Annotated in this window: 105 protein-coding genes and 1 pseudogene (2 of these 106 cut by a window edge); 52 read left to right on the plus strand and 54 right to left on the minus strand. The window is 69.8% G+C overall.

The annotated features are described in order from the left end of the window. On the plus strand, nt 1–54 hold the 3' end of the coding sequence (locus ACIQWX_RS43855) for a hypothetical protein (RefSeq protein ID WP_400884446.1). It extends 168 nt beyond the left edge of the window; 54 of the gene's 222 nt are visible here — the last part of the coding sequence; its start codon lies off the left edge, out of view; the stop codon is at nt 52–54. Here the strand turns inward: ACIQWX_RS43855 and ACIQWX_RS43860 are convergent. Continuing rightward, nucleotides 36–779, minus strand: a complete 744-nt coding sequence (locus ACIQWX_RS43860) for a hypothetical protein (RefSeq protein WP_400884448.1) — start codon at nt 777–779, stop codon at nt 36–38. The two genes, ACIQWX_RS43855 and ACIQWX_RS43860, sit on opposite strands and share 19 nt — an antisense overlap. Next, nucleotides 776–985: a hypothetical protein gene (locus tag ACIQWX_RS43865; RefSeq protein ID WP_400884450.1), complete on the minus strand. Its 210-nt coding sequence runs from the start codon at nt 983–985 to the stop codon at nt 776–778. The genes ACIQWX_RS43860 and ACIQWX_RS43865 overlap by 4 nt, the downstream gene beginning before the upstream one ends. A 173-nt stretch (nt 986–1,158) precedes the next feature. On the opposite strand from ACIQWX_RS43865, the gene ACIQWX_RS43870 reads away from it, so the two are divergent. Genes ACIQWX_RS43870 through ACIQWX_RS43885 form a run of 4 tightly spaced genes read left to right on the plus strand, consistent with a single transcriptional unit; the run spans nt 1,159 to nt 4,871 of the window. Next, nucleotides 1,159–1,851 (plus strand): hypothetical protein, encoded by a 693-nt coding sequence (locus tag ACIQWX_RS43870; RefSeq protein WP_400884452.1) that lies wholly within the window; start codon nt 1,159–1,161, stop codon nt 1,849–1,851. Between the two features lie 36 nt (nt 1,852–1,887). Continuing rightward, on the plus strand, nt 1,888–2,613 hold the full coding sequence (locus ACIQWX_RS43875; protein ID WP_400884454.1) for a dienelactone hydrolase family protein: 726 nt from the start codon (nt 1,888–1,890) through the stop codon (nt 2,611–2,613). Nucleotides 2,614–2,634: 21 nt separating this feature from the next. Continuing rightward, nucleotides 2,635–4,200, plus strand: a complete 1,566-nt coding sequence (locus ACIQWX_RS43880; RefSeq protein ID WP_400884456.1) for a sensor histidine kinase — start codon at nt 2,635–2,637, stop codon at nt 4,198–4,200. Continuing rightward, nucleotides 4,197–4,871, plus strand: a complete 675-nt coding sequence (locus tag ACIQWX_RS43885) for a response regulator (protein WP_400884457.1) — start codon at nt 4,197–4,199, stop codon at nt 4,869–4,871. The genes ACIQWX_RS43880 and ACIQWX_RS43885 overlap by 4 nt, the downstream gene beginning before the upstream one ends. Here the strand turns inward: ACIQWX_RS43885 and ACIQWX_RS43890 are convergent. Next, the gene (locus tag ACIQWX_RS43890; RefSeq protein ID WP_400884459.1) at nt 4,816–5,949 is read right to left on the minus strand and encodes an FAD-dependent monooxygenase; all 1,134 of its coding nucleotides are present in this window, start codon (nt 5,947–5,949) and stop codon (nt 4,816–4,818) included. The two genes, ACIQWX_RS43885 and ACIQWX_RS43890, sit on opposite strands and share 56 nt — an antisense overlap. A gap of 32 nt (nt 5,950–5,981) precedes the next feature. Between ACIQWX_RS43890 and ACIQWX_RS43895 the strand changes: the two genes are divergently transcribed. Both ACIQWX_RS43895 and ACIQWX_RS43900 read left to right on the plus strand, forming a co-directional pair. Next, nucleotides 5,982–6,515 carry a TetR/AcrR family transcriptional regulator gene (locus ACIQWX_RS43895; protein ID WP_400884461.1) on the plus strand — a complete coding sequence of 178 codons (534 nt, stop codon included), beginning with the start codon at nt 5,982–5,984 and terminating at the stop codon, nt 6,513–6,515. 156 nt (nt 6,516–6,671) lie between these two features. Next, complete coding sequence (locus ACIQWX_RS43900; RefSeq protein ID WP_400885331.1) at nt 6,672–9,098, plus strand: DUF6185 family protein; 2,427 nt, start codon at nt 6,672–6,674, stop codon at nt 9,096–9,098. Nucleotides 9,099–9,203: 105 nt separating this feature from the next. Here the strand turns inward: ACIQWX_RS43900 and ACIQWX_RS43905 are convergent, their stop codons facing one another. The 4 genes from ACIQWX_RS43905 to ACIQWX_RS43920 form a co-directional block, all read right to left on the minus strand. Further along, a complete protein-coding gene (locus tag ACIQWX_RS43905; RefSeq protein ID WP_400884463.1) occupies nt 9,204–9,977 on the minus strand; it encodes an ABC transporter permease in 774 nt (257 codons plus the stop codon). Further along, complete coding sequence (locus ACIQWX_RS43910; RefSeq protein WP_400884464.1) at nt 9,974–10,888, minus strand: ATP-binding cassette domain-containing protein; 915 nt, start codon at nt 10,886–10,888, stop codon at nt 9,974–9,976. Before ACIQWX_RS43910 ends, ACIQWX_RS43905 begins: the two co-directional genes overlap by 4 nt. A 70-nt stretch (nt 10,889–10,958) precedes the next feature. Then, nucleotides 10,959–13,583, minus strand: a complete 2,625-nt coding sequence (locus tag ACIQWX_RS43915; RefSeq protein ID WP_400884466.1) for an ATP-dependent RNA helicase — start codon at nt 13,581–13,583, stop codon at nt 10,959–10,961. Further along, nucleotides 13,580–14,410 carry a glutamate ABC transporter substrate-binding protein gene (locus ACIQWX_RS43920; protein ID WP_400884468.1) on the minus strand — a complete coding sequence of 277 codons (831 nt, stop codon included), beginning with the start codon at nt 14,408–14,410 and terminating at the stop codon, nt 13,580–13,582. The genes ACIQWX_RS43915 and ACIQWX_RS43920 overlap by 4 nt, the downstream gene beginning before the upstream one ends. An 88-nt stretch (nt 14,411–14,498) precedes the next feature. Between ACIQWX_RS43920 and ACIQWX_RS43925 the strand changes: the two genes are divergently transcribed. From ACIQWX_RS43925 to ACIQWX_RS43950, 6 genes are all read left to right on the plus strand, one after another. Then, complete coding sequence (locus ACIQWX_RS43925; protein WP_400885333.1) at nt 14,499–15,005, plus strand: MauE/DoxX family redox-associated membrane protein; 507 nt, start codon at nt 14,499–14,501, stop codon at nt 15,003–15,005. Nucleotides 15,006–15,077: 72 nt separating this feature from the next. Continuing rightward, nucleotides 15,078–15,815 (plus strand): DsbA family protein, encoded by a 738-nt coding sequence (locus ACIQWX_RS43930; RefSeq protein WP_400884470.1) that lies wholly within the window; start codon nt 15,078–15,080, stop codon nt 15,813–15,815. A gap of 110 nt (nt 15,816–15,925) precedes the next feature. After that, nucleotides 15,926–16,273 (plus strand): hypothetical protein, encoded by a 348-nt coding sequence (locus ACIQWX_RS43935; protein WP_400884472.1) that lies wholly within the window; start codon nt 15,926–15,928, stop codon nt 16,271–16,273. Next, nucleotides 16,270–17,400, plus strand: coding sequence for an NlpC/P60 family protein (locus tag ACIQWX_RS43940; RefSeq protein ID WP_400884474.1), 1,131 nt, complete (start codon nt 16,270–16,272; stop codon nt 17,398–17,400). The genes ACIQWX_RS43935 and ACIQWX_RS43940 overlap by 4 nt, the downstream gene beginning before the upstream one ends. A 3-nt stretch (nt 17,401–17,403) precedes the next feature. Continuing rightward, nucleotides 17,404–17,784, plus strand: a complete 381-nt coding sequence (locus tag ACIQWX_RS43945; RefSeq protein WP_400884476.1) for a YbaB/EbfC family DNA-binding protein — start codon at nt 17,404–17,406, stop codon at nt 17,782–17,784. 6 nt (nt 17,785–17,790) lie between these two features. After that, on the plus strand, nt 17,791–18,288 hold the full coding sequence (locus ACIQWX_RS43950; RefSeq protein ID WP_400884477.1) for a YbaB/EbfC family nucleoid-associated protein: 498 nt from the start codon (nt 17,791–17,793) through the stop codon (nt 18,286–18,288). On the opposite strand, the gene ACIQWX_RS43955 is transcribed toward ACIQWX_RS43950, so the two are convergent. From ACIQWX_RS43955 to ACIQWX_RS43965, 3 genes are all read right to left on the minus strand, one after another. Further along, a complete protein-coding gene (locus tag ACIQWX_RS43955) occupies nt 18,285–19,427 on the minus strand; it encodes a 4-hydroxybenzoate 3-monooxygenase (RefSeq protein ID WP_400884479.1) in 1,143 nt (380 codons plus the stop codon). The genes ACIQWX_RS43950 and ACIQWX_RS43955 overlap by 4 nt on opposite strands. 72 nt (nt 19,428–19,499) lie before the next feature. Next, on the minus strand, nt 19,500–20,267 hold the full coding sequence (locus ACIQWX_RS43960) for a helix-turn-helix domain-containing protein (protein ID WP_400884481.1): 768 nt from the start codon (nt 20,265–20,267) through the stop codon (nt 19,500–19,502). A 25-nt stretch (nt 20,268–20,292) separates the two neighbouring features. Beyond that, on the minus strand, nt 20,293–20,784 hold the full coding sequence (locus ACIQWX_RS43965; protein WP_400884483.1) for a DinB family protein: 492 nt from the start codon (nt 20,782–20,784) through the stop codon (nt 20,293–20,295). Between the two features lie 154 nt (nt 20,785–20,938). Here ACIQWX_RS43965 and ACIQWX_RS43970 point away from each other — a divergent pair, with 154 nt between their 5' ends. From ACIQWX_RS43970 to ACIQWX_RS44010, 9 genes are all read left to right on the plus strand, one after another. Beyond that, nucleotides 20,939–22,765, plus strand: coding sequence for a glycoside hydrolase family 3 protein (locus tag ACIQWX_RS43970; RefSeq protein ID WP_400884485.1), 1,827 nt, complete (start codon nt 20,939–20,941; stop codon nt 22,763–22,765). Nucleotides 22,766–22,794: 29 nt separating this feature from the next. After that, nucleotides 22,795–24,066 (plus strand): RICIN domain-containing protein, encoded by a 1,272-nt coding sequence (locus ACIQWX_RS43975; protein WP_400884487.1) that lies wholly within the window; start codon nt 22,795–22,797, stop codon nt 24,064–24,066. A 70-nt stretch (nt 24,067–24,136) separates the two neighbouring features. Continuing rightward, on the plus strand, nt 24,137–25,444 hold the full coding sequence (locus ACIQWX_RS43980; protein ID WP_400884489.1) for a family 1 glycosylhydrolase: 1,308 nt from the start codon (nt 24,137–24,139) through the stop codon (nt 25,442–25,444). Between the two features lie 70 nt (nt 25,445–25,514). Next, a complete protein-coding gene (locus ACIQWX_RS43985; protein WP_400884491.1) occupies nt 25,515–26,729 on the plus strand; it encodes a lipid-transfer protein in 1,215 nt (404 codons plus the stop codon). A gap of 8 nt (nt 26,730–26,737) precedes the next feature. After that, complete coding sequence (locus tag ACIQWX_RS43990; RefSeq protein WP_400884493.1) at nt 26,738–27,169, plus strand: SRPBCC family protein; 432 nt, start codon at nt 26,738–26,740, stop codon at nt 27,167–27,169. Beyond that, nucleotides 27,166–27,981, plus strand: a complete 816-nt coding sequence (locus ACIQWX_RS43995; RefSeq protein WP_400884495.1) for a MaoC/PaaZ C-terminal domain-containing protein — start codon at nt 27,166–27,168, stop codon at nt 27,979–27,981. The genes ACIQWX_RS43990 and ACIQWX_RS43995 overlap by 4 nt, the downstream gene beginning before the upstream one ends. Beyond that, entirely contained in the window at nt 27,981–28,817 is an 837-nt protein-coding gene (locus tag ACIQWX_RS44000; protein ID WP_400884497.1) for an SDR family oxidoreductase, read from the plus strand. Before ACIQWX_RS43995 ends, ACIQWX_RS44000 begins: the two co-directional genes overlap by 1 nt. A gap of 28 nt (nt 28,818–28,845) precedes the next feature. Continuing rightward, nucleotides 28,846–29,598, plus strand: coding sequence for a hypothetical protein (locus tag ACIQWX_RS44005; protein ID WP_400884498.1), 753 nt, complete (start codon nt 28,846–28,848; stop codon nt 29,596–29,598). Continuing rightward, nucleotides 29,595–30,737: a hypothetical protein gene (locus tag ACIQWX_RS44010; protein WP_400884499.1), complete on the plus strand. Its 1,143-nt coding sequence runs from the start codon at nt 29,595–29,597 to the stop codon at nt 30,735–30,737. The genes ACIQWX_RS44005 and ACIQWX_RS44010 overlap by 4 nt, the downstream gene beginning before the upstream one ends. A 3-nt stretch (nt 30,738–30,740) precedes the next feature. Here the strand turns inward: ACIQWX_RS44010 and ACIQWX_RS44015 are convergent, their stop codons facing one another. From ACIQWX_RS44015 to ACIQWX_RS44040, 6 genes are all read right to left on the minus strand, one after another. Further along, nucleotides 30,741–31,988 (minus strand): CHAT domain-containing protein, encoded by a 1,248-nt coding sequence (locus tag ACIQWX_RS44015; protein WP_400884500.1) that lies wholly within the window; start codon nt 31,986–31,988, stop codon nt 30,741–30,743. A gap of 246 nt (nt 31,989–32,234) precedes the next feature. After that, nucleotides 32,235–34,157, minus strand: a complete 1,923-nt coding sequence (locus ACIQWX_RS44020; RefSeq protein ID WP_400884503.1) for a hypothetical protein — start codon at nt 34,155–34,157, stop codon at nt 32,235–32,237. 23 nt (nt 34,158–34,180) lie between these two features. After that, nucleotides 34,181–35,800: a hypothetical protein gene (locus tag ACIQWX_RS44025; RefSeq protein ID WP_400884505.1), complete on the minus strand. Its 1,620-nt coding sequence runs from the start codon at nt 35,798–35,800 to the stop codon at nt 34,181–34,183. Between the two features lie 31 nt (nt 35,801–35,831). Continuing rightward, nucleotides 35,832–36,527 (minus strand): Crp/Fnr family transcriptional regulator, encoded by a 696-nt coding sequence (locus tag ACIQWX_RS44030; RefSeq protein WP_400884507.1) that lies wholly within the window; start codon nt 36,525–36,527, stop codon nt 35,832–35,834. A 70-nt stretch (nt 36,528–36,597) separates the two neighbouring features. Continuing rightward, nucleotides 36,598–37,293: a Crp/Fnr family transcriptional regulator gene (locus ACIQWX_RS44035; protein WP_400884509.1), complete on the minus strand. Its 696-nt coding sequence runs from the start codon at nt 37,291–37,293 to the stop codon at nt 36,598–36,600. Between the two features lie 94 nt (nt 37,294–37,387). Further along, nucleotides 37,388–41,716, minus strand: coding sequence for a hypothetical protein (locus ACIQWX_RS44040; RefSeq protein ID WP_400884511.1), 4,329 nt, complete (start codon nt 41,714–41,716; stop codon nt 37,388–37,390). Nucleotides 41,717–41,797: 81 nt separating this feature from the next. Between ACIQWX_RS44040 and ACIQWX_RS44045 the strand changes: the two genes are divergently transcribed. Continuing rightward, nucleotides 41,798–42,163 carry a hypothetical protein gene (locus ACIQWX_RS44045; protein WP_400884513.1) on the plus strand — a complete coding sequence of 122 codons (366 nt, stop codon included), beginning with the start codon at nt 41,798–41,800 and terminating at the stop codon, nt 42,161–42,163. A 32-nt stretch (nt 42,164–42,195) separates the two neighbouring features. Here ACIQWX_RS44045 and ACIQWX_RS44050 read toward each other — a convergent pair whose 3' ends face one another. The 3 genes from ACIQWX_RS44050 to ACIQWX_RS44060 all read right to left on the minus strand — a co-directional run bounded on the left by ACIQWX_RS44050 (nt 42,196) and on the right by ACIQWX_RS44060 (nt 48,239). Continuing rightward, the gene (locus tag ACIQWX_RS44050) at nt 42,196–44,679 is read right to left on the minus strand and encodes a DNA topoisomerase (ATP-hydrolyzing) subunit A (RefSeq protein ID WP_400884515.1); all 2,484 of its coding nucleotides are present in this window, start codon (nt 44,677–44,679) and stop codon (nt 42,196–42,198) included. A 27-nt stretch (nt 44,680–44,706) separates the two neighbouring features. Then, complete coding sequence (locus ACIQWX_RS44055; protein ID WP_400884518.1) at nt 44,707–46,758, minus strand: type IIA DNA topoisomerase subunit B; 2,052 nt, start codon at nt 46,756–46,758, stop codon at nt 44,707–44,709. A 134-nt stretch (nt 46,759–46,892) separates the two neighbouring features. After that, entirely contained in the window at nt 46,893–48,239 is a 1,347-nt protein-coding gene (locus ACIQWX_RS44060; RefSeq protein ID WP_400884520.1) for a hypothetical protein, read from the minus strand. Between the two features lie 108 nt (nt 48,240–48,347). Here ACIQWX_RS44060 and ACIQWX_RS44065 point away from each other — a divergent pair, with 108 nt between their 5' ends. After that, entirely contained in the window at nt 48,348–49,430 is a 1,083-nt protein-coding gene (locus tag ACIQWX_RS44065) for an LLM class flavin-dependent oxidoreductase (protein WP_400884522.1), read from the plus strand. Further along, complete coding sequence (locus ACIQWX_RS44070; RefSeq protein ID WP_400884524.1) at nt 49,427–50,011, plus strand: CE1759 family FMN reductase; 585 nt, start codon at nt 49,427–49,429, stop codon at nt 50,009–50,011. Before ACIQWX_RS44065 ends, ACIQWX_RS44070 begins: the two co-directional genes overlap by 4 nt. A 1,017-nt stretch (nt 50,012–51,028) precedes the next feature. Here ACIQWX_RS44070 and ACIQWX_RS44075 read toward each other — a convergent pair. After that, on the minus strand, nt 51,029–52,255 hold the full coding sequence (locus tag ACIQWX_RS44075; protein ID WP_400884526.1) for a DUF222 domain-containing protein: 1,227 nt from the start codon (nt 52,253–52,255) through the stop codon (nt 51,029–51,031). A gap of 767 nt (nt 52,256–53,022) precedes the next feature. Continuing rightward, nucleotides 53,023–53,394: an ArsR/SmtB family transcription factor gene (locus ACIQWX_RS44080; RefSeq protein WP_400884528.1), complete on the minus strand. Its 372-nt coding sequence runs from the start codon at nt 53,392–53,394 to the stop codon at nt 53,023–53,025. Between the two features lie 132 nt (nt 53,395–53,526). Here ACIQWX_RS44080 and ACIQWX_RS44085 point away from each other — a divergent pair, with 132 nt between their 5' ends. From ACIQWX_RS44085 to ACIQWX_RS44095, 3 genes are read left to right on the plus strand one after another with little or no spacing between them, the layout of a single operon-like run. Further along, entirely contained in the window at nt 53,527–54,951 is a 1,425-nt protein-coding gene (locus ACIQWX_RS44085) for a serine hydrolase domain-containing protein (RefSeq protein WP_400884530.1), read from the plus strand. Further along, entirely contained in the window at nt 54,918–55,334 is a 417-nt protein-coding gene (locus tag ACIQWX_RS44090) for a PGPGW domain-containing protein (RefSeq protein WP_400884533.1), read from the plus strand. Before ACIQWX_RS44085 ends, ACIQWX_RS44090 begins: the two co-directional genes overlap by 34 nt. Before the next feature lie 19 nt (nt 55,335–55,353). Further along, nucleotides 55,354–56,010, plus strand: coding sequence for a TetR family transcriptional regulator (locus ACIQWX_RS44095; protein ID WP_400884535.1), 657 nt, complete (start codon nt 55,354–55,356; stop codon nt 56,008–56,010). Here ACIQWX_RS44095 and ACIQWX_RS44100 read toward each other — a convergent pair. The 8 genes from ACIQWX_RS44100 to ACIQWX_RS44135 form a co-directional block, all read right to left on the minus strand. Continuing rightward, a complete protein-coding gene (locus ACIQWX_RS44100) occupies nt 55,970–56,635 on the minus strand; it encodes an epimerase (RefSeq protein ID WP_400884537.1) in 666 nt (221 codons plus the stop codon). The genes ACIQWX_RS44095 and ACIQWX_RS44100 overlap by 41 nt on opposite strands. Then, on the minus strand, nt 56,632–57,030 hold the full coding sequence (locus ACIQWX_RS44105) for a carboxymuconolactone decarboxylase family protein (protein ID WP_400884538.1): 399 nt from the start codon (nt 57,028–57,030) through the stop codon (nt 56,632–56,634). Before ACIQWX_RS44105 ends, ACIQWX_RS44100 begins: the two co-directional genes overlap by 4 nt. A 34-nt stretch (nt 57,031–57,064) precedes the next feature. After that, on the minus strand, nt 57,065–59,437 hold the full coding sequence (locus ACIQWX_RS44110) for a DNRLRE domain-containing protein (protein WP_400884541.1): 2,373 nt from the start codon (nt 59,435–59,437) through the stop codon (nt 57,065–57,067). 131 nt (nt 59,438–59,568) lie between these two features. Then, nucleotides 59,569–62,067 (minus strand): LamG-like jellyroll fold domain-containing protein, encoded by a 2,499-nt coding sequence (locus tag ACIQWX_RS44115; protein WP_400884542.1) that lies wholly within the window; start codon nt 62,065–62,067, stop codon nt 59,569–59,571. Between the two features lie 29 nt (nt 62,068–62,096). Continuing rightward, nucleotides 62,097–63,074: an ABC transporter permease gene (locus ACIQWX_RS44120; RefSeq protein WP_400884544.1), complete on the minus strand. Its 978-nt coding sequence runs from the start codon at nt 63,072–63,074 to the stop codon at nt 62,097–62,099. Then, on the minus strand, nt 63,071–64,033 hold the full coding sequence (locus ACIQWX_RS44125) for an ABC transporter permease (RefSeq protein ID WP_400884546.1): 963 nt from the start codon (nt 64,031–64,033) through the stop codon (nt 63,071–63,073). The genes ACIQWX_RS44120 and ACIQWX_RS44125 overlap by 4 nt, the downstream gene beginning before the upstream one ends. After that, nucleotides 64,026–65,582, minus strand: coding sequence for a sugar ABC transporter ATP-binding protein (locus ACIQWX_RS44130; protein ID WP_400884548.1), 1,557 nt, complete (start codon nt 65,580–65,582; stop codon nt 64,026–64,028). Before ACIQWX_RS44130 ends, ACIQWX_RS44125 begins: the two co-directional genes overlap by 8 nt. Further along, nucleotides 65,582–66,658, minus strand: coding sequence for an ABC transporter substrate-binding protein (locus tag ACIQWX_RS44135; protein ID WP_400884551.1), 1,077 nt, complete (start codon nt 66,656–66,658; stop codon nt 65,582–65,584). The genes ACIQWX_RS44130 and ACIQWX_RS44135 overlap by 1 nt, the downstream gene beginning before the upstream one ends. Nucleotides 66,659–66,813: 155 nt before the next feature. On the opposite strand from ACIQWX_RS44135, the gene ACIQWX_RS44140 reads away from it, so the two are divergent. After that, entirely contained in the window at nt 66,814–67,815 is a 1,002-nt protein-coding gene (locus tag ACIQWX_RS44140; RefSeq protein WP_400884553.1) for a LacI family DNA-binding transcriptional regulator, read from the plus strand. An 810-nt stretch (nt 67,816–68,625) separates the two neighbouring features. On the opposite strand, the gene ACIQWX_RS44145 is transcribed toward ACIQWX_RS44140, so the two are convergent. Then, nucleotides 68,626–69,777: an AAA family ATPase gene (locus ACIQWX_RS44145; RefSeq protein ID WP_400884555.1), complete on the minus strand. Its 1,152-nt coding sequence runs from the start codon at nt 69,775–69,777 to the stop codon at nt 68,626–68,628. Between the two features lie 186 nt (nt 69,778–69,963). On the opposite strand from ACIQWX_RS44145, the gene ACIQWX_RS44150 reads away from it, so the two are divergent. The 7 genes from ACIQWX_RS44150 to ACIQWX_RS44180 are packed head-to-tail and all read left to right on the plus strand — an operon-like array spanning nt 69,964 to nt 78,982. Next, nucleotides 69,964–71,955, plus strand: a complete 1,992-nt coding sequence (locus ACIQWX_RS44150; protein ID WP_400884557.1) for a fibronectin type III domain-containing protein — start codon at nt 69,964–69,966, stop codon at nt 71,953–71,955. Beyond that, a complete protein-coding gene (locus ACIQWX_RS44155) occupies nt 71,930–72,820 on the plus strand; it encodes a carbohydrate ABC transporter permease (RefSeq protein WP_400884559.1) in 891 nt (296 codons plus the stop codon). Before ACIQWX_RS44150 ends, ACIQWX_RS44155 begins: the two co-directional genes overlap by 26 nt. 8 nt (nt 72,821–72,828) lie before the next feature. Continuing rightward, the gene (locus ACIQWX_RS44160) at nt 72,829–73,707 is read left to right on the plus strand and encodes a carbohydrate ABC transporter permease (protein WP_400884561.1); all 879 of its coding nucleotides are present in this window, start codon (nt 72,829–72,831) and stop codon (nt 73,705–73,707) included. Next, nucleotides 73,704–75,971, plus strand: a complete 2,268-nt coding sequence (locus ACIQWX_RS44165) for a glycosyl hydrolase family 95 catalytic domain-containing protein (protein ID WP_400884564.1) — start codon at nt 73,704–73,706, stop codon at nt 75,969–75,971. The genes ACIQWX_RS44160 and ACIQWX_RS44165 overlap by 4 nt, the downstream gene beginning before the upstream one ends. Continuing rightward, on the plus strand, nt 75,971–76,930 hold the full coding sequence (locus ACIQWX_RS44170; protein ID WP_400884566.1) for an acetylxylan esterase: 960 nt from the start codon (nt 75,971–75,973) through the stop codon (nt 76,928–76,930). The genes ACIQWX_RS44165 and ACIQWX_RS44170 overlap by 1 nt, the downstream gene beginning before the upstream one ends. Before the next feature lies 1 nt (nt 76,931). Continuing rightward, nucleotides 76,932–78,281 carry an ABC transporter substrate-binding protein gene (locus ACIQWX_RS44175; protein ID WP_400884569.1) on the plus strand — a complete coding sequence of 450 codons (1,350 nt, stop codon included), beginning with the start codon at nt 76,932–76,934 and terminating at the stop codon, nt 78,279–78,281. Nucleotides 78,282–78,310: 29 nt separating this feature from the next. After that, nucleotides 78,311–78,982 carry a GntR family transcriptional regulator gene (locus ACIQWX_RS44180; RefSeq protein ID WP_400884572.1) on the plus strand — a complete coding sequence of 224 codons (672 nt, stop codon included), beginning with the start codon at nt 78,311–78,313 and terminating at the stop codon, nt 78,980–78,982. A gap of 67 nt (nt 78,983–79,049) precedes the next feature. Here ACIQWX_RS44180 and ACIQWX_RS44185 read toward each other — a convergent pair whose 3' ends face one another. Then, nucleotides 79,050–79,604, minus strand: coding sequence for a snapalysin family zinc-dependent metalloprotease (locus ACIQWX_RS44185; RefSeq protein ID WP_400884574.1), 555 nt, complete (start codon nt 79,602–79,604; stop codon nt 79,050–79,052). 114 nt (nt 79,605–79,718) lie between these two features. After that, nucleotides 79,719–80,213, minus strand: coding sequence for a winged helix-turn-helix transcriptional regulator (locus ACIQWX_RS44190; protein WP_400884577.1), 495 nt, complete (start codon nt 80,211–80,213; stop codon nt 79,719–79,721). 98 nt (nt 80,214–80,311) lie between these two features. On the opposite strand from ACIQWX_RS44190, the gene ACIQWX_RS44195 reads away from it, so the two are divergent. From ACIQWX_RS44195 to ACIQWX_RS44205, 3 genes are all read left to right on the plus strand, one after another. Further along, nucleotides 80,312–81,013: an SDR family oxidoreductase gene (locus tag ACIQWX_RS44195; protein ID WP_400884580.1), complete on the plus strand. Its 702-nt coding sequence runs from the start codon at nt 80,312–80,314 to the stop codon at nt 81,011–81,013. 143 nt (nt 81,014–81,156) lie between these two features. Continuing rightward, complete coding sequence (locus tag ACIQWX_RS44200; protein ID WP_400885335.1) at nt 81,157–81,720, plus strand: TetR/AcrR family transcriptional regulator; 564 nt, start codon at nt 81,157–81,159, stop codon at nt 81,718–81,720. A gap of 99 nt (nt 81,721–81,819) precedes the next feature. Next, nucleotides 81,820–82,983, plus strand: coding sequence for a cytochrome P450 (locus ACIQWX_RS44205; protein WP_400885337.1), 1,164 nt, complete (start codon nt 81,820–81,822; stop codon nt 82,981–82,983). A gap of 75 nt (nt 82,984–83,058) precedes the next feature. Here the strand turns inward: ACIQWX_RS44205 and ACIQWX_RS44210 are convergent, their stop codons facing one another. The 3 genes from ACIQWX_RS44210 to ACIQWX_RS44220 are packed head-to-tail and all read right to left on the minus strand — an operon-like array spanning nt 83,059 to nt 87,018. Beyond that, complete coding sequence (locus tag ACIQWX_RS44210; protein WP_400884582.1) at nt 83,059–83,940, minus strand: phosphotransferase family protein; 882 nt, start codon at nt 83,938–83,940, stop codon at nt 83,059–83,061. Nucleotides 83,941–83,956: 16 nt separating this feature from the next. Next, complete coding sequence (locus tag ACIQWX_RS44215; protein WP_400884584.1) at nt 83,957–84,748, minus strand: siderophore-interacting protein; 792 nt, start codon at nt 84,746–84,748, stop codon at nt 83,957–83,959. Continuing rightward, complete coding sequence (locus tag ACIQWX_RS44220; protein WP_400884587.1) at nt 84,745–87,018, minus strand: ATP-binding cassette domain-containing protein; 2,274 nt, start codon at nt 87,016–87,018, stop codon at nt 84,745–84,747. The genes ACIQWX_RS44215 and ACIQWX_RS44220 overlap by 4 nt, the downstream gene beginning before the upstream one ends. Before the next feature lie 76 nt (nt 87,019–87,094). On the opposite strand from ACIQWX_RS44220, the gene ACIQWX_RS44225 reads away from it, so the two are divergent. Further along, on the plus strand, nt 87,095–87,889 hold the full coding sequence (locus tag ACIQWX_RS44225) for a TetR/AcrR family transcriptional regulator (protein WP_400884590.1): 795 nt from the start codon (nt 87,095–87,097) through the stop codon (nt 87,887–87,889). On the opposite strand, the gene ACIQWX_RS44230 is transcribed toward ACIQWX_RS44225, so the two are convergent. The 8 genes and pseudogenes from ACIQWX_RS44230 to ACIQWX_RS44265 all read right to left on the minus strand — a co-directional run bounded on the left by ACIQWX_RS44230 (nt 87,867) and on the right by ACIQWX_RS44265 (nt 94,727). Further along, nucleotides 87,867–88,634: a methyltransferase domain-containing protein gene (locus tag ACIQWX_RS44230; RefSeq protein ID WP_400885340.1), complete on the minus strand. Its 768-nt coding sequence runs from the start codon at nt 88,632–88,634 to the stop codon at nt 87,867–87,869. The two genes, ACIQWX_RS44225 and ACIQWX_RS44230, sit on opposite strands and share 23 nt — an antisense overlap. Further along, nucleotides 88,608–88,811: pseudogene (locus ACIQWX_RS44235) on the minus strand (ferrous iron transport protein A); the annotation flags it as partial. The gene ACIQWX_RS44230 and the pseudogene ACIQWX_RS44235, both read right to left, overlap by 27 nt. Continuing rightward, nucleotides 88,808–89,038 (minus strand): glutaredoxin domain-containing protein, encoded by a 231-nt coding sequence (locus ACIQWX_RS44240; protein WP_155544664.1) that lies wholly within the window; start codon nt 89,036–89,038, stop codon nt 88,808–88,810. The gene ACIQWX_RS44240 and the pseudogene ACIQWX_RS44235, both read right to left, overlap by 4 nt. Then, nucleotides 89,035–91,143 carry a phage holin family protein gene (locus ACIQWX_RS44245; RefSeq protein WP_400884592.1) on the minus strand — a complete coding sequence of 703 codons (2,109 nt, stop codon included), beginning with the start codon at nt 91,141–91,143 and terminating at the stop codon, nt 89,035–89,037. Before ACIQWX_RS44245 ends, ACIQWX_RS44240 begins: the two co-directional genes overlap by 4 nt. Continuing rightward, a complete protein-coding gene (locus ACIQWX_RS44250) occupies nt 91,140–91,721 on the minus strand; it encodes a DedA family protein (protein WP_400884595.1) in 582 nt (193 codons plus the stop codon). Before ACIQWX_RS44250 ends, ACIQWX_RS44245 begins: the two co-directional genes overlap by 4 nt. Beyond that, a complete protein-coding gene (locus ACIQWX_RS44255; protein WP_400884598.1) occupies nt 91,718–92,509 on the minus strand; it encodes an MBL fold metallo-hydrolase in 792 nt (263 codons plus the stop codon). Before ACIQWX_RS44255 ends, ACIQWX_RS44250 begins: the two co-directional genes overlap by 4 nt. A gap of 72 nt (nt 92,510–92,581) precedes the next feature. Beyond that, nucleotides 92,582–92,737 (minus strand): hypothetical protein, encoded by a 156-nt coding sequence (locus tag ACIQWX_RS44260; RefSeq protein ID WP_400884600.1) that lies wholly within the window; start codon nt 92,735–92,737, stop codon nt 92,582–92,584. A gap of 1 nt (nt 92,738) precedes the next feature. After that, nucleotides 92,739–94,727, minus strand: a complete 1,989-nt coding sequence (locus ACIQWX_RS44265) for a germacradienol/geosmin synthase (protein ID WP_400885343.1) — start codon at nt 94,725–94,727, stop codon at nt 92,739–92,741. Nucleotides 94,728–94,871: 144 nt separating this feature from the next. On the opposite strand from ACIQWX_RS44265, the gene ACIQWX_RS44270 reads away from it, so the two are divergent. After that, complete coding sequence (locus ACIQWX_RS44270; RefSeq protein WP_400884602.1) at nt 94,872–95,165, plus strand: GNAT family N-acetyltransferase; 294 nt, start codon at nt 94,872–94,874, stop codon at nt 95,163–95,165. Nucleotides 95,166–95,835: 670 nt separating this feature from the next. Continuing rightward, nucleotides 95,836–96,852, plus strand: coding sequence for a S1 family peptidase (locus tag ACIQWX_RS44275; protein WP_400884605.1), 1,017 nt, complete (start codon nt 95,836–95,838; stop codon nt 96,850–96,852). A gap of 105 nt (nt 96,853–96,957) precedes the next feature. Here the strand turns inward: ACIQWX_RS44275 and ACIQWX_RS44280 are convergent, their stop codons facing one another. Continuing rightward, the gene (locus ACIQWX_RS44280; RefSeq protein ID WP_400884607.1) at nt 96,958–97,563 is read right to left on the minus strand and encodes an SAM-dependent methyltransferase; all 606 of its coding nucleotides are present in this window, start codon (nt 97,561–97,563) and stop codon (nt 96,958–96,960) included. A gap of 93 nt (nt 97,564–97,656) precedes the next feature. After that, entirely contained in the window at nt 97,657–99,219 is a 1,563-nt protein-coding gene (locus tag ACIQWX_RS44285) for a discoidin domain-containing protein (RefSeq protein ID WP_400884610.1), read from the minus strand. Nucleotides 99,220–99,392: 173 nt separating this feature from the next. Here ACIQWX_RS44285 and ACIQWX_RS44290 point away from each other — a divergent pair, with 173 nt between their 5' ends. From ACIQWX_RS44290 to ACIQWX_RS44305, 4 genes are all read left to right on the plus strand, one after another. Continuing rightward, nucleotides 99,393–100,115: an SDR family NAD(P)-dependent oxidoreductase gene (locus ACIQWX_RS44290; RefSeq protein WP_400884611.1), complete on the plus strand. Its 723-nt coding sequence runs from the start codon at nt 99,393–99,395 to the stop codon at nt 100,113–100,115. A 97-nt stretch (nt 100,116–100,212) separates the two neighbouring features. Then, nucleotides 100,213–101,418, plus strand: coding sequence for a cytochrome P450 (locus ACIQWX_RS44295; RefSeq protein ID WP_400884612.1), 1,206 nt, complete (start codon nt 100,213–100,215; stop codon nt 101,416–101,418). A 10-nt stretch (nt 101,419–101,428) separates the two neighbouring features. Beyond that, a complete protein-coding gene (locus ACIQWX_RS44300) occupies nt 101,429–102,268 on the plus strand; it encodes a hypothetical protein (RefSeq protein WP_400884615.1) in 840 nt (279 codons plus the stop codon). Nucleotides 102,269–102,328: 60 nt separating this feature from the next. Next, the gene (locus ACIQWX_RS44305) at nt 102,329–103,084 is read left to right on the plus strand and encodes an SDR family NAD(P)-dependent oxidoreductase (protein ID WP_400884617.1); all 756 of its coding nucleotides are present in this window, start codon (nt 102,329–102,331) and stop codon (nt 103,082–103,084) included. On the opposite strand, the gene ACIQWX_RS44310 is transcribed toward ACIQWX_RS44305, so the two are convergent. Both ACIQWX_RS44310 and ACIQWX_RS44315 read right to left on the minus strand, forming a co-directional pair. Then, nucleotides 103,085–103,492, minus strand: a complete 408-nt coding sequence (locus ACIQWX_RS44310; RefSeq protein WP_400884619.1) for a VOC family protein — start codon at nt 103,490–103,492, stop codon at nt 103,085–103,087. A gap of 10 nt (nt 103,493–103,502) precedes the next feature. Further along, a complete protein-coding gene (locus ACIQWX_RS44315; protein ID WP_400884621.1) occupies nt 103,503–104,063 on the minus strand; it encodes a CGNR zinc finger domain-containing protein in 561 nt (186 codons plus the stop codon). A gap of 64 nt (nt 104,064–104,127) precedes the next feature. Here ACIQWX_RS44315 and ACIQWX_RS44320 point away from each other — a divergent pair, with 64 nt between their 5' ends. The 3 genes from ACIQWX_RS44320 (at nt 104,128) to ACIQWX_RS44330 (ending at nt 106,623) form a co-directional block, all read left to right on the plus strand. After that, entirely contained in the window at nt 104,128–104,997 is an 870-nt protein-coding gene (locus tag ACIQWX_RS44320; RefSeq protein WP_400884623.1) for an alpha/beta fold hydrolase, read from the plus strand. 181 nt (nt 104,998–105,178) lie between these two features. Further along, complete coding sequence (locus ACIQWX_RS44325) at nt 105,179–105,787, plus strand: TetR/AcrR family transcriptional regulator (protein WP_400884626.1); 609 nt, start codon at nt 105,179–105,181, stop codon at nt 105,785–105,787. A gap of 74 nt (nt 105,788–105,861) precedes the next feature. After that, nucleotides 105,862–106,623, plus strand: a complete 762-nt coding sequence (locus ACIQWX_RS44330) for an alpha/beta fold hydrolase (protein ID WP_400884629.1) — start codon at nt 105,862–105,864, stop codon at nt 106,621–106,623. A 12-nt stretch (nt 106,624–106,635) separates the two neighbouring features. Here ACIQWX_RS44330 and ACIQWX_RS44335 read toward each other — a convergent pair whose 3' ends face one another. From ACIQWX_RS44335 to ACIQWX_RS44355, 5 genes are all read right to left on the minus strand, one after another. After that, entirely contained in the window at nt 106,636–107,037 is a 402-nt protein-coding gene (locus tag ACIQWX_RS44335) for a hypothetical protein (protein ID WP_400884632.1), read from the minus strand. Next, nucleotides 107,037–107,855: a heavy metal-binding domain-containing protein gene (locus ACIQWX_RS44340; protein ID WP_372669481.1), complete on the minus strand. Its 819-nt coding sequence runs from the start codon at nt 107,853–107,855 to the stop codon at nt 107,037–107,039. Before ACIQWX_RS44340 ends, ACIQWX_RS44335 begins: the two co-directional genes overlap by 1 nt. Before the next feature lie 9 nt (nt 107,856–107,864). Next, complete coding sequence (locus ACIQWX_RS44345; protein WP_400884636.1) at nt 107,865–108,662, minus strand: heavy metal-binding domain-containing protein; 798 nt, start codon at nt 108,660–108,662, stop codon at nt 107,865–107,867. A 90-nt stretch (nt 108,663–108,752) separates the two neighbouring features. Further along, on the minus strand, nt 108,753–109,451 hold the full coding sequence (locus ACIQWX_RS44350; protein WP_400884639.1) for a heavy metal-binding domain-containing protein: 699 nt from the start codon (nt 109,449–109,451) through the stop codon (nt 108,753–108,755). Beyond that, nucleotides 109,452–110,480 (minus strand): carbohydrate kinase family protein, encoded by a 1,029-nt coding sequence (locus ACIQWX_RS44355; protein WP_400884642.1) that lies wholly within the window; start codon nt 110,478–110,480, stop codon nt 109,452–109,454. It abuts the gene before it with no gap. A 113-nt stretch (nt 110,481–110,593) separates the two neighbouring features. Here ACIQWX_RS44355 and ACIQWX_RS44360 point away from each other — a divergent pair, with 113 nt between their 5' ends. After that, nucleotides 110,594–111,337 carry a DeoR/GlpR family DNA-binding transcription regulator gene (locus ACIQWX_RS44360; RefSeq protein ID WP_400884644.1) on the plus strand — a complete coding sequence of 248 codons (744 nt, stop codon included), beginning with the start codon at nt 110,594–110,596 and terminating at the stop codon, nt 111,335–111,337. Next, on the plus strand, nt 111,334–112,614 hold the full coding sequence (locus ACIQWX_RS44365) for a 6-phospho-beta-glucosidase (RefSeq protein ID WP_400884647.1): 1,281 nt from the start codon (nt 111,334–111,336) through the stop codon (nt 112,612–112,614). The genes ACIQWX_RS44360 and ACIQWX_RS44365 overlap by 4 nt, the downstream gene beginning before the upstream one ends. Here the strand turns inward: ACIQWX_RS44365 and ACIQWX_RS44370 are convergent. Both ACIQWX_RS44370 and ACIQWX_RS44375 read right to left on the minus strand, forming a co-directional pair. Beyond that, complete coding sequence (locus ACIQWX_RS44370) at nt 112,602–113,336, minus strand: nucleotidyltransferase domain-containing protein (protein WP_400884650.1); 735 nt, start codon at nt 113,334–113,336, stop codon at nt 112,602–112,604. The two genes, ACIQWX_RS44365 and ACIQWX_RS44370, sit on opposite strands and share 13 nt — an antisense overlap. 10 nt (nt 113,337–113,346) lie before the next feature. Next, entirely contained in the window at nt 113,347–114,054 is a 708-nt protein-coding gene (locus ACIQWX_RS44375; RefSeq protein WP_400884653.1) for an SDR family NAD(P)-dependent oxidoreductase, read from the minus strand. A gap of 171 nt (nt 114,055–114,225) precedes the next feature. Here ACIQWX_RS44375 and kstD point away from each other — a divergent pair, with 171 nt between their 5' ends. Then, a protein-coding gene (gene kstD, locus ACIQWX_RS44380) for a 3-oxosteroid 1-dehydrogenase (RefSeq protein ID WP_400884656.1) crosses the window boundary here: on the plus strand, nt 114,226–114,244 show its 5' end (the start). It continues 1,700 nt past the right edge of the window; the window shows 19 of its 1,719 coding nt (coding positions 1–19); the start codon lies at nt 114,226–114,228; the stop codon falls past the right edge of the window.

Raw genomic sequence — 114,244 nt, forward strand, 5'->3', positions numbered from 1 at the left:
TTCGTGCTCTGCGCGGCGATCGTCGGCTACGGGATCTACTTGATCGTCGCCTGAGCGCGTTCCCGGAACCCGTCCGGGAGCGCGCCGAGCAACGGCCCGAGCGTCGCACGGCGCTCGGGCCGCAGGTGGTTCAGCAGGTCCAGCGCCGGGGTCCACAGGTCTTCGTCGGCCCCGGCGGCGGTGATCAGCCTGCCGAGCCGGTGGGCCGGGAGCAGGCCGACGACGTGGTCGACGCGGCTCTTGTCGTCGAGCACGAACGCGATCCGCAGCAGGCCGGGGTCGTCGATCTCGTCGAGGGCCCGCCGCACGGTCGGGTCGGGCAGGTGCCCGACGAACCGGCCGAGGGTGATCCAGTCCTGCTTGCGCGCCAGCTCGTTCGCGACGGCGAGCACGGTGTCGAGCGGGATGCGCGAGATGATCGCGCTCGCCCGCCGCGGGTCGAGCTCGGCGGCGACCTCGGCGAGGAACCGCGGGTGCAGCCGCTTGGCGACGTCGACGCCGCGCGCGACGTCGACCACCCCGGCGATCCGGGCGCACAGCAGCGGGCCGAACACCTTCTCGGCGATCTTGGCGAGCAGGCCCCCGGGCAGCAGCCGCGCGGCCAAGGCCATCCGCTGCAGCACGGCGAGGTTCGCGTCGAACAGCGTGTCGGTGACCTGCGCGCGGAAGGCCTGAAGGTCAGCGGGGGCAACGCGGGCGAGGTACTCGAGCCGCGCGGGCTCGACGTCGAGGACGCGGGCGAGCTTGAGGACCTCGGCCTCGGCTTCGTAGTTCGTCACAGCCCGACTGCCTTCCGGACCGCACCGCGCAGGAGTGCGGGGACGTACTTGAGGCCCTCTTCACCGGCTTCGGCGAGCGCTTTCGCTTGGCGTCTGCGCGCGTCACGCAGCGCGTTGGCGAGGTCTTGGCGCTCGTGTTCTTCGAGGGCCCGGATGCCGTCGGGGAGGGTGCCGCCCAGCTGTTCGGCGAGTGTGCGCTCGGCCATGGTGGATCATCATGCAACACCGCGGCGGCTTTTTCACTCGGACGGTGCTCGGCTGGTGACGATGCGGTCACGTGCGGCCGAACGGAGTAACGAGACGAGCCGGGTGGCCGACGTCCGGGGAAGTTGTTCCCCAGCCGCCCGGAAGGCCCGCCATGTCCGTTCCGCATGCTCCCATGCCACCCGCTCCGCAGCAGGTCGCGCCCGCGCCGTCGAAGTTCGGCGGCCTGGCCTGGACCGCCCTCATCCTCGGGATCGTCGGGGTGCTCGGCTCGTGGGTCCCGTTGCTGAACAACGTCACGGCCGTCGCCGCCGCCATCGGGTTCGTCCTCGGGGTCATCGCCCTGTTCGGCACGAAGAAGGTCCTCGCGGCGATCGGCGTCGTCCTGTGCGTGCTGGCGATCGTGTTCACAGTGATCGCGCAGAACGCGTTCGTGAAGGCGATCGACGACGCCGTCAACGGTCCCTCCGCGAGCGATGCCGCGGCGGCGCCGAAGGTCTACGCGGTGGGTGAGACGGCGACGGGCGCGAAGACCGACATCACGCTGTCGAAGCCGCGGACTTTCACCACGAGCGAGACCGCGTCGCCAGGCGGCGTGAAGGCGATCGGGTACGACGTGACGGTCGTGAACCACGGGGCCCGGGCGGTGCCGGCGATGTTGTTGTCGATCACGGCGTCGGTGGGAGACAAGCCGTCGGACCAGGTGTTCGACTCCGGCGGCGGGTACCCGGGCGAACCGACCACCGACCTGCTGCCGGGGAAGTCGGTCACGTTCCCGGTCGCGTTCGCGGACAACGGCGGCGAGGTGCTCGTGCAGTTCTCGGCGTTCCTCGACGGCGACAAGGTCTACTTCAAGCAGCCGCGCTGACCGCACCCGGTCGAACCGGGCCGCTACGGTGCGATCATGACCATCGAGACGTCCACCGTCGGTGTCGGCGACCTCTCCGCGTACCTGGCCCGCCCCGAAGGCGGCTCCGAACGCGGGATGCTGCTCCTGCCGATGATCACCGGCATCGGCGAACAGGTCCGCGCCTGGGCCGACGAGCTGGCCGGCCGCGGGATCACCGCGCTGGCCTGGGACGTCTTCCACGGCGCGAGCACCGACAACACCTCGCGTCCGGCGCTGGGCGAGAAGCTCGGCGAGCTGCGCGACGAACCCGCACTGGCGGAGCAGACGGCGCTGCTCGACCACCTGCTCGGCGACCTCGGCTGCACGTCGGCCGGGGTCATGGGGTGGTGCCTCGGCGGCCGGTTCGCGCTCCTGCTCGCCGCCCGTGACCAGCGGGTTTCCGGGGTCGTCGCCTACCACCCGACGGTGCGGGACCCGGCGCCGCCGAACCACGAGCTCGACACGGTCGATTTGTCGACCCGGATCACGGCGCCGGTTCTCGTCGCCTACCCGGAGGCCGACTCCGTCGTCTCGCACGAGACGTTCGCCCTGCTCCAATCCGCGCTGCAGTCGCGGGCGCGGGGCGCGACGTTCACCCAGCACTTCCCGGGCGCCGAGCACGGCTTCAGCGACTCCGCGCGGCACGGCGCCGACGTCAACGCCGAGGCGTTCGCGCTGTCCTGGCCGCAGACGCTCGCCTTCGTGGACACCTTGACTTTCGGCAGTGGTCCGGCCCGCTGACGCCCTTGTAGCTTCGAACCCGTGCGAGAGGTGACGAAGCGCAGGTGGCGCGTGGTGCTCGACGTGCTGCTCGGGCTGTTCCTGGCCTTCATCGTCGTCGCCGGCACCCTGGGCGAACGGACCTGGGAGCTGGTCGCCGGCCTCGCCGTCGTCGCGGGATCGGTCGCGACGGCCCGGCGGTACCCCGCCGTTTCGCTCGGCGTCGCCCTGGTCGGGACGCTCGCCGTCCCGTTCCCCTACGGCGACCGCGTGCCGGTGTGGACGGTGTTCGTGCTGGTGGCGATGAGCTACCAGGCCGCGCTGCGGATGACGCGGGCCCGCCCCGCCGTCCTGACCGGCGCGGCCGTCTCGCTGCTGGGCATCCCGCTGTCGCTGCTCGTCGCGCCCGACGGTCTCGGCGACTGGGGCTCGATGATGGCGATCCTGGTGTTCGCGGGGCTGTCGCCGTGGCTGCTCGGCCGGTACGTCCGGGTGCGCGGCGAGCTCGCCCGCACCGGCTGGCGCCGGGCCGAGGAGATGGAGAGCAGGCAGCGCCTGGTCGCCGACCAGGCGCGCCTGCGTGAACGCGCCCGGATCGCCAGCGACATGCACGACTCGCTGGGCCACGAACTCAGCCTGATCGCGGTCCGCGCGGCGGCCCTGGAGGTGGCAGGCGGCCTCGACGACGTCCAGCGCGACGCGGCCACGCAGTTGCGGGCCGGCGCCGCGGCGGCGACCGAACGGCTGCGCGAAATCATCGGTGTGCTGCGCGAAGACGCGGCGCCGGTCGAGCCGGTGCAGGGCGACCTCGGCGAGCTGATCTCGCGGGCCCGCGCGTCCGGCTTGCTCATCGAATCCACAGTGGACAGCTCGCTGGCGCCGCCGATGGTCGCCCGCGCCGCCTACCGCGTGGTGCAGGAGGGCCTGACGAACGTGGCCAAGCACGCGCCGGGCGCGGCGGTGACGGTGCGCGTGACGAGCACCGACGCGCGGACATCGGTCTGCGTCGTCAACGTGGCGCCGCCCGCCGGGCCGCTGCCGGGGGCGGCGTCCGGGCGGCTGGGGCTGATCGGCCTGCGGGAGCGCGTCCGGCTCGTCGGCGGGACGCTGCGGGCCGAGCCGCGCGCGGGCGGGTTCGCCGTCACCGCGACGCTGCCGCACGACGCCGCGCCGGTCGAAGAGACGCCGGAGCTGCGGGAGGCGGCCGACGACGCCGTCGGGCAGTCGGCGTCGGCCCAGGCGCTGGAGTCGGCCCGGCGGGACGTGCGGCGCAACCTGATCTACGCCGTCACCATCCCGCTCGCGCTCTTCGGGGTGCTGCTCGCGGTCAGCGGGATCGCGTTCCTCTACCAGTGGAACACCTCGGAGCTGCCCGGCCCGGTCTACGACGGCATGCGGCCCGGGCAGGCGCGGGGTGGCCTGGCACTGCCGGAACGTCAGCGCGCCGCGCGTCCGACGCGCGGGGAGCCGGCGTCGCCGCCGGGTGCGGTGTGCGAGTACTACGGCGCCGGGCGGTCGTTCCTGAACGACGACTACGCCGCCTACCGGCTGTGTTTCGCCGATGGGAAGCTCGTTTCGAAGGACTGGTTCGCCGAGGGGGAAGAGTGATCAGGGTCGTACTGGCCGACGACGAGGCGATGATGCGCGCGGGGGTGGCGGCGATCCTCGGCGCGGACCTGGGGATCGAGGTCGTCGCCGAAGCCGCCGACGGACGGGCGGCGGTGGCCCAGGCCCTCGCCACGCACCCGGACGTCGTGCTGCTCGACATCCGGATGCCCGGGCTGGACGGCCTGGGCGCGGCGGCCGAGATCCGGCGGCTGCTGCCGTCGACGGGCGTCATCATGCTGACGACGTTCGGCGAAGACGAGTACATCGAGCGTGCGCTGGGGCTCGGCGCGGGCGGGTTCCTGCTGAAGTCGGGCGATCCGCGCGAGCTGCTGGCCGGCATCCACGCCGTCGCCGAAGGAGCGGCGTTCTTGTCGCCGAAGGTGGCGCAGCGCGTGATCGCGCGGTTGTCGGGCGGGCGGCTGTCCCGGGCCGCGGCGGCGCGGTCGAAGGTGTCGTCGTTGACGCCGCGCGAGCGGGAAGTGCTGACGTTGCTGGGTTCCGGACTGTCCAATGCGGACATCGCGGCGAAGATGTTCGTCGTCGAGGGCACGGTGAAGGCGCACGTGAGCACGATCCTGACCCGGCTCGGCGCGAAGAACCGGGTGCAGGCGGCGATCACGGCGTACGAGGCGGGTCTGGTCGGGGGAGACGCGGAGGCTGCCACCCCGTGATCTCTCGTCCTATGTAGACGGTTGCTTTCGCTGGAAGGGCTTTCAATAGGGCGGTGCGGACTTTGACGGCGACCGGGTTGGCCAGCTGGGAGGTGAGCTTGCCCATCCGGACCGACTCGCGGACGACTTTCTGGCTGCGCGGCCGTCGTTGTCGGTCGTAGGCCTCGAGTGCTTGTTGTGGGTCCTTTGTGGATAGTTCGTGCGCCAGGACGATCGCGTCTTCGATGGCCTGGCAGCCGCCCTGGCCGAGGAACGGCGGCATGGCGTGGGCGGCGTCGCCGAGCAGGGCCACCCGGCCTTTGACGTAGGTCTTGAGTGGTGTGGCGAGGTAGTAGAGGTCGTGATGGAGCACCGCTTCTTCCGGTGTGGCCTCGATCAGGGCGGGGATGGGGTCGTGCCAGTCCCGGGTTGTCTGGTGGAGGTCGGGCAGTTCGCTGCCGGGCCGCGTGACGTAGGAGACGAACCAGTAGACGTCGTCGCCGGTCAGCGGGAGGACGCCGATTTCGGTGCCGCGGTCGAAGCTCGTGCTGAGCCGGGCACCGGGGAACTTGGTGACGCCGCGGAAAGCGGTGCTGCCGGAGTGGACCGGCGCGGGGTGGTCCGGGAAGAGCGCGCGGCGGGCCGGGCTGTTGATGCCGTCCGCGGCGACGACGACGTCGGCCTGGAGTTCTCCGCCGGCGAAGCGGACTCGTCCGTCTTCGCGGACTTCGGTGACGGTCGTGTTCGTGCGGAGACTTTCGGCGGGGACGGCGTTCTTCAGCGCGGCGATCAAGTCTTTGCGGTGGATGGCGCCGAGCGGACGGCCGTGGAGGCGTTCGAAGGCGGCGGCGTCGAAGCGGGTGACCCGCCGGCCGTGCTTGTCCCGGAAGCCGCCGTCGCGCTGCGGGGCGAGGTGTTGCGTGAGATCGATGCCGAGTTCGTCGAGACAGCGCAGGGCGTTCGGCCAGAGCGAGATGCCGGCGCCGACGTCGCCGAATTCCGGGGCTTGTTCGAGAACGGTGACGGTCCACCCGACCCGGTGCAGCCCGACGGCCGCGCTCAGGCCCCCGATACCCCCGCCGACGACAACTGCGTGCATGGCGTCGACTCTACACCTGTAGAGTGCCTTTCGTGGACCGTATTTCGGTAATCGGCGACGCGGCGATCGAGGTGATCGCGGCCGCGGGCATGCGCGGGTTGACCCACCGGGCGGTCGACCAGGCGGCGGGGTTGCCGGCGGGCTCGACGTCGTACTACGCGCGCACGCGGGCAGCGTTGTTGTCGTTGACGTTCGCGCGGATCCTGGAGCTGGACCAGGAGTCTTCGCCGTCGGGCGGGCTGGCGGAGTCGATCGCGGGTTACGTGTCCGAGGCTTTGGGCGCGGGCCGAGCACGGATGTTGGCGAGGTACGAGTTCGCGCTGGAGGCAACGCGGCGCCCGGAGCTGCGGGAGCAGTACGACTCGGGCGGAGCGGTGATCCGGCGTGCGGCGGTGGAGATGTTTGCGGCGGCGGAATCATCGGATCCGGTTCGGCACGCGGGGTTGGTGGTGGATTGGATGGAGGGGACGATCTTCGGCGCCTTGGCGGGGGCTTCGGCTGCGCCTTCGCCGGAGTCGCTGGTGATCGGTGCGCGGGAGATTTTGCGCGGTATCGGGGTGGAGTGAGGCAGACGTCAGTGACCTAGATTGTCACGATCCGCTATCGGCTCTAACACTGTGCTCCAGCATGACGACTTGGGGTGCATGCGTTGTCGAAACCGGCATGCCAGAAGTAAATACCTCGGCAAGCGTACTCGCGTCAGGCTAAAACGCTGGTTGGTCGTGCTGGCCGTTGCGGTGGTGGGCGTGGTGGCCGTTGGTGCGGTCGAGTGCCTTTATCAGCACGAAGCCGCCGAGTCCGCAGGGTCGATGGCTGACTGTGTCCTCGAGGAGTACCCGAGTACTTCCGTGACCGTTCGGGCCGCGGTCGAAGTCGACGACGTCGACTACCCGCGAGTGAGCAGCGATGTCGTGATACGGGTTCCGCGGACCTGGGGCCGTGCTCAAGACCTGTTGGGCGATCCGGACCACGGCGCGTATCGAGCAGCCATTCGCTGCCTGCTCGGTGTCTACTCGACGGACTTCCCGGTGTATCGCGACGGTCCGCCATCGGTCACGGTGTCCGGTGGAGAGGTCGTAGTCCACGATCACGTGTGGACCGAATTGGTGAAGGCTGGTCGTGGAGCGGTCGGGGTCCTCGACCTGACCATCGAGCCGGACCAACCGTGGCGGATGGCTGTGGTGTCACGTGGCGGTCTCAGCCACTCCACTTCGTGGACGGTCACTATCGCTGCACCTCAGAACTGGCTGGACTCCGCAGTCCCGCAGCCCTGGCCGCCCTATGCCGCTGGGCCTGGGGAGCTGACCTGGTTTTACGGGGTGACTTCGCCAACCGACGAAGGGGTGGAGCTGGCCGCAGCGGACCTGACTCCTGACGCACGCGCAGTGGCTTTTGTTTGGCAAGGTTCGATAGCTGGCGACTTGTTCCTGCGTTGCACTGCTGCGTCGAGTGCGGCGGCTTTCCTGGTGATCGTCCTGATCTTCATCCGGCGCATCCGCAAACAGCTGCCGCACAGAGACACCCCTCTCGTCCGTCGTGCGTGGTCGGTGACCGTTCCCCTGCTCGTTCTTCAAGCCGTCGGTCTCGGTATTGACATCACGCGAGTTGTGCTCGGTGCACAGGGTGACCGGGTGCCGGACTGGTCGACTGCGGCCTGGGGGGTCGATATCGCGGTGGGTGTGACGATATTGGTGGTCGCTCACTGCTTCGGTGTCGGTCGGAAGCCTCGGGTTGCTGCCTTGCAGGCGTTCGCAGCGTCATTGGCGATCGGCTGGCTGCTCGCGGATACCGTTGCGTTCACGACCACCCAGCGGGCGGACTATGCACTGATCCTCCGGCTGAGTGAGAACGTCATGGTGTTCGCGATCACGCTCATCGCCGGAGCGGCGACTATCCAAGCAGTTCGATCGATCGCGCGATCGGCGGGAAAGCGACCGAAACGTGTTTGGTGGACTTGGCCCATCGCGTCGGTCGCGGCCGGGGGCTTGCTCGTCGAGCGGGCCTGGACGGCCTTGCGGAACGACTTCCTGCAACAGTGGATGTACGACCCCCAACCACTGGCTGATGCCGTGAGGAACGCTCCTCGATACACACTTTGGTGGATGCCGGCCAACTGGCTGTGGATCTTCGACCTGGTACCGGCGATCGCCGTGTTCGTGCTCAGTCGTTCGTACCTTCGTGACTCTTCGACTCCTGATCATCGGATGTTGACGATCATCTCCCTGACGCTGCTCGTGTTGGGACCCGCGCAATGGAGTGTTGCGGTCTACGGGTTCGATCTGCCAACCTGGCTGCTTGTTGCGGCGGCATTCTTGCTGTTCCACCGGATCGGAAGGCCGGTGTTGGACCGTGAATTGCGTTCTGGTGAGAAGATTCGTGACTTCGTCGCGAGTCGAGGTGATGCTGCTGTCCGGCTCGCCGCGATACGGTGGTTGAAGCGCTCGACTCAACCCTCGGGTGTGCCTTGTCATCCGGATCTGCCGAAGCGCGTTACGCCGGTGGATGTGGTGCTCGCGATGGGGCCGGGGGGCTCTCCGGGCGAAAACATGACCATCGTGGTCAAGATCGCGCTGTGGCTGGGGGTTCCCGTCGGTCTCGCGGTTTACTTATCGCGGCAAGTCGCGCGGTTGGATTTCACAGCGGGACTTCCTGATTCGGTTTTTTTGGGCTATTTCATCAATTTTTCTTGGGAGGTGGCGAAGTGGGTTTTCGCTGCGGCTGTCCTCGGTGTCTTGTGGCAGTACTTGCCCGGCAAACGTGGACCGGTCAAAGTACTTCCCCTGGTGCTCGCATACTCCGTCGGTGCGGTATGCGAGTTTATGGTGCCGATGGTTGTCGGTGGAACGGTCGAGATCGACGGCTTGATCGATGCTGGCGTGTTCGCCATCGATCTGATGTTCCTGGGTCTGGCGATGGATATCCGAACTCTGCGAAATCTTGACGTAGCCAGATACTTTACCTTCAAAGAGGGCCTTTCGGTTTACGGGGTGAGCAACTTGCCATCCCGGATCACCGCTGCGCTGGCTCCGGTGTCGGCGGTCATCGCAGTCGTGTTCACTATCATCGCCGGGCCGCAAAGCGATTCCAAGCCGGAACTACCTCAATCGCCGGATACCGTGCAAAACAAGCCGAACGCGGCCATCAGATGACCGCGGTCAGCCGCCTACTTCACGCTCACCGTGCATTGGCGGTAAGGGCGACCGGGTGAAGTTACGTACTTCACCCGGCAGTTCGATAGCTGTCGCGGTCGGATCTCACGCGTCCCGGCGGCGCAACACCGCTGCGCCCACCACCAGCGCCGCCGCTGCCCAGGCCGCGCAGATCAGCAATCCCACCCAAGGCGCGTACGGCGCCGGGGCCATCGTGATCGGGTTGGGCTTCCCCGCCTCCACCATCGCGTTCACCCCCGCGATCCCCGGGAAGTACGGCACCAAATCCGCCAACCCCAGCGAGCCCACGATCAGCGGCAACGGCAGCAGCAGCACGATCACCGACACCAGCGTCCCCGCCGCGCTTCGCAGCGACCAGCCGATTCCCGTGCACAACACTCCCAGCAGCGCGAAATACCCGCCCATGCCGACCGCCGTTGTGAAACCCGCCGCGAAGCTCGTCGGCAGTCCGTGGCCGTTCATCACCACGCTTGCCACACCCATTGCGGCACACGACAAAACCACTCCCGAGACGAACAGCACCGGCAACAGCACCGCCGCCTTCGCGAGAGTCACCCGGGCCCGCACCGGGGTCCACAACAATGTCGACCGGATGCCGCCGCCCGCGTACTCGCTGGTCACGAACAGCGTTGCCAATGCGATCATCGCGAACTGCGCCAAGTAGAAGCCGCCGCCTAGGGCTATTGTGTTTGCTGCCTCCGGGTCGTTGTCGTAGCGCTGGGCGATGCCCGACAGCGTGCTGTAGCCCAGCATCAGCGCCGTTGCTCCGCCCAGGGACCACCACGTTGCCCGGACCGACCAGAACTTCGTCCACTCCGATGCCACCGTTCGGCCGTGCGGAACCGTCAGAACCGTCATGCCGACACCCCGTACTCCACCGAAGAAGCCGTCAACTCCATGTACGCCTGCTCGAGCGACGCCGTTCGTTCGGCGAGACCGTGCAAGCGGATCCCCAGTTCGTGCGCCACGTCGCCGATGCGCGTCACGTCGATGCCGTCCACCACCAGCTCGTCCGGTGTGCCCGGGTGCGTCGCGGCGCCTTCGGCGCACAATCGGGCGTCGAGCTTCGCGCGTTCCGTGTCGGCTGGGACGCGGACCGAGACCGTTGTGCGGGAATTGCCCGCGATGAACTCCGCGACCGGTGCGTCGGCCAGTAGTTTCCCTTTGCCGATCACGATCAGGTGGTCGGCCGTCAGCTGCATCTCGCTCATCAGGTGGCTCGACACGAACACCGTCCGCCCCTCGGCGGCCAGCGAGCGCATCAGCTGACGGACCCAGCGGACGCCGTCCGGGTCCAGGCCGTTGACCGGCTCGTCGAACAGCAGCACGCCCGGGTCGCCGAGCAGCGCGCCGGCGATGCCGAGGCGCTGGCCCATGCCGAGCGAGAACTGCCCGGCCCGCTTGCCCGCGACGTCCGAAAGTCCCACCGTGGCCAGTACTTCCTCGACGCGGCTCGTCGGGATGCCGTTGCTCTGCGCCATGGCCTTCAGGTGCTTGCCGGCGCTGCGGCCGGGGTGCAGCGCCTTCGCGTCGAGCAGTGCGCCGACCTCGCGCAGTGGGTGCCGCAGCTCGGCGTAGCGCCGGCCGCCGACCCGGACTTCGCCTTCCTGCGGGTGGTCGAGCCCGACCGTCATCCGCATGGTCGTCGACTTGCCCGCGCCGTTGGGGCCGAGGAAGCCGGTCACCTGGCCCGCGGCGACGTCGCAGGTCAGCGCGTCGACGACCGTCTTCTCCCCGTAGCGTTTCGTCAGGCTTCTGAGTGTGATCATGCAGTGGAGTCTGCGGCTCGCGGCGGTGCGCGGGCATCGGCCGACGGTCGCGAGCCGCCCCCGACTTTCGTCAGGTGCGGCGGCGGGCGTGCCGGGTCGGGACGGCGGTGGCCGGGTCCTCGGGCCAGGGGTGCTTCGGGTAGCGGCCGCGCAGGTCGGCGCGCACCGACGGGTAGCCGGTGGTCCAGAACGACCCGAGGTCGGCGGTGATCGCCGCGGGCCGGCCGGCGGGGGAGAGCAGGTGCAGGACGACCGGGACGCCGGCGACGGTAGGGGTTTCGGTCCAGCCGAAGGTTTCCTGCAGCTTGACGGCGAGGACCGGCTGGTCGCCGTGGTAGTCGACGCGGATGTGAGAGCCGGACGGGACTTCGAGCCGGTCCGGGGCGAGTTCGTCCAGTTTGGACGCTTCCGGCCAGGGCAGGAGGGCCTTGAGTGCGGTGCCGGCGTTGATGTTCGCGAGGTCGGCCTTGCGGCGGGCGCTCGACAGGTCGAGCCACGAGTCCACATTGGATAGCAAGGTGGTTTCGTCCACCGCGGGCCACGGTTCGCCGATGACGCGGTGGAGGAACGCCATGCGCTCGCGGAGCCGGGTCGCGTCCTGGCTCCACTTCAGGAGGCCGAGGCCGTTTTCGCGGAGGCCGGTGACGAGGGCGTCGTGCACGTTCGCGTCGCGCAAGGGGCGTTCGGACAGGGTGATGGCGCCGAGCTTGCGGACCCGGCGGGCGACGACGTCGCCGTCCCAGGTGACTTCGTCCATTTCGGACACTTCGCCGACGCGGGTGGCGAGGCGTTCGTCGGCGGCCGCGGCGAGGCGGATGGTGCCGTGGACGCGGCCGGGATCGCGGGTCGCTTCGGCGATGGCCAGCCACTCGGAGTCGAGGCCGCTGCCGGGCGGGAGTTCGGCCGCGGTGCCGCCGGCCATGAGGTAGACGGGAGCGGTGCCGGGTCGCCGCCGCGCGAGCCGCTCGGGATGCGCGAGGGCCACGACGAGAGCGGGGTCGGGCCGGGCTTCGGCGCTTGCGGCGCCAGCGCCGGGCTGTGCCCGCCCGGCGCTGGTGCTGCCGGTTCGGTGCGCGGGGCCGGCTCCGGGATTGCCGCTTTGGTGTGGGTTGGCTCGGACTTCGGCGCTTGCGGCAGGGCTGCCGGGCTGCGCCCGCCCGGCGCCGGTGCCGCTGGTGCGGTGCGCGGGATCGGCTTCGGCGTTCCTGCCGCGCTGCAGCTGCCCGGCTCCGGCGCCGGTCGAGCGCCCCGCCTTGCCGCCGGATACCAAGCCTTCGAGCCGCCGGGCCTCGCGTTTCCAGCGGCGCGCACCCTCGTCGTTCGCCGAGCGCAGCCTCCGCAACTCCGCGTCCACGTCCGTCAACGTCGCCCCCGCGTCCAGCAGCGCCACCACTTCCGCCGCCGCTCGGGCGCCTACCTCCGCAGCCCCGTCCAGCAACGCCCGGGCCAACCGCGGGTGCAGCCCCAGCTCCGCCATCTGCCGGCCGCGGGAGGTCACGGCGCCGGATGCGTCCGTCGCGCCCAATGTCTCCAGCAATGCCCGGCCCGCCGCCAGCGCCCCTTCGCCCGGTGGGTCCCACCACGCCAACCCGCTCCCGTCCGGCGTTGACCAGCACGCCAGCTCCAACGCCAGCCGCGCCAGCTCGGCCGTGCGGATCTCCGGCTCCGGGTACGCCGGCAGCAACGCCTGCTCGTGCGCCGCCCAGCAGCGGTACGCCCGGCCCGGCCCCTCGCGGCCCGCTCGGCCCGAGCGCTGCGTTGCCACCGCCGCCGATACCCGCACCGTCGCCAGACCCGGCAACCCGCGCCGGTGGTCCACTCGCGGCACCCGTGCCAACCCCGAGTCCACCACCGCGCGCACGCCCGGGACCGTCAAGCTCGACTCCGCCACCGCCGTCGCCAGCACCACCCGCCGTCGCGAACGCGGGCGCAGTGCGTCGTCCTGGTGGGCCGCCGACAGCCGGCCGTGCAGGGGCAGCACGTCCACATCGGACAACGACAACAGCCGGGACGTTCGCGCGATCTCGCCCGCGCCTGGCAGGAACGCCAGCACGTCACCGTCCCCTGAGGACAGTGCAGTGCGCACCGCACGTGCGACGCACGCCTCGATGCGCTCACCTCGCGCGGGCGGAACATAGAAGAAGTCCACCGGGTACGTCGGCGCCGTCGCCGTGACCACCGGAGCTTCACCCAAAAGTGTGGCAAGGCGGCCCGAGGCCACCGTTGCCGACGTCGCCAGCAGGCGCAGGTCGTCGCGCAACCCCGCTCGCACGTCGAGGAGCAGCGCCAGCAGGAGGTCCGCGTCCAGGTGCCGCTCGTGGCACTCGTCCAGCAGGACCGTCGACACCCCGGGCAGCTCCGGGTCGCCCTGCACGCGCCGCACGAGCAACCCCGATGTCACGACCTCGACGCGCGTGCGCGCCGACACCTTCCGGTCGCCGCGCACCGCGTAACCCACCGTCTCGCCGACCGGTTCGCCCAGCAGCGCGGCCATCCGGGAAGCCGCCGCCCGCGCCGCCAGGCGCCGCGGCTCGGCGACCACGACCCGGCCCGCTCCCGCCGAAGCCAGCGCCAGCGGCACCAGCGTCGTCTTCCCCGTTCCGGGCGGCGCGACCAGCACCGCGGTGCCGTGGGCGTCCAGCGCCGAAAGGACCTCGGGCAGCACCGCGCGGACGGGCAGGTCGGGCAGCTTCACTTCTCGGTGACCTCGGGGGGAGCGGGCAACTGGTAACCGGACGGCCCGATGTTCGCGTTCAGCGACCGGAGCCATTCGCCGGAGGAGATCATCTTGCGGATCGCGTCGTCGACCGCGTTCACGCCCTGGGTGTCGCCCTTGCGCAGGCCGACTCCGTAGCTCTCCTTCGAGAACGGCTTCCCGACGACCTTCAGCAGCTCCGGATCACGCGTGACGTACCCGGCGAGGATCACCCCATCGGTGGTCACCGCGTCGATCTGGCCGGCGAGCAGCGCCGTCACACAATCGGGGTAACGCGGGTACTCGACCAGCTGCACGGCCTGCGCGAACCGGTCGCGCACCTGCTCCGCGGGCGTCGAGCCGGTGACCGAGCACAGCCGCCGCCCGTTGAGCGTCTCCGGGCCGGTGATGTCCGGGGACGTGCGCCGCACCAGCAGGTCCTGCCCGGTCGTGAAGTACGGCCCGGCGAACGACACCTGCTGCTTGCGCTTGTCGGTGATCGAATAGGTCGCGACGACCAGGTCGACCGCGCCGGACGTGAGGTCCGTTTCGCGCGTCGCCGACGTCGTCTCGCGCCACGTGATGTCCTTCGCCGCGACACCCAGTTCCGATGCGACGAAAGTCGCGACGTCGACGTCGAACCCGACGAACCTCCCGTCGACCGTGCGCTCGGAAAGCCCCGGCGCGTCGAACCGGATGCCGATGGTCAGGTGATCCGTGGCACTGGCGCGGGCCACCAGCGAGTCGGTCGGCGAGACCTTCCCCGGCCCGCACGCCGCCACCGTGACCAGCAGCAACGCCGAAGCGACGAGCGTGCGCCACCGCATTCCGCCGCTCCCTCCACCACCGCCGTGCCCTTACGGAGTTCTCAGGTCCTCCCGTTAGCCTAAGTGCGTGGTGCGACCGTCCCAACCCGTGCTGGACGCCGTCGGCACGCTCGCCCGGCTCGGGCTGGCGGCCGTCTGGCTCGTTTCCGGTGCGCTGAAACTGGCGGATCCGGGCCAGACGCTGATCGCCGTCAAGGCGTACGACGTGCTGCCGGACGCACTCGCCAACGTGGTGGCCATCGCGCTGCCGCTCGTCGAACTCGTGCTCGGGCTGTTCCTGCTCGCCGGCCTCGCGACCCGCTGGGTCGCCGGCGCCGCGCTGGTGCTGCTCGTCGTGCTCATCGCCGGGATCGCCCAGTCGTGGGCGCGCGGGCTGAGCATCGACTGCGGGTGCTTCGGCGGCGGCGGCCAGGTGGCGGCGGGGCAGACCGAGTACCCGCAGGAGATCCTCCGCGACTCCGGCTTCGCGCTGCTGGCCGTCTGGCTGCTGGCGCGCCCGCGCACCTGGCTGTCGCTCGACGGCTGGCTCGCGCGAGGTCGCGGGAACTCTGTCGACCCGGAGCCCGACTACTCGGGTATCGCGGAAGGGAACTGATACACAGTGGGTGGAGCTGAGCGGACCGCTCGGAAGCGTCGTCAGGCCGCACAGGCCGGGGGAGCGAAGGCGGTGGCCCAGGCCAGGGGCGCGTCGGCCGACAAGCGGAAGTGGATCATCGGGATCGCCGCCGTGGTCGTCGTGGCCGCGCTCGTGATCGGCGGCGTGATCTGGACGATCTCGGACAAGAACAAGACCGAGGGCCAGACGATCGCCGCCGGGGGCACGTCGCTGGCCGGCGACGTCACGCAGAAGCGCGACGGCGTGGTCGTCACCGTCGGCAAGGCGGGCGCGAAGGCTTCGATCGACGTCTACGCCGACTTCCTCTGCCCGATCTGCGGCCAGTTCGAGAAGACCTACAAGACCGACGTCGAGCAGGCGATCAACGACGGCAAGCTGCAGGTGCGCTACCACATGGTGCCGCTGCTCAACGACCGCTCGGACCCGCCCGGCTACTCGCTCGACTCGGCGAACGCGGCGCTCGCCGCGGCCGATGCCGGCAAGTTCCTCCAGTTCCACGACTCGCTGTTCGCGAACCAGCCCGAAGAGGGCAAGCGCGGCTACGACAAGGCGCAGCTGATCAAGCTCGGCGCCGACGTCGGGATCACCGACCCCGCGTTCGCGCAGACGGTCAACGCGGGCACGTACGACCAGCAGCTCAACACCGCGTTCCAGCAGATCGAGACCGACCCGAAGCTGGCGCAGGACTTCGGCAACGGGCAGAGCGGCTTCGGCACGCCGACGGTCACCGCGAACGGCGCGATCGTCAACTGGCAGGACCCGGGCTGGCTCTCGAAGGTCACCGGCTGAGTCCGGGCAATTCGCCCACCCGGGTACGGACCGTGGACTAGGCTGATTCCCGCATCAGGGGAACCGGGGGTGGCGCGCGCACGTCGCACCTCCGGTGACAGGGAGGGCCAGTGGACGGTTCGCATCAGGGGTTTCACGTCGATGAAGGCGCGTACGCGCGGTACGCGCGCGAAGTCGACCCGCTCGGCGACGACGTCAAGGGCGCGGCCGACCAGCACGTCGGCCCGCACGTGACGCTCGGCGGCCACGGCTTCTCCGAAATGGGCGGCGAGTCCGGCTTCTCCGGCGCCTACAGCGGCCGGATGCGCGCGCTGCAGGAGCGGATGCACCGCGTCGGCGGCGGCTGGCGCCAGGTCGGCGAGGCCGCCCGGCAGACCGACCGCAACTACGCGGCGGTCGAGGCCGACCACGGCGACGTCGTGCGCAGGCTCGGCACCGACCTCGGGGACCGCGCGTGACCGAGCACCACACCGACCAGCTCGTCCGGCACAGCCTCGAACCCACCAACCAGTTCGCGCTGAAGCTGCGGCACGACCCCGCCGCGATCAGCGGCGCGCGGGACGCGCACGTCGCGCTCCAGACGTCGGTGGGGCAGACCCGCGACCGCGCGTCCGACCAGCGCGTCAACCTCACTTCGGCCAGCTCCGGTTCGACGACCGACCGCGCCACGGCGACGTCGAAGAGCCTGGAGCAGGAGGTCCAGGACCTCCTCGACGAGAGCGCCGAGATCGAGAAGGCCGTCGCCGAGGCGGCCGAGACGCTGAACCTGGGCGAGATCAAGAACGACCAGGTCCGCGACCAGATCATCAAGGAGATCTCGGCGTCGATGAAGGCGCTGGCGGCGGTGAAGTCGATCCAGCCGCCGGAGAGCCGCGCCGCCGCGTCGCGCGACATCCTGATGAAGCTGCAGACGAAGATCAGCCAGCTCACCGGGCAGGCCGCGACCTTCAGCGAGCAGACCATCAACCAGCTCACCGACATCGGCACCAAGCTGGGCGGCGGCGAGCAGTCGACGTCGACGTCCAGCGCGTCTTCGACGAAGGTGGGCTCGTCCTTCAACAGCAACAGCGGCTACTCCGGGGGCGGCGACTCCGGCGGCGGGGGTGGCGGAGGCGGCGGCGGTGGCGGGGGCGGCGGCGCCGTCCACAAGCCGCGGCTGCCGGTCGCGATCCCGCCGCAGCCCGGCTCCGGCGTCGCGATCAACCTGCCCGGCGGCAAGCAGGTCATGGCGCCGAACGAGACCGCGGCCAAGGCCGTGCGCGCGGCGCTTTCGCAGCTCGGCGTGCCCTACGTCTGGGGCGGCACCGCGCGGGGTGTCGGCCTCGACTGCAGCGGCCTGGTCATGACGTCCTACCAGGACGCGGGGATGCAGCTGCCGCGGACGGCGGCGCAGCAGACGGTCGGGGCCGAGGTGCCCTCGATCGACCAGCTGCTGCCCGGCGACCTGGTCGTCTGGTCCGGGCACGTGGCGATGGTGATCGGCGACGGCCAGATGGTCGAGGCCGGCGACCCGGTGCAGATCAGCAAGATCCGCACCACCAACGCGGGGCAGTCGTTCATCGGTTTCTACCGGCCGACGGGGTGAGTCGTGGCTGAATTCGACGTGGACCTGGCGGCTTCGCGGATCACCGAGCAGGCCGAGCGCGCGGAGGCCGACGTCTCGGCCCGGCTCGCGCGCTCGGGTCCGGTGGTGGGCAAGGCGGCGTCGGCCGATTCCGCCATCGAAGTCCAGGTGGCACCCGGCGGGTTGCTGACCGGCGTGACGATCCACCGGTCCGCGCTGCGGCACGGGTCGACGGTGCTCGCCGACCAGATCCTCGAGCTGGCCCAGCGCGCGACCCGCCGCGCGGGCGACAAGATGTACCACGCGCTGGCGCCGGTGGTGGACGCGTCGCAGCTGGAAGTCCTGGGCTACGAACCGATTCCGGACGACGACCCGGACGCCGACACCTACTCGTACGGAAGGTGAGCGCCGGTGGTTTCGACGCGTGACCTGATTTCCCAGGCCCGGGCGCGTGAAGAGGCGATGTCCAAAGTGGACGAGCTGCTGGCGTCGGCGTCCGGCACGGCCCACGACCTCGACGGCCAGGTGGAGGCCACGGTCGACGGCCGCGGCAAGCTGCTGCGGCTGTGGCTGGCACCGTCGGCGGTGAACCTGGGCGAGCGGCTCGGCCCGCTGGTGGTGGAGATCGCCCAGGCCGCCATGCGTGAGGCGACCCAGGACGGCTACAACAAAGTGGCGCTGCTGCTGGGCGAAGACATGACGTACATGATCGAGCAGATGACGGGGATGCCGGCCCCGGCCCGCGCCGAGGACGACGACCCGGGGATGACGGTCGAGGAGTTCCAGCGGCTGCGGGCCGAGCGGCTCGGTGCGACGCCTTCGGAATCGCCCGAACCGGTGACGAGCGCTGAGGACGAAGACGCGTACTGGGAGTCCTTCGACCCGGCTTCGCTGCGCTCGGACCGCTAGCTCACCCCGGCCATGAACTCGCCGAAGAGCCGGCTCGCGGCGGGCGAGGTGAACTGGCGTTCCAGCTCCGCGCGGGCGACCTGCTTGCGGAACTCCCCGGCGTGGGACGGATCTCCGGCGTCGTGCATGAGGTCGGTGATCCACGACGCGAAGGCCTGGTAGTTCCAGACGTGGCGCAGGCACGTTTCCGAATAGCCGTCGAGCAGGCTCGGGTCGTCCTCTTCGACGTGCCGGAGGACGCCGCGCGCGAAGACCTCGGTGTCGAAGAGGGCGAGGTGGATCCCCTTGGCGCTCATCGGCGGGACGATGTGCGCCGCGTCCCCGAGCAGGTACAGCCGGCCGTGGTGCATCGGGCTGTGGACGACGTTCCGCAGCGGCACCAGCCGCTTGTCGGCGATCCGGCCGGGCGTGACCGGCCGGCCGAACCGGGCGCTCAGTTCGCTCCAGACGCGCTCGTCCGGCCACTGCTCGAGGCCGTCGTCGAGCGCGCACTGGAGGTAGCCGCGGCTGGCGTGCGGGCCGCGGGGGATCATCCCCGCGAGGCCGCGGGAATGGATCGCCATGCCGGACGGGTTCGCCGGTACCTCGGCCAGGACGCTCAGCCACGCGTAGCCGTACTCGCGCGAGTACCGCGTGAGGACGCCGGCGGGGACGGCCGTCCGGCTGACGCCGCGGTCGCCGTCGCAGCCGGCGATGAAGTCGGCGGTGAGGACCCGGTCCGCGTACCGCACGACGGGACGTTCCAGGTTTTCCACGGTGACGTCGTCGGCTTCGAAGCGCAGGTCGCCGCCGACGCGGAGGAAGACGTCCGTGAGGTTCCGGACGAGGACCTGCTGGGGCAGGAAGACGCTGTCGCTCTCGTCGTCGCCGAGTTCGATGGGCAGCTCCTCGCCGTCGAGGAAGAAGCCGCCCTCGACGTCGGTCGGGGCGTCGCTCGCCAGCACCTCTTCGAGTCCCCACTCGCGGAACATGCGGACGCCGCGGCTGTCGATGGTCCCGGCCCGTTGCCGTTGTTCGACGTACGCGCGGCTGTGCTTTTCGAGGATGACGCAGTCGATTCCGTTGCGCAGCAGGATGTTCCCGAGGGTGAGCCCGGCGACCCCGGCCCCGATGACGACGACGGTGGTGTGTTCGGTCATGACTCCACTGTGGACCCGGCGACGGCCGCCACCAACCGGTGACGCGACAGCGGATGCCGGAAACCCGCCAAGTCAGCGCCGGTCCAGCCCGGCCTGGTAGCGGCCCGGCGTCTGGCCGACGACGTCGGTGAAGGCGTCGATGAAGCTCGACGGGTTGGACCACCCGCACGCCATCGCCGTGTCGAGCACCGAACGGCCTTCGGTCAGGTGGACCAGGGCGTGGTGGATGCGCAGGATGGTGCGCCAGCGCAGGAAACCCATGCCCAGCTCGGCCTGGAACAGGCGGCTGAGGGTGCGTTCGCTCGCCCCGGCCGTCCGGCCCAGTTCGCTCAGCGTCTCGGCCCGCGCGGGGTCGGCGTGCAGGAGGGCGGTGACGGCGCGCAGCCGGTCGTCGCGCGGTTCGGGCAGGTGCAGGGACTGCTCGGGCGGCCCGGCGAGTTCGTCGACCACGACCGCGCGCAGCCGCCGGTAAGCGCCGGGGCGGCTCTCGCGCGGGTCGGTCAGCGCCAGGAGGGCCTCGCGCAGGAGCGGGCTGACTGCGAACACGCCGGGGTGCGCCAGGAGCTCACCGCACGACTCGGCCGGGATGACGACGAGCCGGAAGTCGGTCCGGCCGTAGCAGCGGTGCGAGTGGTCGAACCCGGGCGGTGTCCAGGTGACGCGGTTGGCCGGCGCGACCCAGGTCCCGAGGGCTGTGGTCGTGGCGAACCCGCCGGCGGCCGCGTACACCAGCTGGCCGTCGGCGTGGCGGTGGCTGCCGAGGTGGAAGCCGTGCGGCAGCCAGCCCTTCCCCTCCGGTGTCGCTCCGGGAGGTGACTTGGGGTGGCGGGTTTCCGGCATCACCCGCCAGCCTACCGGGCAGCCGTCACGCCAGCTGGGCGGTGGAGTTCGCGCCGTCCAGGGACTCGCGGATTATGTCGGCGTGGCCCGCGTGCTGGGCTGTCTCGTGGATCAGGTGCAGCACGATCCGCCGGGCCGACCAGAACTGCGGTTCCGGCGGGGACCACGGCGTCGTCGGCAGTTGGACTTCGACGTCGAGCGACGGCAGCGATCGCACGTACTCGTCGGTCTCGGCGGCGGCCTTCTCGTAAGCCGACAGCCAGTGGGCCAGCGTCTCGCTCATCGCGTACTGCGCCGTGTCCAGCATGCCCTCCGGGAGCGAGCCGTCGCCGGTGCGGAGGATCTGCAGCCACAGGCGTTCGCCGGTCGCGAGGTGGCGGATCAAGCCGCCCAGGGTCAGTTCGCTGGACGTCGTGCGGCGGGCCGCGTCGGCGTCCGAAAGGTCGCGCGCCGGGATCAGCAAGCGCTTGCGGACTTCGGCCAGCAGGTCCAGCAGGTCGTCGTGTTCGCGAGTCATGGGAGAACCGTAGAAGCGAATTAGGTCAGTACGTGGCCTGAACTCGCAATCCCGCTGAGCGGAAACCGAGTTCGGTCAGAGGTCTGGACCAACGCCGAAAGCCTGTGTCTTAATTCAAGGCGTGAATTTCGGTCTCTCGACGAGGAGGACCCGGATGGGTCTCGGACGCAGACTGGGTGTCGGCGCGCTGGCCGTGGGGTTGCTGCTCGCCTCCGGAACCCCCGCTCTCGCCGGGAACCGCCCGGCGTACAAGGATTCCTGGCGACCGGTCAAGGTCCGGGTGGCCGACCTGATGTCGCGGATGACCCTCGACGACAAGCTCGGCCAGATGATGCAGGCCGAACGCCTCGGGGTGAAGAGCCCGGCCGACGTCACCACCGGCAGGCTCGGCTCACTGCTGTCTGGCGGCAGCTCGCAGCCCACCCCGAACACGCCCGTCACCTGGGCCGACATGTACGACGGCTTCCAGAAGGCCGCCCTCGCCACGCCGCTCGGCATCCCGCTCATCTACGGCGTCGACGCCGTGCACGGGCACAACGGTCTCTACGGCGCCACCGTCTTCCCGCACAACATCGGCCTCGGCGCGACGCGCGATCCGCGGCTGGTCGAGAAGATCGGCCGCGCCACCGCGGAAGAGGTCTCCGGCACCGGGATCGACTGGGACTTCGCGCCCTGCCTGTGCGTCGCCCGCAACGACCGCTGGGGCCGCACCTACGAGTCCTTCGGCGAGGTTCCGCAGCTCGCGACGCAGATGTCGTCGATCATCACCGGCCTGCAGGGGCGCAGGCTGGACCAGCCCGGCTCGGTCCTGGCCACCGCCAAGCACTACGTCGGTGACGGCGGCACCACCGGCGGCGTCAACGAGGGCAACACCGAGATCAGCGAGCAGGAGCTGCGCCAGATCCACCTGCCGCCGTTCAAGGCCGCCGTCCAGCGCGGGGTCGGCTCGGTGATGATCAGCTACAGCAGCTGGAACAGCGTGAAGCTGCACGCGAACTCGTACCTGGTCAACGACGTCCTGAAGAAGGAACTCGGCTTCCAGGGCATCGTCGTCTCGGACTACAACGGCGTCGACAAGATCGACGGCAAGACCGGGTTCACGCCCGAAGAGGTCGAAGCGTCGATCAACGCGGGCATCGACATGGTCATGGTGCCCTTCGAGTGGCAGAAGTTCATCGACACGCTGCGCACGCTCGTCCAGGACGGCCGCGTGCCGATGTCCCGGATCGACGACGCCAACCGGCGCATCCTCACCAAGAAGTTCGAGCTCGGCCTGTTCGAGCACCCGCTGACCGACCGCCGGTTCCTGACCACCATCGGCAGCAAGCAGCACCGCGACCTCGCGCGCCAAGCCGTCCGCGAATCCCAGGTGCTGCTGAAGAACGACAACCACGTGCTACCACTGTCCAAACGGGACAAGGTCTTCGTGGCCGGCAAGAGCGCGGACGACATCGGCAACCAGTCCGGCGGCTGGACGGTCGGCTGGCAGGGCACCAGCGGCCCGGTCATCCCCGGCACGACCATCCTGCAAGGCCTCCAACACAGTTCCTCGAAGGTCACCTACGCCAAGGACGGCACCGGGATCGACTCGAGCTACGACGTCGCCGTCGCGGTCGTGGGGGAGACGCCTTACGCGGAAGGCAAGGGCGACCGTCCACAAGGGATGGGTCTCGACGCAACCGACCTCGCCACGCTGCAGAAGCTGAAGGACTCCGGCGTGCCGACGGTGGTCGTGCTCGTGTCCGGACGGCCACTGGACATCGCCGCGCAGCTGCCGGACTGGGCCGGCCTGGTCGAGTCCTGGCTGCCGGGCAGTGAAGGCCAAGGCGTCGCCGACGTCCTCTTCGGCGACTACAACCCGACCGGAAAGCTGCCGGTCACCTGGATGCGCAGCGCCGACCAGCAGCCCATCAACGCCGGCGACGGCAAACCCGCGCTGTTCCCCTTCGGCTACGGCCTGCACTACTCGCGCCACTGGTGATCCCCGTCCCCCACCGGAAGGAACATCGCATGCCCCGCCGTCCCCTGGTCAGAATCCTGGCCTTTTTCGCCGCCTGTCTGGGCTTGAGCCTGGGCGCACCGGCCGTGCAGGCCGCGACGCCGTTCAAGGTGCTCGCGTTCTACAGCGGCTCTTACGACGCCGCGCACATCAGCTTTGAGAAGGAGGCGAACGTCTGGTTCCCGCAGCAGGCGGCGGCCAACGGCTTCACGTATTCCTCGACGACCGACTGGAACCGGCTCACCAGCCTCACCAAGTCCACCGCCGACGTCGTGCTGTTCCTCGACGACCAGCCGCAGTCGGCCGCGCAGTTCCAGGGCTTCCAGAACTACATGCAGAACGGCGGCGGGTTCTTCGGCTTCCACGTCACGGCGTACAACGACAGCTCGACGCCGTCGTACGCCAACTGGTTCCACAACGACTTCCTCGGCACCGGCCGGTTCACCTCGAACACGTGGGGCCCGACGCCGGAGACGCTGAAGATCGAGAACCGCACGCACCCCTCGACGGTCAACCTGCCGGCGACGATCAAGTCGTCGACGTCGGAGTGGTACGCCTGGCAGAACGACCTGCGCCAGAACCCGAACATCTCGATCCTGGCGTCGATGGACTCCTCCACCTTCCCGATCGGCACGGACCCGAACCAGACCTGGTACAGCGGCTACTACCCGATCGCGTGGACGAACAAGAACTTCAAGATGCTCTACGCCAACTTCGGCCACAACGCGATGAACTACGAGACGAACACCGCGCTGTCGTCGACGTTCGAGAGCGCCGACCAGAACCGGTTCGTGCTCGACGGCCTGAAGTGGCTCGGCGGCGGTGGCACCACCACCCCGCCGCCGGACGGCACGATCGACCCGTCGGCCTGGTACGCCGTCACGAACAAGGCGTCCGGCAAGTGCGTCGACGCCCGCAGCGCGGCCAGCGCCAACGGCACCGTGATCCAGCAGTACGCCTGCAACGGCACGACCGCGCAGCAGTACCAGTTCGCCGCGACCAGCGGCGGCTACGACCGGATCAACAACCGGACGAACCCCGCCCAGGTCATCGACGTGACCGGGGTTTCCACGGCCGACAACGCCGGCGTGCAGCTGTGGGCGTACGGCGGCGGCAACAACCAGCAGTGGCAGCCGGTGTCGGAAGGCGGGGGCTACTACCACTTCGTCGCCCGGCACAGCGGCAAGTGCCTGACCGTGCCGGGAGCTTCCACCGCGGACAGCGTCCAGCTGGTCCAGGCGACCTGCAGCGGCAGCGCCGCTCAGTCGTTCAAGGTCGCCTAGCGGGGGATGCGCCGCGGCACCCTCTCGGCTAACATGAACGACCTTCACGTTGGCTGAGGAGGGTGCCGTGGTGCGCCGGAACCGAGCGATCGTCGTCGTCCTGGCCCTGCTGGCGGGCATGCTCGCCGGGGTGGCTCCCGCTGTCGCCTCCCCGGCGTTCTTCTGGGGCGTCGCGACATCGGGGTACCAGTCGGAGGGCTCGGCGCCCGACAGCAACTGGCGCCGCTACGAGCAGGCCAAGACGTCGTCGATCAAAGAGCCCTACCGCGAGGCCGTCGACTTCCGGCACCGCTACGCCGAAGACATCGAACGCGCGAAGCAGCTCGGCGTGAACGTCTTCCGGTTCAGCGTCGAATGGGCGCGCATCGAACCCCGGCCCGGCCAGGTGGACCAGGCCGAATTGGCGTACTACGACGACGTCGTCCGGCGCGTCGTCGCCGCGGGCATGCGGCCGATGATCACCCTCGACCACTGGGTCTACCCCGGCTGGGTCGCCGACCAGGGCGGCTGGGACTCCGACCGCACGGTCGACGCGTGGCTGGCCAACGCCCGCCGCGTCGTCGAGCGGTACCGCGGGCTCGGGGCCATCTGGATCACGATCAACGAGCCGACCGTCTACCTGCAGAACGAGACCACCAACGGCGGGCTCGCCGGCTGGAAGCTGCCGTGGGCGCAGTCGCGGCTGGTGACGGTGCACCGGGCGGCCTACGACCTGATCCACTCCTTGGACCCCGGGGCGCTGGTGTCCAGCAACACGGCCTACATCCCGGCGGCGCAAGGCATCCTCGACGCGTCGTTCCTCGACCGGGTGCGCGACAAGCTCGACTTCGCCGGCCTCGACTACTACTACGGCGCGAGCCTCGACAACCTCAGCGCCGTCCACGCGGCGAACGGCGAGTTCTGGAAGGTGACGCCGCAGCCGGACGGGATCTACTACGCGCTGCGGTACTACGCGCGGAAGTTCCCGAACCTGCCGCTGTACGTCGTCGAGAACGGGATGCCGACCGACAACGGCAACGCGCGCCCCGACGGCTACACGCGGTCGGACCACCTGCGCGACCACATCTACTGGGTGCAGCGCGCGAAGGCCGACGGCATGAACGTCATCGGCTACAACTACTGGAGCCTCACCGACAACTACGAGTGGGGCAGCTACCAGCCGCGGTTCGGACTGTACACAGTGGACGCTTCGAGTGATCCGGCGCTGACCCGGCGGCCGACCGACGCCGTCGCGGCGTACCGGGACCTGATCGCCGGCCACGGCGTCCCGGCCGGGTACGCGCCGGTGCGGCCGCCGGGCTTCTGCTCGGTCGTCGACGGGCTCGGCAGCTGCCTCGACCCGGCCCGCTACCCGGGTCCGGTCGCCCCGCTGGGCTGATTTTCCGCCGCTGACCTGCGGGTCAGTGGTCCGGTCTTGATAAATACATGCCGGTCTGTATGTTTGTTGCATGGCGAACAGGGTGTACGTCGTCGGCGTCGGGATGACGAAGTTCGAGAAGCCCGGGCGGCGTGAAGGCTGGGACTACCCGCAGATGGCCCGCGAGGCCGGGACGCGGGCGCTCGAGGACGCGGGCGTCGGGTACGACGTCGTCCAGCAGGCGTACGTCGGGTACGACGTCGTCCAGCAGGCGTACGTCGGGTACGTCTACGGCGAGTCGACGTCCGGGCAGCGCGCCGTCTACGAGCTGGGGATGACCGGGATCCCCGTGGTCAACGTCAACAACAACTGCTCCACCGGCTCGACCGCGCTGTACCTCGCGGCGGAGGCGATCCGCGGCGGCCGCGCGGACTGCGTGCTGGCGCTGGGCTTCGAGAAGATGAAGCCGGGCTCGCTCGCGTCGACCTACGACGACCGCGAACAGCCGCTGGGCAACCACCTCCAGGCGCTCGCCGAGATCTCCGAGGTGCTGTTCCCGCCCGCGCCGTGGATGTTCGGCGCCGCCGGACGCGAGCACATGGCGAAGTACGGGACCACGGCCGAGCACTTCGCGAAGATCGGGGAGAAGAACCACCGGCACTCGGCGAACAACCCGTACGCGCAGTTCCAGGACGTCTACTCGCTCGACGACGTCCTGGCGTCGCGGATGATCTACGACCCGCTGACCAAGCTGCAGTGCTCGCCGACGTCGGACGGTTCGGGCGCGGTCGTGCTCGCGAGCGAGTCCTTTGTGGACCCGCAGGGGTTCGCGGGGCGGGCGGTCGAGATCGTCGGGCAGGCCCTGACCACGGACTTCCGCAGCACTTTCGACGGCAGCGCCAAGAACATCGTCGGCTACGACATGACCCGGCAGGCCGCGCTGCGCGTGTACGACGAGGCCGGGCTCGGGCCGGTCGACTTCCAGGTCGTCGAGCTGCACGATTGCTTCTCCGCCAACGAACTGCTGACGTACGAAGCGCTCGGCCTCTGCTCGGAAGGTGAAGGAGGGTCGCTCGTCGACGCCGGGGACACGACGTACGGCGGCCGGTGGGTCGTGAACCCGTCCGGCAAGCTCATCTCCAAGGGACACCCGCTCGGCGCGACTGGGCTGGCCCAGTGCGCCGAACTCACCTGGCAGCTGCGCGGCGACGCCGACGCGCGCCAGGTCCCGGACGTGCGGGCCGCGTTGCAGCACAACATCGGACTCGGTGGCGCCGCCGTCGTCACCGCCTACCAGCGAGCTTAGGAGACACCGTGGGCCAGATCAGCGCGTCCGTCGAACTGCCCGCCGCGCCGGACAAGGTGTGGGCGGAGTTCTCGAACCCCAACAACTTCGAGAAGTGGCTGACCATCCACACGAAGTGGAAGGGCGACGTCCCGGCGGAGTTCTCGCAGGGCTCGCAGGTGTCCGAGGTCGTCACGATGCTCGGGATGGCGAACACGATCACCTGGACGGTCGACACCTATGAAGTGCCTACGCAGCTGGTCATTTCGGGCACCGGGATGGCCGGGGTGAAGATCCGGTTCTCGCTGTCGGTGGCGGCGGCCGGGTCCGGCTCGGCGGCGACCATCGAAGCCGAGTTCACCGGCCAGATGATCGTCGGCGCGCTGGGCAAGGCCGTCGAGAAGGACGGGAAGAAGAACCTCGACGAGTCCCTGGAGAAGTTCAAGGCGCTGGTCGCGTGAAGTTCGACCCGGCCGGGCTGGACAAGTGGACTGAGCCGGTCTCGTTCGACGTCACGCGCTCGCGGCTCGTCGACTACGCTCTCGCGACCAACGACCCGATCCCGGCCCACGTTTCCGGCGACGTCGCGAGCCCGGTGTTCGCGATCGTGCCGGTGTTCCAGTCGCTGCTGGAACCGGCGCTCGAAGTCGTGCCGCCGTCGCTGTTCGGGCGAGTGCTGCACGGCGAGCAGGACTTCCGGTTCCACCGCCCGATCCGGCCCGGCGATTCTCTCGTGTCGCGCGCCAAGATGACCGGCTGGGAGGGGTTGCCGAAGGGCACGCGGGCGACGGTGTACCTGGAGTGCCGTTCTTCGGACGGTGCCTTGGTCAACGAGCAGTACGTGACGTTTTTCGTGCGTGGCTTCGACACCGGCTCGAAGGTGGGTGAGCTGGGCCCTTCCCATCGCGGTTCGCATTCCGGTTCGCCGATCGCGCAGGTTGCGCAGCACGTCGACGACGACCAGACGTTCCGCTACGGCCCGGCGGCCGGCGATCCGATGCCGATCCACCTCGACGAGGAGGTCGCTCGGGCGGCGGGCTTGCCGGGGATCATCGCGCACGGGCTGTGCACGATGGCGTTCACGTCGTGGGCGGTGCTGACCTCGGTGGCGCCGGCGGGCCGGCTGCGTCGTCTCGCCGTCCGGTTCGCCGCGCCGGTACTGCCGGGGCAGGACCTGTCGACGTCGATCTGGGCGGCGGGTTCTCGTTCTTTTGCTTTCGAGACCAAAGTGGGAGACACAGTCGTGATCAAAGACGGACTTGCGGAGCTGTGATGGGTGTACTCGACGGGCGCGTCGCGCTGATCACCGGCGCGGGCCGGGGCATCGGACGTTCGCACGCGCTGTTGTTCGCCCGCGAGGGCGCTTCGGTGGTCGTCAACGACGTCGAGCCGGATCCGGCGGTGATCTCGGAGATCCGCGCGTTCGGTGGTTCGGCCGTGGCGAACACGTCGGACGTGTCGTCGTGGGCGGGAGCGGCGGAGCTGGTGGACCAGGCGGTGTCCGAGTTCGGCCGGCTGGACGTGGTGGTGAACAACGCGGGCATCTTGCGTGACAGCTTCGTCGCGGGGTTGACCGAGCAGCAGTGGGACGAGGTGATCGCGGTCCACTTGAAGGGCCACGCGGCGGTCCTGCACCACGCGGCGGCGTACTGGAAGTCTTTGTCGAAGTCGGGTTCGGTGCCGGCTGCCTCGGTGATCAACACGGCATCGGCGTCGGGGACGACGTTGCCGAACCCGGGCCAGCTGAACTACGGCGCGGCAAAGGCAGGGATCGCGGCGATGACATTGGTGGCGGCGGCGGAACTGGAGCGCTACGGGGTGCGGGTGAACGCGATCGCCCCGATCGCCCGCACCCGGCTGACGTTGGCGACCCCGGGAATGGGGGCGATCTTCGCCCAGCCGGTGGCGCCCGGCGAGTTCGACGCGTTCTCGCCGGCGAACATCTCGCCGTTGGTGGCGTATCTGGCGTCCGCGAAGTGCCCGTTGACGGGCAAGGTGTTCGCGGTCCAGGGCGGAGCGATCTCGGAACTGGCGGGCTGGCACGACGTGAAGGTCATCGAGACCGAGGGCCCGTGGGAGATCGACGACATCGCGGCGCGACTGCCGTGACGGCGGTGGGAACCTCCTAGCCCGGCGCATGGTGACGAAGGCCGCGCGGCTGTGTCATCGTGGTAGCGACGGTGAGGAGGGGCCGGCCGTGGACTTCTCGACGGGATCCAGGACGACGAGGCGGCAGCACGTGGTGCGGATCTCGTTCAGCACCCTGTTGCGAGTGACCGACGACGATCGATATGTGCTTTTCGACTCGCCGAAGCGGCCAGGCGCCTACGGACCGCCGGGCGGGGTCGTCAAATTCCATCCGCCTGCGGTGCGATTGCTCGAGTCTTGGGGGTTCCGTCCGGACAGGGCGACAGCCGGGGCGGAGAAAATGCGGAGCGACCTCCGCGGGATGCTCCCGGTTCGTTCGCTCCGGCGCTTCCAGGCGTGGTTCGCGACCGGAGCGTACCGGGAAACCGCGGAAGAGTGCCTCCGCCGCGAACTCTGGGAAGAGCTTGCTGAAGTCGGCCTCAGTGCGTTGCGGCCGCATACGCGCCGGCTGAGCTTCATCTCCGTAAGAACAGTTCTCGAGGGACCATCCTCGGTGCCGGGAAAGGACTTCCTTCAGCTGCGTAGATTCGACATCCACGATGTCGCGATGGTGACTTCGGATGCCGTCCGGCTGCGCCGCGAACTCGTCGAGTCCGGTTACGACGCTGAACGGAGCGGCGTGATCTGCGCGAACTACGACGACATCGCTCACGGCCGCCTGAACCGGGCGCTGATAGCCCCGCACAGTGCTCTCCTCGCAGGTGAGGCCAGGCTCGCGGCTGACCTCCCACCAGTCCGATGAAGGACGATGAACCCACGGTGAGCGATCTGACCGACCGAGGTCGTCGCCGGCGAGTGGGCGGAGTCCGGTTCGGGCCGCCCCGTCTCGCCGCGGTCGCGGCCAACCTCAACCGGAGGGCGCCTCGAGGACAGGCGCTGCTCGAGCTGTGCCAACAGTTCGTTCTCGAACCATCGGGACCGAGCTGTTCCTTCGTAGCCGCGCACCTGGTCATGAACTTTGCCGATGCCCACGTCAGAGCGTTCGAGATCTCCGGCGGGTTCGGTAGTTCTTCCGTGTCGCTGGCGATTAGTGAGCTGCCGGACGGCTGTGGCTGGCTGCTCGGTGATCCGCTGGGGCACAAGCCCGTTCCGTTGACCACCGAAACGAGGGTGGTGCTGTGCGCTCCGGCGGAGCTGGCGACACTCCAAGGCTTCGTTCGGCTGGACGCGTCCGTGTTGACGGGACGCGCCCGGTCCCGCCGGGTACACGCCGGCTGCCTGCCGCAACTGTTCGAGGTACCGACACCGGATGGCTGGTCGGTCCCGGCCGCGCCGGCGGTGGACGCGGCTCGGTCGGTGAGCTCCCGGCAGCCTGCCGTGCGGTTGTGCCTCGCAGTCGACACCGAGGCCTACAGCAGGTTCAGTTCGATCGAAGCGGCTCGATCTCAGCAGAGGCTCGTAGCGGTGCTTGAACAAGCCCGGAAGCAGGCTGGACTGAACGAAGCCGACGTGGACGTGCAGCAATCCGGCGACGGACAGTTCTCCATCCTGCCGGCGGGTGTCGACGAATCCGTCGTGATACCGCGTCTCGTTTCGGGTCTTCGGGCAGCGTTGGCTTCGACCAACGCGGACCTCAACGCGCACGCTCGCTTGCGGCTGCGAGTGGCACTGCACCGTGGGCACGTTGCCGCCGGGGTGAACGGCTGGATCGGCGGAGCCACCATCGCGGTGCACCGGCTCCTGGACAGCTCGCCGGTCCGCGCCGCACTCAAAAGCCGCAGCGACGCGGACTTCGCGTTGATAGTGTCCGACGTCGTCTTCACCGATGTCATCGCAGACGGTTACGGCACGCTGGAGCCCGCACACTTCTCGGTGGTCGAGGCCAGCCTGCCCGAGAAGAACTTCGCTGAACGAGCCTGGGTCTACGTGCCGCAAGGATAGACGTCAGACCTTTCGCAACAGAACCGGCACGTCGCCGCCGCGGCCATTGCTCTCGCCCGCCAGCATTCCCGCCCGGGCGAACTCGAATGCCTCTTCGATCTCCCATCCGGCAGCCAGCGCCTGGTAAAAGACCACGCTGAAGTCGATCGCCGACTGGTCGCCGATCCAGCTGCGCATCCCGATCACGTAGTTAATGTGCTGAGACAGTGCCCGCGCCAGTGCTTCGCTGTGGCAGGCGTTCACGATGACGCATTCGACGGTGCCGGACACTTGAGCGAAGAGAGCGGCCACGCCGGCCTTGGAGAGCACTCGCTGCCCGCCGCTGTCGGTTTCGGCGATGAACCGGCCGTCGTCGGCGCCATGCCCGGAGAAGTGCACGATGCGCGGCGAGAAGTCGAGCAGAGCCTGAGTCAGGTCTCTCGCGCGCAAAGCCCCTTCACTCTCCAACTTGAAACGATCGCGTTCCTTGCCTTTGCGCAGGGCATCCTTGATGTCCCGGAGCTCTCGTTCGAGACCGAGCCGCTGCTCGGTGTCCGGGTTCGCCGACAGGTAGAGGATCTGCACCCGGTCCGGCTTGGCCGCCCGCCCGACCTGCACCGTGTACGTCCGCTTGGTCTCGGCCCGCCGTCCAGCCCCGTTCGCGAATACCGCGGTGACGTGGACGGGAACCTCGCGGCCTGATTCGCCTGTACGCACGTGGAACGCGAACTCCTCCTTCTCACCGGGCCTCAGGTCAACGAGATCGGCGACGAGACGATCGGGATCGACGGTGAACGGCCCCCGTATGCTCAGACGGCCCGACCTGATGGCCGTGGCCCCGGTGTTCGTCACGTAGCCGCGCAAGGTCTGCCACTCATCGTGGGCCAGCACCGGGGTCGATAGTGCGATGTCGATCCTCGGCAACGGGGCTTCCGCCTCCTCCACTGCCGCGTCGACCCGCAAAGTCGTGCTGAAGTCCGAGACGCGGAACGACGCTCCGCGGTAGTCGCGGAACGAAAAGTTCGAGCTGGTGGCCTTCCAGTCGCCGGCTTGCAACGGCCGGACCCGGATGACCGAACTGCTGCTCTGGCCCGCTGCCAGCCGGTCCACTTCCAGCACCTTGCCGCCCCGTATCGACGGGATCTGAGGCGGCAGCCGCAAAGTGAAGACGATGTTCGTGCAGGGCGTACTGCCGTCGTTGGTCAGGCAGAGGGTGAGGTCGCCGGGCTTGCCGACGCTCAGTTCACTGGTGATGAGTTCCGCCCTGATCACGAGCGTAGCCCTTCGAGCCGGGTCGCTCGCGCGTGGTGCGCACGCCGGCAGCTCTCGCAGTGCACTGCGGACCGGTCGTGCGTCATCAGTTCACCGGGCTCGCCCAACGCGAACGCCTCGTCCTGGGTGACGACCATCTGGTGGTCCGCGCACAGCGGCTTGCCACAGTGGTGACAGACAGCGGTTACGATCACATCGCCCTCTTCTTCTTCACGAGCGGTGCAGTCGCTGCAACCCCAGGCCATTTCAGTCCTCCTCATTCCACTGGTCGTCCAGCCGGTCGAGCTCCGCGGCCTCCCGGTCGAGCTCGGCTTCGAACTCGCGGTACAACTGCTCGGAGATCGCTCCCGACCTGACCGCGGCCCGGTTTTCGTTCCGGCGACGCTGCAGGCCCTCGCGGGCATCCGTCCCGCGGTCCGGCCCGGGACGAGCGGTGCGCCGTCGGTGTGTTCCCGTGTGGCCGTTCGAGCCCGGCTTCCCCCGCTGCTTCAGCGTGTCGCCGACGATCTCGTTCAGCCCGTACCAGACCGCCTTGATGCGCTCTTCCATCACCGTGCTCGTGAAGGCCCCCTTGACCGACAGCCGGACCCTGCTGTTGCCGGCCATGGCGTGGTGGTCCACACCGTGCATCTCTTCGCCGGTCAGGCCGACGTAGAAGTCGACTGGGAAGACACCTTCGTAGATTCGTCCACCGATGTCCCACGCACGGTTGAACGAACCGTCGTGGTGGCCGCTGGGCGGGTGCCCGATGACCCATTTGACGTAGTACCCGCTCTTGCTCATCGCGTTCGTCAAGGCGATCAGCGTGTCGTGGTCCGGGACCACGTCGAGGAACTCACGACTCTCCGGGTACTCCTCGGGGCTGTCCTTCTTCAGGTCCGGGACCACTCGGACGTCCTGGTACCGCAGTCCGCTCAAACTCAACGAGAGGTCCGCGGTCACTTCGGTCTTCACCACGACGTTCTTCTGCTGTTCCTTCTCACGTGGATCGCCGAGAGGGTGGTAGAAGCGGACGTTGTCAAGGCCGGAAAGCGCGCCGTCGAACGACACGGTCAGCGATCCGGTGATCGTGTCGGTCAACTGGATCTTTTCTTCGAACCGCACCGCGAGAACCAGCCTGTGGTTTTCGGCTTTGCTGAGTGACAGCTGCTTCCACTCGATCAGGCGGCCGCCGGTGACGGGATCGGCCTGACCTCCGATCGTCGGGCTCTTGGAAACGGACTCGACGCTGCCCCAGGAGGCCGGGACGTACAGACGCAGCCGCTCGACCATGCGGGCCTTGAGGTTCGTCTCCTCGGATGGCCAGTTGCCTCGCCACTGGAGATCCAGCTGGAGGGCCCGCTGATCGGACTCGGGTACGAGGGACGGGGTCAACCACAGGGGGATCGCATCCACCTCTTCACGAGCGGTGAGCCGGTGCTCCAGGTGGTGCTGCCACTTCGCTCCCGCCCTGCTTTCCGGCGTGGCCAGGAAGGGATGATCACTGACTGCCCCTTGCAGCGGCAGGACCGGGGGCGTACTGGCCCCGTCGGTGAACTCGACGCCGGCACGCCCGAGCAGCACCGCGTAGCCGGCCGAGAACTGCACATCGTGCTCGGGTCCGAGCTTGAACTTCCCGCGGTAGTCGCGAACCCGGTCCTGGTCCGACCGGCTGAACGTCATGGCCACGTCTATGCTGCCGGCGACCGGTGACACCGAACTCGAATAGGTCCCGTGGTCATCGAGTGTGAGCCGTCCTTGCACCACCTCGCGGACTTCGACGGAGTCGATGCTCGGAACGACGGGAACCTTGGGCCGGTTCTCAAACGCCACCCTCGTCCTGCGCTGCTCCTCGAACCAGCCGGCGGCTCCCGCGGCACCGCCGAGCAGAATCAGGATCAGCCCGGGAATCACGGAGGCGAACGCCACGAGCACACCGAGGACGGCGATGGCGGCTGCCGCGATGACGTACTTGAGGATCGAAGGCTTCACCACGTGGTCGTGGGTCTTGCAGTGCTTCGGCGTTGCGCTCTGGAGCTCCATGCCGTCGAACTCGCTGGTGACCTTGGCGGCCGTGAGATGCTTCTGGCACAGCGGACGGCCGCAGTGGTGGCAGAGTGCGACGATCTCCGCTGATCCACACTGGTGGCACCGGGCCCGCGGCGCGCGAGTCCGGATCTTGATCGACATCTGGGGCATCCTCTCGTGGTGGGTCAGTGGGAGGCGCGGGTCTGCGCGAAGCGATGCCGGATAGCGGCATGCAGGGCGTTCATCTCGCGGGTGACCGGCTCACTCGTCCGCGGGAGCGTGCCGTACATGAAAAGTCTGAGCTCACCGCTGCGGAACGTGGTCTTGTTCGTCTGACCACCCCGTCGGACCTGTCGTTCGGTCTCGTGCCGGGTGCCTTCGACGTACAAGGTCAAAACCATCTTGTCCGGCCCCTCCGCGTGGGTCGCTTTCAGCACCCACTGGCTCTTCTCTTCGGTGTCCGAGATCTTCACGTTGTCGACGACCTCGAAACCCTTGGCCCGCAGAGCGTTGAAGATGTCGCCGATCCGGGCGTCCTCCGGGATCACCTCGTCGAAGTACAGGTGCTGGTGCGGCGTCAGCTGCCGCCTCGCGAAAGCGTCGTCGAGGATGAGCTGGAACCCGGACTTCACCCAGCTGACCTCTTCGTGCTTGACCTGGTCGGTCTTGCGTCCGCTCCCGTCGAACAGCCTTGTGCGGGCGCCGGAGAGCAGGTGCGCGGGGATCTTCACTTCGACTTGGCCGTTCAGCTTGTCCTCCTGGTACAGCTCACCGGGTTGCTGGATGAGGAGGGCCATCCGCGCGCTCTCGAAGACGAGGTTCTCCTTGTCCTGCTGCGCCAGCTTCAGCGGGACGGTTCGCCATTCGATGCTCCGTTCCACCGGGTTGTAGGTGATGGGAACGTCGTTCTTCCGCGGCAGGGCCAGGGTCAGCGCGTGCAGCGAGGTGATCGTGGGCCAGTCGATCGAAATGCGGTCGATCACGGGCTGTGGTCGCGGACGGTTCTCCTTGTGCTTCCACGGCAGAACCACACGCACCTTGATGGTCAGCAGGAGATACGACTGGAAGTTCGGCTGCAGGCTCAGCTTCGAGAGGTCCATCCCGGTCACGGAGGTCTCGGGCATCGGCCCGAGCTCTTCCACCGTGTCGGGGTCCAAGAGCTCCGCGTGGACGTCGATGGGCATCAGTTCGAGGGTGTCCGGGCTAGGCGCGTATTCGTGGTGGATCACGCATGCGTGGCGATCACCGCTGAGTTCGGCGGGCCCGCCGGCGCTGCCTTCACCGGAGACCGGCACCCGGATGGGGAGCGCACCGTACGTGTCGTCCAAGCTGAGCCGGCGGCCCAGGTCGGTCTTCTGGTGTTCGTCGAACAGCACGTGCCCGATCAACGCGTCCGAGGACTCGACCGAATCACGGCTCCGCAGCGCCGTCGTGACGTCGTCGCAGGCTTGACGAGTGAAGTGGTCTGCGCCGTCGAAGGGGACAACGATCTCGATCTCGCCGTCGGGCTCTTTGCTCGGAAGGATGGATGCGTTGCGGGAGATCTCCTGCTTGTAGTGGTAGCGCTCGGTCACCTTCACCGTTTCCGGGAGAGCGCGGGCGAAGATGTCGTCGCCCGGGGCCGAGCTCGTGCGACGCTGACCGAGCCCACTGACCGCATCGCGCACCAACTGGAACCTGTCACGGGAGGTCGGCATTGGGGTCCCTTCCGCGCGATTTGCGCGTAACGGCTTCGCCAGGACGGAGGGCACCCGAATGCGCGGAAGTCCTTCGAACGGCGGTGGTGGCAGGATGACGGCACCCACTCTGTGACAGAACGCGATCTCCGACCCCGTACTAGTACGGGATCTCGCTAGGAAATTCGCCGAACTGACGAAGTATGTTCCGGTCCGTGATGGAAACTCGTCGGTAGCTGCGGTCGAGCGCGCCCGCCTCCTCGAGGAGCTTGAACGCTTTCTCCACTGAGCTCAGCCCCGTTCCGGCGAGCGAGGCGATGTCTTTCTGCGACAAGGGGACGTCGACCCGGCTGGTTGTATCGGCGCCCGCCCAACGCTCGGTGACCTCGAAGAGCGTGCGAGCGACCCGGATCGGCGCCGGGCACACCATGAAGTCGATACCTCGGCGGTCGGAGCCGCGTAGCCGCTCGCTCAGAACCCTGGCCACGGCCAGCGCGGCCTCGGGGCTGCGTTCCAGGAAGTCGTTCAGGTCCGGACCATGGATGACCCGGCTTTGCACCGGGACGCAGGCGATGACGTGCGCCGACCGCGGACGTCGCTCGAGAGTGGCCATTTCTCCGAGTAGGTCGCCTGGCCCACGGATCGCGATGACGACGTCACGGCCTCGCTCGGTGTCGACGACTATCTTCACCAGGCCCTTCAATACGAGCACGGTGTGCCATGCCGAGTCACCTTGCCGGATGATGCGCTGGTGAGCGTCGAAGGACGCGGGTGCGCCGAGTTGTAGCAGCGCCTGCCGAGACCGGCTGGTCAGCCGGGCGAGTAGGGAGTGCTGTGGCCACTCTTCGACCGTCACGGCCCGAACTGTGCCCGTCTTCGCCGGACGGAACCCCGTGCTGGCACGGTATTCCTCGTGCCGGAGACACTCAGGAGTGGAAGCCCGCAGCGACACGCAGCGCGGACAAGTTGATGATCGTCATTCGTCGATAGCCGGTGTCGAGCACTCGTTTGCGGCGCAGTTCGGTCAGCGACTTGTGCACCGTCGGCTCGGCAGCGCCGATCAGTTCGGCGAGTTCGGGCTGGGTGAGCGGGAAGCCGATCTCCCACCCACGCGAAGTGAAGGTTCCGAAGGAAGAAACGAGGGCGACGAGGATCCGAGCCAGGCGCGCGGGCACGTCGTACCCACTGAAGTCGATGCGTCGTTCAGTGGACCAACGCAGCTTGGCCGCGACCATCTGATTGACCACCATCGCCGCTTCCGGGTGGTCGAGGAGGAACCGTCGGAACTGCGTGCGACCGATCACACGCGTGTGCAGCTCGCCGACCGCCGTCACAGTGGCCGAACGCGGGCGGCCGTCCAACCCGGCAAGCTCGCCAACGAACTCGCCGGCGCCCCGGACAGCGAGGAGCGCACGTCCGCCGTCGGCCGTGGTGGCGGTCACTTTGGCGCAGCCGGCCAGCAGCAGGACGACAAAGGTCGTTGACTCACCTTCGCGCACGAGCACGTCGCCTCGCTGGAAGACGCGCGCAGCGCCGAGCTGTACCAAGGTGGACAGGCTGGAAGGCTGCAACTCGGCGAAGATCCCCCTGGCTCGCGGCGGCTGGATCGGGACGGCGGTCACCGGTACTCTCACCTCTTCCGCATCCGAGTGCTGGTTCCCCCTCAAGCTCGTTCTAAAATGCGCTCGCGTTACAACCCGATCGGCCCAATTGTCGTTACCGAGGCAATACCTGGCCGTTCGCGATCTCTGCTTTGGTGATCAATTCTTGTAGCAGTGAGCGGCGACCGGGCATGACCCCGGGTTCGTTGAGCAGCGCGAGTAGCCGGAGCGCGACGCTCGCCGGCCCCCGCAAGCCGGCAGGCGTACAAGGCGCCGGGATCCAAGACGTGACCGCTTCACGGGAGGCAGTGTCGAGCGGTCCGCCATCGCCCGGCGCTGCGAGCAGCAAAGGTTCCCAGTCCCCGAGGCGCGCAAGGCCCACCAGTCGCCCGCCCTCGACGCTCGGGTGCAGGCCGGTGGTGTCCAGGCTGTTCAGAAAGTGGTGAGTGGTACCGGGTTCGCCGCTTTTAGCGGCGAGGCCGCCCAGCGCGGCGAGCACGCGAGCCAAGGGAGCGACTTCAACGATCCCGTAACGGCCAGTCGAAACTGTCTCGATCACTGTCACGAATTCGTGGTTCTGCGCGATCTGAAGGACTTGGGGGAGTTCTTCGGTGAGTCCGGCGGCCGCGATGGCCAGAGCTCGGTCACCGATGTCGCTCCCGTTTTCCGTGCGCACAAAATCGTGCGCGGTCGCGGAGAGCCGAAGCTCCTCGGGACCGCGACCGTCCAACGGGAGCGCGTACTTCGTCAACTCGTCGACTGCGACCTCGATGCGATCGGACAGGAGAATGTCCAGTTCTGCGGGACCGGGACTGGTGTGAGCGAGCATCGTCACCCACGACCAGTGGTGGCGTGCGCTGGTCTTCCGGTCCCGAAGCACCCGGGCAGCGCGCCGGGTGACGATGAAGCCGCGTCGGCGATCCTGGCGTACGACTGCGTGCCCCAGCGCCGCGAGGCCTTCGACTCGGTCGGTCGTCACCACCGCCGCGAGGTCGGCGACCAGGTCAGCCACGTGGTCCACCGCTGCCGGTGACGAGGTCGCCGCCGCGGCGATGAGCAGCACTTGCAGCGATGACTCCGGTCGCGCCGAAAAGACCAGGGTGTCTCGGTCTTCGGTAGGTGCCTGGGGTTGGCCGAGGATCCGCTGGGCGTTGGCTGTGACGTCTGACTCGTCCGATTCCGCTGAGAGTTGGTAGTCGGTGAGGAGATCGCGGACGGAGTCGGCGATGCCGTAGTCGAACCGCCGACGCAAGAGCTCCTCGCCGGAGTCGAGCTGCCGAAGCAGTCGTACCCGTAGGTCGTTGGTCGCGCGGATCTCCGCAGAGACGGTGAGCCCCGCCAGCCGGTCTTCGAGTTGTTCGAGTCGCTGCGAGGCCAGGGTTACTCTGAGCTCAGCCAGTTGGGGCGGCACCAGAACCTGGAGCTGGTGCAGTGCGTCGCCGGCGACGACTGCCACCTCGGGTTCGCCATCACGGAGGAGTTCGGCCAAGACCACCTCGAGTCCGCGGATGCCGTGGTCTCGGATCAGCGTCACGGCCGCGATCCGGACGTCGTCCGGCGGGATCGCCAGCAGGACCGCGCCGAGGATCTCGCGGACCCACGGTTCGGCTCGGTGTGGTGTGTGCTCTGAAAGGTGATCACCGAGGGAGTTCAGGGCTTGTACCTGTGTGGATGTCGGCACCGCCCGGTCGGTCAGCACTCGCCCGAGGGCGTCCCTGCCAGCTTGGGTACCGGTGGCGAGTAAGGCTGCTGCTGCTGTCCGGTGCGCGTTGTGCCCGGCTCCGGGATCGAGCAGCCGGGTGGCCCAAGTCTTCAGGTGATCGACCGCCAACGCCGATCGGAACGACAGGAGGCGGGCCGCGAACAGCGGGTCTGCCGCGCCGACCGCCCCGGCCATCAGCGCGACCACCTGGTCGGACGTGCTTGGCAGACGGGCGGCCAGCAGGCAGATGTCGCGCCACGCGAACTGCCGGGCGCACTCCTGGACGAACTCGGCGGGGGCGTTCAAAGCTCTGGCTGCGAAGAAGTCGCGCGCTGCCAGAACGGCGAACCGCACACCATCGCCGTCGACGGCCAAGGTACCGCGCTCGAGAAGCGCATCGACGTTGAAAGCGGGCCTCACCGGTCCCCTCGTGCCGACGTCCGCCACCGCGATCGAGGTGAGTGCCGCGACGGTATCCGCGGAGCAACCCCTGGTGAAGTACGCCTCGTACGCGTCGCCGGGGGGCAGAGAGGCCTCCGCGTTCAGGGAAGCTTGGGCTATCGCGGCGACGAACCCAGGCACCACCCCGTCATCCGCGTGATGTATCTCGACAACCTCTTTCGCCAACCGCGCCTTCACCGACTGCCGCAGCGGGAAGGTGTTCAAGAACCGGTGGACCTCACGATCGCTCCACAAGCGGAGCGGGTGCACCGGAAGGGTAAGGGCTTCGGCAATGCGGCTGTCGTCACGCACTGCGATGGTGAACCGAATGCGGGGGAACCGGTCAAGCAGTGCCCTTCCCCACGCGGTGATCCTTGCTCGGCTGCCCGCAGGCTGGTCGTCGATGCCGTCGACCAAGATGTGGGCGGCGCCGAGGAGGAGCGTCTCATGAGAAGCCGGCAGTGGAATCTCCTCCGAGGCAGCCAAAAGCTCATTGGCCTTCAAGAGAAACGGCATTCGCAGGGGTCCGCCGGGCGTGCCGGGCTCGGCGATGTCGATCGCACGCCGGTAGGCCAGCTCCCGCAGCAAGCGCGACTTTCCCGCTCCTGGCCCGCCGGTTACGACTCTCGACGAATCGTGCTCGAGCGGCTGCGAGTCGAGGTACGACCCGTGCTCGCGGGACAGGGCCACCACCAGTTCGCGCGCTTGTTCGACGTAACGGGTGCGTACGAATCGATCCCGTAGTTCGTCGACGTCGATTGCCGGGTGGACCGGCTGCCGGTCCAGAGAGGCCAGCAAACTCGTGACCACTGCGACCGCGTCGGGCCGCGTCAGGTCGAGGAGTGGTGAGATCCGGTGCAGCAGATCTTGCAGTCCGGTCCAGTGCGCGAACGGGAATTTTGTGACCAGCCATTCGGTCGCCACCGCGGCGGCTGCGTGCACCGCACGCAGGGCGTGGTCGGGATGCGCCGTCCACTTGACCGTGCGATAGGCGGAGAAGTGCAGCTGGGCCAGGTAGTCGAGCCAGGCGTCGTTGCCGGGGTAGCCGAGCTGGGACTGGACGCGTAATTCGCGGAGGAGTTCGAACGCGGTGAGGGCGTCGCCGGTGAGAAACCCGGAGAAGGCTTCGTCGAGCTTGCCGGGATCCCCGGCCAGGGGCCTCATCCTGGTGGCTACGGCTAGCAGCCGCTGCACTCGGACCAGGTCCCCGTAGGGGAGTACTGCGAAGACGTCTCGGAGCAGGCTGATCTCGAGCCATGCGGCGTCCGACAGCAGTGGCTGGTCTTCGGCAGTGTTGGCGAAGTCGATCACGATCGGCTGTTGCTCGACGCACATGACGTTGCGCGCGTTCAGGTCCCCGTGCACGACGCTCCGCACTCGGCCGAAGCGCGGATCGGTCAGTACGGTGCGAAGGCCGCCGGCCGGGTCGGCTGTTTTCACACCGTCGGCCACGACTTCGCCATCCGACCGTTCGACGTTGGAAAAGTCACCGTCGAGCTTCGCGCGTTGGTATGTGAATCGGCTTCGCAGTACATGCCCGGTGAGCACCGAGCCGGACGAATCGCCGGCGACTTCGACCCGGATCTCCGCGTTTCCGGTACTCGCGACGCGGAGCTCCTGTCCGACTTCGAACGCATTGGGCCCGAAAGACGCGTCGAGGACGCCTTCCGGGTACGTCGTCTCCGCCTGAACTGGTGCCGCGCCGAGGACGACGTCTGGTCCGAGCAGAGGATTCAAATCCCGCAGGCTTCGGGCAGTTCGGACGTCTCGCCGGTCGTGGAACGGACCCGCGAGCTTGGTGAACAGGCGCGCGATGGTCAGCCGTACCTCTTCGAGGGTTACCTCACCATTCAGGGCGGCGTGGACGAGGTCTTCCAACGTGGGGGAAGGCGTGCGCGGGACGCCTGCGTAGTCGGCGACGTGCGTGTACACGACCGCTTCGACTTCGCCCGTGCGCTCCGCGGGGTCGAGCACGCCCGGGGTCGTTTCCAGGATCGGCGCGCAGACGGCGGCTGGGTATTCCGTCAGCAGCTGATGGAAATTCGCGTACTCGGTCGCGATTTCCGAAGCGGGGCCGACTTTGACGACTCGTTTTCGGTATTCAGCGCCCGCCCTCAGCGCGACCTCGACGACGACCGAGTCGCTCCGGCCCCCTTCGAGAACGCGGAGGACCTCGATGCTCTCGACCCGGCCGTGCCAGCCGTTCGCGGAGTCGCCGATGCGCTGCAGCGCGTACCGGACCAGGGCGTTTCGCTCGGGCGGCAAATCATCGCCGGCAGTGATGATTTCGACGTGGGCCACCTGAACCTCCCCGGCGAGGTGTCCATGCGTACGCTGCCACCTTATCGACGTCGGTCTTCGGCGGAAAGGGTGGTGGTTGCCGTGCCCGACAAAGTCAGCGGGGAATGGGCAGACCTGTGCAAGCGGTTGCGGCGGATCGCCGGCGACGTGAACTGGTTCTCGTTGCGTTCTGAGTTCGACCGACTGATCGCGGAGACTCGCGCAGGGAAGGATGTGCTTGCCGACTGGCGGGGGCTCGAGGCGGAAATCGCCAGGCTTTGGACCTCGGAGCAGAACCAGACGATCCGGGACGGAGAACCGCGAGAAGCGGCCTTCACGGCGTTCGGCAACGAGACCCTGCACCGATGTCCTCGGGGACGCTGCGACCGTGAGGTGTTCGCGCCCATGGACGAGCCGCCGACCTGCCTCCTGTTCGACACACCCATGCGGGAGGCCACCACCCGCTGAATCAGCGCAGTGGTGGCCTACCACTCACGACGTCAGTCGCGCTCGATGAGGTGGCCTACTACGTCTGGGCCTGGGTGCGCGTGGCCTGAGCCGTCTCGACGTACGTCGATCTCCGGCAGCTCCACCGGGTCGCCGTTCTTTGCCGCTCCCGCGGGCCGGGGGCCGATCCACGCCACTCGCAAAGCCGTTTCGCCCTTCAGGAACCGCTGGGCGCGAACTCCGCCCGTGGCTCGGCCCTTCGCCGGGTACTCGCTGAACGGCGTCACCTTCACGCTCTGGCCCGTCGACGTGATCACCAGCGGTTCGCCGTGCTCGTCGTCGTCCGTGCGGACCGCTCCGAAGAACACCACCGAGCCCGCGCCGACGTTCATGCCCGCCATGCCGCCGCCCTTCAGGCCCTGGGGGCGGACCAGCGAGGCCGCGTACTTCAGCAGTGCTGCCTCCGACGACACGAACGCCAGCGTCTCGGTGCCGTCCGTCAGCCACGTTGCTCCGACGACCTCGTCGCCGTCCTTCAGGGAGATCACTTCGAACTCGTCGGACCGGACCGGCCACTCCGGGGAGCACACCTTCACGACGCCCGCCCGGGTGCCCAGCGCCAGGCCCGGGGAGCCCGCCGCCTGCTCGCCCAGAGGGGCGATGCCGACGACCGTTTCGCCCTTCTCCAGCGGCACCAGCTCACGCGCCGCCATGCCGCCGCGCAACGAGACCGTGCCCGCCTGCTCCGGGAGCACCGGCAACGGGAGCACGTCCGTCTTGAACGCGCGGCCGCGGCTCGTCACCAGCAGGATCTGGCCGCGCGCTGTGGTGTGGACCACCGCCGAGACCGCGTCGTGCTTCACGCGGCCGTTGCGGCGGCGGGTCTCCGTCGACTCCTCGGACTCCGCCGCCGTGCGGGCCACCAGGCCGGTCGCCGACAGGATCACCTGGCACGGGTCGTCCGCGACCTCCAAGGGGCCCGACGGCTTCGACGCGGCCAGGACCTCCTTCAGGTCGCCGTCGATCAGGGACGTGCGGCGCTCGGTCGGGAAGTCCTTCGCGATCTTCGCCAGCTCCGCCGACACGAGCTTCTTCAGCACCGACTCGTCGTCGAGGATCTTCGACAGCTCCGCGATCTCCTCGCGCAGCCGCTCCTGCTCCGACTCCAGCTCCAGCCGGTCGTACTTGGTCAGCCGGCGCAGCGGGGTGTCGAGGATGTACGTCGCCTGGATCTCCGACAGCTTGAAGCGCGTCATCAAGCCGTCTTTCGCGGCCTGCGCGTTCTCGCTCTCGCGGATGAGCTTGATCACCTTGTCGATGTTCAGCAGGGCGATCAGCAGGCCGTCGACCAGGTGCAGCCGCTCTTCGCGCTTGCGGCGCCGGTACTTCGTGCGCCGCGTGACGACCTCGTAGCGGTGCCGCAGGAAGACTTCCAGCAGCTCCTTCAGGCCCAGCGTCTGCGGCTGGCCGTCGACGAGGACCAGGTTGTTGATGCCGAACGACTGCTCGAGCGGCGTCAGCCGGTAGAGGTCGGCCAGCAGGGCCTGCGGGTTGACGCCGACCTTGCACTCGATGACCAGCCGCGTGCCGTTCTCGCGGTCGGTGAGGTCCTTGACGTCGGCGATGCCGGTGAGCCGCTTGGACTTGTTGACCTCGTCGGTGATCTTCTCGATCACCTTCTCCGGCCCGACGCCGTAGGGCAGTTCGGTGACGGTGATCGCCTGCCGACCGCGGCTGCCTTCGAGGGGCCCGGTCTCGCAGTTCGCGCGCATCCGGACCACGCCACGGCCGGTCTCGTACGCGCGGCGGACCTCGTCCAGGCCCAGCAGGCTGCCGCCGGTCGGCAGGTCGGGGCCGGGCACGAACTCCATCAGCTTGTCGAGCGTCGCGGACGGGTGCGTGATCAGCCACCGCGCCGCCGCGACGACCTCGCCGAGGTTGTGCGGGATCATGTTGGTCGCCATCCCGACCGCGATCCCGGACGTGCCGTTGACCAGCAGGTTCGGGAAGGCGGCGGGGAGAACCGACGGCTCCTCGAGCGAACCGTCGTAGTTCGGGCGGAAGTCGACGGTGTCTTCGCCGAGCTCGCCGACCAGCTGCATCGCCTCGGGCGACATGCGCGCTTCGGTGTACCGCGAGGCGGCCGGGCCGTCGTCGGGCGAGCCGAAGTTGCCGTGGCCGTCGATCAGCGGGACGTTCAGCGAGAAGTCCTGCGCCAGCCGCACCATCGCGTCGTAGATCGCGACGTCACCGTGCGGGTGGTACTTGCCCATCACGTCGCCGACCACGCGCGACGACTTCACGTACGCGTGCGTCGGGCGGTAGCCGTTCTCGTTCATCGAGTACAGGATCCGGCGGTGCACCGGCTTCAGCCCGTCCCGCGCGTCCGGCAGGGCGCGCGAGTGGATGACCGAGTACGCGTACTCCAGGTAGCTGTCTTCGATCTCGGTCTTCAGCGAGTTGTCGAAGACGTTCGCACCGGGGGAGTCGAACGCGCTGGGATCGACCTTGGTGGTGGTGCCCTTGCGGCGTGCCACGGCAGAACTCCTTGGTAGCTGCGAAATTTATGCGTCGATGGCTTCGCGGTCGATCCGGTCCGAAGAGGCGACCAGCCAGTTCCGCCGGGGTTCGACCTTCTCGCCCATCAGTAGTTCCAGCGCGCCCTCGGCGGCTTCGACGTCGTCCATGGTGATCCGGCGGACCGAGCGGGTGGCCGGGTTCATCGTGGTCTCCCACAGCTCGTCGGCGTCCATTTCGCCGAGACCCTTGAACCGCGGCACCGGGGTGACGATGTTCTTGCCCGCCTTCTCCAGCGCGGCGAACTTCGTCTCCATCTCCTGCTGCGTGTACGTGAAGTGCGTTTCCGGGTTGCGGCCCTTGGTGACGAGCTTGTGCAACGGCGGCATCGCCGCGTACAGCCGGCCGTCTTCGATCACCGGGCGCATGTACTTCGCGAACAGCGTGATCAGCAGGGTCCGGATGTGCGAACCGTCGACGTCCGCGTCCGCCATCAGGATCACGCGGCCGTAGCGCATGGTCGTGAGGTCGAACGTGCGGCCCGTGCCCGCGCCGAGGACCTGCACGATCGACGCGATCTCGGCGTTCTTCAGCGTGTCGCCCAAGGACGCCTTCTGCACGTTCAGGATCTTGCCCCGCAGCGGCAGCAGCGCCTGGTACTCCGAGACGCGCGCCATCCGGGCCGACCCCAGCGCGCTGTCACCCTCGACGAGGAACAGTTCGCTGCGCGAGACGCCGGTGGTGCGGCAGTCGACCAGCTTCGGCGGCATCGCCGCGCCTTCGAGGGCGGTCTTGCGCCGCGCCGCGTCCTTCTGCTGCTTCTGCGTGAGCCGGACGCGCGCGGCGTCGACCACCTTCTGCAGCACGACCTTGGCCTCGGACTTCGTCTTCCGGTCTTCGGTCCAGGCCTTGACGTGCTTGTCGACGATGCCCTGCAGCACCCGGGTGATGCCGGCGGTGGACAGCTCGTCCTTCGTCTGCGACGTGAACTGCGGCTCCGGCAGCCGGACGTGGATCACCGCGGTCATGCCCTCGAGGACGTCCTCGATCGTCGGCATGTCCTCCTTGGGCTTGAGCAGCCCGCGGGTCTTGGAGATGGCCTCCTGCAACGCCTTCGTGACCGCGCGGTCGAAGCCGCGGCGGTGCGTGCCGCCGTGGACGTTGCGGATCGTGTTGGTGAAGCACTCGACCGTGCGCTCGTAGCCGGTGCCCCAGCGCAGCGCCACCTCGACCTCGGCGTGGCGCTCCACATTGGACTGCATGACGCCGGCGGCGTCGGCCGCGTTCTCCTTGTACGTGCCCTCGCCGGTGATCAGCAGCGTGCCGCAGACCGGCTTCTCGCCCGACGGCGTCAGGAAGTCGACCATGTCGGCCAGGCCGTGCGGGAAGTTGAACGTCTCTTCGTTGATCGTGTCTTCGATGGCCGTGCGCAGCACGTACGTGACGCCCGGGACGAGGAACGCGGTGTTGCGCAGCTTCGCCCGCACGCCTTCGACGTCCAGCGCCGCGCCGGACTCGAAGTAGCGCGCGTCGTACCAGTAGCGGATCGACGTGCCGCTGCGCTCGCCGCGCTTCATCTTGCCGACGAGGTTCAGCCCGGACCGGCGGGTGAACTTCGCCTTCGGGCCGGGCGCGTCGAAGGTGCCCGGGATGCCGTGCTTGAACGACATCTGGTGGACCTTGCCGTCCTGCTTCACCGTGACGTCGAAGCGGTGCGACAGCGCGTTGACCGCCGAAGCGCCGACGCCGTGCAGGCCGCCGGAGGTCTTGTAGCCGGAGCCGCCGAACTTGCCGCCGGCGTGCAGGCGCGTCAACACCAGTTCGACGCCGGACAAACCGGACTTGGCGTGCGTGCCGGTGGGGATGCCGCGGCCGTCGTCGTCGACCTGGACGCTGCCGTCGGCGTGCAGCGTGACGACGATCTTCGTCGCGTGGCCGGCGACACCCTCGTCCGTCGAGTTGTCCACCACCTCGGAGAAGAGGTGGTTGATGCCCCGGCTGTCGGTGGAACCGATGTACATCCCGGGGCGTTTGCGGACGGCTTCGAGACCCTCGAGGTGGGTCAGGTCATCGGCCCCGTACAAGGTCTCGGCAGTCACAGGGTCGTTCTCCCGGATCGTGGCTCGCGAAAGTGCTGGTGGCGGTGCGGACTGGCCTGCACCGTACTGCAGGATATCCGCCCGCCCCGACAGTTTCCGCGCCCTGTCGCCCCGGGAGTGGCGCGCGCCGCCCCCTAACGGGGGTCGTACCCCAGGTCGGGCCACAGGCCCAGCAGAGCTTCGATCTTCCGCGGGACCTGGAAGCTGTTCCGGAAGTTCGGCTTTTCGCCGATCGCGGCGAGCGCCTTCCGGAGGTCGCCGAACGCCGGCCGCGCGGCCGGGTCCCGGGTCAGGATGTAGCAGTAGGTGCGGCGCGGGTAGGCGAACTCGTCGGCGTGGGCGTGCAGCACGAGACCGGGGGCCTCGATCCGCGACCCGACCAGGGCACGGCCTTGCTTCTGGCTGTAGACGCGGATCACGTGCACGCCCGCGCGCAGCGTGCGCGGCGGGTCCTGGCCCTGGCCGTCGTCGGCCCAGAACAGCTCGACGCGGAACGGCTGTTCGCCGTTCTCGCCGGGGTGGGTGTACTCGCGCTGCAGCTCTTCGAGGCGGTACTCGGCTTCGGCGGACGGTTCGCCGCCTTCGACGAGGCTGACGAGGTACAGCTCGGCCGGGCGCGGCCACGCGGGCCGGGGGACGTCGGTGGCTTCGGGGGCCGCTTCGGTTTCGGCGGGTTCGGTTTCGGCCGGTGTCGCAACCGGTTCCGCGGCGGCGGGCACCGGGGGCGCCGCCGCGGGGGGCTCGGTGGCGACGTCGAGCCGCTCGGCCGGCTCCGGGGCGACTGAGTTGCCGGGTGCCGCCGCGGGCCGCTCGGGGGCGGCGGGCGTCGGAGGGGTGACGGGCGCCGGGCGCACCGGCGACGGCGGCGGGGTGGGGGCCGCGGGGCGCACGGGCGTGACCGGGCGGCTGGTCACCACCGGGCGCGCGGGCGGCGTGCGGGTGGCCGCTGGGCGCGGCGCGGTGACCGGCTTGCCGGCGCCGTACTGCTCCAGGAGCGGCTCCAGGTCGGCGGCCGTCAGCGCGGGCCCGGCGAGGTCGCACCACTCGAGCCAGGCCTCCTGGGCCTCCTCGACGGTGTGCTTCTCGTGCGAGACCGTGACGGCTTCGAACAGCTGCCGCGGGCCGGCGGCGGTGACGTCGGCCGAGCCGACGACCACGAACGACGGGTCGTCCTCGGCGATCACCAGCTTCGCGTTCAGCCCGCGCAGCGAGTGCACGATCACGCCCGCCTTCACCCAGTGCAGCAGCGCGTGCGGGCTCGTCGCGCCGGACAGCACCATGTCCAGGCTGGCGTCCGTGATCACCGTGTCACCGGGTTCCAGCGGCAGCAGCGCGGCCGCGCCGGGACCGACGTGGCCGAAAGCCGCCACCAGGTTCCGGCGGGGCGCGAGCAGCGGGGTGATCGAACCCCAGATGTCGCGGCCCGTGAGTAGTCGTACCGAACGTTCTGCCAGACCCAGCCGACCGAGCTCCGCGTCCATGGCCTTGACCTTACTTGGTGCCCTCCGACGCGCTGACGGCCGGAATATCTCTTGCTTGGAAGTAGTTGAACGCGCATGTAAGATGGGGGTCGCGAAGGGAGTCAGGTCATGCAGTTCGGAATCTTTTCGGTGGGCGACGTCACGACCGATCCCACGAACGGCACCACGCCGACGGAGCACGAGCGGATCAAGGCGATGGTCCGCATCGCGCTGAAGGCGGAGGAGGTCGGCCTCGACGTCTTCGCGACGGGCGAGCACCACAACCCGCCGTTCGTCCCGTCGTCCCCGACGACGATGCTGGGGTACATCGCGGCGCGGACGTCCAAGATCATCCTGTCGACGTCGACGACGCTGATCACCACGAACGACCCGGTGAAGATCGCCGAGGACTTCGCGATGCTCCAGCACCTGGCCGACGGCCGCGTGGACCTCATGATGGGCCGCGGCAACACCGGGCCGGTGTACCCGTGGTTCGGCGAGGACATCCGCCAGGGCATCCCGCTGGCGATCGAGAAGTACGCGCTGCTGCGCCGGCTGTGGCGCGAGGACGTGGTCGACTGGTCCGGCAAGTTCCGCACACCGCTGCAGGGGTTCACGTCGACGCCTCGGCCGCTCGACGGGGTGCCGCCGTTCGTGTGGCACGGGTCGATCCGCAGCCCGGAGATCGCGGAGCAGGCAGCGTTCTACGGAGACGGCTTCTTCGCCAACCACATCTTCTGGCCGACATCGCACTTCCAGCAGCTGATCGCGTTCTATCGCCAGCGTTTCGAGCACTACGGCCACGGCGCGGCGGACCAGGCGATCGTGGGTCTGGGCGGGCAGGCGTTCATCCGCCCGCGCTCCCAGGACGCGTGGAAGGAGTTCCGGCCGTACTTCGACAACGCCCCGGTGTACGGGCACGGTCCGACGCTGGAGGAGTTCACCGACCAGACGCCGTTGACCGTGGGGAGTCCGCAGGAGGTCATCGACAAGACGCTGACGTTCCGGGAGCACTTCGGGGATTACCAGCGGCAGTTGTTCTTGATGGACCACGCGGGGTTGCCGCTGAAGACGGTGCTGGAGCAGCTGGACCTGTTGGGTTCGGAGGTGGTGCCGGTGCTGCGCAAGGAACTGGACTCCATGCGGCCGGCTCACGTTCCCGAGGCGCCAACGCACGCTTCTCTGTCTTCGTCTTCGGAGGTGTCGGAATGAAGCTCGCGGTGGTGACGGCGGGGTTGTCGGTGCCGTCGTCTTCGCGGTTGCTGGCGGATCGGCTGGCTGCGGCTGTTGTCGCTGCTTCGCCCGGTGCTTCGGTTTCGGTGGTGGAGCTGCGGGATGTCGCTCTGGACGTGACGAAGAACCTGCTGACGGGGTTCCCGAGTCCGGCTCTGCAGTCGGCTATCTCGTCGGTGGTGTCTTCGGATGCGCTGATCGTGGTGACGCCGGTGTTCACGGCCGGGTACAGCGGGTTGTTCAAGTCGTTCTTCGACGTGCTGGACGCGGATTCGCTGGTGGGCAAGCCGGTTTTGCTGGGTGCCACGGGCGGGACGGAGCGGCATTCGCTGGTGCTGGACTACCAGCTGCGGCCGTTGTTCGGGTACTTGAAGGCGGATCCGGTGGCTACGGGGGTTTATGCCGCTTCTTCGGATTGGGGGAGCGGGGAGGGGGCTTTGCAGCGGCGGATCGAGAAGGCCGGGGCTGAGTTGGTTTCGGCTGTTGAGGGCCGGGTTGGTGGTGATGGGGGGACGGGGTTTGTTCCCTTTGAGCAGTTGTTGGCTGAGGTGGGGGAGTAGGGGGTGGTGTGGTGGTGGCCGGCCGGTTGGTTTGGCCGGCCGCTGGCGGAGGGGTAGATGGGGCGCGGGGTTTGGTGGGTGCGGTGATTGCTGTTGGGGGCCGGAGTAGCTGACTGGCGGGATTGGGTGGCGGCGCTTTGCTTGCAGGGAGGGCGGTCTTTCTGCTGGAGGGGTGGGGTTGGGCGGCGGTACTGCACTCGCCAGGGTGGTGATTCTGCTGGCGGGCCGGGTGGGGTTGAACGGCGGCGGTGCGCTTGCCGAGGTGGGATTCCGCTGCTGGCTGGGTGGCGGTGCTGCGTTTGTCGGGCGGCGATCTTGCCCGTCGGCCGGCTGGGGTTGGTGGCGGTGCTGCGCTTGGCGGGGCAGCGATCTTGCTGTCGGCCGGGCGGGGTTGGCTTGCCGTTGGTGCTCGGGGCGATTGCTGGTGGGTGCGAGCTATTGGTCAGCTGGAGCCGGGGCCGGGGCTGAGGCCGGATCCGGGGCGAGGGCCGCGGCCGGAGGTGGCGGCGGGCCGTCGGACCGGGGCCAGGGCCTTAGCCGAGGCTGAGGCTGAGGCCGAACCCAGGGCCGCGGCCGAACCCAGGGCCGCGGCCGGAGGTGGAGTTGGGCCGGTGGCGGGACTGGGGCCGAGGCCGAGCGCTGGGACTGGGGTTAGGAGTCGAAGGCTGAGGCTGGGGCAAGGGTCGAGGCCGGGGCTGAGGCTTGGCCGAGTGCAGGGCCAAAGCCAGCGCCAGGGTCGGAATTAGAGCTGGGGTCGGTGCCTGGACTGAGGCCCTTCGACCGGGCTGGGGCCGGGTTGGTGTGGGCGCCGGTGGTTGGAGTTGGTGGGTTTGGCGTGGGCGACCGCGGCTGGAGTTGTTGGGTTTGGCGGAGCGTGTGTGGATCGGGGTTGGTCTGCTGCCCGTTAATGAGCCGCTGATGTAGTTGTGAGCCCTGGGTTCGGGCGGGCTGCGTGATTTGGACATGGGGGTAGGCCCGTAGCCTTCTGGCTGCGGGCCTTTCCCTTGTCCGGTTGTCTTACGCTGCGAATGGCAGCGGTTGGTGCAGGTTGTTGCGCCTGGGTTTTCGTTCCCTGTCCAGAAACGCTGGGGGTAGGAACTCCGGTAGGCCGTCGGCGGCGATGCGGACTTCCCAGCCTGAACGGTGCAGTAACCGGTGGTGGTGGGCGCACATCAGGACCAGGTTGTGCAGGTCTGTGGGGCCGCCCTCGGCCCAGTGGTGGATGTGGTGGCCTTGGCAGTGGCGGGGTGGGCGGTGGCAGCCGGGGAACGCGCAGCCTCGGTCGCGCAGGTACAGCGCTCGGCGCAGGCCCGCGGAGATTAGGCGGCGGAGGCGGCCTAAGTTGAGTGGTTCGCTTTTCTCGCCTAAGACCGCTGGGATGATCATGCTGTCGCAGGCGTGGACCCGGGCTTCGGCTGCTGACATCGTGCCGGTGTCGCCGAGGGTGGCTTGGCCGAGGCCGGACTGGAGGTCCTTCAGGTGGACAGCGACCATCACGTGGGCTCGTTCCCCGGCCTGCATGGGCAGGGTTGGGGAGTTGAGGGCCAGGTCGATCGCGTCGGAGAAGGCGTCGCCGTAGCGTTCCTGCGGGGAGCGGTGGTCACCGCCTTCGTCGGTGGTGGTGCGGCGTTCGGCCAGGGAGTCCAGCAGGGCGCTGGCTCGGGTTCCCGTCTCGTCGTCGAAGCGGCCGTGGAGTTCCCAGATACCGGTTCTTTTGCGGCGTAGGGAGAGTTCGCGGCTGGGGACCGGTGGTTCGGTGGTGTCGGGTTCGGGGCCGTCGGGGTCCAGGTGCGCGATGATGCGGGCGCCGAGGGCGGCGACTTGTTTGTGGCCCGCATTCTCGGCGAACGTCAGCAGGTGCTGTTCGGCATCCTCGCGGTGCTCGAGGGGTATCTGGGTAAGCGCTCCGACGATGGTGTCAATCATCGGGTTGCTCAAAAGTCCCGAGGAAGCGGCGGCAGCGGTCGCGGGAGCCACGGTCGGTGGGCTGTCGAGGTGGTGGCCGGGATGCAGGGACTGGGCTCGTTTGACCACCGTCTCTGCTGCGGACTTCGGGATGTCGGCCAGGTGCTCGAGAAGGCGGGCAGTAGAGCGGTAGCCGAAGAGTTCCATCACCCCACGCGACTCGATTTCCACCAGCAGCGCACCGATCTCAGCCTCAGCCGACCGCACAACAGTAAGCAGCGCGGTGATGCGATCGGCCAAGGCCATCGCATCCGTCTTCCACGCCGTTTCCGTTGCCATACAACAAGGTTAGCCGAACCCGAACACACGATCATCACTCGTTCGGGTAGACCACCAGAAGTCCGGCAGGGGCACCGTCACGTGGGGAATCGGCGCTCTGGCACCGAGTAACAAGAGACCATAAGAAGCGCCGATTTCCCACGCCCCGGCGAAGCCGTCATCTTTAAGAGTCCGGGTACTGGACCCGATAAACCAAGTGTGTCACCCCAGACCCGACCACAACCTCAACCTGCTCAAGCGAAGCGCAAGAAGCAGAGAGCCCGGCAAAGTACGGAACCCCGGAACCCAAGAACACTGGAACCAAATCGATCCGAACCTCATCAAGAAGCCCAAGCTCCAAGCACTGCCGAGCAATGGAAGGCCCCGAGACCCCAACAGTCCCATCCCCGGCAGCCACCGCCAACTCGACAGCCTGAGCAACGTCCGGAACGAACGTGAAAGGAGCGAGAACCGACGACGACCAAGCAGGCGGAGGCCGATGAGTGACGACGAAGGCGGCGCCCCCACCGGGAGGACGTCCACCCCAACCCTGCGTGTAGTCGAAAACCCGCCGCCCGCAGACGAAAGCGCTGCCGCGGACCGCGTCCAAATGAGCTCGCAGGTATGCGGCGCTCAACGGCGATACCCGGAACGTCATCGGATACCCCACCATCGGGATCTCGACGTCGCCGGCGGTGTACCAGTCGAACAGCGGTCCGACCGAATCGTCGGGCCGCGCCACGAACCCGTCCAGCGACATGCAGAAACTCGCGACGACTTTTCGCATCTCAGTTCACCAGCACCTTGTCGAGCGGCTTGGACGACTCCGCGTTCCCGCGTGTGATCTCGAAGAACTGCGTTCCGGGCTGGGCGCTGCGTTCGGTGGCCAAGCGGTACGTGTCGATCCAGCCGGTCAGGGCTTCGAGGGCGGACGGCACCAGGTGACACGGCCGGCGCTGGCCGTCGCGGCTGCGCGTGATCAAGCCGGCCTGCTCCAGCACCTGGATGTGCCGGGACACCGCCTGCTTCGTGATCGCGAACGGCTCGGCCAGCTCGTTGACCGTCGCTTCGCCGCGTGACAGCCGGGCGATCAGGGCCCGGCGGACCGGGTCTCCGAGCGCGGTGAACGCCCGGTCCAGTGCCTCCTCGTCAACCGCCATCTTTATCAACCAATCTGTTTATCAACCGATGTGTTGAATATAGCGAGGCTGTCAAGACCTGTCGAAAGTCGGGGGTGGTCGACGTCGTCCGGTAGCGGCGGGCAGCCTGGCAAAAGATCTACCTTCAGCCGCATGACCAGGCTTTTCCTGCTGCTTGCGGCGCTCCTGCTCGTCACCGCGACGCCGGCCGCCGCCGACCAGCGGTCCGACATCGACGGCTACGTCCGCGCCTACCTCGACCACACCGGCTTGCCCGGCGCCGCGGTCGCCGTCACCCATGGCGGGGACGTCGTCCGGACAGCCGGCTACGGCCACGACTCCGCCGGCGCGCCGATCAGCGCGTCGACGCCGCTGCCGATCGCGTCGCTGAGCAAATCCATGACCGCCTTCGCCGTGCTCCAGCTCGTCGAAACCAACCAGCTCAGGCTGGACGAGCCCGTCACGCGCTACCTGCCGGGCTTCCGGCTCGCCGACGACCGCGGCGCGCGGATCACCGTCCGGATGCTGCTGGACCAGACGTCCGGGATGGCCGACTCCGCCTTCCCCGATCTCAAGCTGGCCCAGCCGCACACACTCGCCGAGGCCGTCACGCGGCTGCGGGACGCGCCGCTCGCGAGCGAGCCCGGGACGGAGTTCCACTACCACAACCCGAACTACGAAGTGGCGGCCCGGATCGTCGAGGTCGTGGCCGGGCAGCCGTTCGCGGAGTACCTCCGGACGAGGCTGTTCGCCCCGCTCGGGATGACGTCGAGCACCACCGTGGACGAACCGCCCGGGACCGCCGGGTACGTCCGGGCCTTCGGGTTCGAGGTGCCGGTGTCCGAACCGGACTGGTTCACCGGCGGCAGCCACGGCGTCCTGAGCACCGCCGACGACCTGGCGAAGTGGCTGCGCGCGCAGCAGGACGGCGGTGGGGTGCTGACCCCGGCGTCGGTCCGGAGCGCGCACACGCCCGCGCCCGGGCGGGACTACGCGCTGGGCTGGCGCGTCCGGGACGGGAGGACGTCGCACACCGGCGACTGGTTCTCCCACACCGCCGCGCAGGTGCTGCTGCCCGGTGGGTACGGCGTCGCCGTCGTGGCGAACACCGGGATGGCGCTGGACAACGAGGCCGAACTGCTGGCCCAGGGCATCGCCAGCCTGCTGGAGGGCGGTGCGCCGGAGCCCGCGCTGCCCGCCGGTGTGCTCGCCGACTACGTCCTCGCGGCACTGGCCGTGATCGCCGTCGGGCTGGCCGTCCTGGGGGTGCGGCGAGCCCGGCGGAAGCCCCGGTGGTGGCGGGTCGCGCCGCCGTTGCTGCCGCTGCTCCCGCTCGCCCTTCTGCCGCAGCTGCTCGGGTGGGTATTCGCCGGACGGCGGGGTACCTACGCCCAGGTGCTCTACGTCTGGCCCGGGCTCGTGGTCGCGCTCGGCGTGGTCGCGCTGGCGGGCCTGACCGTGGCCGCGGCCAGGGCGCGCGTCCTCGTGAGTGGCACGCGGGGCCGCGACCGGGAACAATCGGACGAAACGAGGGGAGACCCCCAGTGGGCATCGGCAAACAGGCGAAGCGGATCCTGATCACGGTGGCGGGCGCCGTCTTGCTGCTGGTCGGGGTGCTGCTGCTCGTCCTGCCCGGCCCCGGGCTGCTGCTCGTGCTCGCCGGGCTCCTGCTGCTGGCGTCGGAGTTCCCGGCGCTCGAGCGGTACGTCGACCCGGTGCGCGACCGCGCGATGAAGGCGGCCGAGGAGAGCGTGTCGTCGCCGCTGCGGATCGCCGGGTCGGTGCTGGCCGGGCTGGCGCTGCTGGCGGCGGGGATCGTCTGGGGCACGGTGAAGTCGCTGCCGTTCGCCGGCTGGAGCACCGGGTCGAGCCTGATCCTGTCGTCGGTGATCCTGTTCGCGCTGCTGATCTGGAGCTACCGGCGGGTCAAGACCCGGCGCGAGGCCACCAGCCGCAGCTGAGGGGGATACTGTCGGCGCCATGAGCGCCGCATTCCAGCGTGCCCGGCGGCCGGAGCAGATCGAGGCGCGCCGCACCGCGATCCTCGCCGCCGCGCGGGAGCTGCTGGCCGAGCGCCCGGTCGCCGACATCAGCCTGCGGGAGCTGGCCTGCCGCGTCGGGCTCGCGAAGTCCAATGTGCTCCGCTACTTCGACAGCCGCGAGGCGGTCTTCCTCGAGGTCCTCGACGCCGAATGGTCGGCGTGGCTGGACGCGCTGGCGCTCGGCCCGGCCGGCCCGGCGGAACCGGGCTACGCGCGCGAAGAGCGCGTCGCGGGGACGATCGCCGCGACGCTGGCCGCGCGGCCGTCGCTGTGCGAGCTGGTCAGCGCGATGGCGCCGGTGCTGGAACGCAACATCTCGCCCGAGTTCGCCCGCGACTTCAAGAAGCGGTCGTTCGCCAACACCGAACGGCTCGGCGAGCTGGTCCGGGCGCGGCTGCCGGAGCTGTCGGCGGACGGCGCGCGCCAGTTCGCACTGGGCGTGGTGATCGTGGTGTCGGGGGCGTGGCCGTACGCCAACCCGACCGACGCCGTCGCGGCGGCCGCCGCCGAGGTGGGCGGGGTGCCGACGTTCGCCGACGGGCTGGCCGAGGGGCTCACGAACCTGCTGGCCGGCCTCGTCGCGCGGCGGCGGTGACGATGTCGGGGTTTTCGAGGACGGGCTTTTCGTGGCCGTTCTCGGCGATTTCCAGCATTGCCCGGCCGAGCTCCTCGTTGGTCGTCACGGAGCCGGGGAACAGCCGGCGCAGCAGCGGGTACAGCGGCATCGCGACGCGGTAGAGCGTCCGGTACAGCGTGGTTTTCGACGTGATCCCGTGCCGCGGCTGGATGTAGCCAGGGCGGACGGCGAACGTCCGCAGCGGCAGCTTCGCGAGCGCGTTCTCGGTGGCGCCCTTGACGCGCGCCCAGCGCACGCGGCCGCGTTCGGTGCTGTCGGTGCCATGGCCCGAGACGTACACGAACGTGGTGCCCTCGGGCAGTTTCCGCGCGACCGAAAGGGTCAGTTCGTAGGTGATCCGCTCGTACTCCGCCGGCGCCATGCCGACCGAGGACACGCCGAGGCAGAAGAGGCACACGTCGTAGCCGGTGATCGGCTCGAGGGCGAACAGGTCCGGCTCGACGCGTTCGGTCAGCTTCGGGTGCGTCTCGCCGAGGGGCGACCGGCCGACCGCCAGCACCGCGTCGACGCGCTCGTCGAGCAGGCACTCGCGCAGCGCGCCCTGGCCGACCATCCCGGTCGCACCGAAGAGGACGACCCTCATGCGTCCGCCACCGGCAGCAGCCCGCGTTCGGCGAACACCTTCTTCGCGACGGCGGTCGCGTTGAGCGCCCGCGGGAAACCGCAGTAGGCCGCCGACTGCAGCAGTGCTTCGACGATCTCCTCGGGCTTCAAGCCGGCGTTGAGCGACGCCTTCACGTGCACCTCCAGCTGCGGCTCGCACCCGCCGAGCGCGGTGAGCATGCCGAGCGTGACGAGCTGGCGGTCGCGGGGCACGAGCGCCGGCCGCGTGTAGATCTCGCCGAAGCCCCACGACACGAGACTGTCGGCGAGCTTCGGCGAGACGTCCGCGAGGCTGTCCAGCACGCGCTGGGCGGTCTCTTCCCCGTTGAGGTCGACCAGGGCCCGCTTGCCGCGTTCGAAACGATCGTCGGTCATGACCGCGACGGTAGCGGCTGGAGCGGGCTCCAGGTCAAACCGCGCGCGTGGCCGCGGATTCCGGGACGGTCCACACGTAGAACAGGGTGGTGGTCTCGTCCGACCGGACGCCCGCCGTGTTCACGCTCCACGTCCGCAGCGTCAGGTACGCGGCGTTCGGCTGGTCGGCCGGCACGTCGAAGCCGAACGACGCCGTGCCGTCCGCGGACGCGGGCACCGCCGTCTCGGCGCCGGACCCGACCGCGTAGCCGTAGCTCGCCGGGTTCGCCTGCAGCGGCTGCACCGAGCACTGGACGTGCTGCCCGGGGCGGACCGAGTCGGCGCCGGTGTCGCACGTCACGGCAGGCGCCGCGGACTTGGCGGTGAACGTGTACACGGTCGCGTCCGACACCACGCCGTCGGCGAACGTCGTGGTCACCCGGACCGAGTTCGGGTACCGCCGGGTCGGGGTGAACACCACGGAAGCGGTGCCGGACGGGTCGGCCGCGACCGTGCCGGACGGACCGCCGTCGAACTCGTAGCCGTAGCTCACCGCGCCCGCCACGGGCGAGGAGAACACGAACGTCCCCGGGGTGCCCACCGCGCCGCCCGCGTCGTTCGCGGGGTACTCGGCGCTCGTGACGGCGGGCTGGTTCGAGGCCACGTCGAGGTTCACCCAGCCGTCGCCGGAGCGGATCCCCGCCGCGGTGGTGTTGTGCGCGATGAACGCGCCCCAGGACGCGGTCGCCGGCGTGACGGTCACGGTCGCGTCGCCGTTCTCGTCGACCGGCGCGGTGGCCCACTCCTGGTCCTGCCAGCGGTAGGTGACCGACGCCGCACCCGGCAGCGTGGCGTGCACCCGGAACTGCGCGGGCCGCCCCTGCACGGGGTTCGCGGTGAGCGGGGTGATCTCGGGTTCGCCGGCCTCGACCGAGAACGACGTGCTCGAGGGGCCCGTCAGGTAGCCGTTCGCCAGTTTCGCCCGCACCGTGAGCTCCGGGTACGGCTGCTCGTAGTCGGTCGGCACGACGGTGACCGTCGCGGTGCCGTCCGGCCCGGCGGGCACGGTCCGGTCGTCGTCCTGGCCGAGGTGGTAGACGTACGCGGTCGCCGGGGACGGCCCGTTCGGGGTGAACGTGCATTGGCGTGCTTCGCCGACGTACCCGTCCCACGGCGTGCAGGCGACGCCGGGCTCGTTCGACGCCACCCAGAAGCGGTAGTCGGTGCGGTCGGAGCGGGCACCCGCGGCGTCGACGCTCCACACCGACAGGTACTGCGGGCCGCTCTGCTGGGGCACCACGGTCACCGTGGCCGGGCCGCCCTTGCGCGTGGCCGGGACGTAGGAACCCGGGGTGTCGAAGAGGCCGTAGTAGTAGCCGACGACGTCCGCGACGCCGTTGGCGGTGAAGGTGAACGAGCCGGGGATGCCCGTCCCGCCCGTGCCGAGCCCGACTTCGTAGTAGTCCGCGGAGGTGACCACCGGCGCCTTGTCCGGCCGGACGAAGTCGGTGGTCAGCTTGCAGACGGCGCTCCACGGTCCCGCATCGGTGTGGTCGAGCGCGCGGACCTGCCACGCGTACGTCGTGGAGTCGGCCAGCCGGCCCTGCACGTCGAGCGAAACGCCGTTCCCGGTGAAGGAGTTCTGGATCGTGACGCGCTGGTCGGGGTGGTCGACCGGCCACAGTGCCCACTCGGCCGTGCCGAAGTCGCCGTCGGGGTCGGTGACCGCGGCGCCGAGGGGGAGCGAGCCGGCGCCGGCCACGACGGGCTTGGCCGCGCACGCCTGCGTGCCGACGGTGAGCTGCGCCGGCTTCAGCGGCGCGCGGTTGTAGCTGATGCTCAGCTTCGCGTGCGGGTCGTAGGCCCGGCCGGACTCCGGGTCGTTCTGCCGGTCGTCCGGCAGCCGGATGGCCAGGGTCGCGGTCTTCTGCCCGGCGTCGAGCGCGCTCTGCAGGGCCGCCGTGGCGTTCCAGAACACCCCGCGGGCCGGGCAGGACGTGTCGATGATCGGCCCGCCCGCCTGGACCAGCTCGGCCGGCTGGTTGTTCCACGTCGGCTTCTTCGCCGGCTCGGTCAGCCACAGCTGGGTGGTCCGAGGGGTCGAGCAGTCGGCGACGGCGGTCTCGTCGATGGACACCCCCGCCTGCTCGAGCCGGTTGCCGCGCAGGACCGAGAGGTCGAACGTCACGTAGGCCTTCGAGACGTGGCTGACGCCGTTCGCGTAGGTGTGCGCGCCCACGGGGAGGTCACCCGCGGGGTTCGTGAAGCTGGTGCGTGGCGCGGCCGAGTCGACGTACGCCCACGAGCTCGCGGTGAGCTCGGTGATCGTCGAAGCGGCGGCGGGTGTCGCGGTGAGCACGGCCGCGCCTGTGGCGACCAATGCGGTGACGGCGGCGAAAGCGCTTGCCGCCCGGACCTTCGAGCCCATCGGGCCTCCCCCGGAAGTGTCGGTTCAGTCCCGTATCGATCGTCCTTTCGTTGCCGTTACGCGGTTTTCGCACCGAAAACGCGGAAAGGCCGCACCGGGAGCGTCCCGATGCGGCCTTTCCGGACAAACCGCTACTTACCGCTGCTGTACAACGCGCTCACGTCCGCGTCGGACAGTGCCCGGTCGTAGACGTGGACCTGGTCGACCGCTCCGTTGAGGTAGTCGACCGGGCCGCCGCCGTACTTGCCGCGGCCGATCACCGTGTTGCCCGTCGACGCGTCGCCGAGGCAGACGCTCTTCGTGGCCGCCGGCTGGCCGTCCACGTACAGCTTCAGCGTGCCCGAAGCCGCGTCGCGGACGCCGACCACGTGGTACCAGCGGTTCGCTTCCGGGGCCACCGGCGCCAGGGCGCGCGTGCCGACGAAGCTCATCGCCAGCCGGTGGTCCTGGCCGGAGTACTGCAGGAAGAACGCGCTGTTGCTCGGGCCGTCCTGGCTGACGATCGTCTGGAAACCGTCGCCGACCGCGTTGAACTTGACCCACGCCGCCGCGCTGTAGCTGCCTTCGGTGTTCACCAGCGCGGCACCCGTGTCGGCGTACTGGCCCGATCCGTTCACCGCCAGCGCCGAGCCGCTCTTGCCCTCGGTCCAGGACGCGCCGCCGACGAGCGTGGCGTCGTGGTCGCCGACGCTGTCCGCCGCCGTCGTGCCGGTGTTCTCGTCGAAGCCGTACGCCGCGATGCCGTCGATGCCCGGCGTGCCCGCGGGCACCGGAGGACCGGACGTCACGGGAGCACCCGTCGCGCCCTTGATGACCGCCAGGTTCGCCGCGCGGACCGCCGCGAAGTCCATCTTCTTCACCTGCCGGTCGTAGGTGAAGAAGCCGTTGACCTCCTTCTCGACGTCGGTGGTCTGCGTGTAGACGCCGGCCGAGACGCCGCAGCGCTGGGCGACCAGCAGCAGGCGCTGCTGCAGCTCGCCGTAGCGCCGGGTCAGCGTCGCGCTGTCGGGCTCCATCTCGTAGGCGAAGCTGCCCGCCGGGTCGAACTCGTGGCCCGCGACCTTGAGACCGAGGCCGCCGTACTCGCCGTCGACCGCCGCGCGCGTCCCGGTCTGGATCGGCGTTCCCGGCCCGGTGTAGGTGTGGTCGTCGTAGATGTCGCCCTTGCCGCTGTCCGGTTCGGACCGGCAGCAGTTGACGCCGGACTCCGCGTTCACGAGCCGCGTGGGATCCCACGACTTGACCTCGTCGGCGATCCGGCCGACTTCGTAGTCGCCCCAGCCCTCGTTGAACGGCACCCACGTGACGATCGACGGGAAGCTGCGGTGCTGGTCGATCATCCGCTTCATCTCGGACTCGTAGTTGACGCGCGACGCGGGCGTCGGCTCGACGTCGTCCTTCATCGCCGGCATGTCCTGCCACACCAGCAAACCGAGCTTGTCGGCGTAGTAGTACCAGCGGTCCGGCTCGACCTTGATGTGCTTGCGCACCATGTTGAAGCCGAGCGCCTTCTCCTGCTGCAGGTCGAACTTCAGGGCCGCGTCGGTCGGCGCGGTGTAGATGCCGTCCGGCCAGAAGCCCTGGTCGAGCGGGCCGACCTGCATGACGAACTTGCCGTTGAGCAGCATCCGCTGCTTGCCGTCGGCGGTCTTGCCGACGCTGATCGACCGGATGCCGAAGTACGAGCCCACTTCGTCCCCGCCCGACAGCTTCACGCGCAGGTCGTAGAGGAACGGGTCGTCCGGCGACCACAGGTGCGGCCGGTCCACCTTGAGCTTCAACGGCTTGTTCGCGTCCCCGGACACGCGTCCGACCGGGCGGCCGTGGTCGTAGGCGACGGCTTCGATGCGCTGCTTGACCGGCCCGCCGACCACGGCGTTGACCGTGACCGACCCACTCGCCACATCGGGCGTGACGTCGAGCCGGTCGATGTGCGCGGTCGCGACCGGTTCCATCCACACGGTCTGCCAGATGCCGGAGGACGGCGTGTAGAAGATGCCGTCGCCGGGCTGGCGCTGCTTGCCGATCGGCTGCCCGCCCTGGTCGTTCGGGTCGGCGACGCCGATGACGATCTCCTGGGCCTTCTTCGTGGTCAGCGCGTCGGTGACGTCGACGGACCAGGCGTCGTAGCCGCCGGTGTGGCGGGCGACGGTCTTGCCGTTGACGATGACCGTGGCGTCGTAGTCGACGGCCTGGAAGTGCAGCTGCAGCCGCTGTCCCTTGCCGATCTGCCAGTTCTTGGGGACCTCGAACGTGCGGCGGTACCACATGTTCGTCTCGTGGCGCATGATCCCGGACAGCGCGGACTCGACCGGGTACGGCACGAGGATCCGCTCGCCGAGCGTCTTCCCGATCGGCGCGGCCTCACCCGGGGTCGCCTTGGCGAATTCCCAGACGCCGTTGAGGTTTTGCCACTGGGAGCGGGTCAGCTGGGGCCGAGGGTAGTCGGGGAGGGCGTTGGTGGGCGAGACGTCCTTGGTCCACGGCGTCGACAGCGGCGGGGTGAGCCGCTGCCACTGCGGGGCGTCGGCGGCGCTCGCCGCCGGCACGGTGCCGAGGCCGGCCACCGCGACCGCGAACGCGGCGGCCGCGGTCAGCCATCTCCGGGTTTTTCGGGCAGGGTGGAACATCGTTGAGACCTCCTGTTGGGGGACGGGGCTCAGCGGGTACTGCGGGAACGCGCGAGGGCGCGCTGGATCACCACCACGACGAGCAGGAAGGCCCCGCTCACGACGGTCTGGTAGTTGGAGTCGAGGGTGCCGATCTGGTTGATGACGTTCTGGATCAGCGTGCGCAGCAGCACGCCGACGAGCGTGCCGATGATCGTGCCGGCGCCGCCGGTGAGCAGCGTGCCGCCGATGACGACGACCGAGATCGCGTCCAGTTCGGTGCCGACGCCGATGACCGTGACGCCGGACTGCAGGTACGCGGCGGTGAGGACGCCGGCGAACCCGGCCAGGCCGCCGCTCAGCGTGTAGAGGCTGATCTTGGTGCGGGCCACCGGCAGGCCCATCAGCAGCGCGGAGTTCTCGGCGCCGCCGATGGCGAACACCGACTGGCCGAACCTGGTGCGCTTGAGGAGCAGCCCGCCGAGCGCGAACAGGACCAGCGTCAGGTAGACCGGCACGCCGACGCCGAAGATCGTGCCCTGGCCGAGCCAGAGGAACGCCGAGCCCGGGTCCACTTTGTACGTCGTCGCACCTTCGGACGTCAGTGCCAGCAAGAGTCCTCGGGCGAACAACAGCGACGCCAGCGTCACGATGAACGGCGCCATCCCGGTGCGCGCGATGAGCACGCCGTTGACGAACCCGATCAGCGAACACACGGCCAGCGGCAACAGGATCGCGACGACCAGGCCGTACTGCGCGCCCCACGCGGCGAGGATGCCGCCGAGCGCGTAGTTCGAGCCGACCGACAGGTCGATGCCGCCGGAGATGATCACGAACGTCATGCCCAGCGCGATCACCGCGAGGAACGAGCCCTGCAGCACGAGGCTGCGCAGGTTGTCCGCGGTGCCGAAGTGCGGGAACGCGAACCACGACGCGGCGAGGCCGAGCACGAGCACGACGGCCGCGCCCTGGCGTTGCAGCACGCCGGCGAACGCGGCGTTGCGGGCGGTGGTCTGGACGGCGGTCATCGGCTGCTCCGCTCGCGCGCGACGTAGACCGCGACGACGATGATGGCCGCCTGGACCATCTGCGCGGTGGAGTCCGGCAGGTTGTGCTTGATCAGGGTCGCCTGGACGAGCTGCATGAGCAGGGCGCCGAACACGGTGCCGAGCACGCGGACCCGGCCGCCGGTCAGCGGCGTGCCGCCGACGACGACCGCGGTGATCGCGGACAGCTCCATGAGCAGGCCGACGTCGCTCGGGTCGCTGGCGGCCAGCCGTGACGTCGCGAGCACGCCCGCGATGGCCGCCAGTGCCCCGGAAATCACGTAGACGCTGATGAGCACGCGCTTCACCGGCAGTCCGGCGAGGGTGCTCGCGGCGCGGTTGCCGCCGACCGCGACCAGGTGCCGCCCGAACGTCGTGCGCTGGACGACCAGCCCGGTCAGCACCGCCAGCACGCCGGCGACGATCACCATGATCGGGACGCCGAGCAGGTCGCCGGTGCCCAGCGCCAGGAAGTCCTGGTTGCGCAGCTGGACGAGCTGGCCGTGGGCGATCACCAGCGCGAGTCCCCGGCCGCCGACCAGCAAGGCGAGGGTCGCGATGATCGGCTGGATCCCCAGGTACGCCACCAGGTAGCCGCTGAACAGACCGGAGAGCACGCCCGCGATGACGGCGACGATGATCGCCATCAGCGGGCCGGCGCCCAGGTAGAGCGGGATGAGCGCGGCGGCGATCGACATCACCGAGCCGACCGACAGGTCGATGCCCTCGGTGCCGATCACCAGCGCCATGCCGAGCGCGACGATGCAGACCGGCGCCGCCTGCACCAGCTGAGTGCGGAAGTTGGCCGCGGACAGGAAGTTCTCGGTGAACACGACGTTGAACAGCAGCAGCACCACGACGGCCAGGTAGACGCCGTAGTTCTGCAGCCACGCCGTGACTTTCGCGCGGTCGGGGGTTCTGGTCAGGGTGGCGCTAGACATCGTTGTCACCCTCGGCTGCGATCGCGGTCAGTACGTTCTCCTCGGTGATGCGGTCGCCGGTCAGCTCGCCGACGACCGAGCCGTCGCGCAGCACGACCACGCGGTCGGAGCCGTCGATCAGCTCTTCCAGTTCGGACGAGATGAGCAGCACGCCGAGCCCTTCCTGCGCGAGTTCGTCGATCAGCGCCTGCACCTCGGCCTTCGCGCCGACGTCGATGCCGCGCGTCGGCTCGTCCAGGAGCAGGATCTTCGGGCCGGTGGCGAGCCAGCGGGCGAGCAGCACCTTCTGCTGGTTGCCGCCGGACAGCTCCGACACCCTCTGCTCGGGACTGGCCGCCTTGATCCGCAGGCGCTCCATGAAGATCTTGACGATCTTGTCCTGTTTGGACTTGCTGACCAGGCCGAACGGCGAGAGCGTCGGCAGCGCGGCGAGCACGATGTTCTCGCGGACCGACAGGTTCGGGATGATCCCGTCGGTCTTGCGGTCCTCGGCCAGCAGCGCGATCCCGGCCCGCATGGCGGCCTTGATCTTGCCCTTCTTGAGTGGCTTTCCAGCCAGCAGAACACTGCCCCCATCCAGGGGGAACGCGCCGACGATGGCGCGCGCCGTCTCGCTGCGGCCGGAGCCGAGCAGGCCGGCGAGGCCGACGACCTCGCCGGGCCGGATGCTCACCGAGACGTCGTGCAGCCGCCGCATGCCGGACAGGTTCTCGGCCTTGAGCAGCGGCTCGCGCTCGACGTCGTGTTCCTCGCCGAACGCCGTGACGCCTTCCTCGCGGATCTGCTTGATCTCCCGGCCGAGCATCTTGGACACCAGCTCGATGCGGGGCAGGTCCTTCAGCGGTCCATTGTGGACGACCCGGCCGTCGCGCAGCACGGTGACGCTTTCGCAGACCCGGTACAGCTCGTCCATCCGGTGGCTGACGTAGACGATCGCGATGCCTTCGGCGTGCAGCCGGTTCAACACCTCGAAGAGCGTCTCGACCTCGCGCGGCTCGAGCGACGACGTCGGTTCGTCCATGATGACGACCTTCGCGTCGGTCGAGACCGCGCGGGCGAGCGCGACCATCTGCTGCGCGCCGACACCCAGGGTGTGCAGCGGGCGCTTGACGTCGTCTTCGATGCCGTAGCCCTTGAGCAGCTCGCGGGCGTCGGCGTACATCTTCGACCAGTCGACGAGACCGGCCTTCGTGCGCGGCTCGCGGCCGAGGAAGACGTTGCCGGCGATGCTCATCAGCGGGACGAGGTTGACCTCTTGGTAGATCGTGGAGATCCCGGCCCGCTGCGCGTCGATCGGGCGCTTGAACACCACGGGCTCGCCGAGGTGGCGCACCTCGCCCTCGTCGGGCTGGTAGACGCCGGTGAGCACCTTGATCAGCGTGGACTTGCCCGCGCCGTTCTCGCCGACGAGCGCGTGCACCTCGCCGGGTCGCAGCGCGAAGCTGACGTCGTCGAGCGCGAGGGTGCCGGGGAACCGCTTGGTCACCCCGGCCACCTCGAGCACCGGTGCGGTCGTCATGGCGACGTCCTCTTCGGTGGCTGCCGTCATCAGTACGCGTTCCCGACCTTCTGGGCCGCGTTGGTCTCGTCGTACTGGTCGTCGGTGATCACGATGCTGGCGGGGATGGCCTCGCCGTTCTCGAACTTCTGCAGCGTCTGGAAGGCCAGCGGGCCGAAGCGCGGGTTGGACTCGATCACGGCGTTGTAGCTGCCGTCGGCGATCAGCTGCACCGCGTTGCGGGTGCCGTCGATCGAGATGACCTTGACGTCCTTGCCCGGCGTCTTGCCTGCGGTCTTCAGCGCGTTGACCGCGCCGACGCCCATTTCGTCGTTTTCGGCGTAGACGGCGGTGATGTCCGGGTGGCTCTGGATGAGCTGCTCCATCACGGCCTGGCCCTTGGAGCGGTCGAATTCACCCGTCTGCTCGGCGACCACGGACAGGCCGGCCGTCTTCGCGAGCTCGTCCTTGAAGCCCTTGGTGCGGTCGGTCGTCACGTTGTTGCCGGACGAGCCGAGCAGGATGGCGACCTTGCCGGTGCCGCCGGTGACCCGGGCGGTCTCCTGCGCGGCGCGCTTGCCCTGCTCGACGAAGTTCGAGCCGATGAAGGTCAGGTAGTCGGTGCACGGCTGCGACGTCACCTTGCGGTCGATCGTCACGACCGGGACCTTCTTGGCCTTCGCCGCGTCGAGGGCGGGCTGGAGGCCGTCGGAGTTCAGCGGCGCGACGACGAGCAGCTGCGCACCCCGGTCGAGCAGCGACTTGATGTCGCTGATCTGCCGGTTGAGGTCGCTCTGGGCGTTGGTGACGAGCAGCTTGTCGTTCGCGATGCCGAGCTTCGCGGCTTCGTCCCGGATGGACTGCGTCTCGGCGATCCGGAAGGGGTTGGCTTCCTTTTCGGACTGTGAGAAACCGACCACCGCGGTCTTGAGGTCGACCTTGGGGTAACCGGTCTTGTCGATGGTGCAGCCGTCGGCGGACGGCGCGACCGACTGGGCGCTGGCGGCGGGTCCGCCACCGCTGGACGGGGCGGCCGGGGTCTCTTCCCTGCTGGTGCAGGAGGAGAGGGTCAGCGCGGTGGCGGCCGCGGTGGCCAGGACCAGGAAGGGGCGGGGGGACAGAGGCACGGTGACTCCTCGGGCAGCGACGGTGGTGGCCCGCTCACCGGGGTGATCGGAGTCACCGCGGGAGCCTTGAGGTACTTTTTACATCGTTGGAACAACGTTGTAAACCGGCAAAATGTCGCTATGCTTCGTGCTCACCACCTGAGAAGGAGCCGCCCGTGACCGTGACGCTCAAGGACGTCGCCACGCTCGCCGGAGTGTCGGTGAAGACGGTGTCGAACGTGGTGAACGGCTACGCGTTCGTGAAGCCGGAAAACCGGCGGCGGGTCGAGGAGGCGCTGGCGGCGACGGGCTACCGGCCCAACGTCGGCGCGCGGAACCTGCGCCGCGGGCGCACGGGGTTCCTGGCGCTGATGGTGCCGGAGCTGTCGATCCCGTACTTCGGCGAGCTGGCCGGCCTGGTCATCACGGCAGCGCAGAAGCGCGGCTGGAGCGTCCTGATCGAGCAGACGCAGGGGACGCGCTCGAGGGAGCGCGAGACGCTGTCGTCGCTGGGGCCGCACCTGGTGGACGGGGCATTGGTGCACCCGGAAGCGTTGGAGGCGGCGGACTTCCCGTCGCCGGGGGAGATCCCGCTGGTGATGCTGGGCGAGCACGCGGTCGACGTGCCGATCGACCACGTGGCGATCGACAACGTCCTGGCGGCGCAGACGGCGGTGTCGCATTTGGCCTCGCTGGGCCGGACCCGGATCGCGGCCATCGGGCGGAATCCCGCGCGTGGAACGTCTTCGCAGCGGTTGGCGGGGTACCGAGCGGGTTTGACGGCGGCCGGCTTGTCCTATTCGGACAGTTTGGTGGCACCGGCGGAGAAGTGGCACCGCTCGGTGGGGGCGGCGGCCATGCGGTCGTTGCTGGCATCGGCATCGCCGCCGGACGCGGTGTTCTGCTTCAACGACCTGCTGGCGATCGGCGCGTTGCGTGCGGTGGCGGAGCTGGGGCTGCGGGTACCGGAGGACGTGGCGATCGTGGGGTTCGACAACAACGAGGAGAGCGCGTTTTCGCTGCCATCGTTGACGACGATCGCCCCGGACAAGGCAGCGCTGGCGGAGGCGGCGATCGAGCTGGTGCACCGGCGGATCACAGGGGACAAGGGGTTGCCGCCGCAGGACATCCAGACGCCGTTCGCGCTGGAGGTCAGGGAGAGCACGCAGGCCCGCTGACCCTCAGAAAGAAGCTGGGTGGTCATCCCGTCGCCTGAGGCCGCAAAAATCACTTTGAGCCAGGCCCGCAACCCACACGGTCACGCGCAGCGAAGTACGGAAGCTTGCGGGCCTGGCTCAAAGTGATAGGCCTCAATCAGGCGACGGGATGACCACCCAGCGACCCCATCGAGAAGGTGAGGGGACTGCGGGAGTGACCATCCCGGAGCCTGCCCGTCCGGCGAGGACATCTTTGCTTTTGCTTTTCGGCGTTCGGTGAGGACATTTGGCTTCTGGCGCCTTTTGGCTTCCGGCGAGGGCACTGTTGCTTGCGGTGAGGGCACCCTCTTGGTTGCGGTGAGGGCGCCTCTTGCTGCCGGTGAAAGAACTTTCGGCGTACGGAACCGGGTCCGACATCCCCCGCCCCTCCTCGCGGAGTGTTCAGTCGACGGTTGAGCTTGTCAAGGCGGGAAAGCGTGCCTTGACAAGCTCAACCGTCGACTGAAGTGCGGCGAGGATGAGGGGCGGGGGAGGTCTGGTGATCTCGTGGTCGGGTTGCGTTGCCGGCCGCCGGTGAGGCCGCACCTCGTGGTCGGCCTGCGTTGCCGGGCGCCGGTGGGGCCGCATGTCGTGGACGGTTGCGTTTCCGGCCGGCGGTCGAGCGCCGAACGCCGTGAACGGTTGCGTTGCCGGCCGCCGGTCGGACGCCGCACCTCGTGGTCGGTCTGCGTTGCCGGCTGCCGGCTGCCGGCGGTGGCTCCGGACGACATGAAAGGGTCATTCATGTCGTCAGATGACATGAATGACCCTCTCATGTCATCCCGATCCGGGTCAGCGCTTCGGCCAGTGCCAGCTTGGCCGGTCCAGCCTGCCCTGCCCCACCAGCTTCGTCTCCCCGCCCTCCTTCTCCAGCTCGAGCGCCCCCACCTCGGCGATTTCGGACAACGCCCGGATCAACAGCTGCGCATGCGACACGACCACCAGCTGCGTCTCCTTCGCCGCCGTCGCGATCAACGCCGCCAACGCTGGCAGCAGCTCCGGGTGCAGGGACGTCTCCGGCTCGTTCAGCACCAGCAACTCCGGTGGCCGGGGTGTCAGCAGCGCCGCCACCCAAAGCAAGAACCTCAACGTCCGGTCCGACAGCTCCGCCGCCGACAACGGCCTCAACAGACCGTGCTGGTGGAAGCGGACCGAGAGCACCTCGTCCTGGGACTCCACCGACACCCGTGATCCCGGGAACGCCGCGTCCACCACCGACTCCAGCTCGGCCGCGCGGCCCACCTCGATGATCGTCTGCAACGCCGATGCCAGGTCTGCGCCGTCGTGGGACAGCACGACCGTTCTCGTTCCCACTCGGGATTGGCGGGCCGGGGCTGCCGCGTCCGTGCGGAAGTGGTCGTAGAACCGCCACGACCTGATTCTCTCCCGGACCACCAGCAGCTCTGGGCACGCCCGAGGGTCCGCGAACTCACTCAACATGCTGTCCGACAGCCGGATCTTGAACGTCTCCGGACCCCAGCCGCCCGACTCCACCCGGGTGCGGACCGCCGGGCCCGCCCGGTCCGCCAGCAGGGCCGCCGGGCGAAAGACCGGTCCCGCCCACACCGCCTCCCGCTTGAACTCCGGGTCCAGGTTGAACATCGTTCGCCCCGGGACCGGCAGGCCTAGGTCCAGCGCATAGCCGAACTCGTCGCCCGCGAAGCCCAGCCGGAGGCCGACCGCCTTTGTGCGTACCGTGCCCTGGACCCGCGCGCCCGGGCGCGCGCCGTTCTCCGGGCCCGCCCACAGCGTTGACGGCAGACCTCCTTCGCGTGCCAGTGCCGGGACCGCGCCGTTGCGGGATGCGTCCGCCAGGAGCCGCAGCGCTCGGTACAGGCTCGACTTGCCGCTGCCGTTCGGGCCCGTCACCACCGTCAGGCCGGACAGCGGCAGCACCAGGTCGCGCAGCGAGCGGTAGTTCTCGACGGCCAGCGTGGTCAACATCCCTCGAACCTAGCCGCCGCCCCCGACAACCCCTGCATTCGTCCGATCTCTGTCCGGCGCAGCCGTTGACATTCGCGATCCCGAACAGCAAGAATCCTCAGTCGTCGATCCTATAGGATCTATGGTTCCGGTCAGACGGATCGTGGTCCTCCGATGTCTGACGAACCCGACCTCGAAGGAGTGGTCATGGCAGCACGCGGCAGACGGGCCCTCGGTGCCCTCGCCGGACTGACGGTGATCGCCGGCCTCCTCACGGCCCCCACGGCGGCAGCGGCCGAACAACAGCAACCGCCAGTAGCCCAGAAGCCCTACATGGGCTGGAGCAGCTGGAGCCTGGAGTCGACGAACTACCCGGGCGTCAACCCGACCGGCCCGGCCAGCTGGCTCACCGAGGCCCACGTCCTCCAGCAGGCCGACGTCCTCGCCGCGAAGTTCAAGCAGCACGGCTACACCTACGTCAACATCGACGCCGGCTGGTCGAACTCCTTCGACGCGAACGCGCGCCCGGTCGTCAACCCGACCACGTTCCCGGACGGCATGAAGTACGTCGCCGACTACGTCCACCGCAAGGGCCTGAAGCTCGGCTCGTACCTGGCCGTCGGGCTCGACCTCAAGGCCTACAACGACGGCAACTCGCCGATCGCGGGCACCACGGACTGCCACACCAAGGACCTCGTCTACCCCGACCTGCGCAAGACCAACGGCTGGGACTCCGCCTACAAGATCGACTTCACGAACCCGTGCGCCCAGTCCTACGTGGACTCCGTCGCGAAGTTGCTGGCGGGCTGGGGCGTCGACTTCCTCAAGCTCGACGGCGTCGGCCCGGGCTCCTTCAAGGGCGGCGACAACTACACCAACACCTCCGACGTCGAGGCGTGGCACAAGGCGATCGCCAAGACCGGCCGCCCGATGGAGTTCGTGATTTCCTGGGCGCTCAGCCACCGCCAGGTCGACGTCTGGAAGGCGAACACGAACGGCTGGCGCGTCGACACCGACGTCGAATGCTACTGCGACACGCTTGTCACCTGGGACAACTCGGTCAAGCAGCGCTGGAACGACGTCGTGCAGTGGATCCCCGACGCCGGCCCCGGGCACTGGAACAACCTCGACTCCGTCGACGTCGGCAGCGGCAAGATGGACGGCCTCACCGAAGCCGAGCGCCAGAGCTACATGACGCTGTGGGCCATCGAAGCCGCGCCGCTCTACATCGGCGACGACCTGACGCAGCTCGACGACTACGGCGTCAAGCTGCTCACCAACGACGAGGTCATCGCGGTCAACCAAGCCGGGATCCCGGCCAAGCCGGTGAGCCAGACGACCGACCAGCAGGTCTGGTACAACCGCAACGCCGACGGCAGCTACACGGTCGCGCTGTTCAACCTCGCCGCGACGCCGGCCCGCGTCACGGCGGACCTCGCGCAGCTCGGCATCACCGGCCCGGTCGAGATCCGGGACCTCTGGGCGCACAAGAACGTCGGCGCCACCGCCGCGGACCTGCCCGTGCACGGCTCCCGCCTGTTCAAGGTGACCCCGCGCGACCGCAACGCCCTTGCCGCGCCCGCCGTCGTCCACGGCACCGCGGCCACCGGCACCAGCGTCTCCCTCGCCTGGGACGCCTCGAAGGGCGCGCAGAACTACGACGTCTTCGCGGGAAACAAGAAGGTCGCCACGACCAGTGCCGCGAGCGCGACCGTCACCGGCCTCAAGCCCTCGACGAGCTACGACTTCACCGTCGTCGCCAACCAGCGCTACGGCCGTCCGTCCGCACCCAGCAAGAAGATCAGCGTCACCACGCCCGCGGCCGACGGGCCCAAGGCGTACGAAGCCGAGAACGGCAGCCCCCAAGGCGGTGCGACCGTCTACGACTGCAACTGCAGCAACGGCAAGAAGGTCGGGTACCTCGGCGGCAGCGGGTACGTCGTCCTGCCGACGGTCACCATCGCCAAGGCGGGCACCTACCTCATGCAGTTGTCCTATGTGGACGGCGACTCCAGCCGGACCGGCATCGTCACGGTGAACGGGACGTCGTTCCCGCTGCCGGTCGCCGGCAGCAACGACAACGACTGGAACACGCCGCAGACCGTCACCGTCCCGGTGTACCTGCGGGCCGGAGCGAACACCGTCCAGATCGGCAACCAGGCCGGTTACGTCTATGACGTCGACAAGATCACCGTCTAGGGGCCGGGACACGCCGATCGCGTGGCTGCTCGTCAGCCCCGCGCTCGGCGGGTTCGCGGTGTTCTTCGCCTACCCGACCCTGCGCGGGCTCTACCTCAGCTTCACCGAGTTCCACGTCCTGACCGACCCGCGCTGGATCGGCTTCGGCAACTTCGAACAGCTCGTGGGCGACGGCGAGTTCTGGCACTCGCTGTTCGTCACGATCTACTTCGTCGCGCTGTCGGTGGTGCTGGGCGTGCTGGTTTCGCTGGTGACGGCGGTGATCCTGCACCGGCTCGCCGTGTCGGCCACGATCCGCGGGCTGCTGATCCTGCCGTTCCTCATCTCCGGCGTGGTCACCGCGCTCGTCTGGTCGTGGATGCTCGACCCGCAGCTCGGCATCGTCAACATCCTCATCACGAAGCTCACCGGGGAACCGGTGCTGTTCTTCGGGTCGGGTGCCTGGGCGGTGCCGACGCTCGCGGGGCTCAACATCTGGAAGTCCATGGGCTACAACGCGGTGCTGATCTTCGCCGGGCTCCAGACCATTCCGTCCACTGTGTACGAAGCCGGGCGGATCGACGGCGCGAGCGAGCTGCAGATGTTCCGCCGGCTCACCGTGCCGCTGCTGCGGCCGATCCTGGTGATGGTCGTGGTGCTGACGGTGATCAGCTCGTTCCAGATCTTCGACATCGTCCAGGTGACGACCAAGGGCGGTCCGGCGAACGCGTCCAAGGTGCTGCAGATGTACATCTACGACAAGGCGTTCGGCCAGTTCGACTTCGGCTACGCCGCGACCATGTCGCTGGCCCTGTTCGTGCTGCTGGCCGCCGTCACCTTCGCCCAGCTGAAGATGGCTCGCGCCGGCGAGTCCGACACCAACTAGGAGGGACCGTGCGCCGGATCTCGCCGGGCCGGGTGGTCGCCTGGGCGTACCTCGGGCTCGTCCTGGTCGTCACGATCTTCCCGTTCTACTGGATCGTGCGGACCGCGCTGTCGAACAACTACGCACTGGCCACGGACCCGTCGTCGCCCGGCCCGGTGGGGTTCACGCTCGGCGCGTTCAAGCGCGCGCTCGGGCTGGCCTCGCCGGCCGAAGCGGCGGCGCAGGGCGGTTCGGCCGCGTCGATCGACCTGCTGCTGGCGCTGCGGAACTCGATCGTCTACGCGGTGCTGCTCACGATTTGCACGGTGTTCTTCTCCGCGCTGGCCGCGTTCGCGTTCTCGCGGCTGCGGTGGAAGGGCCGCAACGCCGTGTTCGCCGTGCTGCTCAGCGCGCTGATGGTGCCGCAGGTGCTGACGCTGCTGCCGAACTTCGTGCTGGTCAAGGACCTCGGCCTGCTCAACAGCTTCGGCGGGATGATCCTGCCGACGGCGTTCTTCTCGGCGTTCAACATCTTCTTCCTGCGCCAGTTCATGCTCGGGCTCAGCAACGAGATCGAGGAAGCCGCGATCATCGACGGCGCCGGCCCGCTGCGCGTCTGCTTCCGGATCGTCCTCCCGATGAGCGCCGCGCCGATCGCGACCCTCGCGCTGCTGACGTTCATCAACACCTGGAACGACTACCTGTGGCCGCTGCTGGTCACCAACGACGACGCCGTCCGCCCGCTCACCCTGGCGCTCGCGGTGTTCAAGCAGTCCTCGCCGCAGGCGGCGCTGGACTGGGCCGGCCTGATGGCCGCCACGCTCGTCGCCGCGCTGCCGATGCTGCTGCTCTTCGTGGTGTTCGGTCGCCGGCTGGTCAATTCCATCGGCTTCACGGGGTTGAAATGACGGATCTCCTGCTTTCCTGGCCGCACCCGGCGAACGACTGGACCGAGGCGATGCCGGTCGGCAACGGACGGCTCGGCGCGATGGTCTTCGGCGGCACCGGCCGCACGCGGGTCCAGGTCAACGACGCCACGGTCTGGTCCGGCACCCCGGACGGCCCGGCCGCCGCGCTGGCCGAGGTCGACGCCGGCCCGGCAAAGCTCGCCGAGGTGCGGGAAGCGGTGTTCGCGAAGGACTTCCGGCGGGCCGAAGACCTGCTGATGGGCTTCGAAGGGCGGTACAGCCAGGAGTTCCTGCCGTATGTCGACTTGTGGCTGACCCTGCCCGACGGCGTCTCGCACGGCCGGACGCTGAACCTGGACAACGGCGTCGCCACCGAACGGCTGACCATCGATGGCCACGACGTCGTGCGGACGACGTGGGTGAGCCGGCCCGCACAAGTTCTCTGTGTCGCGCTGTCCGGCCCGGTCGACGTCGATGTCGACGTGTCGACACGGCTGCGGGAAGTGTCGCGGGACGGCCTCGACCTGGGCATCGAGATCCCGATCGACGGCGCTCCCCGGCACGAGCCGCAGGTCGAGGAGCCGCTGCGGTACGGGACCGCCGAGGGGTACGACCCGTTCGGCGCCATCTCCGTCCGCGTAGCCCGGACCGAGACGAGCGTTCTGGTCGTGCTGGCCAGCTCGACCAGCGCGTACGACGCCTGGATCGGCGACCGCCAGCACACCCGCGACGAACACCGGCGGCGCGCGGCCGTCCTCGCCGAGCAGGCCGCCGCGGAAGGCGTCGAGGCTCTGCGGCGGGCGCACGAGGCCGATCTGCGGCCACTGCTCGCGGCAGCGAGCTTGAGGATCGGCGAACGCCGCGGCGGCACCCACGACGTCGGGGAACTGCTGTCCGGCCAAGACGAGCAGCTGACGGCGACCGTGCTCTTCCAGTACGGGCGCTACCTCCTGGCGAGCGCGTCCCGGCCCGGCGCGCCGCCGGCGAACCTGTCGGGGATCTGGAACGACGACCTGCGCCCGGCCTGGTCGTCGAACTACACGATCAACATCAACACCCAGATGAACTACTGGGCCGCCGAGACGACCGGGCTCGGCGAGTGCCACCAGCCGCTGTTCGAGCTGCTCGGCAAGCTCGCGGTCACCGGGGCCGCCGTCGCGCGCGAGCTGTACGGCGCCCGCGGCTGGGTCACCCACCACAACACCGACCCGTGGGGCTGGGCGCTGCCGCCGGGCATGGGGCACGGCAACCCGTCGTGGGCGCTGTGGCAAATGGGCGGCGCGTGGCTCGTCCAGCACGCCTGGGACCACTACGACTTCACCCGCGACCGCGCCTTCCTCGAGCGGACGGCGTGGCCGCTGCTGCGCGGCTGCGCCGAATTCTGCCTCGACTGGCTGGTCGAGCACGACGGCTTCCTCGGCACCTGCCCGTCGACGTCGCCGGAGAACCTGTTCCTTTCCGAAGCCGGGACGAAGGAGTCGCTGACGCATTCGGCGACCATGGACCTCGTCCTGATCCGTGCGGTGTTCGAGCGGAGTCTCGCGGCGATGGACGCCCTGGAAGTGCACGACCCGCTGTACGCCGAGATCGAGGCCGCGCTGCCGAGGCTGCGCCCGCTGCCCGTTCTTCCCGACGGGCGGCTGGGGGAGTGGGCCGAGGACCTGCCCGAAGAAGACCCGACGCACCGGCACCTGTCCCACCTCGTCGCGCTGTACCCGTTGGGGCAGTTGGACTCCCCGGAAGCGGCCCGCCGGGTCATGGACCGGCGCGGACCGGGCGCGATGGGCTGGTCGTGGGCGTGGAAGATCGCGCTGCGCGCGCGGCTCGGCGACGGCGAGGCCGCGCGGGAGCTGCTGAACGAAGCCACCCAGCCCTTGACCGGCGATCGCCACCGCGACGCCCCGGTCGACGGCTCCGAGTGGGGTGGCCTGCTGCCCAACCTGTTCAGCACGCACCCGCCGTTCCAGATCGACGGCAACTACGGCTTTCCGGCCGGGCTCGCGGAACTGGTTCTGCAGAGCCAAAACGACGTCGTCACGCTGCTGCCGGCGCTTCCCGCGGACTGGACTTCGGGGGAGGCGAGGGGGCTGCGGTGCCGTGGCGGGCTCGCGGCCGACGTCGAGTGGCGGGACGGTGAACTGCGGTACGCCGTCCTGCGGCGTCTGTCGGGCGACCCGGCCGAGCCGGTCCGGGTGCGCTACCGGGGCCGTGATACCGAGCTGCGGCTGCGGACCGGCGAATCGACCGTCCTGAAAGGACTGTGATGCTGACCGACCTCGGTCTCGACGCGTTGTGGGAATACCGCAGCTCGTATGAAGCACCAGAAGACTTCGACGAGTTCTGGGCGTCGACGCTGGCCGAAGCCCGTGACCACGACTCGGCTTTGTCGCTCACCCCGGTGGACACGCCCCTGTGCACCCTCGACGTGTTCGACGTGACCTTCGCCGGCTTCGGCGGGCATCCGCAGCGAGCGTGGCTGCGGCTGCCGCGTGGCGTCGAGGAGCCGTTGCCGGCGATCGTCCAGTTCCACGGCTACGGCGGCAGCCGGGGAAGCGCTCTCCAGGAGTTGCACTGGGCCTCGGCCGGGTACGCGCACCTGCAGGTCGACGTCCGCGGCCAAGGCGGGGTCACGCCCGACCCGGTGGGCAGCGGACCGGCCTACCCCGGCCACCTGACTCGCGGCATCGAAAGCCGCGAAACCTACGTCTACCGGCGGATCTTCACCGACGCGGTCCGCGCGGTCGACGCGGTCCGGGCGCTGGAGCGGGTCGACCCGGCCCGGGTGGCGGTGCTCGGCAACAGCCAAGGTGGCGGCATCGCGCTCGCCGCGGCGGGCCTGGTGCCGGACGTGGCGGCCCTGCACGCGCAGGCGCCGTTCCTGTGCGACTTTCGGCGTGCCAGTTTGGTCGGTGGCGAACGGCCCTACGTCGAACTGTCCCGGTACCTGGCCGACCACCGGGACGCGATCTCGCGGGTGTTCGAGGTGCTGTCCTATTTCGACGGGGTGGGATTCGCCGCCCGTGCCACGGCGCCGGCCTGGTTCAGCGCCGGGCTGATGGACGGGATCGTGCCACCGTCCACGGTGTTCGGCGCCTACCACGTCTACAAAGGACCGAAACAGCTCGGCGTCTGGGAGTACAACGGCCATGAAGCCGGTGGCGCCGACGACATCCAGGCAGTGCTCGAAGGATTCCGGACCATTCTGCACCCCCACGGGAGTTGACATGAAGATGCGCGTAGCGGCCGCCGGCCTGGTGGCCACGCTCGGGGCGTTGACGGCCGCCTGCGGTGGCGGCTCGGCGAGCGGAAGCGGGAACACCGTCAACTGGTGGACCTGGGACGACAAGCAGGCCGCGGCCTACCAGACGTGCGCGTCGGCGTTCGAGAAGGCGAACCCCGGCGCCACGGTGAAGATCACGCAGTACAACGTGGACGACTACTTCACCAAGCTCACCGCCGGGTTCGTCGGCGGCACCGCGCCGGACGCGTTCCAGAACAGCGTCCAGTACTTCCAGGCGTACGCGTCGCAGCACCAGCTGCTGCCGCTGGACGACTTGATCAGCCGGGACAAGTTCGATTTGAAGAAGTTCTCCGTCGGGGTCGACGCGTGGAAGTTCACCGACGGCAAGCAGTACGGCCTGCCGCTCGACTGGTCCGCGACCGGCCTCTACTACAACACCGACGCGATCACCAAAGCCGGCTACACTCCCGCCGACCTGGCGAAGCTGACGTGGAACCCCGACGACGGCGGCACGTTCGAGAAGGCCGCGGCTCATCTGTCCGTGGACAAGAACGGCGTCCGCGGCGACCAGCCCGGGTTCGACAAGGACCACGTCGCCACCTACGGCACCGGGCAACTGGCCTCGCGGGACTTCATCGGCGAATCCACGTGGAGCTCCTTCGCCATGACCACCGGCTGGCGGATGGCCGACAAGCAGTCGTGGCCGACGACGTTCACCTACGACGACCCGGTGTTCGCCAAGACCCTGAGCTGGGTGCGATCGCTGGCCGACCGCGGGTTCGCGCCGAAGATCGGCACGTTCACCACCGGCGGCCAGGCCACCATCAGCGACACCGACTTGCTCGGCTCGGGCAAGGTCGCGATGGAGACGGCGGGTTCGTGGACGGCGGGGACGTTCGCCAAGCTGCCCTTGAAGGTCGGCATCGCGCCGACCGTGCTCGGGCCGACGGGCAAGCGCGCGGTGCTGTCCAATTCGAACGGCAACAACATCTGGGCTGGTACGAAGAACCCCGATCTGACCTGGAAGTGGGTCTCCTACATGGGGTCGCCGGAGTGCCAGTCGGCGGCGGGCGCGTCCGGCACGTTCTTCCCATCGATCCCGGCGTCGATGGACGCGGCCGCCGCGGCCATGAAGGGCCAGGGCGTCGACCTTTCGGTGTTCACGTCGATGCTCAAGGACGGCACGCTGGTGCCCGCGGTCGTCTACGGCAACGGCGCGGCGTTGCAGGACGCGGAGCGGCCGCTGTTCGAGGCGTACTTCGCCCACCAGCGCGACGCCGACGTGTTCGCGGAGATGGCGGCGAAGAGCCGGACGGTGCTGGGCAAGCAGTAACCTGTAGTCACGACACGAGGGGAGCCAGGGTGGCCGCCGGACGAAGGCTCGAAGCCCTGCCGAGCAGGCAGGTGCTGGCCGACGGCGTCTACGAGCAGATCCGGGCGCTGATCATGAACGACGGCATCGAGCCCGGCGCGCGCGTCAACATCGACGAGATCGCGCGCGAACTGGGCGTGTCGGGCACGCCGGTGCGCGAGGCGCTGGCGCGGCTGGAGTCCGAGGAGCTGGTCAGCCGGCTGCCGCTGCGCGGGTACCGGGTGACGGAACTGCTCGACCGCAAGGAAGTCGACGACATGTACGCGCTGCGCCTGCTGCTGGAGCCGCCGTCCGCGGCCCTGGCGGCGGCGGCGATGTCGGACGCGAACGTGGCGCTGCTCGAAGCCGAGCTGGCGACGTGCCCGGCGGCGCCGGCGGAAGACGCGTACAGCGACTACAAGGCGTTGACGGCGCACGACCAGCGGCTGCACGAGCTGATCCTGCGGATGGCCGGCAACGCGGCGGTCGAGCAGGCGTTCGCGCGGACCCACTGCCACCTGCACTTCTTCCGGCTGAACTACAACCAGCCGTTCGGCGAGCAGACGATCACCGAGCACCGGGTGATCGTGGACGCTCTCGTCGCAGGCAACGCGGTCGCGGCCCGCAAGGCGATGACCGACCACCTGGAAGTGGCGCGGGATCGGCTGCTGTCCCGCCTCTGACCCGGTGCCAGTCGTCGTGAGTGGGAAACAGGGTTAGAACCCTGTTTCCCACTCACGACCGGGCGGGTCACTTGACGGGCATGGTCACTTCGTAGACGCGGGTCGGCGCCTTGCGCGCGCCGGCGAAACCGTTGGCCCACAGGAATTCCACCTGCGCGGACTCCTGCGCGTTCGGGTTCGCGTTGGTGCACGACGGGCCGGGGCCGCCACCCGACATCAGCTCCGAGCACGGACCTTCGTAGTGGTCCGGCAGGCCCAGCGCGTGGCCGGTCTCGTGGGCCGCGATGCGGGTCTGGTTGTACTGCTCGGCCTGCGTGTAGTCGATGAAGATCGTGCCGCTGCCGTGGCCGTCGGTCTGGGCGTACGAGCCGCGCGGGTCGTTGCCCTCGGTGTAGTGCAGCGACGCGCCCGAGGAGCTCTCCTGGAGCTTGACGTTCGACACCGCCGCGTTCCAGTTGGCGGCGCCCGCGTTGATGACGTCGCGGAAGCTCGGGGCGTCCGAAGTGTCGTAGTAGACGACCGTGGCCGCTTCCGGGGCCGCCATGGCGGGCGCGGCGGTCAGCGGGGTCGCGATCATCGCCAGTGCGACGGCGGCACCGGGCAGCAGGTACTTCCGGGACATCGGGACGACTCCTTGCCGTGGGGAATTTGCCGGGTTTGCGCGCGCTGGGTGTCGAACTTACAAACTCGCGCGGCTCTTGTGACCCGACTTTCGTACTGCAAGGAGAACGGTGATTTACCAACCGACAGGATCTGCCAGGGGGATTTCACCTTCGGACAGCCACGAGCCGCGCCACGTCAGATCGTCCCTGACCAGCGGTTTTCCGCACGCGTCGCACTTCTCGCCCGGCCGGGTCAGCTCGCCGCAGGCGCAGTGGACGAGCTGCATCGGGCCGTACGCGTTTTCCGACGAAGTGTGGGCGTCACCCCACGCGCCGAGCGCGTGCAGCACCGGCAGCGCGTCCGAGCCGGCCTTCGTGAGGCGGTACTCGTGCCGCGTCCGGCCGCCGTCGCGGTAGGGGAGCTTGGTCAGCAAGCCGCGCTCGACGAGCTTCGCCAGCCGCGTCGTCAGCACGTTGTCGGCGATGCCGAGCTGGGCGCGGAAGTCCTCGAACCGGGTGGTGCCCGCGGTCGCGTTGCGCAGGATCAGCAGCGTCCACGGCTCGGCGATGACGTCGGCGGCGCGGGCGATCGGGCAGGAGTTGTCCTCCCACGTGGTCCGGCGGCTCATGTGATTCCTCCTACCTGACTTGCTCCGAGCAAGTCTACGCCGTACAGTCGGCCGTAGCTAGCTTGCAACGAGCAAGCCAGGTGCGAGAGGAGCTCGTCATGGAGATCACGGGTGCGGTGGCGCTGGTCACCGGAGCCAACCGGGGGCTCGGCCGGCAGTTCGCCGCCGCTCTCCTGGCGCGTGGCGCGAAGAAGGTTTACGCCGCCGCGCGCAATCCGGAGTCCGTCGACCTGCCGGGCGTGGTGCCGATCCGCCTCGACGTCACGGATCCCGAGTCGATCCGGGAAGCCGCCGCTCAGGCCGGGGACGTCACGCTGCTGGTCAACAACGCCGGCTCGTCCACCGGGTCGTCGCTGCTCGGCGGGTCGCTCGACGACATCAAGCTGGAGATGGACACGCACTACTTCGGCACCCTCGCCGTGACGCGCGAGTTCGCGCCGATCCTCGAGCGCAACGGCGGCGGCGCGGTCCTCAACGTGCTGTCGGTGCTGTCGTGGTTCACCTCGCCGCAGGTCGCCGCGTACTCGGCGGCGAAGTCGGCGGCCTGGTCGCTGACCAACGCGCTGCGTCTGGAACTGGCGCCGCAGAAGACGCAGGTGACCGCGCTGCACGTCGGCTACATGGACACCGACATGGCCAAGCACGTGGACGGGCCGAAGATCGACCCGGCGGTCGTGGCGGGGCTCGCCCTCGACGGCGTCGAGCAGGGCCGCTTCGAGGTGCTCGCCGACGACGTCACCCGGAACGTCCGGGCCGGACTGTCCGGTGAACTCGCGGGGCTGTACCCGGCACTCGCCTGAGTTATCAATTTCCGACAATTCCGGGGTTCTCCGGGACCCCGGAACACGGGTGTCCCGGACCCGGGCGTATGAATGGCCGGGTGCCGGAGAACGTCGAAGCCGGAAACGGCCGAACGAGGAACCGCTGGGGCGAAGGCGAACGGCTGCGCGGGGAGATCCTGGCGGCGGCCGGGCGGTTGCTGGCCGAGCTCGGCGGGGAAGACGGGCTGACGATCCGCGGTGTGGCCCGCGCGGTCGGCATCGCCCCGGCCAGCATCTACCAGCATTTTTCCGACCGCGCGGAATTGGTGCGCGGGCTGCTCGACCACGAATACGCGCGGCTCGCGGAATCGATGCGCGCGGCCGAGGAGACGCTTGGCGAAACCGACGTCGTCGGCCGCGTCCGGGCGCAGATCCACGCGTACTGCACGTTCGCGATGGAGAACCCGGGCCATTACCGGCTGATGCTCGCGAACGGCGCGTCCCGCGCGGAGCCGGGCGGTCCGGCGGAAGGGCCGCTGCTGGCCGTGATCGACCGGCTGGCGGCGGGGTTCGAGAGGTGCGTCGAGGCGGGTCACGCGCTGCGGGTGACGCCGGGGCGCGCGGCGGCGGTGGTGTTCGTCGGCGCGCACGGGCGGGTGGCGTTGTTCCACAGCGTGCTCAACCGAACGGGGGCCGAGCTGGTGGAGCCGTTCGTCGACGAGCTCATCTCGCTGGTGTTCGCCTGATCGGCCCTGTGGCGAAGTTCCCGGAAGATGCTTAGCATAGCTATGTAAATTTCCGGCAGCTTCGGGAGGTATCCGGTGGACGGCGTGCCCGCGTTTCCGATGACCCGGCAGTGCCCCTTCGACCCGCCCGCCGAACTCGGCGAGCTGCCTCCGGTCTCGCGCGTCCGGCTGTGGAACGGCAGCACGCCGTGGCTGGTCAGGCGCTACGACGACGTCCGCGCGGTGCTGCGCGACTCGCGGGTCAGCGCCGACTCGGACCGGCCCGGTTATCCGCACCAGAGCGCGGCTTCGGCGGCCCGGCGGCAGCGCGCGAAGTCGTTCATCACGATGGACGGCGCCGAGCACGCGGCCCAGCGGCGCCTGCTGACCGGCGACTTCCTCGTCAAGAAGATGGAAGCCCTGCGGCCCGCCATCCAGAAGATCGTCGACGACCTGGTCGACGGCTTGCTGGCCGGCCCGAAGCCGGTCGACCTCGTGACGGCGTTCGCGTTGCCGGTGCCGTCGCTGGTGATCTGCGAGCTGCTCGGGGTGCCCTACGAGGACCGGGAGCTGTTCCAGGACATCACGAAGGTGATGGTGTCGACGACGGCGACGCCCGCGGAAGCGGTGCGGGCGACCGAAGAACTGCTGGCGTACCTCGGCGGCCTCGTCGAGCGGAAGGTCGCCGAGCCGGGTGACGACGTCTTGAGCAAGCTGGCGGTGTCCCAGTACGCGACCGGCCGCATGAGCGCGGAAGACGTCGCGTCGATGGGGCAGCTGCTGCTGGTGGCCGGCCACGAGACGACGGCGAACATGATCGCGCTCGGCACGGTGGCGTTGCTGGAGCACCCTTCGCAGCTCGAGCTGGTGCGCACCGGCGACGCGGACCTGCTGCGCCGCGCGGTCGAGGAACTGTTGCGCTACTTGAACATCACGCACACGGGCCGCCGCCGCGTGGCGGTCGAGGACATCGAGGTCGGCGGCGAATTGATCCGCGCGGGCGAAGGTCTCATCGCGGCGGGCGACGCGGCCAACCGCGACGCGGAGGTGTTCGCCGAGCCGGACCGCCTGGACGTGACGCGCGAGGCCCGCCACCACGTGGCCTTCGGGTACGGCGTGCACCAGTGCTTGGGGCAGACACTGGCCCGGGTGGAGCTGCAGGTGGTGTACGGGACGCTGTACCGGCGGATCCCGGGGCTGCGGCTCGCGGTGCCGGTGGAGGAACTGGCCTTCAAGGACGACATGCTGGTCTACGGGGTGCACTGCCTGCCGGTCACGTGGTGAAGACCATGCGGTGAATCCGGTCGGTGTCGTGGCCGGCCGACTCCCGCCAGGCGGGCCGGCGAGTTCGCGACGTCATCACACCGCGCGCTGCAGGGCGTCGACGTGGCGGCCGAGGCGGACCGAGAGGGACCTCGCGCGGTCGGGGTCGTCGTTCTTGCGGGGCACCATCTCCACCAGCATGATCAGGTCGAGGTACACCCGGTACAGCCCCACCCGCGCCCACACCGGCATGCCGAACCGCACCGGGCCGCCCGCGTCCCGGTAGCCCTCGAGCAGACCCGGGTCGAGGTCGCGAAACAGTCCCAGTGAGACGAACTCCGCCGCCGGGTCGCCCCAGAACGCGCGCTCGGCGTCGATGACGCCCGACAGGCGGCCGTCGTCGAGGAGGAGGTTGCCGTCCCACAGGTCGAAGTGGACCAGCATCGGCGTCTCGACCAGCTCCAGCAGCGGCTCGTGCCGGCGGACCAGGTGCGCGATCTCCGCCACCGGGCGCGGCAGGTGGACGCCGTAGCGGACGGCGTCGGCCAGGATCGCGTCCATCATCGCCGCGAACGCCTTCGGCCACGTCGGGTGCAGGGGCTCCTGCGGGTAGCCGAAACCTTCGCCGGTGACCGTGTGCAGCCCGGCCACGACCTCGCCCAGCTCCCGGTGCGGCCGCGGCCCGTCGGGCAGCTGCGACCACGGGACGCCCGGCAGCTCCGTCATCAGCAGGAACCCCGGCCCCGCCCCGACCACCGACGGCAGCGGGCCGGGGACCCGGCGGTAGTACTCCGCTTCCGTGGCCAGGAGGTCGTGTTCGTGGGAAAGCCCGGGTCCGGACGGCGCGATCTTGAGCACCAGCCGCCGCCCGTCGGCCAGCTCCAGGCGGATCGCCGTGTTGTACGTCCCGCCGCCGATGTCCTCGGCCGCCACCACCGAAGCCGGGTCGATGCCCGATGCCGTCAGTTCCGCGCGCACCCGCCCGAGTCTGCCACTAGCCGCCGAGTTTTTCGCGCGCGTCGGCGAGGTCCTCCGGCGTCGGCGCGTCGTCCTGGGTCAGCGCGCGGCGCCAGTAGCCGGTGAACTCGATGTCCGCCTTGTCGAGCCCTCGCTCGCCGACGAGGTGACGGCGCAAGGACCGCACCATCCCGGCTTCGCCCGCGAGCCACGCCGCCGACCCCGGCTTCAGCGAGGCGCCGCGCACGGCGTCGAGCAGTTTCGTACCGTGCGGTGCGCCGTCCCGGTGCAGCCAGTGGACGGGCAGCGGCTGCTCCTCGGCCGCGTCCGCGACTTCGACGAACGCCACGGCGTTGTCCACTTCGGACAGGATGGTCGCGATGGCGGGCACCGCGGTCTCGTCCCCGGCCACGAGCACTGTGTCCGCTGTGGACAGTGGGCGGCGGTACGCGGCGTCCGGACCGTACCGGCCGAGGACGTCACCCGGCGCCGCCGTCCGCGCCCACGCCGTCGCCGGGCCGTCGGTGTGCCCGGTGTGCAGCACGAACTCGACGTCGAGCGCGTCGCCGTCGCGCGAGCGGACCGTGTAGCTGCGCATCACCGGGCGCTCGTCCTCGGGGATCGCGAGGAACGCCTGGTACCAGCGCATGACGTCGCCGTCGTCCGGCGGCAGCCGGACGGGACGGCCCGGCGGCGGGAACAGGAGCTTGAGCTGCTGGTCGGGCCACGTCTCCAGCTCGCGCAACCCGGCGCCGGTGAACGTGACGCGCACGGTGCGCGGCGTCGGGCGCCGCACCGCCGTCACTTCGAGCAGACCCGTCGGCTTCACGGCTTCCCCAGGTATTCGCGCAGGTGGCGGGCCGTCAGCGTGGACGCGTTCTCGACGAGGGCCGCCGGTGTGCCCTCGAAGACGACCCGGCCGCCGTCGTGGCCGGCGCCGGGGCCGAGGTCGATCAGCCAGTCGGCGTGCGCCATCACGGCCTGGTGGTGCTCGATGACGATCACCGTGTTGCCGGCGTCGACGATCCGGTCGAGCAGCGCCAGCAACTGGTCGACGTCGGCGAGGTGCAGGCCGGTCGTCGGCTCGTCGAGGATGTACGTCGACCCCTTCTGCGACATCCGGATCGCCAGCTTGAGCCGCTGCCGCTCGCCGCCGGACAGCGTGGTCAGCGGCTGCCCGAGCGTCAGGTAGCCGAGGCCGACGTCGGCGAGGCGGTCGAGGACCGTCCGCGCGTTGCCGCCTGCGAAGAACTCGCGCGCCTCGGCCACGGACATCGCGAGGACCTCGCTGATGTTCTTGCCGCGCAACTCGAACGTGAGCACCTTGGGCGTGAACCGCTTGCCCTCGCACTCTTCGCAGGCCGACGCGACGCCGGCCATCATCGCCAGGTCCGTGTAGATGACGCCGAGCCCCTTGCAGTGCGGGCAGGCGCCTTCGGAGTTGGCGCTGAACAGGCTCGCCTTGACGCCGTTGGCCTTGGCGAACGCGGTGCGGATCGGGTCGAGCAGGCCGGTGTAGGTCGCCGGGTTGGAGCGCCGGGAGCCGCGGATCGCCGACTGGTCGACCACGACGACGTCGTCGCGGTGGGCCAGCGAACCGTGGATCAGCGACGACTTCCCGGAGCCCGCCACGCCGGTGACGACGGTCAGGACGCCGAGCGGGACGTCCACGCTCACGTCCCGCAGGTTGTGCAGCTTGGCGCCGGTGATGGACACGTGCCCGGTGGGCTTGCGGGGCCGCGCGCGCAAGGTGACGCGGTGGTCGAGGTGGCGGCCGGTGAGCGTGCCGGACGCGCGCAGGCCGTCGACGCTGCCGGTGTAGCAGAGCCGGCCGCCGTCGGTGCCCGCGCCGGGGCCGAGGTCGACGACGTGGTCGGCGATCCGGATCGTCTCCGGCTTGTGCTCGACGACCAGGATCGTGTTCCCCTTGTCCCGCAGGCACAACAGGAGGTTGTTCATCCGCTCGATGTCGTGCGGGTGCAGCCCGACGGTCGGCTCGTCGAAGACGTACGTGACGTCGGTGAGGCTGGATCCCAGGTGGCGCACCATCTTCACGCGCTGCGCCTCGCCGCCCGAGAGCGTCGCGGATTCGCGGTCGAGGGACAGGTAGCCGAGGCCGATCTCGACGAGCGAGTCGAGGGTGTCGCGCAGGTTGCCCAGCAGCGGCCGGATCGACGGTGCGTCGAGGCTCCGGACGAACTCGGCGAGGTCGCTGATCTGCATCGCGGCGCAGTCGGCGATGTTCTTGCCGTCGATCTTCGCCGACAGCGCGGCCTGGTTGAGCCGCGCGCCACCGCAGTCGCCGCAGGTCTTGAAGGTGGCCACCTTCTCGATGAACGCGCGCAGCTTCGGCTGCAGCGACTCGACGTCCTTGTGCAGGTAGAGCCGCCGGACCTTCACCGCGAGGCCCTCGTAGGTGACGTTGGTCTTGCCGACCTTCACCTTGCAGGAGTCCTTGTGCAGCAGGGCGTCGAGCTGCTCCGGCGTGAAGTCGCGGATCTTCGCGTCGGGGTCGTAGAAGCCGGAGGAGAGGTAGGTCTGCACGTACCAGGTGTCCGGCGTGAAGCCCGGCACCTGGATCGCGCCCTCGTGGAGGGAGAGGTCGAAGTCGAGCAGCGCGTTCACGTCGAGGTCGGACACGCGCCCGAGGCCCTCGCAGGCCGGGCACATGCCCTCGGGCAGGTTGAAGCTGAACGCGCCGGACGTGCCGACGTGCGGTTCGCCGAGCCGTGAGAAGGCGATCCGCAGCATTGCGTAGGCGTCGGTCGCGGTGCCGACCGTGGAGCGCGAGTTGGCGCCCATCCGCTCCTGGTCGACGACGATGGCCGCGCTGAGGTTCTCCAGCAGGTCGACGTCCGGGCGCGACAGGCTCGGCATGAACGACTGGAGGAAGGCGCTGTAGGTCTCGTTGATCAGCCGCTGGGACTCGGCCGCGATGGTGCCGAAGACCAGGGACGACTTGCCGGAGCCGGACACGCCCGTGAACACCGTGAGCCGGCGCTTCGGGATGTCCAGGTCGACGCCGGTCAGGTTGTTCTCCCGGGCCCCCCGGACCTCGATCACGTCGTGGGTGTCGGCGGCCCGCCTGGGTGAGGTCATGCTGTCCTTCTTGATACTTTAGGCTGTAAAGTGATTTCCGATCGTACAATACTTTAGGGTGTAAGGAGTCGGCAAGGTGGTCGTCTTCGCGGGTCAGGGCGACGCCCGCCGGTCCATGGAGCTGCTGTGGGGGCCGCGCGTGGTCGCGCCGCGCACCGGGCCCGGCCCGAAGCCGGGGCTGTCGGTCGAGGCGATCGTCGCGGCGGCGATCGACATCGCCGACGCCGAGGGCATGGCGGCCCTGTCGATGCGTTCGGTGGGCGAGCGGCTCGGGCGGACGGCGATGGCGCTGTACACGTACGTGCCGGGCAAGACCGAGCTGGTCGATCTCATGTACGACCGGACACTGGGGGAGCTGCCATCGTCGTTTTCGTCGTCGGACGGCTGGCGGGCTTCCGCTCTGTCGCTGGCCGACGCGTTGTGGGACCTGCACGTGCGGCACCCGTGGCTGCTGCAGGTCTCCCCGGCGCGGCCGGTGCTCGGGCCGGGGGAGTTCCACGTCCAGGAAACGCTGCTGTCGGTGCTGGCGCTGACGGAGCTGCCGTTGGCGCGGGTGCGCTGGGTGGTGTCGGCGCTGTTCAACGTCGTGCGCGGGTCGGTCCAGGCGGCGGCGGAGTCCCGCCAGGCGGCCCGCGAGACGGGACTGTCCGAAGAGGACTGGTGGGGCGCGCGGTCGGCGTTGCTGGGGGAACTGGTGCCGGACTTGACCGCGCGGTTCCCGACGGTGGCGAAGCTGGGCGCGTCGGTCGAAGTGGTGTCGTCCGATGAGCCTTATTTGGAGCGCGAGGCGAGGTTGTCGTTCGAGGCAGGGGTGGAGCTGCTGCTGGACGGCGTCGAGGCGGCGATCGTCAAGGCTTCCGGGCCTCGATGAGGAACCTCGTCGTGTGGGCGACGAACGGGCCGTCGCGCTCGATCAGCTCGTGCAGTTCCCGCAGTTTCGGCCGGTACTGCTCCACCGTGAAGCCCGGGACCATCCAGATCACCTTGCGCAGGAAGTAGACCACCGCGCCGATGTCGTAGAACTCGGTGCGCAACGACTCCGAGCGCAGGTCGATGACCTCCAGTCCCGCGTCGGCGGCGGCCGCCACGGCGTGGTCCGGGTGGCGGCTGTTGCGCCCTTCCTCGGGTTGCGGGCCGAGGAAGAACTCGACCAGCTCGAACACGCTCGCCGGGCCGACCTGCTGGGAGAAGTAGCTTCCGCCGGGGCGCAGGACGCGGGCGATCTCGGGCCAGTTCGTCGTCACCGGGTGGCGGCTGGTGACCAGGTCGAACACGTTGTCGCCGAAGGGGAACCCCGAGGTGGCCACGACCACCACCCCGCGCGGCCGCAACCGGGCCGAAGCGCGAGCCACGTTCGGCGGCCACGACTCCGTTGCGGCCATCAGCGGCGGCAACGAAGGACAGCCGTCGAGGACTTCGCCGCCGCCGGTCTCCAAGTCGAGCGCTGCCTGGACGCCCGCGAGGCGTGCGCCCAGCAACCGTTGATAGCCCCACGAAGGACGCGCTTCGGTGGCTCGGCCGTCGAGCCAGGAGAAGTCCCAGCCGTCCACCGATACCGCGTCGGCTTCGGCGACCAACGCGTCGAACTTCGACTGCCGGACCGGCGGTGGGGGCACCGGCTTGGCCAGGGTGACGGCGTCGAACGCCACCACCACCGGGCCGCGCCGGGTCTCCACCGTGCACGTCGTCGCGTCGCGCGCCACCAGGTTGCCGAGCGCGTCGGTGAACCCGCCCTCGATCCGGTAGCGGACGACCACCCGCGTGCCCAGTGGCAGCTCGCGCAACAGTTTCACAGCCGTGCGCTCAGCTCGTCGTCGGACGGCTCGACCAGGAAACTTCCGTCGTCCCACACGATCGTCGGGATGCGGCGGGCGCCGTCCTGCAGCTCGCGGACCCGCGCCTCGGCCGCCGCGTCGGCCTCGACGTCCACATAGGAGTACTCGACGCCCTCGCGGTCGAGCAGCGCGCGGCTGCGCTTCACGTCCGGGCACCAGGAAGCGCCGTACACCGTCAAACTCACGAAACAACCTCCGAAACGGCTTCGGGAACGGGTGAAGGGTGCCCCAGCTCGGTCAACCACCCGCGGAACACCCGGTGCAGTGCCTCCGCGCCGACGACCTCGCCGAGCGGCGCGAACTCCTTCGGGTGTACCACGAAACCCCGCTGCTGCGGGCCGCCGAGCCCGCCGTGCGACCCCACGTGCGTCTCGAACGGCGACGCCTGGTCCGAGTCCGGGTCGTAGCGGCTGTTGATCATCACGTCGGCGCAGTGCGGGAACGTGTCCACCCGGCGGATCAGGTCCGCCGCGTGCGGGCCGTACGGCAGCAGCGGGTCCTCGCCGATGACGACGCCGGAAGCGAGCCGGTGCAGGCCGTCGCGGCCCAGGACCACCGGGCCGAACTCGCGGCTGCGGACCAGCAGGAACCCGACCCCGGGGTGGTCCACCAGCGACGGCAGCAGCTCCGGGAACTCGCGCTCGATCGTCTCCAGCTCGACGCGGCCCTCGTGCTCGGTGAACGACACCATCGCCGTGTGCCCGGACACCACCACGACCACGCCCGGTGCCACCCGCGTCACCGCGCCGGGCGATCCGGACTCCGTGCGCGGCCGGTCGCCACCGGTCTCGGCGTTCTCGACGCGGCCGCGCAGCCGGCGCGCGATCAGGCCGCCGCTCTTGGTCGCCTCCGCCAGCGCCGCGTTGATCTGCCAGCTCTCGGCCTGGCGCCGCTTGCCCGCGGCAGCTGACGGCGAGCCGCCGCACATCCGGCCGACGTACGCCTCGATCGTCTCGCCGAACCGCTCGGAGAACGCCTGGCCCTGCGTCTGGCCGTGGTCCGACAGCGCGACGACGTGGTAGCGGCGCGGGGCGAGCCGCGAAGCCCGGTGCAGCCGCGCGATCTGCTGGTCGATCGAGCGCAGCACCGACAGCGTGTCGAACCGCTCGATGCCCGAGTGGTGCGCGACCTCGTCGTAGCCGAGGAAGTCCGCGTACACCACCGGCCGCCCGGCCAGCATGTCCCCGAGGATGGCCGAGACGACGACGTCGCGCGCGATCACCGTCGTGCCCGGCCGGGCGAGCGGGTACCAGCCGCCGCGCGGGATGCGCGGCACCACGCCGGCCCGGCGCTGGCGCACCGACGCGTTGATCTCGCGGAAGACGTCGGCCAGCGCGACGACGAACGTGCGCAGCGCGTTGACCGGGTTCGCGAAGTAGGCGTAGTAGCCCGCGCCGAGCCGGTCGCGGCGGTGGTGGCGCAGCTTCTTGGGCACCAGCACCGGGATCGAGCTCATGGTGAGGCTGACGTGGTCGGCGTCGCCGGAGAAGAGGTTGCCGCGGCTGGCGCCGTCGCCGGAGAGCAGGCCGCGCCCGTCGGAGTGGCGCCGTTCGATCTCGGCCGCGTCGGTCGGGTGCGCGCACGCCATCACGTGGTCGCGGTCCTTTTCGTACCAGCGGAAACCGAGGATGTCGTGGTTGTCGCCGTGCAGGATGCCGCAGACGCTCGCGCCGGTCTGGGAGCTCCAGTCGGTGTGCCACGGCGTGAGCGTGTGGCTGCCTTCGGCGAGCCAGGCGGCGAACGTCGGCATGTCGCCGTCGCGGACCGCGCGGCGGACGGTGTCGAACCCGAGGCCGTCGATCTGCAGGAACACGACCCCGGGCGGCTGCTCGGCCACGCCGGGCGCGGGGGTGTGGCGACGGCGGCGCCGGGCGGCGCGGCGGAAGAAGATCTCGTCCTCGTCGACGGCGAGCGCCGTCGAGATGAGCGCGCCGACGCCGGCCATGGCGACGGTCACGATCACCGCGGTCCGGAAGCCGACCAGTTCGACGCCGGGGATCGTCCGGAACACGGCGAGGGTGCCCGTGCCGAGCAGCAGGAACCCGAAGAGCCCGAACGTGAAGAACGCCAGCGGGTAGGCGATCCGCATGGCCAGCGGCCAGACGAAGGCGACCAGCACGCCCAGCACCAGCGCGCAGACCGTGGGCTGCCACCAGTGCGTCATCCGGAAGCCGGGCAGGAGGACGTCGAGCAGGTGCAGCGCCCCGGTCACCGCGGCCCACACCAGGAGGATGCGGGCGACGGCCCGGCCGCCCCGCAGCAGCCGGCCCTTCGGCGCGGTCGTCGTCACACCTTCTCCTTGGTTTTGCGGCGCCACCGGGAAACCAGGTTCAGCAGCACGGTGACCAGCAGGACCAGCACCGTCGCCAGGACGGTCGCGATGAGCGGCGAGTCGAAGATGCCGCCGCTGAGGATGCCGAGCAAGCTGTACGCCGTCGCCCAGAGCACGCACGCGACGAGCGCGGCGGGCAGCAGCCGACGCCACGGGTAGCTCAACGCGGCCGCGGCGAGCAGCACCGGGATCCGGCCGGCCGGGACGAGCCTGCCGATCACGACGAGCTGCCAGCCGCGGCGGGTGAACTGGTCGCGGGCCTTCTCGAGCCGTTCGGCGGGCTGGCGGCGGCTGATCCACCGGAACGCGGCTTCGCTGCCGAGGCGCGGGATCCCGAACGTCACGACGTCGCCGACGTACGCGCCGAGGACGGCGAGCAGGATGACCAGCGGCAGCGACAGGTGGTCGGTGGTGGTGGCGACGGCGGCCGCGGCGCCGACCACCGCGCCGGTGGGCACGATCGGGATGATCGAGCCGAGCAGCACGCCGCCGAACACGGCCGGGTACCCGATGGCGGCCGGGTCGGTCCAGTTCACGCGCGGTCCGTGGGTGCCGGGAGCGCGACTTCGGCGCCGGGCTCGGTGAACAGGACTTCGGTGGTACCGCCGGCGGCCTTGACTTCAGCGGCGAACACGCGCGGCGGGTCGGCGAGCAGCCGGCGCATCCGCGCGGTCCGCTTCAGGCCGGGGACGGCGAGGGTGCCCCAGTGCACGGGCACGGCGGCGCGGGCGTCGAGGATCCCGGCGGCTTTCGCGGCGCGGGCCGGGTCCAGGTGACCCGGCCCGAGGTTCGGCCCCCAGCCCCAGACGGGCAGCAGGGCGACGTCGACCGGGCCGAAGTCCGCCATCCCGGCGAAGAGGTCGGTGTCGCCGGCGTTGTAGACCTTGGTGCCGCCGGCTTCGATCAGGTGCCCGATCGCGGGGCTCTGCGGGCCGTGGGTCAGCCGCGGGCCCCACCGGTGTCCGGAGTGGACGGCTTCGGTGGCGGTGATGGTCAAGGCGCCTTCGGTGAGGGTTTCGCCGGGCGCGATCTCCTCGACGTTCCGGAAGCCCTTCCTGGCCAGCCAGGACCCGGCGCCGCGCGGGACGACGATCCGGGTGCTCCGGCCGAGCAGCTTGAGGGAGGGCAGGTGCAGGTGGTCGCCGTGCAGGTGCGAGAGCAGGACGAGGTCGACGCCGGCGTAGGTGGGTGGCGGGGGCGGCGGCACGACCCGCACGAGCCCGCCGACGCGCGCGGTGAGCACGGGATCGGTCAGCACGACCCGGCCGGCGAGTTCGAGCCGGACGGTCGAATGGCCGAGGAAACGCAGGTTGAAGCCGCTCACGGTGTCGAGTATCGCCCCCGGCCCCGGCGAATGCCCGGCGGAGTGGCGCGAACAACGCGGCCTGGTGACGCGCTACCGCCAGTGCACCCGCCGGGCCGGCTTCCGGAGGCGCCGGCGCATCCGGCGCCACCTCGCGCGCCAGTCCGTTCGGAGCGCTTGCTCGGCTTCGCGGTGCATGCCGATCCCGTGCAGCAGCTCGGCGATCCGCACCTGCTTCTCCGTCGGCACCTCAGCGACCGGCCGGCAGCAACGACGAGATCCGCAGCGACGACGTCCCGATCCCCGTCGGCCCGGTGAACCGCGGGTGGTGCCCCAGCTCGGTGCCGGTGTACCGGCCCGCGTGCTCGTGCCAGTGCGCCACCCCCGCCAGCCAGTCCCGCAGCGTTTCGTCGCCCGTGTGGCGGAACTCCGCGAGCCGCGCCTCGGCCAGGTCGGCGACCACCTCGTACGCACGCTCCTCCGAGCAGCCGAGGAAGTTCCGCACCACCAGGACGCCGTTGTTGAGCTCGCCCTCGAACCGGATCTCCTTGCGGTAGGAGTACAGGTCGTTGAGCAGCCCGCCGTAGTCGGCCGCGAGGTTGGCCAGCGCCGGCCGCGCGCCTCGGGTGGTCAGGGCCATCGACAGCTCCGCGCCGAACGTCCGGCGGCGCATCTCCACGTGGTCGACCGGGTCCGGGATCCGGTTCTGCGCCAGGTTGGTGAGCCGCCACAGCCAGCTCCCGGTCATCGACTCGACGGCCCGGCGCACCGCGTCACGGTCGTCCGTCCGCGGCCAGAGGTCGGCGAGCGCCGTTTCGAGGGGGTTCACGGGCGTGGTTCCCCCACCCATGATCTGCCCCAGCCGTTCCCGCCACGCCTTCGCCGCGACGAGGTCGCGCGTCGCGCCGAACACCTCCTGGAACCAGTCGTCCGCGTACGTGCTCCAGGTCAGCCAGTCGCTGGTGACGTCGAGGCGCTCGGCCGTCGCGTCCGGGTGGATGCCCGCCGCGCACAGCGGGAGGTCGGCGGCTCTCAGCTTGCGCTCGTCCCACACGACGCCGTCGAGGAGATCCGTGGTGCGCGCCCAGTCGACGTTGCGGCGGCGGCACCCGTCCAGGTGCCGGTTCAGCCGCACCGGGAACGGCGGCTCGACGGCCGGCCGCGCCACCCGGACCTCGCCGAACGGGGTGTGGCCGTAGGCCCGCAGCCGCTGCGGCGCCGTGGCGAGCACCGACGACAGGATCCGCGTGGCCGGCGGCCGGTCGTCGAGGGCGCCTTCGTTCATGTACCGGCTGGACCGCAGGTGCCACTCGTGGCCGCCGGACTGCCAGTCCTGCAGGCCCTTGACGTAGGCGAACGTCGCCGCGCGCGCCGCCGGGTCGACGCCGTGCTCGTCGAAGAGCGCGGGGACCTCGGTGAGCGCCGTGTGCTCGAACTGGTGCAGCCGCGACGTGATGAGGTCGTTGACGGCGTCGGCTGCCTCCTGCGTGGTGAGGCCGAGGAACTTCTCGAACACGAGCACGCCGTTGGACAGCTCGCCCTCGTCCTGCACCTCGCGCTGGTAGGAGAAGAGGTCGTTGCGCAGGTGGACGCTGTCGGCGAAGCAGTCGCGCAGGACTTCCATGGGGCGCGTCGCGGCGATCGCGTCCGGGACCTCGGCGTGCACGGAGTGCTCGATGAGGTTCGCCGACCAGGGCGCGCCGCCGACCTTCCGCCGCATCTCGACGTACTCGATGGGGTTGGCGAGCCGGCCTTCGTTGATGTTCGCCAGTTCCCACAACGACTCTTCGAGCAGCGCCTTCGTGCTGGCGACGAACCGGCGCCGCCACGCGGCCGTGCGGTGCGGAATCGTGCGGTCCCACAGGTCGGCGAGGCCGCGCTCGACCGGGTTCTCCGGCGTCGCGGTGATCTCGCCTTCGGCGGGCATGAAGAGGTCGATCCGGTCGAGGTGGGTGCGCGCGCTCTCGATGTCGCCGGTGCGCTTGTAGAGCTCGAGGAAGTGGTCGTCGAAGTAGAAGACCCAGACGTACCAGTCGGTGACGAGGTCGAGCTCGCCGGCGCCGGCGTCCGGGTGGGTGTAGGCGCAGAGCAGGGCGTAGTCGTGGGAGTCGAGGTCGTGCTCGGTCCAGACGACGGTGCCGTGCTGGGGGACGTCGATCATGTCCATCCCGCGCGCCCACGCCTTGCTGTGCGCGCGGGCCCGCTCGAGGTGCGGGTTCAGCCGCGCGGGGTGGGGCATGTAGAACTCGGGGAGGACGAACGGCTGCTCGGGCACCCCGTGAGGCAACCAAAGACGCGGGTGCCCGCCAAGAGGAGCAAGCTGGGTTGCACACGAACGGGTCGGGCACTTCCCCCGGCCGGCCCAGCGACGACAGGAGAGCCAGTGACCGAGACCCGGGTGGCCGACAACCCCGACGAGAGCCGTTACGACCTGTGGGTCGACGAGAAGCTGGCCGGTTCGGCGTACTACGACGTGCGCGGTGAGTTGACGGTGTTCACGCACACCGAGATCGACGACGCGTTCTCGGGGCAGGGGCTGGGGAAGGTGCTGGCGGCCGGCGCGCTGGACGACGTCGTCTCGAAGGGGCGGACGATTGTGCCGGTTTGTCCGTTCATCGCGGGGTACTTGAAGAAGAATCCGGGGTACGAGGACCACGTTCGCTGGCCGAAGGGCTGAGCCGGACGACCTGAACGACTCTTTCATGTCATCCGGCGAGGTGAGGGGGTCTTTCATGACGTTCGGGCCCCGGCTTGGCCTCCTCGCGACCGGCGGCCGAAGGCGCAGGTGAATGACATGAACGACTCGTTCATGTCGCCGGACGACATGAATGACTCTTTCATGACGTTCGGCTGCCCGTGGTCGAGCTGTCCGGCCCAGCGAAAGTCTCCCGCCGCGCGCCCGACCGGCGGCCGGGGGCGTGGCTGGATGACATGAACGACTCATTCATGTCGTCAGGCGACGTGAATGACTCATTCATGACGTTCGGCTGTCCGTGGTCGAGCTGTCCGGCCCAGCGAAAGTCTCCCGCCGCGCGCCCGACCGGCGGCCGGGGGCGTGGCTGGATGACATGAACGACTCGTTCATGTCACCAGGCGACATGAATGACTCATTCATGTCGTTCGGTCGCCCGTGGTTGAGCTGCTCGGCCCACCGAAGGTCTCCCTCCGGGCGCCCGACCGGCGCTGTGGTGCGCCGAACGCAGCAGCGTCACTCGGCTGTTCGGGTCTGAGTTGAGAGGTATGTCCGGATCTGCTGGTTATTAACCAACCTTCGTCGGTGTTGCGTTGGTTGCCCGGCAACGAAAGTGACCGGCGCAGGCTTCGAACCGGCAACCTGGAGGAAGTTGATGACTCCCCGGAAGACCGCCCTCAAGACCTTCGCCGTCTTGTCGGCCGCCGCGCTGACGGCGGGCGTTTGCTCGTCGGCGGCCACTGCGTCCCCACTGGCCTTCGCCGAACTGCAGGCCCAGGCCATCACCAACGCCACGCAGGTGGCGAGCTCGCTCGGCGCCGCTTCCGGCGGTGTCTACCTCGAAAACGGCAAAGCCGTCGTCAACGTCGTCGACGACGCCGCGGCCCAGAAGGTCACCGACGCCGGCCTCACCGCGAAGAAGGTCAAGCACACCTTCGCCGCGCTCACCGGCGTCAAGAACCAGCTCGACGCGGTGAAGAACGTCCCGCAGACCGCGTGGGGCATCGACACCAAGACCAACCAGGTCGTCGTGAAGGTCTACGACGCCGCCAGCAAGGAGACCTCCGACAAGGTCAGCGCGGCCGCCGCGAAGTACGGCGACAGCGTCCGCGTCGAGCACCGCACCGGCAAGCTGGAGCTGCACATCGCCGACGGCGACGCCATCCAGAACAGCCAGGGCCGCTGCTCGCTCGGCTTCAACGTGACGCGCGGCGGGGAGCCGTTCCTGCTCACCGCGGGCCACTGCACCAACCTCGGCGGCACCTGGTCCGGCGGCGACGTCTCCGGCGCGCAGGTCGTCGAGAGCGACTGCCCCGGCGCCGACTCCGGCCTGCTGACCCGCCCGAACGGCTCCGGCCCCGGCGAGATCAACACCGGCCAGGAGATCACCTCGGCGGCCGAGCCGACCGTCGGCGAGCAGATCCAGAAGCAGGGCTCGACCACCGGCGGCGGCAGCGGCGAGGTCACCTCGGTCGACGAGTCGGTCAACTTCGACGTCGGCGTGCTCAACCACGAGTTCGGCACCACCGCGCACACCGACCACGGTGACTCCGGCGGCCCGGCCTACGACGGCTCGAAGGGCCTCGGCACGCTGTCCGGCGGCGACACCGTGACCAGCTACTTCTACCCGCTCACCCTGGAGCTGCAGGCCTACGGCCTCGAGCTCGCCTGACGAAAAGGCCCCCTTCACACGCGTCCCAGGGCAAACACCGCAGCGCGAAGCGCTTCCGTTGAGGGTGGCGGTGGGGGCATGGGAGGCGCGTGAAGGGGGCCTTTCTCATGCTTCGAGGCGTCGCGCGCGGTAGACGGCGTCGGTGTGGTGACCCTCGCCGCGCGTCTCGCACGTCTCGACCACCCACGGCCACGGGTCGCCGAGGTAGGTCGTGATCTCCTCCGGCTCGAAGTACAGCTCCTCCGGCGGCTTCTGGCCGTCGAACTCGCGCATGGCCTTCGGCGAGTGCCCGACGACCAGCAGCGACCCGCCCGGCTTGATCGCCGCTGCGGCCGCCGTGAAGACGTCCCGGCGCAGGTTCGGCGGCAGGTGCATGTACTGCGCGGAGATCAGGTCGTAGCTCTCCTCCGGCTGCCACTCCAGGATGTTGCGGTGCAGCCAGCGGACGTCCACGCCGGCCTCCTTGCCCGCTTCTTCCGCGCGGGCGAGCGCGACGGTGGAGATGTCGGCGCCGTCGACCGTCCAGCCCTTCTTCGCGAGCCAGATCGCGTCGCCGCCTTCGCCGCAGCCGAGGTCGAGCGCGCGCCCGGGCGTCAGCCCCTCGACCTCGGAGCTGAGGTTCGCGTTGACGTTCCCGCTCCAGATCCGGTGCTCGTCGCGCTGGTACATCGCTTCCCAGAACTCCTGCTTGAGCATTTCTTCGACGCTCATGGGCCCCTCGTGCGGCATGGTTCCTCCTCGGTGACGTCCCCAGCATGCGGAGGACGGCACCGAGGAGGCAAATCGCGTTGCCGGAATGGCAACTCAGGGCGTGCCGTACACCTGCATCTCGTACAGCGAGTAGCCGTACGACGTCCCGCGCGTGACGCCGTTCATCCGCACGTAGCGGCCGCTGCCGACCAGTCCGGTGAGGTCGTCGGTGGCGCCGTTGCCGGTCGTGGTGCTGTAGATCGTCGTCCAGGTCGTGCCGTCGGGTGACGTCTGGATGGTGTACGCCTTGCCGTACGCGGCTTCCCAGGTCAGCTTGACGTGCGAGACCTGCTTGGTGGCGCCGAGGTCGACGCGCAGCCACTCGCTCGCCGTGCCTTCCTTGGACGCCCAGCGGGTGCTCGTCAGGTTGCCGTCGAAGGCCGCGCTCGCCGGGTAGGACGACGACTCCGTCGAGGACGCTGTCGCCGTTTTTCCTTGCGAAAGCAGGGTTTCCGCACCACCGGTGACTGTCACGCCCAGCGACGCGGTTTTCGCGCCGCCGGTGATGGTGACCGTCGCCGAGCCGGGTGCGGCGGTCGCGGCGGCGGTGACCGTGACGGTCGAGGTGCCGCCGGCCGGCACGGACGCCGGCGCGAAGGACACGGTGACTCCCGCGGGTGCGCCGCTCGCGGACAGCGTGACGGCGTCCGTGGCCTTGACAGCGGCCGTCGCCGACGCACCCGGCGCGACCGACACCGACGACGGCGTCACGCTGATGCCGCTCGGGGCGCCGGCGGCGGTGAACGTCCAGCGGGCCTGGGTGCCGGAGCAGCTGCCCGCGGTGACCGCCGAACCCGAGGCGCGGAAGCACTTCTTGCTCGTCTGGATGTCGGAAATGGTGCCGTCCGGGTTGATCGACCACTGCTGGGCCGGGCCGCCGGTGCAGGTCTGCAGCACGATCGAGCTGCCGGAGATGCCCGCGCACTTGTCGTTGATCACGAGGAAAGCGCCGTGGAAGGTGAAGCGCTGCGCGTCGCTTCCGGTGCAAGCAGCCACTTTCAGCGTGCTGCTCGGCGCTTCCAGGCAGGTTCCGGTGGAGTTGTTCTTGTATTGGCCGACCGTCGTGTTCGGCTGCGCGCCGCCCCAGCACTCACCGGTGCCGGTGTTGAAGATCGGCGTCGCGTCGTAGGGCTCGTCCGACGGCGGGTCGACGACGACCGGCTCCATCACCGGCGTGTTGTCGGGGTTGTAGTGCGTGAGCGCGTCTTCGCAGTCGATCGCGTCGAAGGCGCTGCCGCCCTGGCCACCGAGCCAGAGGTCGATGTGGCGCAGGCCGGGTCCGCCGTTCGGGCCCTGGCTGTTCCAGTCGTCGGAACACTCGTCGCAGCCGTCCTCCATGATGAAGTACTTCTTCACCCGCGGCACCCAGACCTTCGTGCCGGGTTCGAGTTCGTCGCTGCTGGTGGCGAAGGTGATCGGGTCGGCGTAGGTGCCCTTGCCGCCCGCGGTGTCGTGGAGCCGCGGGTAGGCGATGTCGCCGCCGGGCGGGGTGTTGTCCCACCAGCCGTAGAAGGTGAGGAAGGTGGGCTGCGTGGTGGCCGCGTTCGCCGCGGGGGTGCCGGCGGTGGCCAACGCGAGGAACAGGGTCGCGACGAGCACGAGCGCGCGCCGGGTCATGCTGCCTCCGGAAGGGGGTGGGGCGGACGATGACTTGCGGCGTGCGTCCAGGTTCGCCGGGTGGCGGCGCGGCGTCAAGACCTGTTCGTAAAGTGTCCTAACGAATCCGGTTTCGTGTCCCGGTCGCCGGGAAAACCGCTCGCGCCGGCGGTCCGCTCGGCGAAGATGGCGCCATGAGCGAACAACGGGAAGTCGTGGTCACCGGCGGCGGCACGGGCATCGGGCTGGCGATCGCCACGCGCTTCGCGGCGGCGGGTGAGCGCGTCACCATCACGGGCCGGCGCAAGGACGTCCTCGAAGCGGCGGCGGAGAAGCTCGGCGCGCGGGCGGTGGCGTTCGACGCGAGCGACCCGGAGGCGGTGCAGGCCGCGCTGGCGGAACTGCCTTCGCGCGTGGACGTCCTGGTCAACAACGCCGGCGGCAACACCGACCGCGTCCGGGAGGCACCGGTCGGGCTCGCGGGCCTGGCGGACGCGTGGCGCGCGAACTTCGAGGCGAACGTCGTTTCCGCGGTACTGGTCACCACCGCGCTGAAGCCGCGCTTCGCGGACAACGTGCGGGTGGTGACTCTCGGGTCGGTAGCGGCGAAGCAGGGTTCCGGGTCGTACGGCGCGGCGAAGGCGGCGATCGAGGCGTGGAACACGGACTTGGCGCGGCAACTGGGGGCGAGCGGCTCGGCGAACGTCGTGGCGCCGGGCGTCACGTTGGAGACGGAGTTCTTCCACGGCACGGTTTCCGACGAATGGGTGGCGGCGCGGGTGGCGGTGGCGTTCGACAAGCGAGCGGGGACACCGGAGGAAGTGGCGGCCACGGTGGGCTTCTTGGCGTCGCCGGAGGCGGGGCACGTCACCGGGCAGGTGGTGCACGTGAATGGAGGGGTGTACGGGGGCCGCTAGGCCATCCGGGTCGGAAGTGGGTCGAACGTCCCACGACCGGCCCGGTTCTCTCCATGGTGGAAGGGTCCCGACCACCGCACGAGAGGTGTGATCCGCCGTGACGGCAGCGTCCGCAACCCCGGCCCTCCCGACGGCACGACCGGCCGGATGCCCGTTCGACCCGCCCGAAACCTACGCCACCCTCCGGGAAACCGCGCCGACGTCGCAAGTGCGCTGCCCGGCCGGCATGGATGCCTGGCTGGTGACGCGCTACAGCGACGTCCGCGCGGTGCTCGCCGACCGGACCATGAGCTCGCGCGGCGCTTCCTCGGTGCACGTCAACCCGAACGCCGACCTCGACGAGGAGGTCAGCCCCGGCTCCATCATCCAGCTCGACGGCGCCGAGCACTCGCGCATCCGCAAGATGGTGATCGCCGAATTCACCGTGCGGCGCGTGGAGGCGATGCGCGGCTACGTCCAGGAACTCGTCGAGAGCCACCTCGACGCGATGCTCGCCCGGCCCGGGGAAGCCGATCTCGTACGGGACTTCGCGTTGCCGATCCCGTCGCTCGTGATCTGCGAGCTGCTCGGCGTCCCCTACGCCGACCGCGCGCGGTTCCAGCGGCAGAGCGGGCTGCTCGTCAGCACCGACGCCACCCGCGAAGAAGGGCAGCAGGCCTACGACGAGCTTTCCGGCTTCCTCGCCGAACTGTTCACCGACAAGCAGCGGAATCCGCAGGACGACCTGTTCAGCCGGCTGATTTCGCGCGGTGAGACCACCGGCGACCCGCTCACCATGGAAGAACTCGTGGTGCTCGGCCTCAGCCTCCTGGTGGCCGGACACGAAACCACGGCCAACATGATCGCGCTCAGCACGCTCGTGCTGCTGGAACACCCGGCCCAGCGCGACGTCGTCCTGTCCGCTCCCGAGCGCGCGGTCGAGGAACTGCTGCGGTACCTGTCGGTCGTCCAATTCGGCGTGCTGCGGTACGCGACCGCGGACGTCCAGGTCGGTGCCCGGGCGGTCAAGGCGGGGGAGTGGCTGGTGGCGGCGCTGAACTCGGCGAACCGCGACGAAGACCTGTTCTCCGGCGCGGACAAGCTCGACTTCCACCGCGACTCGCCGCGCACGCACGTCGCCTTCGGCTTCGGGGCGCACCAGTGCATCGGCCAGCAGCTCGCGCGCGTCGAACTGCAGGAAGCGCTGACGCGGTTGTTCCGCCGGGTGCCGGATCTCAAGCTCGCCGTGCCGCGGGACGAGCTGGCGTTCAAGCACAACACGCTGGTCTACGGCGTGCGGGAGCTGCCGGTCGCCTGGGGCTGAGAATGGCGGCATGACACCTTCACCGGCGCGACGGCTCTGGGCGGCCGTCGAACCCCTGCACGCGGTCGTGTACTTCGCGCCGGAGACGGCGGCCGCGGCGAAGGAGGCCGGCCTGCGCGGGTACTGGATGGGGTACTTCGCGGGCCGCCTCGCGCCGCTGGGTCCGGTCGGGCCGGCGGCGGCGACGTCCGTGCTGTTCGGCTTCGCCCCGCCGATGGTGGCGCGGGCGATCCCGGACGCCTGGTCGTTCGCCTCGCCGGACGACGTGCTCGGCTCCCGGCTCGCCGCCGTCGAAGCCGCGCTGCGGCAGGCGCTGGGACCCGGGCACGAAGAACTGGCCGAGCTGCTGGAACGGGCCGCCGCCGCGTGCCGGTTCGACGGCCGCCCGCTCGCCGCCGCCTGGTCCGCGGTGCCCCGGCCGGCCGGGACGCTGGGCCGGCTCTGGCTGGCGGCGACGGTCCTGCGCGAGCACCGCGGCGACGGCCACGTCCTGGCCGCGGTCCACGCCGGGCTGACCGGCCTGGAGACCACGCTCACCCACATCGGCGACGGGGTCATCGGCCGCGCCGACGTCCAGCCGCACCGAGGCTGGACCGAGGACGACTGGACGGCGGCTGCCGGGCGCCTGCGGTCCCGCGGCCTGCTCGACGCGCGGAACCGGCTCACCTCGGAAGGCGCGGTCTTGCGCACCCGGCTCGAAGAGGACACCGACCGCCTGGCGTCGGCCCCGGTGGACGCGCTGGGCGCGGACCTGGACCGGCTCCTCGACCTGGCGGTCCCGCTCGGCCGCGCGGTCGTCGACGCGGGTGTCGTCCCGGTGCCGAACCCGATGGGCGTCCCGCGGCCCTGACGTGTCGATCCCGGCGGGTCCCGTTCGACGCACCGGTGAACCCGGACATCGGAGGGACCCATGACACTGCTCGACGGCAAGAACGCGATCGTCTACGGCGGAGGCGGCCGGATCGGCTCCGCGGTGGCCACGGCCTTCGCGGAGGAGGGCGCGCGGGTGTTCCTCGCGGGCCGCACCCGCGCGCGGCTCGACGAGGTCGCCGACCGCATCCGCGCCAACGGTGGCGCGGCCGAAGTGGCGGAGGTGGACGCCCTCGACGAGCGGGCGGTCGACGAGCACGCCGACGCGGTGGCCGCCGCGGGCGGCCTGGACATCTCGTTCAACCTGATCGCCCACGGTGACGTCCAGGGCACGCCGTTGATCGACATGACGCCGGAGGACTACGAACGCCCGGTGCGGACAGCCGTCCGGACGCAGTTCCTGACCGCCCGCGCGGCGGCCCGGCACATGGTCAAGCAGCGCTCGGGCGTGCTGCTCCTGTTCGGCGGCGCGGGCGAACCGGTGCGCGAGTTCTCGGTGGGCGGCCTGCAGATCGCGTTCCACGCGCTCGAGGCCATGCGCCGCCAGCTGGCCGCGGAGCTGGGGCCGCACGGCGTGCGGGCGGTGACGCTCCGGACGGGCGGCATCCCGGAGACGCTCCCGGCGGACTTCGCCGGCCGCGACGCGATCGAGGCGAGCATCGCGGGCAAGACGATGCTCGGCCGCACGGCGACGCTGGCGGACGTCGGCGCGGTGGCGGCGTTCGTGGCGTCGGACCGGGCCCGCACGATGACGGCCTCGACGGTCAACGTCAGCTGCGGCGCCCTGGTGGACTAGCTACTTGCGCGACGAGATCTGCTGGACCATCCAGGCGTTGCCGTCCGGGTCGGCGAAGTGGACGAACCCCACGTTGTCGAGGTCCGCTTTGCCGTCCCACGCGCCGGTGCCGTAGACCTCGATGTCGCTCACCTCGACGCCGCGCTCGCGCAGCTGCGCGTGGGCCTTCGGGAGATCGTTGACCACGAGCTGCAAGCCCTTCAGCGAACCGGGCGGCATCTCCGGCACCGCGCCCTTGCCGATCACCACCGAGCAGCCCGAGCCCGGCGGGGTCAGCTGGACGAACCGGGCGCCTTCGCCGACCGTCATGTCGTGGTCGACGGTGAAGCCGACCTGGTCGGCGTAGAAGGCCTTCGCGCGGTCCAAGTCGGACACCGGGACCACGACGACTTCGAGCGTCCATTCCATGTGACGTACGTTACCCGCGCCGCTCGACCACCAGCCGCTGGTGGCGGGCGGCGCGGACGCGGTCGCCGCACGTCGTCGAGCACCAGCGGCGGCGGGCGTGCTCGCGGAGGAAGAACCGCACGCACCCGTGGGCCTCGCATGGGCGCACCAGCGGCGCGAGGTCGCCGGTGACGACGTCGATCGCGTCGCGGGCCAGCCTCGCCACGGCCTCGTCGAAGGTGCCCGGCCGGGTGCTGCGCCACTCGCGGCGGGGCCAGGCGAGCTGCGGCGCGGCGGCGTCGGCGCGCGCGGCCGCGTTGACCGTCTCGACCGCGGCCGCGGACGGCGAGCGGTCCTCCGCCAGCGCCGTCAGCAGCTCGCGCACGGCGGCGCGCAGGTCCGTGACGCGGCGGAGGTCGTCCGTGCCCAGGGTGGGGAGACCCAGCCATCCGGCGGCGTCCGCGGGTTCGGCCAGGTCGTCGACCTCGCCAGTCGCGGTGAGCCGGCGCGTGTTGACCAGCGCCAGCGCGGGCGAGCGCTCCTCGCCGGGTGCCGCAGTGACCACGTTCGCCTCCCTGAGTCCGGCCTCCATGTTGACAGTCTACGACCTCTCATGGATAAATGAGTCAATAAACATGAGACGTGAGGAGAACCCCATGGTCGCCGTGCACCACCGCTTCGCCACCGTCGCCGGGCACCGGCTCTTCTACCGGGAGGCCGGACCCGCCGGCGCGCCCACGATCGTGCTGCTCCACGGCTTCCCGACGAGCTCGCACATGTACCGGCACCTCATCCCGGCGCTGGCCGACCGCTACCACGTCGTCGCGCCCGACTACCTCGGCGCGGGCGCGTCGGACGCGCCGTCGGTGGACGAGTTCACCTACACCTTCGACGCGCTCGCCGAACTGACCCTCGGGCTGCTCGACGAGATCGGCTTGGACCGCTTCGCGCTCTACATCCAGGACTTCGGCGCCCCGGTCGGCCTGCGCATCGCGGCCGGCAACCCGGAACGGGTGACCGCGATCGTCACGCAGAACGGCAACGCCTACGTCGACGGCCTCGGTGCCGGGCTGCCGCAGAAGCTGGCCGCCGGCACGCTGAGCGAGGACGACCTGCGGGCGATGGTCAGCCTGGAAGCCACGAAGGCGCAGTACCTCGACGGCGCCCCCGACCCCGAGCTGGTCAGCCCGGACGTCTGGATCCACGACCAGGCCCTGCTCGACCGGCCCGGCGGCGCGGAAATCCAGATGGCGCTGCTCGCCGACTACCACCACAACATCGGCCTGTACCCGAAGTTCCACGAGTACTTCCGGGCCAATGCGGTCCCGCTGCTGGCCGTCTGGGGCGGCAACGACGAGATCTTCATCGCCGACGGCGCCCGCGCGTACGCCCGGGACCTGCCCGACGCCGAGGTCCACCTGCTCGACGCGGGCCACTTCGCGCTGGAAACGCACCTGGACGCGATCGCCGGGTACGTCCGCGGTTTCCTCGGCCGGGTGCTGCCCGTTGAGCGGGATGCCCGTTGACCGCCCGGTCGCCGCGCTCGCGCTGATCGCGACCCGCTGGGCCGGCGCGGCCGGCGTCGATCCACAGTGTCGCGCGCAACAAGCCCCTGCGCGTGCCGGTCGGCCAGGTCCGGCGGGCACGGTGGCCGGCGGAGCGTGGCAAACTTCGTCGACCACGACGCCGGCCAGGGGAGCACCACGCATGACCGATCGTCCGGCCCGGCGAACGCAGGAGCAACGACGCGCCGAGACCGAGCGGCGCGTGCTGGACGCGGCCATGGCGCTCATCGCGCGCAGCGGGTCCCGTGCCGTGACGCTCGCCGAGGTGGGGGAGGCCGCCGGCTACAGCCGCGGCATCGTCTACCACCACTTCGGCAGCCGGGAACGGCTGCTGGAGGCCGTGCTCGACTCCGCGCAGCAGTTCGACGTCCCCACCTACGAGGGCGACGGCCTGGACCACCTGGTGCGGATCGTCGAGGCGTACCTGCGCAACGTCGTGCGGCGGACGCCGTCGGCGCGCGCGTTCCTGCAGCTGTGGGGCGAGGCGATCGCCGCCGACCCCGTGCTGGCTCCGCTGTTCGCCCGCCGGGACGCCGGCTTCCGGCAGCTCCTGGCGGACGTGGTCCGCCAGGGCGTCGCCGACGGGTCCGTCCGGTCCGACGCGAACCCGGCCGCGGCCGCCGTGCTGGTCGTCGCCCTGGTCCGCGGGACCGGGCTGCAGCTCATCGCCGAGCCCCCGGTGCGGGGCGTCCCCGCCCTCATCCGGGAGGCGACGCGCTCGGTGCGCGCGGCGTTCGCCGTCACGCCGTAGTTCCGGCCGTGGTCCCCGGGCCGCGTTCGCTGCTACAGTTACTTGCGTACATGCACGCAAGTTTAGGAGTGAAGATGGCTGTTCCCCTGGTACTCGTGCACGGCAATCCGGAGAACACCGGCGTGTGGGGCCCGCTGATCGCCGCGCTCGGCCGGGACGACGCGGTGACGTTGTCCCCGCCCGGCTTCGGCGTACCCGCGTCAGACGGCTTCTCCGCCACCGTCGAGGGCTACCGCGAGTGGCTCGCCGCGCGGCTCGAGCAGTTCAAGGAGCCCGTCGACCTCGTCGGCCACGACTGGGGCGGCGGGCACGTCGTGCAGGTCGCGATGGCCCGCCCGGACCTGATCCGCAGCTGGGCGTCGGACGCGCTCGGCCTCTTCGCCCCGGACTACGTCTGGCACGCGCGGGCCCGGGTGTGGCAACAGGAAGGGGCGGGCGAGGCGTCGGTCAAGGAGATCTTCGGCGGCACGTTCGAGCAGCGGCTGGCGGTCGTCAACGCGCTCGGGATGACCGGCCCGGCCGCGGAACGCGTGGCCGCGGGGATGGACGACGGCATGGGGCGGGCGGTGCTTTCGCTCCTGCGGTCGGCCGCCCAGCCGGTGATGGCCGATGCGGGCCGCGGCCTCGCGAAGGCGCGGCAGCGGCCCGGCGTGGCCCTGATCGCCCTCGCGGACGTCGACCAGGCCAGTGGAACGCCCGCGCAGCACCGGTTCGCGGGCGAGGCCGCCGGTGCCGAGATCGCCGAGCTCCCCGGTACCGGGCACTGGTGGCCGGTGACGGACCCGCACCCGGTGGCGCGCGCCCTGACCGCGTTCTGGTCCCGATTGGACGGTTAGCCGGCGTCTGCGCTAACCGCCCAGGAGACGTGAGAGCGCATCCCGCGCCCTCGCGTCCTTCGCCGCCAACGCCGTCAGCTCCTGGGCCAGCGCGGCCAGCCAGTCGTCGACCGCGGCTTCCTTGCGGCTGATCACCACGCCCCGCACCACCTGGTGGATCTCCGCCGCGACCCCGCCGTGCTTTCCGGCACTCAGCACCAAAACCCGGTCCGGCGTCCGCACGCGCACGGCCGTCGCCTGCCCGTCCCGGCCGGCCACGCGGTCGGCGAACGTGCGGCGCCGGTCGACCTCGACCATCCCCGGCGGCAGCGCGCTGCCCAGCGTCTCCGACAGGACCCGGTGGTAGGACTCGACGTCCGCGCGGTCCGTGCGCAGGGCCGCCGCCACCAGGTGGAAGTCCAGCTCGCCGCCCATCAGTCGGTCAGGGGCAGCACGAGCTGCGGCTTGGCGATGTGGTGGTCGGCGCGCAACGGCTTCACCGCCGTGCCGATCGCGAAGAACTCCGTCGTGTGCCCGCCCCAGCGGTGCGGCAGCGACAGCAGCTGCACCCCGACGATGCCTTCGGCCTCCAGCTGTTCCGCCTCGGCCTGCATCCGCGACATCGCGAGCTCGCGCGCGTCGTACAACGCTTCGGTGTACTGCGGGATCTCGACGTTCTGGCCGATGTTGCCCATCATCTGCCGGAACCGCTGGTGCGCGATGTGGTAGACGCAGGTGCCCATCACCATGCCCAGCGGCGCGTAACCGGCCTGCACCAGCGTCCAGAAGTCCTGACCGGACAGATCGCTCGTGAACGGTTTTCCCGTGTTGTTGCGCCATTCGCCGGGTTCGTCGGCCTTGACGGCGGTGCCGACGGCGATGAACTCGGCGAGGTCGCTGCCGAACTCCTTGAACTCGATCTCCAGCCGGACCGCGACGATCCCGTCGGCGCCGAGGACGTCCGCCTCCGCCTCCATCCGGGACATCGCGAGCTCGCGGGCGTGGTACATCGCCTGCGAAAGCCGGTCCAGCTCCTGGTTCTTGCTCCACCGTCCCATTTGGAACCCGACGTGGTAGATGCTCGAGCCGAGCACCAGCCCGAGCGGCCGGAACCCGGCTTCGCGCACGAGGAGGAACTCGTTGACGCTCAGGTCCGAGGTGAACAGGCTGGTCTTCTGGCCCGGTCGCATCTCGGCGAGCCGGCGCATCGCATCCTCGGGGATGTGCTGCGCGGCGGGGTCCGCGGTGGTCACGAAGCCTCCTCAGGAACGGTTCAGGGGCAGGATCTTGAGCGCGCGGGTCGGCGCGGCGGGGCCTTCGTGGAAGCGGGCGATCGCGGTGCCGGTCACGGTGGCGATGGCGGCCACCGCGACGTCGTGCACCGGCCACAGCCGGAAGCTCACGTCCGAGACGATGCCGCCGTCGGCGCCGCAGCCGCCGATCTCGCGGGCGAACTCCGCCCGCGCCGCCGAGCGGACCGCGGTGGCGAGCTCGGTGGCCATGCGGATCTCCGTGTTGTCCCACCCCCGCATGACCAGGGGCTGCTCCCAGGGATCGGTGAACGCCCGGCCGCACACGCCGATCGCGATCCGGGCCGGGACCCAGCCCGCCTGCATCAGCTTGCCGACGTCCGGGCCGGGCAGGTGGGTGGTGAACAGCCGCCCGGGTCGTTGCCTCGTCGCCGCCCGCACGGCGGTGCCCAGTGCGACGTACTCCTGGATCTCCCCGTCCGGCGACGAGGTCTTCAGCTCGATCCCGAGCACGCCGTCGGCGCCCATCCCGGCCGCCTCCTCGGCGAGCCGGTCGAGCGCGGTCGCGTAGCCCTGGCGCAGCAGGTCCGCCAGCACCTTGATCCGGTCGGCCGCCCACACGGTCGCTTCGGCGAAGCCGACCTGGTGCACGACGCAGCCCATCACCTCGCCGAGCGGCGTGAAGCCGGCGATCTCGGCGCCGACCGCGCCGGGCACGCTCAGCAGAGAGGTTTTGGGGCCCGACGGGGAAAAGCGGTCGAGACGGGCTTCCGCGCCGGGCGGCAGGCCGTGACCGTCCCATCGGCGCACTGGCGGACCTCCTTCGGCGGCTCTGCACCCATCGTGGCACGGATCCGCGGCCGAGCGAGGCGACGAGTGGGTATGTCCGGAAGGTCGCGATCAGCCCAGCGGGAGGACGCCTTGCGTGGCCGTCGGCGCCGTGCCTGCGCCGCACCGGGCGATCGCCGTGCCGAACACGCTTGCCACCGCCGTTGCTCCCGTGTTGCCCAACGCCCACGCGCGCAGCGTCGTCGACGTCACCAGCCCGCCGTCCGCGCCCGACTCCGCCACGGCGGTCCCGAACTCCGCGCGGGCCCTCGCTCGGACCTGCGTCACCAGCTCCGTCGGCATCGGTGCCTCCGTGCCCGGGCGGTCTGTCATCGCGAGGTCGTACGCCGTCGCGCCGTCGATGCCGATCGCCAGCGTCACCGGGACCCAGCCCGCCAGCAGCAGCTTCGCCACGTCCGGGCCGGACAGCCCCGTCGTGAACGGCCGGGCCGGGCGCTTGCCGCGGACCGCCCGGACCGCCGTGCCCAGCACGACGAACTCGCGGACCGCCGCGCTCACCCGGGTCACCGTGCACTCGATCGCCAGGACGCCGTCCGCGCCCAGCGCCGTCGCCTCCGCGCGCAGCCGGTCCAACGCCGTCGCGTAACCGCGGCGCAGGCCTGAAACCAGGTCGTCCGACTGCGCGACCACGCAGCCCATCACCTCGCCGACCGGCCGCAGCCCGACCGCTTCGGCGCTCACCGCGCCCGGCACCGACAGCAGGGACGTCCGCAGCCCCGACGTCGTGTAGCGGCCGGCGCGGGGGTGCACTCAGCGCCAGCTGTCGTCGCCGAAGCCGAGCGTCACCGGGCCGCGGCGGGACGTCTCGGCGATCGTCTCGGCCGGCAGGACGTCGTCGAGGAACGCGTAGTCCGGCAAGCGGGTGCGCGTGTGCCACTCGGCGATCTCGTGCCAGCCCGGTGCCGCGAGCGCGCCGCCGAAGTGCTGGACCGACAGGCTCGCCGTCAACCCCGCGAATCGGAGGCGGTCGGCCAGCGGCCAGCCGGTCAGGGTGGCGGCGACGAACCCCGCGCCGAAGACGTCGCCCGCGCCGGTCGCGTCGAGGACGTTCACCGGCAGCGCCGGGATGTCCGCCGTCTCGCCCGTGGTGCCGTCGACCGCGAGGACGCCCGCCGCGCCGCGGGTGATCACCGCGACCGGGACGTGGTCGGCGAGCTTCGCCAGCGCCGCTTCCGGGGTGTCCGTGCGGGTGTAGCGCATCGCTTCGACGTCGTTGGGCAGGAACGCGTGGCAGCAGGCCAGCTGGTCGAGCAGCGTCGCCGACCACGTCTCGGACGGGTCCCAGCCGACGTCGGCGAAGACGAGGCTGCCCGCCTGGTGCGCGGTGTGGACCCACTCGGCGGTGTCGAGGCCGATGTGCGCGACGGTCGCGCGGCTTCGCGGCGGACAGCCGGCCAGCTCGGCGACCGGGACGGGCGGCGGGTGGCCGTGGGTGATCATCGCGCGGTCGCCGGCGTAGGCCAGCGAGACCGTGACGGGGGAGTGCCACTCCGGGAACCGCCGCGACCGCGAGAGGTCGATGTGTTCCTGGCGGGACAGGACGTCCCAGCAGTAGCGCCCGTAGACGTCGGTGCCGAACGCGGCCGCCAGCGACGTCCGCAGCCCGAGGCGGCTCAGCGCGACCGCGAAGTTCGCGATGCCGCCCGGCCCGGAGCCCATGCCGCCCGTCCACACCTCCGTGCCCGGCGCCGGCGGGTGCTCGAGCCCGGTGAAGACCAGGTCGAAGAACAGCAGGCCGGACAGGAAGACATCGATGTCGGGTGCGGACTCAGCCGGCACGGGCGCCTCCAAGGATCGAGGATGCGCACGAGCGTGCTTCAGATGCGCGGAATGCGCAAGACCTGCGCAAACTCGATCGGCTGGTGAGCGGGTTTGACTGCTATCGTCCCGGCATGCTGCCCCAGCGTCGCCACGAGCTGATCCTGCGGACCCTCCGCGCGGAGGGCCCGGCGCCGGTCGGCGTGCTGGCCGAGCGGCTCGGCGTCAGCCAGGCCACCGTGCGCCGCGACCTGGTGCTCCTCGGCCGCGAAGGCCGGCTGACCCGCGTCTACGGCGGGGCGATGGCGGCCGGCGACGAGCCGTTCGCGCGCGTGGCCGCCGAGCGGGCCGACGAGAAGGACGCCGTCGCCCGGCGCGCGGCGGACCTGGTCTGCGACGGCGACACGGTGCTCCTCGACATCGGCACCACCGCGCACCGGCTCGCGCGCCACCTGCGTGACCGCGCGCTGACGGTGATCACCAGCAGCCTCGCCGTCTACGAAGAGCTGAAGGACGCCGACGACGTCCAGCTCGTCCTCCTCGGCGGCGTGGTCCGGCGCAGCTACCACTCGATGGTGGGTTTCCTGACCGAGGACGCGCTGCGGCAAGTGCGCGCCGGGACGGTGTTCTTGAGCACCAGCGGTGTCCGCGGCGACGGGCACGTCATGGACTCGACCGTCGTCGAGGTGCCGGTCAAGCGGGCGATGGTCGCCGCGGCCGACCGCGTGGTGCTGCTCGCCGACGCCGGCAAGTTCCCCGGCACCGGGCTGGCCCGGGTGTGCGGGCCGGACGCGCTCGACGTCGTCGTCACGACACCGGGAGCCGACGAGCCGACCTGCGCGACCCTGCGCGAGGCCGGGGTGGAGGTGCTGCGGTGAGGCTCGCGATCCTGGGCGGCGGCGGGTTCCGCGTGCCGCTGGTGCACGGCGCGCTCCTGGCCGACGGCGGCGTCACCGAGCTTGTGCTGCACGACGTCGACGCCGGGCGGCTGGCGGCGATCGAGCGGGTCCTGGCCGAGCAGGCGGACGGCGTGGCGAACGCGCCTCGGGTGCGCACGACCACCGACCTGGCCGCCGCACTGTCCGATGTGGACTTCGTGTTCTCCGCGATCCGGGTGGGAGGCTTGGGCGGGCGCCGGCTGGACGAGCGGATCGCGCACGCGGAAGGCGTGCTGGGACAGGAGACCGTCGGGGCGGGCGGGATCGCGTACGGGCTGCGGACGGTCCCGGTCGCCGTCTCCCTCGCCCGGACGATCGCCGAGCTGGCGCCGCGCGCGTGGGTCATCAACTTCACCAACCCCGCCGGGATGGTCACCGAAGCGATGGCCGCGCACCTCGGCGGCCGCGTGCTCGGCATCTGCGACTCGCCGGTCGGGCTGTGCCGCCGTGTCGCGCGGGCACTGGGGATCGACCCGGCGACGGCGTGGTTCGACTACGCGGGCCTCAACCACCTGGGCTGGCTGCGTGCGGTCCAGGTCGGCGGGTCGGACGTTCTGCCGGAGCTGCTGGCCAACACCGATGCCCTCGAATCCTTTGAGGAGGGCAAGCTCTTCGGGGCGGACTGGTTGCGCGCGCTCGGCGCGTTGCCCAACGAGTATCTGCACTATTACTACTTCGCGCGCGAAGCCGGCGGTTCGGCGTCACGCGGTGCTCAGCTATTGGAGCAGCAACGCGGTTTCTACGCCGAACCTTCGCTGTCCTCTTGGGAGCGAACGCGGTTGGAGCGCGAAGCGACGTACATGGCCGAGACGCGCGAAGGAGAACGTGACGATCTCGAAGGCGGCGGCTACGAGCACGTCGCGCTGGCGTTGATGCGGGCCATCGCCCACGGCGAGCGGACGACGCTGATCCTCAACGTGCGCAACGGATCCGCGCTCCCGGGCGTGCCGTCGGACGCGGTCGTCGAGGTGCCGTGCGTGGTCGACGCGAACGGCGCGCGGCCGCTCGCGGCCGGGCCGCTCGCCGACCACGAACTGGGGCTGGTGACGGCGGTCAAGGCCGTCGAGCGGGCGACGATCGAAGCCGCGACGACCGGTTCCCGCGAGGCGGCGCTGCGGGCGTTCGCGCTGCACCCGCTGGTCGATTCGGTGTCCGTGGCACGGCGGCTGCTCGACGCCTACGTCGCCGCGCACCCGGAACTCGCTTACCTGGCTTGAGTGATCTCGCGCAGGAGCGGCGCCAACCGCTGAGCCAATTCGGGGTCGACGTGCTCGATTTCGCCGATGAACAGCTCGGCGACGGCGTGGAAAGCCTGGCCGACCTCGTCGAGGCCGCCGACGAGCGTGGCCTCGAAGGGCTTTGTGATCTCAGCGGGCAGCCGGTCCAGGCCGCGGCCCTCGACCGCCGGGACGTCGTGACGCAGGCAGGCCAGCGCCAGCGCGTACTCACGGACGCGGCCGATCATGTACTCGGCCTGCCAGCCGCGGCCGCGTTCGATGCTCGACCGCGCGTGCAGGGCGTGCAGCCAGGCCAGATCGATCAGCCGGTGCGCGTCCGGTGGCGGGGTCGCCGGGCGGTCCTGGGGTGTGCCGAACAAGAGCCGGAACTTCGGCGTGGTCGCGCCGAAGTCCGCGGCCGGCCAGAACGCGAGGTCGACCTCCAACGTGTTCGCCAGCAGGAAGACCCGGAACACGGTCCGCTCGAAGACGACGTCCATGTGGTGCACCGCGGCGTGATCGCGGTACATCTGCGTGGTGAAGTCCGCGAGCACCGGCCCGGGGTCGCCGTCGACGGCGAAGGCGAGGTCGATGTCCGACCACGCGTCTTCGGCGCCGAGCGCGGCCGAGCCGGTGAGCGCGGCGCCGGTGACGCGCTCGTCCGACCGGGCCGCGTCGACCAGGGTGTCGCGGAGCAGGGTCCGGTCCTCCGGGGTGAACACGATCCCCAGGCTAGACCGCGGCCATCGCGGTGAACTCCGCTTCGGCCTCCGTCCGGTCGGTGTACAGCGCCCACGCCGTGTCCGCGATGTCGTCCGGGTTCAGCGTTCCGACGGTGAACCCGTGGTCCTGGGACGTGAACTCCCGGTGGATGTCGCCGCGCTCGATGAGGCCGCCGATCGTCAACGCGCCCGCGTAGACGCCGGTTTCGTGCAGGGCCGCGTGCAGCGTCAGGACGTACATGCGCAGCGCCGCCGACGCCGGCGCGAGGCTGCCGAGCATCGGCATCGGGTACTTGCCGCTCAGGCCGCCGGCGAACAGCAGCGCGCCCGAACCGCGTTCGAGCATGCGGGGCAGGACCGCTTCGACGAGCCTCGCCGCCGGGACCACGATCGACTCGAACGGCGCGCGCACGACGTCGGCACCCGCTTCGGTCAGCGGGACGGGACGGGGACCGGAGAGGTCCGCCGGGCCGAAGTACACCGTGTCGATCTCACCGGCGTCGGCTTCGATGCGCGCTAGAACGGCTTTCAGTTCGGCGGGGTCGGTCACGTCCGCTGCGTACGTGTGCGTAGTGCCGCCCACGGACTCGCGGTAGCTCGCGTGTCGGGTGTCGGTGCGCGAAACCAGCGCCGTCGTGAAGCCTTCGCGACCGAAGCGGCGGGCGATCGACAAGCCGAGCCCCGGGCCGGCCCCCAGGACGGCGATCACTTTGGACAAAAGATCCTCCTCGGATTAACTTGAGACTGTTCTCAACTTAGTCACAACTTGAGGGCGCCGTCAACTTGGTGCGGCGAATGTCGTCATGGGTTCGGACCAGTGGCCTACCGGGCTGCTCCAAGCGGGTAGAACCTGTTCCAGTTTCCGGAGTGGACCGACACGATGTGCGCCATGGATGCCGAGCTGACCC

This window comes from Amycolatopsis sp. NPDC098790 (assembly GCF_044759945.1).
Taxonomy (GTDB): Bacteria; Actinomycetota; Actinomycetes; order Mycobacteriales; family Pseudonocardiaceae; genus Amycolatopsis.

Coding starts and splice junctions, on each gene's coding strand:
- ACIQWX_RS44005 (WP_400884498.1), top strand. CDS start 28,846: ATGGTGACGAAGGCCGCGCGGCTGTGTCATCGTGGTAGCGACGGTGAG.
- ACIQWX_RS44315 (WP_400884621.1), bottom strand. CDS start 104,063: ATGGAGGCCGGACTCAGGGAGGCGAACGTGGTCACTGCGGCACCCGGC.
- ACIQWX_RS44125 (WP_400884546.1), bottom strand. CDS start 64,033: ATGTCTAGCGCCACCCTGACCAGAACCCCCGACCGCGCGAAAGTCACG.
- ACIQWX_RS44105 (WP_400884538.1), bottom strand. CDS start 57,030: ATGACCGACGATCGTTTCGAACGCGGCAAGCGGGCCCTGGTCGACCTC.
- ACIQWX_RS43965 (WP_400884483.1), bottom strand. CDS start 20,784: ATGACTCGCGAACACGACGACCTGCTGGACCTGCTGGCCGAAGTCCGC.
- ACIQWX_RS44330 (WP_400884629.1), top strand. CDS start 105,862: ATGGCTGTTCCCCTGGTACTCGTGCACGGCAATCCGGAGAACACCGGC.
- ACIQWX_RS43890 (WP_400884459.1), bottom strand. CDS start 5,949: ATGCACGCAGTTGTCGTCGGCGGGGGTATCGGGGGCCTGAGCGCGGCC.
- ACIQWX_RS44060 (WP_400884520.1), bottom strand. CDS start 48,239: ATGGACGCGGAGCTCGGTCGGCTGGGTCTGGCAGAACGTTCGGTACGA.
- ACIQWX_RS44205 (WP_400885337.1), top strand. CDS start 81,820: ATGACCCGGCAGTGCCCCTTCGACCCGCCCGCCGAACTCGGCGAGCTG.
- ACIQWX_RS44120 (WP_400884544.1), bottom strand. CDS start 63,074: ATGACCGCCGTCCAGACCACCGCCCGCAACGCCGCGTTCGCCGGCGTG.
- ACIQWX_RS44275 (WP_400884605.1), top strand. CDS start 95,836: ATGACTCCCCGGAAGACCGCCCTCAAGACCTTCGCCGTCTTGTCGGCC.
- ACIQWX_RS44285 (WP_400884610.1), bottom strand. CDS start 99,219: ATGACCCGGCGCGCGCTCGTGCTCGTCGCGACCCTGTTCCTCGCGTTG.
- ACIQWX_RS44110 (WP_400884541.1), bottom strand. CDS start 59,437: ATGGGCTCGAAGGTCCGGGCGGCAAGCGCTTTCGCCGCCGTCACCGCA.
- ACIQWX_RS44220 (WP_400884587.1), bottom strand. CDS start 87,018: ATGACCTCACCCAGGCGGGCCGCCGACACCCACGACGTGATCGAGGTC.
- ACIQWX_RS44305 (WP_400884617.1), top strand. CDS start 102,329: ATGACACTGCTCGACGGCAAGAACGCGATCGTCTACGGCGGAGGCGGC.
- ACIQWX_RS43955 (WP_400884479.1), bottom strand. CDS start 19,427: ATGACCGAACACACCACCGTCGTCGTCATCGGGGCCGGGGTCGCCGGG.
- ACIQWX_RS44325 (WP_400884626.1), top strand. CDS start 105,179: ATGACCGATCGTCCGGCCCGGCGAACGCAGGAGCAACGACGCGCCGAG.
- ACIQWX_RS44010 (WP_400884499.1), top strand. CDS start 29,595: ATGAAGGACGATGAACCCACGGTGAGCGATCTGACCGACCGAGGTCGT.
- ACIQWX_RS44335 (WP_400884632.1), bottom strand. CDS start 107,037: ATGGGCGGCGAGCTGGACTTCCACCTGGTGGCGGCGGCCCTGCGCACG.
- ACIQWX_RS44000 (WP_400884497.1), top strand. CDS start 27,981: ATGGGTGTACTCGACGGGCGCGTCGCGCTGATCACCGGCGCGGGCCGG.
- ACIQWX_RS44020 (WP_400884503.1), bottom strand. CDS start 34,157: ATGTCGATCAAGATCCGGACTCGCGCGCCGCGGGCCCGGTGCCACCAG.
- ACIQWX_RS44150 (WP_400884557.1), top strand. CDS start 69,964: ATGGCAGCACGCGGCAGACGGGCCCTCGGTGCCCTCGCCGGACTGACG.
- ACIQWX_RS44115 (WP_400884542.1), bottom strand. CDS start 62,067: ATGTTCCACCCTGCCCGAAAAACCCGGAGATGGCTGACCGCGGCCGCC.
- ACIQWX_RS44165 (WP_400884564.1), top strand. CDS start 73,704: ATGACGGATCTCCTGCTTTCCTGGCCGCACCCGGCGAACGACTGGACC.
- ACIQWX_RS44280 (WP_400884607.1), bottom strand. CDS start 97,563: ATGAGCGTCGAAGAAATGCTCAAGCAGGAGTTCTGGGAAGCGATGTAC.
- ACIQWX_RS44190 (WP_400884577.1), bottom strand. CDS start 80,213: ATGAGCCGCCGGACCACGTGGGAGGACAACTCCTGCCCGATCGCCCGC.
- ACIQWX_RS44310 (WP_400884619.1), bottom strand. CDS start 103,492: ATGGAATGGACGCTCGAAGTCGTCGTGGTCCCGGTGTCCGACTTGGAC.
- ACIQWX_RS44175 (WP_400884569.1), top strand. CDS start 76,932: ATGAAGATGCGCGTAGCGGCCGCCGGCCTGGTGGCCACGCTCGGGGCG.
- ACIQWX_RS44185 (WP_400884574.1), bottom strand. CDS start 79,604: ATGTCCCGGAAGTACCTGCTGCCCGGTGCCGCCGTCGCACTGGCGATG.
- ACIQWX_RS43960 (WP_400884481.1), bottom strand. CDS start 20,267: ATGCCGGAAACCCGCCACCCCAAGTCACCTCCCGGAGCGACACCGGAG.
- ACIQWX_RS44070 (WP_400884524.1), top strand. CDS start 49,427: ATGAAGCTCGCGGTGGTGACGGCGGGGTTGTCGGTGCCGTCGTCTTCG.
- ACIQWX_RS43875 (WP_400884454.1), top strand. CDS start 1,888: ATGACCATCGAGACGTCCACCGTCGGTGTCGGCGACCTCTCCGCGTAC.
- ACIQWX_RS44155 (WP_400884559.1), top strand. CDS start 71,930: ATGACGTCGACAAGATCACCGTCTAGGGGCCGGGACACGCCGATCGCG.
- ACIQWX_RS44360 (WP_400884644.1), top strand. CDS start 110,594: ATGCTGCCCCAGCGTCGCCACGAGCTGATCCTGCGGACCCTCCGCGCG.
- ACIQWX_RS44320 (WP_400884623.1), top strand. CDS start 104,128: ATGGTCGCCGTGCACCACCGCTTCGCCACCGTCGCCGGGCACCGGCTC.
- ACIQWX_RS43985 (WP_400884491.1), top strand. CDS start 25,515: ATGGCGAACAGGGTGTACGTCGTCGGCGTCGGGATGACGAAGTTCGAG.
- ACIQWX_RS44095 (WP_400884535.1), top strand. CDS start 55,354: ATGAGCGCCGCATTCCAGCGTGCCCGGCGGCCGGAGCAGATCGAGGCG.
- ACIQWX_RS44080 (WP_400884528.1), bottom strand. CDS start 53,394: ATGGCGGTTGACGAGGAGGCACTGGACCGGGCGTTCACCGCGCTCGGA.
- ACIQWX_RS44195 (WP_400884580.1), top strand. CDS start 80,312: ATGGAGATCACGGGTGCGGTGGCGCTGGTCACCGGAGCCAACCGGGGG.
- ACIQWX_RS43975 (WP_400884487.1), top strand. CDS start 22,795: ATGCCCCGCCGTCCCCTGGTCAGAATCCTGGCCTTTTTCGCCGCCTGT.
- ACIQWX_RS43970 (WP_400884485.1), top strand. CDS start 20,939: ATGGGTCTCGGACGCAGACTGGGTGTCGGCGCGCTGGCCGTGGGGTTG.
- ACIQWX_RS44265 (WP_400885343.1), bottom strand. CDS start 94,727: ATGCCCCACCCCGCGCGGCTGAACCCGCACCTCGAGCGGGCCCGCGCG.
- ACIQWX_RS44290 (WP_400884611.1), top strand. CDS start 99,393: ATGAGCGAACAACGGGAAGTCGTGGTCACCGGCGGCGGCACGGGCATC.
- ACIQWX_RS43920 (WP_400884468.1), bottom strand. CDS start 14,410: ATGCGGTGGCGCACGCTCGTCGCTTCGGCGTTGCTGCTGGTCACGGTG.
- ACIQWX_RS43870 (WP_400884452.1), top strand. CDS start 1,159: ATGCCACCCGCTCCGCAGCAGGTCGCGCCCGCGCCGTCGAAGTTCGGC.
- ACIQWX_RS44075 (WP_400884526.1), bottom strand. CDS start 52,255: ATGGCAACGGAAACGGCGTGGAAGACGGATGCGATGGCCTTGGCCGAT.
- ACIQWX_RS43865 (WP_400884450.1), bottom strand. CDS start 985: ATGGCCGAGCGCACACTCGCCGAACAGCTGGGCGGCACCCTCCCCGAC.
- ACIQWX_RS44085 (WP_400884530.1), top strand. CDS start 53,527: ATGACCAGGCTTTTCCTGCTGCTTGCGGCGCTCCTGCTCGTCACCGCG.
- ACIQWX_RS44130 (WP_400884548.1), bottom strand. CDS start 65,582: ATGACGGCAGCCACCGAAGAGGACGTCGCCATGACGACCGCACCGGTG.
- ACIQWX_RS44065 (WP_400884522.1), top strand. CDS start 48,348: ATGCAGTTCGGAATCTTTTCGGTGGGCGACGTCACGACCGATCCCACG.
- ACIQWX_RS44170 (WP_400884566.1), top strand. CDS start 75,971: ATGCTGACCGACCTCGGTCTCGACGCGTTGTGGGAATACCGCAGCTCG.
- ACIQWX_RS44300 (WP_400884615.1), top strand. CDS start 101,429: ATGACACCTTCACCGGCGCGACGGCTCTGGGCGGCCGTCGAACCCCTG.
- ACIQWX_RS44100 (WP_400884537.1), bottom strand. CDS start 56,635: ATGAGGGTCGTCCTCTTCGGTGCGACCGGGATGGTCGGCCAGGGCGCG.
- ACIQWX_RS43905 (WP_400884463.1), bottom strand. CDS start 9,977: ATGACGGTTCTGACGGTTCCGCACGGCCGAACGGTGGCATCGGAGTGG.
- ACIQWX_RS44145 (WP_400884555.1), bottom strand. CDS start 69,777: ATGTTGACCACGCTGGCCGTCGAGAACTACCGCTCGCTGCGCGACCTG.
- ACIQWX_RS43910 (WP_400884464.1), bottom strand. CDS start 10,888: ATGATCACACTCAGAAGCCTGACGAAACGCTACGGGGAGAAGACGGTC.